Consider the following 113969-nt stretch of genomic DNA (forward strand, 5'->3'; position numbering starts at 1 on the left):
TTCGCCCTTTCTGCACGAACAGCTGGACACCCAGCTCTTCCTCCAGCTGATGAATCTGCCGGCTGACAGCCGACTGTGCGACATGCAATTCCTCAGCAGCCTGTGTTACATGCTGCTTGCGTGCCACCTTGACAAAATACTGCAATTGTCTGAATTCCACGAAACATCCTGCCTCCTGTACCTCATCAGCCAAAACACTCTTATTGGACAAGGTCTCCTCTAAAAGCTTATAATAATACTCGGTGAAATACCAATCATTCTCAAGATGCTAAAGGAGGCCCATCTACACATGGCACAAGCTACCCTGAAAGGCAACCCGATCACGCTTGTCGGCCCGACGCTGAAAGCCGGGGACAAAGCACCTGATTTCACGGTAAACAAGAACCTTCTCGAAACCGCATCCCTTTCCGATTATGCGGGCAAAGTGAAGCTCATCAGTGTAGTACCTTCTCTGGATACAGGCGTTTGCGATGCGCAAACTCGCCGTTTCAATGAAGAAGCCGCTAAACTGGGAGATAACGTTGTTATCTTGACGATCAGCAACGATCTGCCATTCGCTCAATCCCGCTGGTGTGGAGCTGCCGGTATCGACAAAGTCATCACTTTGTCGGACTACAAAAACCACTCCTTCGGCAAAAACTATGGCGTGCTGATCCAAGAACTCCACTTGCTGATGCGTTCCATCTTCGTCATCGACGCGGATGATAACATCCAGTACGTTGAGTACCTCAGCGAAATGACAGATCACCCGAACTACGAAGCAGCCGTAGAAGCTGTGAAGAAGCTCGTTTAATCCAGGTCTCGCAAATAAAAACAGCGTGGAGGTCCCACGCTGTTTTTATTTGTATATCGTGTAAGCGCAGCCGTGCCGGTCAGTCGTTGGTCTTGTAAGCAGCCAGCTTCTTATCGATGTGCTTGAATATATCAAGAATGGTGCGGTAGTTAGACCCCAGATCACCCAGCGACCCCCGAGAAGCCGAGTAAATATCAATGGCCGTCTTGAGCGGATTGATGCCGAATAGCGTCACCGTGATGTCCTGTGTACGGCCGGTGATCGTCCTCTTCTCCAATACGATCTCACCGACGTTGCGAACTTCGTGCAGCAGCTTGTACCCGTTCAGTTTCTTAAACATGTTGATCACTTCATCCCAAGCCTGATCCTTGGACATTTTATAGTAACGGGTCTTCAGCAGCGGATCCTTGGCTTTCTCTCCCGTCGTTTCATGGCTGCGGATCAGACCGATTAAGGTTCGCTGTAGCAACACATTCCCTCCCATACGAAGTTCCTTATCTATTCCGGTATACACTATTCTTTATCATATCACTGTTTAGAAGGAAGAGAAAGAGCAAATGCATGTTTTATGCAAAAAGTGTCAAATTTCATGTCTGATAGAGCCTGCAGATCCGTTCCGCCTTCTCTCTTAACGCTAGAATCAGCTCCTTAGGCTCCAATACCTCGACATCGTCTGCCAAATTAAACAGCACACCGAGCAGCCAACTCGTACGGAGCTGTTCTTTTTTCAGAAGCAGCATACCTTCCTGCACAGAGCTGATGCCACCCGTTCCGAATAATTCCTCGACCCGCTGACGCTGGGCCACTGAAAAGCGAAGCACCAGCGGAAAGGTCTCCCCAGTCCTCCCATTCCAGCGGGCATTCAGCTCTTCCAGCGTGATCCCGCGCCGGTCAAACACTTCACTCTCGATCCTGGAATCCTTGATCCGGTTCAGCTTGAAGGTCCGATAGTCCTGCCGCAGCCTGCAGAATGCATACAAATACCAGGCATAATTTTTCCAGGCGACCCCGATAGGCTCAACGCTCCGCAGACCGGCCTGCCCGCCTGCATCCGTGTAGGCAAAGGTGACGAGGCTTCGGCTTATGGCAGCCTGACGAAGCTCGGATAACAGCTCCTTCTCCTCCTGGCCCCCGCGCCAGAGATCGGTATCGATCAGAAGCGTCTCGCCCGGCCCTTCCGCTCTATTTCGTTCAGACCTGGCTACCAGCGCCCCTACCTTGGCCAGCAGTCGGTCGGTCTCCCGATCATCCAGCGAGGCCTGGAACCCCTTCAGAGCCGTTAGAATGGATCTGAGCTCATCGAGCGTCACCATCTGACGGTCGATATGGTATTGCTCCATAATTTCATAGCCGCCGTCGGCGCCAGCGAAAGAGGCAATCGGGATTCCAGCCGCATTGATCGCCTCCAGATCCCGATAGATCGTTCGAAGCGACACCTCAAACCGCTCGGCCAGCTCTTGGCCGCTCATTCTCTTGCGGCTGAGCAGCAGCATGGTGATTGCCAGCAACCGGTGAAGCTTCACAGCGTAATCCTCCCTTATCCTTCAAAAAAAGCCGCATCGATCGCCGATGCGGCCCTAACAGCTTTACGCTGATTGTCTCTATGCTAAAATACGGATTGCTCCGCGCCTTCCCAGTCCTTCAGGAAGCGCTCGATCCCTGTATCGGTCAGCGGATGACGAACCATCTGCTGAATCACCTTGTAAGGCACTGTGGCGATATGCGCCCCCAGCAGCGCCGCATCGATCACATGAGTCGTCGTTCTAACGCTCGCGGTGATGATTTCCGACGAAATGCTGTGCACCCGGAAAATTTCGCTGATTTCCTTAATCAGATTGATCCCGACCTGATTGATATCGTCAAGTCGTCCCACGAAAGGCGATACATATGTCGCGCCGGCACGAGCAGCCAACAAAGCCTGCGTCGAGCTGAAAATAAGCGTAACGTTCGTCTTGATCCCTTGAGCGGTGAACTGCTTGGTCGCTTTCAGTCCGTCTTCGGTCATCGGCACCTTCACGACGATGCTTTCTCCCAGGGCTGCAAGCTTCTTGCCCTGCTCGATCATCTCTTCGGCCTTCAGGCTGATCACTTCCGCGCTGATCGGCAAATTGCCGACAATCGAACCGATTTCTTTCACTGTTTCAAAAAAGTCTCTTCCCTCTTTGGCGATCAAGGAAGGATTAGTCGTGACGCCTGCAATAACACCGAGCTCATGCGCTTTGCGAATCTCTTCCACATTGGCCGTATCGATGAACAGCTTCATCTCGTACATCCCTTCTATGTATCTTCAGTTTTGGGCACAAAAAAACCCGCATATGCCGTCCGGTTCCGTGTCTCGAACCTGCCTAGGCAGGTGGGTGTCCGCAGAATCGGTTTTGAAGTCCCTTTTCGAGGGCATGTCAGCCGCGATTCAATGTAGGTCTCCCGAGAAACAGTCATTGGTTCAAAACAACGTTAAAACCGAGACGCACATCGCAGGATTTTGTTGTAGACTTATTATAGACCAATCCAACACGAAAGTAAACCTGAGCCCCAAAGCTCTGTGGAAGATGCCAGAAACTACTATTTATTATCCCTTTTGTCCTCATCGGAGCGGGAAGTGTACTCAGGCAGCTCGTCGCGCTTCTGCACTTCAGAAGCAAGCGCAGACTCATGCTCGGCGAGTTCATCCGTCTCTCCGTCCGCTTCATCCTTGGCCAGCAGCGCCTGCTGCTTATCCTGGAGCTTGCCGAAGATCTGATTGAAGTGCCAGAATGAGACAACCGCTATTAGGCTTCCCATAAAGAACGGGATCAGGAAGGTAAATTTTACAAAGCTCACATACAGAATAACACCGTTCAGAATAATCATCGATAACGAACGGATCGGGCTGCCGATCGTGATCAGAACGGAATTCTTGATGATCTGCCAAATTTTCATATGCAGATGCGTCAAGATGGAGAAAAAATGAAACATCGAAATGATCAGCATGATCGAGATGGATAGGACCAGAAACCTTAAGAGTCCAAACAAGCCCTCTTGGTTGCCGTAATACTTGAAGTTAGCGACCAGAATCGCCCCAAACAGCAAATAAACAAGTCCACCGAGCATCGCCTGTACATAGTTGGATTTATATCCCCGGAAGAAAGTTTTGAACAGCGGTACATCCCCGTCCCCTGTCACCCACTTACGGGCTACGCTGAACATTGCAGCCGTAGCAGGGAACAATGTAAACGGCGCCAAAACTCCCATCAGCAAGAATGCGAAATAAATATCCCCTTCTCCTGACCCCGGCACAAACATCGGAAGTGCAGCAAGAAAGAAAGGAATGGAGCAAATCGCCCATAACACATTAATCACGGATAAACGCATGATCCACTCGGATATCCGGTAAAACCCACCCATGACTCCTCTAAATTCCAACAATGACGCCTCCTTCTATGTCCATCCCTTATTATAGCCTATTTCATGCTTTTCAGGTAGCCGTCTAAGCGGTTCTGGGCGGCACAACATACCTTATTTTATCACCCTGCCACTTTGCGGTCAAAACAAGTCCTCCGGGGACAGGCCGATGGGCGTACAAGTAAAAAAACAAGCCCGCCTAGGCGGGCTTGTTATTCATTTGATTCTATAATCAGACAAGCGTCTCTTCGTTAGAACGGCTTGCCGGACGGGATTGGCCTCCACGATTTTCGCCGCCGCCGCTGCGTCCTTCATAGCGGGAAGAATCGGAACGTCCACGGTAGTCGCGGTTGTCACGGTATCCGCCGCCTTGACGTCCGCCATCACGACGATTGCCGCCACGGTCTCCGCCGGTGCTGCTGCTGCCGCCGTAAGGACGGTCGTTGCGGCGTGCGCCGCCTGCCGTACCATAGGAGCCGGATGGTCTGCGGCCGTTGGAACGTACGTCCGGACGGCGCTTCTTGGCACGGATCGGATCTTCCGGAGTCAAGTCGATCTCGACTTCCTTCTTGTCTCCGCCTGTCAGCAGCTTGAGAGCTGCAGCAATCAGATGTACGGAGTCATGCTGCTCCAGCAAGGAGATCGCCAAACCCTTGTACTCATTGTGCTCTTCCTTCTCCAGTACTTCCAGCACGCGCTCAGCCGTCAGCTTTTGCTTGCCTTCGATGGCTTCAGCCAGGCTCGGCATAGGCTTACGAGTGATGCGGTGACGCGTAATTTTCTCGATGAAATGCAGGTGGTCGATTTCACGCGGCGTTACGAAGGAGTATGCCACGCCTTCTTTACCTGCGCGTCCTGTACGGCCAATCCGGTGAACGTAGCTTTCCGGATCCTGCGGAAGGTCAAAGTTGATAACGTGAGTAACGCCGGATACGTCCAAACCGCGCGCTGCTACGTCCGTTGCTACCAATACCTCGATGCTGCCGTCACGGAACTTACGCATCACGTTGTCACGCTGATTTTGGGAGAGGTCGCCGTGCAGGCCTTCAGCCGAATATCCGCGCTTCTGCAGAGCTTCGGACAGCTCATCGACGCGACGCTTCGTGCGTCCGAAGATGATAGCCAGATCCGGGGACTCCATGTCGATCAGGCGGCAAAGCGCTTCGAACTTCTGACGCTCATGCAGCTCGATGTAAGCTTGCTCGATCAGAGGAGCACTAACTTGCTTAGGAATGACCGACACATGCTCCGGATTGTTCAGGAACTGCTGAGCCAATCTCTGGATATTAACAGGCATCGTAGCGGAGAACAGCATCGTCTGACGATCATCCGGTACAAGGCGCAGGATCGATTGGATATCTTCCATGAAGCCCATGTCCAACATTTCATCCGCTTCGTCGAGGATAACGGTCTGCACGTCATCCAGCTTGATCGTTTTGCGGTTGATGTGGTCCAGCAGGCGTCCTGGCGTACCAATGATGATCTGCGGCTTCCTGCGGAGACCGCGGATTTGCTTCACGATATCTTGACCGCCGTAGATCGGCAGGGAACGGATGCCTTTGAAGCGGCCGAGCTTCTCGATCTCTTCGGCAACCTGGATAGCCAGCTCGCGCGTAGGACACATGATCAAAGCGACGATGCGCTCTTCCTTAATGTCGATTTTGTTGATCAGCGGAATTCCGAAAGCTGCAGTTTTCCCTGTTCCTGTCTGTGCCTGACCGATCAAATCGCGGCCCTCCATGGCTACAGGGATGGCTTTGTCCTGAATCGGCGTTGATTCCTCAAAACCCATCTCTGTAATGGCGCGCAATACTTTCGGTTCCAAACCAAATTCACTAAACGTTTTCAAATGATTTCATTCTCCTTTGTACTATGGGGTTCTCGATTTATATATACCCTTAAGTGCGACTCCTATCTTTTCTTAGTTAATCTCTTCATGAGAAACACTTCTCAAGCTGTGTCAATAATGAACAGTCAAGGCCGTACTTAAGAATATCTTTAGTATTATACCACAGCCCGAGACTATATTCCAGACGAGTTGAAAATGAAACCCACAATTACTGAGCATCGTATATAATACATATACTCAGCATCGTAAAAAAGGAGCGACAGCATATGTCCGTTTGGAAAAGAGTCGGGGACATTCTGAAGAGCAATAAAGAGGTGCCTGTAACCAAGGAGTCCAACCCGCTGGAGGATACGAAGATAGGCGACATTGTGAATGTTGACTTGGAGGAGTACATGGTAACCGGCAAGGTGGTATACTATGACCAAGGGTATGCCCCGCACCGTTTTGCATATTATTTACAGAACGGCAAGCACATCTCATGTCTGCTTGTAGAGAAAGGCCGCACCTACGAGTGCTTCATCTGCGAATTCGTCGAAGGCTCACTGGACGATCCCAGCGATGTACCAACTATGATCGATATCGGGTCCGACATTACCTACAGGCTGGAGCATAATCGCACCGACAGAGTCAGAGTCGAAGGGCAGACCGATTTCAGATCCGGTGACGAGTTGTTGATCTGGCGCTACCTGGGCGGCGGCGACAAGTATTTCTTCCTTCAATGGCAGGACGGCAAGTATGTCGCGCTTGAGGGCACACTAACACCGGCCGGCTTGATCAAGTTTCTCAGCGCATCAGGAGGTCCTTCTCCCGTTTAACTTCCACAACCCGACAGCAATGACAAGCTACGCAGGAGGTGAGTTCGCGACATGAAACATATTTCCAAATGGATAGCCGTGCTGCTGGTATTCACACTGCTGGCGGGCTGCGGCGATTCCGGCAATTTTATTAAGGATAACTATTCCCTCGTTGACGTTCAGGGCAATGGCAAAAGCACGTCAAAAATATATGAGGTCCAAGGCAAGGATGTACCGACCGTCGCCAAGGAGCTAGCCGCACAGGAGAAGCCGAAGGAGACCAGCAAAGAGTCCCAGGAGCGGATGTTCCTGGTCTACGACAATAAAATCGTCCACGTCCAGAAGGACCCGGATCATGAAAATACGACCATTGTTGAGTTGGACTCAGTCCAATATGCGAAGGAGAATTACAGCTCCTCCTTCCTGCAAGGGTATATCACGGCCTCCCTGCTTCAGTCCCTGTTCGGAGGAGGTTGGTTCAATAGCAGCCGCGGCACGGATTACCGGGGATATACGTCCAGCAAACGATATGATGATTATGGCAAGTACCGTTCGGCGCCTTCGCCGAGCACACCGGCGCCACCGTCAAAAACGCCTGCTCAGCAGCAGCCTACAACCTCTGACCGGAAGGGAAGCTTCACAACTTCCCCTACAGCGCCACCTAAGTCAGGCAGCAGCACCGGAGATTCCGTTCGGAGGAGTGACGGATCCAAGCCGACCTACAAGGCTCCTTCATCGGGATCATCGTCAAAACCAAGCACGAGCACACGTTCAGGCTCGTTTAAAAGAAAATAGCTTGTATCTAACTTAAGCTTTCCGCTCAACTGGGCGGAGAGCTTTCCGGCTGTTAGCAGCCTCAGGAGGATGTATATGTCAAAACTGCAGCGCACATGGACCGGCTCCATTCTAATGGCCGTGATCGGCTCGGCCCTGATCGCATCCAGCTTCAATCTGTTTATTATTCCGCATCAGCTGCTTAGCGGCGGCTTATCCGGTATTGCGATGATCGTAGGCTATTTTACCGGCTTCGACATCTCGCTTCTGTTCCTGCTCTTTAACATGCCCGTGCTGATCTGGGGGCTCGTCTCCATCGGCCGGAAATTCATCATTTTGAGCGCGATTGCGGTCGTCCTGACCACCTGGTTCATGCGGCTCGTCCCCGTCATGGCCGTCACGAGCGAACCGATTATGTCCGGCGTAGCCGGAGGCGTGCTGATCGGACTCGGAACCGGCATCGCCATGCGCGGAGGCGGCTCCAGCGGGGGCCTCGATATCATCGCCTCGATCCTGACGCGTAAACGCGACTTTCCGCTGGGTACCGTTCTGTTCGCGCTCAACGGTGTGATAATCGTGCTCCTGGGCTATTTCAAGCAAAATTGGGACCCTGCGCTGTACTCGATGCTCTCCATTTTCATAACGGGCAAGGTTATGGACACGATCCACATCCGGCATCTGAAGGTCACGGTGTTCATCGTAACCCAGAAGGGCGAGCTGCTTCTCTCCAAGATGCAGAAGCTGCAACGGGGCGTAACCGTGATCCAGACAGAGGGTGCATATACGAAGCGGACCCAGCATATGCTGATGACGGTAACCACTCGCTACGAGCTGGCAGACCTCCAGCTGCTCATCCGCAAGTGGGACCCGCAGGCGTTCGTGAATGTGACCGAAACCGTCGGGGTCATGGGATTGTTCCGGCGCAGCTAGCTCCGGCAGGGAGGAGATACCAGCACGATTGCCCGCTGTCATCTTCCTCAGATTATGCTATAATAAAGCCAGCCTTAGTTTCATGCCTTTGCCTTTGCTTTCCCTGTTCTGCCTGTACGGCTCGCAAGTCGCTCCTGATTATCTTATGCACCATATGATGACGGGAAGGGTGATGCTTGTGGAAACGGTGAAGCTTTCAACGATTGTCATGAAATTAACGCCTGAGTTGTATTCATTTCTCAAGCGCCATGAGCTTGAATCCGAGATCGTGCTGCGCAACGGGCTGGCGGCTCTGGAGACGGAAGATGCCATGGAAATTATTCAATACAGCATTTCGGAACATCAAAAAGACGTCCACCTTCATTAAGAAGGGGACGTTTTTTTCTTTTGATTTAAAATTAATGGTTTTGTAATAATTTTGCGTTATGAGAACGCCCAATGTATGGTATGCTAGGAAGTAACAAAACAACCATTTCAATTGTGGAGGGATTCTGAATGGGAGCTTTATCTCCTTGGCATATGATTCTGATTGCAGTCGTACTTTTGTTGTTGTTCGGGCCGAACAAGCTTCCTGAGCTGGGCCGCGGCTTCGGCAAAATGTTCCGTGAATTCAAGGATGCTACGAACGGGAATGCAGCTGCCAGCGCAGAGGAGAAGCGTGAATCGATCGAGGCTCCCAAAGCTGAACTTGTCTCGCCTTCCGAGCCAACCGCTCCAAGCGTCAATAAGTAAGCAGCAGACCGATTTGCTGCCAGCCCATCCGGTCCATGACGGCCGGATGTTTTTTTTATGCATGCCGGAGTGATACCCCTTCATGTCTGCGGGCTATCTGCTCAGGCTCTCTCCCTCTCCTCTCTGGCTCAAGCTGCCGCAAGCTCCCCTCAAATTATTAGCCGATTTCCACATATCTCGCTCTTGTTGCATATATCGGCAAATTCTATCAAAGCTTCTCTATCGAATTACCGGATAGTTTATTATAATAATAGAGTGTGTAAATAATAGAATCACAATCAGCAGGGAGAGACGAGCATGGAACTCATTCTGGCCGCATTCCTTATGGCCTGGGGAGGCGTAAGCGCCGACCACCCCAATGTTACCTTCGAACAGGTGGCTCAAGCATCCGTGGATTCCACGCGTGCCGTAGCTGGAACACCGGCTCCGGACACCTCTGCCGATCCGCTCAAGCCAGCCGCCAAGCTGGACCCGCAGCCGGATGCACCGCAAGTGAAGGGCGTCTATGTAACGGCTCACAGCGCAGGCGGCTCGCGTATGGGTACGCTGCTGAAGCTCATGGACGATACGGAGCTGAACGCGATGGTCATCGACATCAAAGATGACTGGGGATATATCACTTACCAGACCGACAATGAGAAGCTGCAGGCTATGGACACGACGAAAAAGATTATTTCCGACATGCCTAAGCTGATGTCAACGCTGAAAGAACACGACATTTACCCGATTGCCCGCATCGTCGTCTTCAAGGATACGGTGCTGGCCCAGAAACAGCCCGAGCTGTCTTTTGTGAATCCAGACGGCACGCTGTGGGATAACGGCAAGAAACCGGCCGACAGCTTCGTGAATCCCTACCGCAAGGAAGTATGGGATTATAATATCGAAGTCGCCAAGGAAGCCGCCAAAGCGGGCTTCAAAGAAATTCAGTTCGATTACGTCCGGTTCCCCGAAGGATTCGAGAAGCGTGCGGATACCCTGAAGTATGACAAGGATGAGCGGCCCCGGATCGATGCCGTCGCCGGCTTCGTGAAGTATGCCCATGAGCAGCTCGCTCCGCTAGGCGTGCGCGTATCTGTCGATATTTTCGGCTATGCGGCTGCCGTACCGGCTGCGGAAGGAATCGGGCAGGATTTTCAGAAAATCTCGCAAAACGTGGATGTGATCTCGCCGATGATCTACCCGAGTCACTATTCCACCGGCTGGTACGGCTCCAAGGTGCCGGACGCAGCCCCTTATCAGACGATTGCCGGCGCTACCAAGGACACGCATAAGAAGCTGGAGCCGCTGGAGCATCTCAAGCCCGTAATCCGCCCTTGGATACAGGATTTTACCGCCTCCTGGGTGCCTGGCTATATCCGCTACGGCCCCAAGCAGATCGAGGATCAGATTCGTGCGCTGAAGGACAACGGCGTTGAGGAGTTCCTCCTGTGGAACGCTGTCAATACATATACCCCAGGTGTGAATTACAAATAAGTCCACTCATTGGATAAACAAAGACCGGCCCTCCCTAAACGGAAGGCCGGTCTTTGGCATGCCGTACGCCTGTTAGTTGCTTACTTTTCCATCAAACACTACAGAGCTTAACGGCTTGCGCGTATTTGGAATCTCGCGTGCTTGAATCGCCTCAGGCAGCTCGCTCTTATCCCCCTGGTACCCGAGGGAAATGACTGCATGCAGTTCGTAATTAGCCGGAACATTCAACAGTTCGCGAGCCTGCTCACGATCAAATCCGCCGATCGCATGAGTGGACAGCCCCAGCAATGTTGCTTGCAGAGCCAGATGTCCCCATGCCGCTCCGCTGTCAAAGGCATGCGCTCCGTTAGGATCTCCATTCTCTCTGAGCTTGTCAGAGGCTATGAGAATAAGCACAGGCGCTTTGGCCGCCCAGAGCTTATTGAAGTCGCCAAGAAAGCCGCGGAACACCGTCAGCTGTTCGTCCGTCTTGGCTACGATAAACCGCCAAGGCTGGTCATTATACGAGGAAGGAGCCCAATGAGCCGCCTCCAGAACCGTCGTCAAATCTTCATCCGACACTTGTTGATCGGAGTACGCGCGGGGCGACCACCGATTCAGGAACAGAGGAGTTACGCCAGCTTCCGAATTTCGGTGTCCTTTTACTTCCTCGGACAGTTGATCAACGATAGATGTAGTGCTCATCTAAAACACACCTTTCATATATGAATTGTTTGATATAATCATAGCATTGTCTCTGCCCCTTGGAAAGTAAAATTTTTATGATAAGCAAGGCTAGCGCAAAGAAGCAGCCTTTGTGGCTGCTTCTACTTCTAAGCTTCCTGCGTAAGCTTCCGCTCACCGCCTAGTATCAGCGGCTTGGCGATCTTCGGGGGATGCCCAGATCAGGAAGCTGCCAATCGATCGGCTCACTGCCGATGCTAGACAGAAATGCATTCGTCTGTGAATAAGGCTTGCTGCCGAAAAATCCGCGATGGGACGACAGCGGACTCGGATGGACGCTGCGCAGTATATGATGGCGCTTGTTCGTGATGAGCTGCATCTTGGCCTGGGCATGACTTCCCCAGAGTATAAACACAATCGGCTTCTCCCGCTCGTTCAGCAGGGAGATGATGCAATCCGTGAATCGTTCCCAGCCGCGTCCCTTATGCGAGTTGGCAGCGCCTTCCCGCACGGTCAGCACCGTATTGAGCAGCAGCACGCCCTGATCGCTCCACGGGATGAGGCAGCCATTGTCCGGCAGTTGGCAGCCCAGGTCGTCGCGAAGCTCCTTGAGCATATTCTGCAGCGATGGCGGAGCCGGGACACCCGGCTTAACCGAGAAGCTGAGCCCATGAGCCTGCCCGGCTCCATGATACGGGTCCTGCCCGAGAATAACGGCCTTCACTCCGTGATAAGGCGTATGCCGCAGAGCATTGTAGATATCGTGCATGTCAGGAAATATCGTCTGCGTCGCATACTCGCTTTTTAAAAATTCCCGCAACTCGAGGTAGTAGGGCTGCTGAAACTCCTCCTTCAGCAGCTCCTCCCAATCGTTTGCCAGATTCACCGCCACAATTCCCTCTCCCCTTATTACGAATGACGCAGCTTCTCCGTCATCTGTACGAAATATTGAACGGTACGCAGAATACGCTCGCGCGTCTTCGCATCCTCCGGCTCTCCCTCCGCTGTGAACGTACGCTGAGCCCCCCCGATGGAGATCCATTCCGAGCAGTTCACCCCGTGCACATTGCGCACGATCGTCTGCAGCTGCTGCAGCGAGCTGACGCCGACCGCTCCGCCTGCCGAAGACATGGCAAGCACCGGCTTTCCGTCAAACTGGTCGAAGCCCGTGAAATCCAGCGCATTCTTCAATACCCCGGACAAGCTCCCATGAAACTCAGGCGTAGCCAGCACGATCGCATCGGCCCCGTTCAAAGCTTCCTTCCAGGCCTGCACGCTCTCGCCTACCTGCTCATCATCTGCGCAATAAAAAGGGAGCGGCTTCTCATACAGATCGTACAGCTCTACCTGTACACCTCTCTCCGTCAATACTTTTTCCACATAGCGGCAAAGCTTGGTACTCGTCGCCTCGCGCCGGTTGCTTCCTGCTACAATTGTAATCTTCATCTCTAAAGCACCTCCGCTAACATCTCTTCGTAGTAGTCGTATGTATGCCGTTGCATGCGCAACGGACTGCATACCCATCCTATCGAATTCACGCTCGTATAGCAAGTATTCCTAGCAACCTCTGCTAGCAAAATTCGCCTTGTTGCTGAGCTTTCCTCAGGTCACGTACAATGGAATCACGCACAATAGAAATAGGCAACATAGAAAAATTACCCTGCAAGGGGTCAAAAGGAGGAAATGTGCATGCTTACAGCCGGCACTCCCGCTCCCGCATTTACCGCCGAGAGCACGAAAGGCCCAATCCAGCTCGATCAGTATCTGGGGAAACAGCCAATTGTACTGATCTTCTATCCGAAGGATGAGACACCGATATGCACGAAGCAGCTCTGCGCCGTACGGGATTCCAAAGCGCAATACGCCGAATTCGGAGCGCTCGTCCTGGGCATCAACCCCGGTTCGCTTGAGGAGCATCAAGCTTTCTCGCGCAAGTTTCAGTACGACTTCCCGCTCGTCAGCGATGCGGACCAGTCCATCCGCCAAGCCTACGATGTCGGCCAGACGCTATTCGGCTTGCTCGGCCAGCAGCGGATCGTTTACGTCATCGGAAGCAGCGGCCGGATCGCATACGCGGCCAAGGGCAACAGGCCCACGTCCGAGCTGCTGGAGGCCCTGCGTCATGCACAGTCGTAACCGCCCGTGACGATCTCCATCCTGCACGCCCGTTCACGCAAAAAAGCGGAGCTTCCGTTAAAGAAAGCTCCGCTTGGAGGAAGATCTGTCAAGCAAGCGTTCGGCTATTGCGATAACCGTTTGGCCAGTTCGTACAGATCCATATTGAATTCCTTCTTGGAATTGACGACTTTATCGATGTCCGTGAGCACCAGCTCACCCTTGATAATGCCCACACCCTTGCCCGATTCGCCCTCGATCAGCTTACGTACGGCAAAATCCCCAAGGTTGCTGGCCAGAATACGGTCGTTATGCGTCGGGGCTCCGCCGCGTTGGATATGGCCCAGCACGGTAACGCGAGGCTCGATTCCGTTGCGGTCCGTAATTCCCTTCGCAATATCCTCACCCTTGCCGACACCCTCAGCGACGATGACGATACTGTGGCGCTTGCCAAGCGCGAAGTTCTCAGACATGCGGCTGGCGATCTCATCGAGATCGAACGGAACCTCTGGCACCAGGATCGTTTCGGCTCCACTGGCAAGACCCGCGTACAGCGCGATGTCTCCGCAATGTCGACCCATGACTTCCACGACCGAGGAACGCTCGTGAGAGCTCATCGTGTCGCGGATCTTGTTGATCGCATCGACGACGATGCTGACCGCCGTATCGAACCCGATCGTCAGATCCGTGAACGGAATGTCATTGTCGATCGTTCCCGGCAAGCCCATCGTTTTGATCCCGAGCTTGCTCAGCTTATTCGCCCCTTGGTAAGAGCCGTCGCCACCGATGACCACCAGACCGTCGATGCCGCGCTTGCGCAAGTTATCTGCGCCGAGCTGCTGGCCTTCCGGCGTCATGAATTCCTTACATCGAGCCGTTTGCAGAATCGTGCCGCCCCGCTGGATGATGTCCCCTACGCTCCGCAAATCCATCTCACGGATATCGTCATTGATCAGACCGGCATAGCCGCGTTGAACAGCGAACACCTCCAGACCGTGGTACAGGCCGCTCCTCACAACCGCACGTACGGCTGCGTTCATTCCCTGGGAGTCGCCGCCACTGGTTAATACGGCAATTTTTTTGACTGTCATGCTGATTTCCTCCTTAATCGTCGTGCCCTGTTTCTAGTGCTTCTCTCTATATGTAACTTCAAGAACAACTTGTCATAAGTCAAAGATTCGCCTACAGCCTAGCTCGTCTTGCGAATCCAGACACTGTTTACCAGGAAAAATAACCGCATCAGAGGGCTGCCCTTCATCAGACGCCGGGAAATCCGCTTGACCTCCTGCTGCCTGCTGACCTTCGGATCGGATAGATAAAGCGCCAGCAGCCCTTCGATAATCATGCGGTGAAAAGCCGGATGATCGAGCTGCTCCGATCTGCGCTTCGCTTCCTCCACGATGGCGGCTATGCGGTCGACCGTCGCATCCATACTGTCGTAGTAGCTGCAGAAATTCAGATCTCCGCCCGCCAAATCCTCCTCCTGGTCGATCAGGTAATCGAGCAGGATATGAAGGGCGCATACGTAGGGAAAATACGCTTCGCGAATCGCTTCGACCGTTCCGTCCCGCAATCCCGTATCGGAAGCAGCCAGAAATAGCATGAATACGCCGAGCGTAGAGCCCGTTGCCGCCGCGAACTCGTTCCATTGTATGGCAGGAAACCGTCCCTGGTGAACACTCCACCACGACAATAGCGCTTCCTCCCGCAAATCCTTGCGGATATGCTTGTACACCTGCAAATCCGCATACAAGCCCACGAGTTCTCGGACGTCAGATGCTACAAGCCCATACGAGGGCAGCAGCCGGATCGACGCCTGGCAGGTCTTGACCAGTTCGTTCAGATAGCCGGCATCCTCCCGCTCCTCGCGGAATTCATAGTAATCGTGCAGGGGCTCGGCCGGATCGACCGCATCCAGCATCGACTGATGCAGCCTGCGGAAATCCTCGGGATCGAGCGATGTGCTGCGGTCGCATAGATTATCCAGATAATCGCTGATCGTCTGGAACGCCACGATCAGCGGGATCAGTACGTGACGCATCGACGGGTTCGCAGTTGCATAGACAGCTCCGCCGATGCAATGAAATTCCTTGGAAGTCATGCTGTCGATGGCCTGCTTGCGCAGCTCCGCATCCGGCATCGCCTCCGCCTTCTCGCGCCAGTCGCCGAGCTGCTCGCGAACCTCCGGCAATACATACCGGTATACCCTCGTGATCAAGCCCAGAGGTCCGCGCGGAACAACTGCGCTTCCTTTAGCGGCGCTCACGCCAGGTTCCTTCTCCGCCGCTTTGCGTATAGCAATGCTGCAGCAAAGTATGCATCTCGGCCACTTGCAGATCCATCAGCCATTGCTCCACGCGTTCATTACGCACGCGCGTCACCTGCAGCTCTACCAGTCCGTTGAACCCGACAGGATCGAAACGCCCGTCCTCCGTCCACGCCTCAAGCTTGCCCGCGAACGAGGGACTGCCGAAACAATCCTCTCCGGTCTCTACCAGTTTCTCCCTGATAAGGCTCGTCCATGCCTCCTGTGCAGGATGGCCTCCAGCCATCCGGAACCAGTACGAGGCATTGGGGTAATCACCCTCCATGCGGTGCATGACCCCATGCCAATAGCTGCCTTCCCTGCTGTGAAGGGATTGCGACAACTCGTGGGACTCCTCCAGACTTTCATTCAGCAGCAGCAGACCCGCCTTCACCGCGAGCGCATAGCTGCGATGTTCGCCGGCAAATCCGTCCACAGGAATTTTGGCAATCTTCAAGCTTGTCAAATCGTCCAGTTCTTCCATCGGATACAAGGAAGGGCGATGCTGGGCAAGCTGTGCGGCGATCCGGCCGAAGCTCTCACTCCAACTCAAGATTCTAACCTCCCGGTTCAACGCTTATAGTCATCTTTCACCTGGTTCGTCCATGTTTAGTGTTAGTGATGAGCGGCGCGGACGTCCATATCCTGGTTCACACGGAACCACAGATGGAGCTCGTTAATCGTGCTTGCCAGATCAGCGATCTCACTATTCAGCCGGCATGAGGTCACGAAGTCATCTTCGACATTCAACTGCTCCTGCTTGACAATAATGACCTGCTCAATCTGCTTAACCCGATCCGGGATCGTACCGCGTATTTCTTCCCACCTGAGCAGGATAGCCGCCTGCTCCGCGTCCGTGTAGGATTCGAATTCCCGGGGAAACTGGGGCACCAGAATGCCTAGCCGCCCGTCCCACACAAAAACATCGGTCATGCGCATGCACCACCTTTTCTCGCTCTGACATCTGAGTTCTGCCCAAGGCGCGCACGCTTTCTTGCCCACATTCAGAAAGCTCCGGTTCAGCTGCAGCGTCCGCGACACGGAAAGCATCCGGTTCGGCATGCCCAGCTGCCGGTAAATAGGGTCTGGCTTTTTTTGCGAAGTGGCCCCGGTCAGGAGCTTTCTTATTAATGTAACAGAAACGGGACTTGCGTTCCAGTGGGAAGGCAAATTTTTATCCCCTTTCCTCCTCCTGTTCGTGCTATAATGTGAGAACTGTGTGAAAAGAGGGACCGCTATGAGTGAACCAGCACATCAACGCATATCGTTCGGACAACTGCTTGCATTTTTTCTGCCGCTTGGCATCTCGGCAAGCCTTGTCACCATTTCTCATGTTATCATCAACAGTACGCTCGCGCGTTCGGCGCACCCGGAAATCATCATTGCCAGCTACGCCCTGCCTATGAGCATTCTGGGCATTACGGAACGACCGGCCGTCCTGCTAAGGCAGACGTGCTCCGCCCTGGTTCGCGACCGCATCTCCTTCCGGGCGATGTCCATCGTGAGCCTATACGTGCTGGGCTCGATCTTCGCCATAGGGCTGGCCATCAGCTACTCGCCGCTCGGACCCTGGCTGTTTACCGGGGTGTTCGGAGCTGAAGAAAGCATGATCGCCCCTATGATGGATGTGTTTCGCATTCTGATGTTCGTCAGCATCTTCTCGGGCATACGCTGTCTGTTCCATGGCATCATTATCTCCAACATGCGCACCAAGTGGCTCACCATCGGGATGGGGATTCGGCTGGTGGCGATGTACCTGGTCTCGCTCTACTTTATACATACGGGCGTCACTAGCGGAAGAGTGGGAGCCATCATCTTCCTCGTCGGCATGGTCATCGAAGCTATCGTCAGTGTCTGGGAGGGAAGGTCGCTGCTGAAGCACCATATTCCCGAGAAGAAGGCCGAACATCCGGTCGAACGGCCCGGACAAATATTTGGCTTCTACAAGCCTTTGCTGTATTCGTCCATCATTGCGATTATCGCTTCTCCAGCTATCAATGCCTTTCTGGGCAAGACGAATGACATTCAGCTCTCCATCGCGGCCTTCGCCATTGCGGCCAGCCTGACGAATCTGGTCACCAGCTTTTTCTCTTACGTGCACCAGATCGTATTGAACTTTTACCGCAAGGATGCAGCAACCGTCGTTCGCTTCGCTGTCATGGTCTCCTGTCTGCCTACGCTGCTGCTCGCCCTGCTCTCCTACACGTCAGCAGGCCCTTGGTTTATGGAGCATGTGATGGGTGTCAATGAACGGCTGATGAACGCCAGCCTCTCGACGCTGCGCGTCTTCATGCTGCTTACGCTGATCTTCCCGTGGCTGGACTTCGGCAATGGCATGCTCATGCTGCGAAGACAGACGAAAACCATGGTATGGTCACAGGCTGCAAACGTGTGCACGACACTGATCGTTCTCTTGGTCTGCATCTTGCTGACACCAGGCTGGAATAGCGTGATCGGCGCACTCGCACAATCCCTGGGACTCGCAGCAGAGGCTTCTGTCGTCTGGCTGATCCTGAGAGCCGCCAAACGTTCGGGGCTTGATCCTGCAGCGTTCGGCTCCTCCTCCCGCAAAGCGGGTAATTCCATGACAGAATCGAGTGATTAACATGCGTTCAAAAGCGCCAGCCATCCCGCGAGAGGATATCATGCTGCGCGGATTTTCCTTTTCTTTCTTTACGATGGTAGCCATCATCTCGTCCTACTTCCCCTTGTACTTCCAGTACAAAGGCTACTCTACGGTGCAGATCGGGCTGCTCTACTCCGTCGGTCCGCTGATCGGGATCGTCTCCAATCTGTTCTGGGGAATCATGAGCGACAAATATCAGACTGTCAAAAAGGTACTGGTGCTGCTCGTGCTCGGCCAGCTGCTGGTCGCCTTCTTTATGTTCCGGATTGACGGCTTCGCCCTGCTGATGGTGCTCATGGCCGCTTTCTTTTTCTTCCAGCAGCCGATGACCTCGATGAACGACAGTCTGATCCTGCTGACCGTGAGCGGCACCAAGAAAAGCTACGCCTCATTCCGCGTCTGGGGCTCCATCGGCTTCGCGACGGCAGCTCTGGTCTTTGGCGAGCTGCTGCGCCATTACGGGGCCGGCTTAACGCCCACGCTGGCGCTCGGCTCGCTCGGCCTGACGCTCGTGCTGGCATCCCTGCTTCGCGATGCCCGGGACCCGCAGTTCAAGCCGCCTGATTTCTCCGGCTTCCTGCCGATTATTACGTCGCGGTCCTTTCTCGCCTTCCTGATTATGCTGCTGATCGTCTCCATCGCCCATCGGATGAATGACGGCTTTCTGGCCCTGTACCTGAAGAGCCTGGGAGCAAGTCCTTCCATAGTCGGCTGGAGCTGGATGGCCTCTGCAGTCAGCGAGATCCCGGTGTTCTTCCTGCTGAGCAAATACGGTCACCGCTACAAGGAGCTGCCTTTGCTCGCGCTCTGCAGCCTGGTGTACGGTGTTCGATTCCTGCTGATGACCTTTGTAGAGAACCCGCTTTGGGTGATTTTGATTCAAATGATGCATTCCGTGTCCTTCGGGATCTTCCTGTTCACGGCGATCCGTTATATTCAGAATGCCATTCCCGACCAGTACCGCTCCAGCGGGCAGGCGGTATTCGCGATGATCTGGGCCGGCCTGGCCGGCTTGCTCAGCGGTACGATCGGCGGCTGGGTATTCAATACGTGGAGCCCTCATGCGATGTACGGCACCGCGTCCGCTCTAGCTTTCGTCGCCCTAATCGGATTTCTGGCCCTACATGCCAGACAATCGGGACCCGCAGGCTCTGACGGATTTCAGTCGTAACCGAGAACATTCCGCAGGCTGCCTGCAGGGTTTAAGTCCCGCCATTCGTCTTATTTAGAGAGGGAATGGAGGGGCTTTTTTTGCCGTACGACAGAACAAAGCCTTAAAGTTTTCTTAATGAGGCGGCTTTTGTGCAACCTCGACGTTTTTCGACCGTCTTTACTTAAAGCACTTATTTTATTTCGCGCGATACGGAGGGGTCACGTGCTTGCGGTAAATCATTTGTCACACAGTTTCAGGAACGGGACCGAGGATACACCGGTCCTCAATCAAATTCACTTCGATGTGGGCAAGGGTGAGATGGTCGCCCTGCTCGGCAGCTCCGGTTCAGGCAAATCGACGCTGCTTAACCTGATGGCCGGTCTGATGAAGCCGACAACGGGCAGCATCCTGATCAATGGCAGCGCGATCGAGAAAATGAATGAGAATCAGCTGGCTGAGTTCCGGCGCTCCCATATCGGCTTTATTTTTCAGTCGTACGAGCTGATTACCCATCTCACTGTACGTGAGAATGTTGAACTGCCGCTGGTCTTCCAGGGGATGAAGCCTAAGCTGCGCCGTGAGAAGGCGATGTCCCTGCTGACCAAGGTGGGTCTAGGCGAGAAAACCGAGATGTTTCCCTCCCAGCTCTCCGGCGGGCAGCAGCAGCGGGTCAGTATTGCCCGCTCGCTCGTCACCATGCCGACAATTGTGTTCGCGGACGAGCCTACAGGCAATCTGGATACGAAGACGGAGAAGGAAATTATCGATCTGCTGATCGAGCTGAACGAAACGCTGGGTTTGACTTTCGTCATCGTCACCCATGAACTGGAGGTCGCCCGGCGGACACAGCGGGTCATTCAACTTCGCGACGGCTACTTGGTGGAAGATGGGGCATGGGCGGGTGAGGACGAATGAAGCTTAGGGATTATGTTCGGCTAGGCTGGGACCAGCTGAAGCGGAGGGTTGTCGTCACCCTGCTCTGCGCGATGGGGATTGCCATCGGCTCCGCCTCCATCATCGTCGCCCTGTCGTTCGGCGAATCCATCAACCAATTCAGCAAGCAGCAGATGTACGAATTCCTCAAGTCGGACGAAATCTCCGTCAGGGCGGGCAGCGGGCCGGAGTCTCAGGCATCGGGAGATCCCAATGCGGCCAAGCCGTATGAGCTCACCAAGTCGAAGATCGACATCATGCGCAACTTTCCTCATATCAAGGCGCTGTCAACTTACCGGACCTTGAACAGCTTTAACTTGAAGCTCGATACGAAGGAAGGCAATCTGTATGAGATTTACGCCACCGAGCTCGATACCTTGGGCGATTTTGGCGTGGAACTGCAGCAGGGAGGCCCGTCTGAGCTCGAGAATACGATTATTCTCAGCTACGGCGCCACCATGGGATTGCGGGATGAGCTGGCTTCCAGACAGCCTGTCTCTTATCAGAATGAGCAGGAGGCCAGAGAGGCTTGGCGTATTCAGAGAACCATTACCCTGCCCATGTATCAGAAGATGGTAACGCTGGTCCCTCAGCGTTTCGGCGAATACGGCAGCGATGGCACAGGAATCCCTGTACGGGTTGTCGGTATCCTGAAGAAGCCGGAGGGATTGTCCGATGAGATGATCAGCAACCAGAAAATCGCCTATGTCTCTCCTGCTCTGGGGAAAAGGCTCTACGACGCCCAGCTCGAAACGAATGGTGGCAAGCCGCGGCCTGGCAGAGATGGAGAAGCATCCGCGAACGCCGAATTCGATATGATCAAGCTTAAGCTCACCGACAGCTCTCATGTCAAGGAAGTGGAGGGCTTGCTCCAGAAGCTGAAGGTCAGCGTGGAAACTAACCTTCACCGGGAGGAGCAGATCCAATCTCAGCTTACGATCGTCCGGATCATCTTTGGCGGAGCCGGTCTGTTCATCCTGTTCGTAGCTTCGATCTCGATCGTCGTGGCGATGACGATGTCCACCTATCAGCGCCGGCGCCAGATCGGGATTATGAAGGTACTGGGCGCCAACCTGGGCCAGATCCGCAATATGTTTATGGTCGAATCGGCGCTGCTCGGTCTGCTGGGAGGCCTGGTCGGAATTCTCACCTCATACTGGGTCATATGGGCCATCAACATCGTGATCATGAAGTTTGCTGGCAACTCCGGACCAAGCTCAGACGAAGTCCTGTTCATCAGTCCCTGGATATTGCCGCTGGGTCTGTTCTTCGCCATTATGACCGGCGTACTATCTGGCATTTACCCGGCCGTGAAGGCTTCGCGCACCGATGCGCTGACGGCCATCAAGCGGGATTAATCGACTATACATAGGGGAGTTATGACGATGAAGAAAAAGAAATGGCTGATCGCCGTCTCCGCCGTCGTGGTGGTCGGCGTAACCGGACTGTTATATTGGCAGAGCCGTCCGGTTGACCGCAGCAAGCAGAATACGATGCAAACCGCCAATGCGCTGAAGTTCCAAGCGGTCCGCGAAGATTTGACCAGTACCGTGGAGGTCAAGGGCAAATCCTCCTACCGTCAGGAGACCTATATCAACGCTCCCTTCGCTAGCGACGTCAAGTCTTGGGTGGTGAAGGAAGGCCAGCAGGTGAAGAAGGATGACGTGCTGTTCAAGCTCGTCGATACGACGCTGCGTAATGAGATTGCCGAGCTGCAAGCCTCCGCCCGCAAGCAGGAGATGGAAATCCGTCTGGGCGAGTTTCAGGCGAACCTCGCAACGCAGAACACCGATCCGAGCGGGATCTCCGAGACGGATGCCAAGCAGCGCTTTGCGCAGAATGAGAGCCGGAAGATTCAAGAGGAAGTCGCCCGATTGAACCTGGAGCATGCCCGTACCCAGCTTACGGAGAAATCCGAGAAGCTGAACGCCGCCCAGTTCCCGGCGCCGGAGAACGGCATCTTCCTATTCGATGCGGTCAAAGAACCCAAAAACGTCAAGGAAGGCGAACGGATCGGTAAAATCGTCGATCTGACCCAGCTTCAGCTCCTCGCTTCGGTCGGTGAGTATGACTTATTCCGGCTGAGTGAAGGCATGCCCGTTGAAGTCCGTGTAGACGCCTTGAAGGGCATGAAGCTGCAAGGCAAGGTGGAGCGTCTCTCCAAGTTCGCCAAGGGCAGCAGCGATGGCTCCAGCAGCGGAGCAGCGCAATTCGAGGTCGTGATCTCGCTGGAGCCCAACGAAAAGCTGATCGCAGGACTTAGCCTGACCGCCTCCATCCAGACCGCCAAGAAGAGCGGCGCGCTGACCCTTTCAACGCTGGCTATACAGCGCGATAAGGACGAGTACTACGTGATGCTGGAGACGTCACCGGGCAATCTGGAGAAGCGCGTCGTCAAAATCGGGGTGGAAACGCCGGACAAGACGGAGATCTTGGAAGGTCTGAACGAAGGCGACACGGTGGTCATTCAGTAGAAGCACACAGTTCTGTTTGTTATTTTCCGCTCAGGCCGTTATAATTAATAGTAGTTTTAGCACCAAGTCCTAAATGACTCGAGGCCTGGCCGTCCGTTGCGGTTCAGCCGCGTGTCCGGTCTTGGCGCAAGCATGGAGAGGATGGAATCACACATGACCGAAGCAACAAGCACGCTCGCCTACGATGAATTCAAAACGATACTGCTGGACCGCCGCAGCGTCCGCAAATACAAAAATGACCCCGTATCCGTTGAGGATATTCAGGAGCTGATCGATTGCGCCCGTTATGCGCCGAGCGATACCAACTCGCAAACCTGGGAGTTCATCGCCATCACAAACCGCGACAAGATCAAGGAAATTGAAGCCATCACCTGGGAAGAGCTGCATAAGCGGGCCGGTGAAGCCGAAGAGAGAGGCTTGTCCAAAGAAGCCCGCCTGCTCACCAAGTCCTTCGGACCTTACGCGACGGCATTTTCTCAGGCTCCCGTCTTGATCGTATGTTTGGCTACGCCATACCAATCCAAATTCCGCGACCGGATCTTCGATCCGGTCCAGCTCGTTCCCGATCATGTCTGGGACGAGGAAGGCATCAAGAGCAGCTGCCTGGCCTCGCAGAACCTGATGCTTGCCGCTCACGCCCGCGGCTTGGGCACATGCCCGATGACCGGTCCGGTGCTGCTCGCCCAGGATCGGCTCCGCACCTATCTGGACATCCGCCCGGAATGCCAGATTAATATGGTCATCGCCCTCGGCCATCCCGAGGAGCGTCCTTCCCGCTTGCCACGCAAGCCCGTCGAGGATATTCTGCGGATCATCGACTAGGCGTCCGGTCGTACAACCCCTAGGGAAGACACCTACCGCCGGCTTGACACCTGGCAATGGCATCTTGTATAGTTCAGTTATAGCTTCATAAACGACCGCTTACGATGGAAGCACCCGTAAGTGAAGGCATCCTGCCTTCCTTGCTGGTGCTTTTTTTGTTGTCCGCGCGTCTGAGTCTATCCCTTAAGGAGGGTTTGAAGTGGGTAAACCATTCATTGCATGGACGGTAGCCGTGGCGCTGGCTGCTTCCACACCGTCAGCGGCTGCCGCCGCGACCGTTATGACCGATACCGTCAAGACAGCGCTGGAGAAGACGATTGCCGGGGCTGACCGGACGCAGGCTGACAAGCTCAGCTCTCTGTACAATGAGCTGTTGTCCGCTCAGAGCCAGGAAGAAGAATGGAGCGCCAAGATCAAAGCCTTAAGTACACAGAACAAGGAATCGCTAGCCTCCATCACCAAGCAAATCAAACAAATCGACGACGCCAAGCTGGATAAGCTGGAAGCCGACGCGGTCCGTACACGAGAGCGCTACGCCCCGCTGCTGGCCCACTACACCCTGCTGAATAAGCAGCTCGAAGCAGCCAGGTCCCTGGGCAGCAAAGAAATGAGCCGCATGCTTAGCCTCCAGATCAACACGTTAAAAATCCCTGTGCAGCTCGCCCGGCTGAACATCAAGTCCCAAGATGCTGCGTGGAAGGCGGGCAAAGAGCAGGCTGCTAAGACAGCCAAAAAAGTCCGCGCCCAGCTGGGTGATCTCGATCCCATCCAAGCGCAAATCAAGGCCAAACAGGGAGCAGTCAAAACGATCGAATCCGGCGCGGCTCCGGTATGGAGTTCTTTCAAACAGGCTGTGAAGCAGAAGGACGCCAAAACCGCTCAGAGCACCCTCGCTTCCATCGTATCGCTCTCCCGCCAAGTGAATGAAGAAAAGAAACATATCCATAGCCTGGAAGCCAAAATCACCAAGGTTTTGACAGCAGCCAAAACCCAGTTGCCCTGAACATAAAAGCAGCACCTGTGCGTCTCTCTCCAGTTCCTCCTGACTCCATACACTCCCTTAACGCAACGGGGCTTCGCTAGAAACCAGCCTGTCGCTATATGGATTCGCTAACATCTGACACAAAAAAGACGGTTTCCTGGAAGCGGAGCTTCCAGGAAACCGTCTTTTGGCCTGAATTCGTTTTGTTGTATGCGGCAGAAGACAACTACCCAACGATATATGTTTTTCAACCCGGTGGCTTGATGCCTCGGGCATCGCAGTTAGTGTTATTCTTACAGCTTGATTACGTTAGCAGCTTGAGGACCACGGTTGCCGGAAACGATTTCGAACTCAACCGATTGACCTTCTTCCAACGTCTTGAAGCCATCGCCTTGAATAGCGGAGAAGTGAACGAATACATCGTCGCCGCCTTCAACTTGAATAAATCCATAGCCTTTTTCTGCGTTGAACCATTTTACTGTACCTTTCAATGAAAACAACCTCCTAGATGTATCGCCATCAAGGGCGAATAACAAGATTATAGCATCAGCAAACGCATAAATCAACTTGATCGGGCTGATCTATACGTCAGGCGAAGCACGTTTTTAGACCCCGGAATGAAGGGCAAATCGGACTCCAAAATGCTTGCTTGGACCCCTTCTTCTGCTAACTCAGCCAGCAGTTCGTCCAGATGAGGGTAGCGTTCCGAGCGGAGCGATGAAAGCGGGTAAATCCGCACTTCCCCCTCCTTGCTGCACACCCTGAGCAGCTCCCGGACCGCGTTCAGATGAAACGTCCGGTCAAACTGCCCATCGTATAAAAATAAAAAGTGGCTGACAAGCACAAGCGAAAAAGCAGCGTCCGGATATGGCAATTCTGGCAATAGCGCCCGGGTGTATATCCCGGTTCCTTGGCTAGCCCGGTAGTGAGTAATAAATCGGTTCAGCGAAGCTTCCCGGCCTAATCGATGCTGCTCTAGGCTGCCATAATAACTCCAGTCGTACTGTTCCCGGAGGGCTTCCAGCTTGGAGGTGGAAACAGCAATCTCCTTATGGCCATGCTCCTCGATCGATACGGGACCCAGCGCATACATCGGGTCCGCTGCTCTTGCGTCGCAGCCAAGGCTGCATGCTTCTGCTACGAATGACGATGCTCCCGACGCCACATCCAGGACCGGCCCTGCTTGGAGCAGCTCCAGCTCCAAGGCAAACATCCTGCGGTACTCCTCAAATGACCTGCATGTCATCGCTACGCCTATCTGTTCATAAGGCTTCAAACTTTCACTCATCTCTGCTGCACGCTCCTCGGCTCATCTATTGTTTCTCCGGCTCCCATAAGCCCTATGGCTCATGCTGGAGCTTAGCAGGATAATACCATGGATGCGCCGCTCGTTCAACCTAAATTTTGGAATTCAATCTGCTTCCATTTCGGATGATTTCGCTCTCCCACCCCTGCTCTGCTCCCCTCTTGAGCCTTGCAATTCCCTGGCATGTGCGGTATGATTCGCCCATAGGCCGAGTCATCCGCCTAACGAATTTTTTAATTGAAGAGAGGTTCCTTTACACGTGATCAAAAAACATACGATATTCAAAAGAGATAAATGGAATATGGTGACCGTCGAAGTAAATGGCAAGCAGCTGATTCTCCGTGAAATTACGGATCAGTGGGGCGAAGAATGCCGTACCTTTCTCAGCCGTCCCGAGATGATGCATTGGGCACAAGAGCGCTTCGCTCCGGGCCGGTTTGACGGCACGGAGGAAGAGGCTGCACAGATTATGGAAGCTTTCCGTCAGGTATAGCCGTAATTTCCGCTTCTGGGGGCTTGACTTCAAGCTTGTTTAATGTCTATAATGAAGTCAATTACATAAGATGTCCTCCAAAGGGGAGTAGCTGTCACAGTAAAGTCGTCAGTTCGGATTTCTAAACAAAATCCCGGCTTTATTGGCAACGAATTCGTTGTTAGCAAGACCTTTGCCTATGTTTCATGGGTAAAGGTCTTTTTTGTTGGTAAAAAGAACCTAACCCGGCATGGTATAGGTTCATTTTTATGTAACCATCATGATAGTGAAGGAGTGAGGACTATGGATTGGTTATCCGCATCATTTTTGCTCGCATTACTGAATATCGTTCTGATCGACCTCGTACTGGCGGGAGACAATGCCATTGTAATTGCTCTGGCAGCCCGCAACCTGCCCAAGGAACAGCAGAAGGGTGCTATCCTGTGGGGGACCGTCGGAGCGGTTGTCATCCGGATCGTGGCTACACTGGCCGTTGTCTGGCTGCTGAAGCTCCCTGCTCTGCTCTTTATCGGAGGCATTGTGCTCATCTGGATCGCCTACAAGCTGTTAGTGGATGAGAAGGAGCATGATATCACGGCTAAGCCTCGACTCACGGATGCGATCCGCACGATTATTATTGCCGATGCCGCTATGGGCTTCGACAATGTCATTGCGGTAGCCGGTGCGTCTCACGGAAGCTTCACGCTCGTCGTGCTCGGTCTGATCATCAGCGTACCGATCATGGTATGGGGAAGCACGCTGTTCATCAAGCTGGTCGACCGCTTCCCGGTTATTATCTGGATCGGATCTGCCGTTCTGGCCTATACGGCAGCCAAGATGATGACAGAAGACCGCTTCGTAGCTGATTACTTCCATGCCAACCCGGTCGTGAAATGGATGATTGTCGGCGTTGTGGTCATCGGCGTACTGGCCATCGGTTACCTGAAGAAAAAATCCTCAACGACTGTTCGCATTACGGATACCGGTTCTCTCGCCATCCCCGAGGGTCTGGAGAAGGTAGCTGATATTCAGCCCAATGATAGCTTTACCGCAAGCCGCGATAAAGACGGACGGCTCGTACTCGTGAAGTCCAGAAGCTGACAAGCTCTAGAGCTCGAAGCTTCGGGCGAATAACATAGCTGACAAGACCACCTCAACCGGCTTTCCACCTGGGAAGCCGGTTCTTGCTGGTTTACAAGATGCTTGCACTTCTAAAGAGGAAAATCCGAACAAACGGCGAACCTTATAGGGCGAACGTTAAAGTTCGAAAGGGGGAGCATTCATGAGCAATGGAGCAACTATTATTACCTTCATCATCCTGTCCTTCTCGCTTTCTCTGATCTTAATCATGAAGAAGGATACGCTGCCTGCCAGCGTCAAACGGCCGCTTGCCCTGCTCGCGCTGGTGATGATCTCTTTTTCCTTCGTGCTGATGATTTTTTCATTTTTACAGCAGGTGTAGAGATCTGGATAGACTTACGTGAGTGGAATCCCTATACTAATATTTAAGCCGCGCTCCGGTCATACTAAACCACATGTTTCCAGACCGATCCTTTTTTTCTATGGAGCGTGAGCGTATGCGTTGGTTCCCATTATGGCTTAGCGGCATGCTCGGCCTGGGTGTGCTGGCTTCGGCCACAGCCTGGGCAGATCAAGGACCCAAGTCCCAGTCAAATTCAATAACAAGGAGGGCACCCATGAGTCAGGTATTGAAACGAAACGAAGTCCCTGCCGAGCACCGTTGGCAGCTGGAGGATTTGTTCCCGAACCAGGAGGCATGGAACAAGGAGTACCAGAATGTACTGAACAAGCTGAAGGATGTCGCACAATTTCATGGAAAGCTCAGCGAGCCTTCCGCGATCAAAAGCTGCTTCGAGCTCGAAGATGAGATTTCCTTACATACGGAGCGTCTGTACGTCTACGCCAACATGAAGCATCATGAGGATACGGCCGAACCTACCTATCAGGCGCTGTCCGATAAATCCAAAAAACTGAGCGTCGAAGTGAACGAAGCGACCTCCTTCATCTTTCCTGAAATTTTAAGCCTGTCGGACCAGCAGCTCGAGCAGCTTGTCGCAAGTCCCGAGCTGAGCTTCTACAAACGGACGCTGGAGGAAATGATCCGGCAGAAGCAGCATGTGCTGGGTAAAGGCGAGGAAGCGCTGCTGGCTCAAGTCGGCAATCTCTCCCAGGCGCCGGGAACGATCTTCGGCATGCTGAACAACGCCGATCTCAAGTTCCCCAAGGTGAAAAATGAACAGGGCGAGGAAGTTGAGCTGACGCACGGAAGCTACATCCAGTTTCTCGAAAGCCGGAACCGCGATGTACGTCAGAGAGCCTTCCAGACCGTATACGAGACATACGGCAAGCAGAAGAATACGATTGCCGCTACGCTGGCCGCCAATGTGACCAAGAACATTTTTTATTCCAAAGTGCGCAAGTATCCCTCTGCCCTGGAGATGTCTCTGTACGGGGATAATATCGACAAGAGCGTATACACCAGCCTGATCGATGCCGTTCATGAGTCGCTGCCGCTGATGCACCGTTATATGGAGCTGCGGAGAAAGCTGCTCAAGGTCGAAGAGCTGCACATGTACGATCTGTTCGCTCCGCTCGTCGAGGAATACAAGATGGATATTACCTACGAGCAAGCCAAGGCGAAGGTCAAGGAAAGCCTGCAGCCTCTTGGGCAGGATTATTTGAATGTGCTCCAGGATGGCTTCGACAATGGCTGGATCGATATCTATGAGAACGAAGGCAAGCGCAACGGGGCTTACAGCTGGGGGGCTTACGGCACGCACCCTTATGTGCTGCTTAACCATAAAGACAACCTGAACAGCATGTTCACCCTGACCCATGAGATGGGTCATGCGCTCCACTCTTATCTATCAGACACGAATCAGCCTTACCGCTATGCCCAGTATACGATCTTCCTGGCTGAGGTGGCTTCGACGCTGAATGAAGCGCTGCTGATGGATTATATGCTGAAGAACTCCACCGATCCGAAAGAAAAAATGTACCTGCTGACCTACTACATGGATCAGTTCCGGACAACAGTATTCCGCCAGACGATGTTTGCCGAGTTCGAGAAGATCATTCATGAGAAGGCCGAGCAAGGCGAATCGCTGACTCCTCAGCTGCTTAGCGAGGTTTATTACGGCTTGAATAAGCTCTACTACGGCGACAAAATGGTCGTAGATAAGGATATTGAGATGGAATGGGCACGTATTCCCCACTTCTACAACAGCTTCTATGTCTACAAGTATGCAACAGGCTTCTCGGCGGCGACCAGCTTCGCCAAGCAAATCCTAGATGAGGGCGCTCCTGCTGTCGAGCGTTATCTCGGCTTCCTGAAAAGCGGAGGCAGTGATTACTCGATCAACATCCTGAAGCGGGCCGGCGTTGACATGTCTTCGCCAGCGCCGATCAAGCAAGCGATGAGTGTATTCAAGGGACTGCTGGAGCAGATGGAATCGCTCGCCAAGTAAGTGGGTAAGAAGGCTGAGACCGGCTCCCGGGCTCAGCCTTTTTGCCTGCTGCATGTCCACAATGACCATAACGGAGTGAAGATGAATGAAAGCCCAATGGATGCTGATTGTTACCTTGATTTTCGCCCTTATTACCGCGATATTCGCTGTGATTAACGTTGAACCGGTACGGGTTAATTTTATGTTTACCCAAACCGACATTCCCTTGATTCTTGTCGTGTTGGGCTCTACACTGCTGGGCGGATTGATTGCAGCCTTCCTCGGGCTGATCCAGCAATTCAAATTAAAGCGGGTGGTCCGCCAGCTGGAGAAAAGAATCGCCGAGCTGGAACAAGAACGAAAATCCGAAGCAACCGAAAGCCTTCCCGCGGCATCACCCGCCCCCGGTACCCCGCAGGGAACGGAATCGGAAATTTAAAGTAGATTAACCCAATATCAATTTTTCTTTAAGGGTACAGGATTAGGAGTTTTTACATTGATGAACTTGCCGATTTTCCTTAAAATAGGATTATCAATGGCACAAATGCTACTTTGTGCAGGAAGGGTGCCTACATCATGAGCGATGCACAGGCGTTGGATGGCGACAGACATTTGAATCAACTGGCTTTTCAGCGCGCGGTTTCGGGCATGGCCTTTATTTCCGCAGACGGTATCTTCGTCTCTGTGAATCCCTCCTTCAGCAGCCTGTTAGGCTATGAGCCGGATGAACTGATAGGAGTCCATGTGCAGGTGTTAAACGAGAGGCCCGAGGTCTCGGTTGCATCCGTTTCCCCGAGCTGGCTAGCCTATTACACGCTGGAGACTCCGTCCGAGATGCGGCTGTCCGACCGCAATGGCTCCACCGTATGGGCGAAGGTCAGCGTGTCGGCGCATGAGCTCGCCGGGGAAAAGCCGGGGTCTCTCTTATATCTGATGCAGCTGCAGGATATTACGGAGCGGAAGCGTGCACAGCTCGCCGAGGCTTCGCTGCGTATGAGCGAGCAGATGTACCGAGCCATCACCGAGCACTGTACGGACATTATTTCCAAGCATTCTCTAGACGGGCTGTACCTTTATGTTTCTCCCTCGGTCCAGACGATGCTGGGTTATGAGCAAGAGGAGCTGGTAGGCACCAGCATCTATGATTATTTCCATCCCCATGATTTGCAGCTTATGAATACCGCCGTCGACGAGCTGGAATCCCGCACGGCACTCAAGCTGCCTCCCTACCGCATGCGGAACAAGGAAGGCGACTATATATGGCTGGAAACCCATCTGCGCGTCATCGAGGCGGCGGATGAACATGGCCGGGAATTTGTATGCGTATCCAGGGACATTACAGACCGCAAGAATACGGAGAATCAACTGCGGAAGACGAATGCACTGCTGCAAAAAATATCCTCGATCGATGCCTTGACCGGAGTAGCCAACCGCCGCAGCTTTGACGAAAATTACGCCAAGGAATGGCGCCACGGCCTGCGTTTCTCTACCCCATTATCGATTATTCTGCTGGATATCGACTATTTCAAAAGATTCAACGATAATTACGGCCATCATGAAGGGGATATCTGTCTGAAGCAAGTCGCAGAGGCTTTGAAGCGGGCTGCCAAGCGTCCGGGCGACCTGATCGCACGCTATGGCGGCGAAGAGTTCGTCATCGTACTGCCGATTACGGACGAACGCGGAGCCGCCTATGTGGCCGAACAGCTCCGCCAGGAAGTGGAGCTGCTGCAGATGCCTCATCCCAGCTCGGATGTTTCGTCCTTTGTCACAGCCAGCCTAGGGCATTCGACGATCATTCCCACCCGTGACCTGCCGCCACGGGAGCTGCTGGTCCGCGCGGACCGTGCCTTGTACCAAGCCAAGCAGGAAGGCCGGAACCGTTCGCGGGCTTTTGGCCACGGATAAGCTTACCGAGCTGCTCATCCCGTCAGGGTTGAGCTTTTTTTGCGGCCAGCCGGAAACAAATATGACCGAGCTTGCGTCATTGGATATAGAAGTAAATAGTCAAAAGGAGGGAATGAACCGTGAAAAAAAGCCGAAAGCTTATTGCGTTGGCGCTCGCTCTCGTGCTGCTGATAGGCGCCACACCTGTGGACACTTCAGCAGACTCTGAAGAAGAGCTCGCTTTATCGTTAAACGGACATCCGGTCCGCTTCGAGCTCCCGCCGCGCCTGGTGCAGCATACAATGATGGTGCCCTTGCAGGAGGTTTCGGAAGCGCTCGGGGTCCATGTCGCCTGGAACGAAGCTTCCCGGACGGCAACTGCCTCCAAAGGGAACGCATCCATCCGCTTGACCTTGGAAAGCACGAAGGCTTATAAGGGCGAGACCGAGGTAAGCCTGCCGGTTGCTCCGGTTATGCAAAGCGGAAGCCTGCTTGTTCCTTTAAGGTTTTTCAGCGAAGCCTTTGACTTCCATGTGTACTGGGATGCCAGCAGCCGCAAGGTCAGTATCGCTGACGCGGACCAAAGCCTGCCGACCATCGGCTCCGTCGCACGGCTGGAGGAGCTGCTGAAGGAAGCCGAAGCCGGACTGGGAAGCGGCATATATCCGCTGAGCCTGACAGACCAGTCGGCTTTCATGAAAGCTCCACAGGCTGTACCGGCAGCTACTGAAGCCAAATCGTCAGCCGCTCCGTCCTCCGAAGCAGGCTCTGCGTATTCTACAACCAATGTCCAAGTAGAAGGCGTCGATGAAGCTGACATCATCAAGACAGACGGGCAATTCATCTACCAGGTCAACCGAGAGCGGGTCATCATCACAAAGGCTGTACCCGCCGAGAGCATGACTGTCGTAGGAAGCGTTTATTGGGCAGACCCGGCATTCTCTCCGCGTGAGCTGTATGTGGACGATAAGCATCTGATCATTGTTGGAAGCGGCAGTCATCCTGTAGCCTTCCACCCTGTCGGTATCGGCTCTCAGGCTCCAGACAGCTTGGATTCCGCCTCAGGCGCTGCCATTCCAGCAGAGCCTGCTGCTCCAGACAGTCCGGTACAAGTTCAACCCCTGATGATCCAGTCCAAGCGAATAGGAATTCCTTCCCCCCGACAGCGCATGACGACCAAGGTGCTCGTGTACGAGCTTGCAGATCGCAGCAACCTGCAGACCATCCGTCAAGTGGAGCTGGAAGGCCATTACATCTCGTCCCGCAAGGTCGGCGATGAGCTGTACCTGGTCACAAGCAAATCCTTCCCTGCATACGGATTGCTGCGTGATGGAATCCAACCGGCGGAAAAGGAAACGGCTGCATCGCCTCCCTCTTATCGGGATTCGGTGCTAGGAGATGCCTTCCAATCCATTGGCTTGGAAGATGTGCGCTACTTCCCCAAAGCCGTGGAGTCCAACTACCTGCTGATCGGAGGCCTTGATCTCTCCAAGCCGGCCAAGGGCATGCAAGTAACCAGCTACCTGGGTCCCGGCGGTCAAGTCTATGCTTCGACCTCCCATCTCTATGTGGCTGCCAGCGAGAATGAGGTTGTTCCGGCACCTGCTCCGGCCGTTCCACCAGGATCGGGCGGCAGCTCGCCGAGTCTGCTGCCGCCCGATTGGGAGCCCTCACGCCTGGAACAGAAAACCGCCGTCTACCGGTTTGAGTTCAGCAACGGTGAGGTCAGCTATACGGGACGCGGCAAGGTACCGGGACACCCGCTGAACCAATTCTCCATGGATGAATATGACGGATATTTCCGGATTGCCACCACGAACGGCGATATGTGGCGCAGTGATGAATTTGCATCCAAAAACAATGTATATGTACTGGACGAGACGATGTCGGTCACAGGCAGACTGGAAGGCCTCGCCCCGGGCGAGCGCATCTACTCGGTCCGATACGCGGGCAAGCGCGCCTATATGGTCACCTTCCGCAACGTAGATCCGTTGTTCGCACTCGATCTGAGCGACCCAAAGGCACCTGCCGTGCTCGGCCAATTGAAAATTCCGGGATATAGCGACTACCTTCACCCGTACGATGAGAACCATCTGATCGGATTTGGCAAGGAAGCCGTAGAGGTACCTGCCAAAAGAAAGGGCAACCCAGGACAGGAGGCACCTATCGCCTATTACCAAGGGATGAAGATCGCCCTGTTCGACGTATCAGATCCAACTCAGCCGAAAGAGCTCTTCAAGGAAACGATCGGAGATCGTGGAACTTCCTCGGAGCTGCTCGATAATCATAAGGCTCTGCTGTTCTCCAAGGAAAAAAACCTGCTTGCTTTCCCGGTCACTGTGATGAAGGTGCAGGATCCCTCCGCTGCGAATCCCAGCTCATATGGTCAGTTCGCCTATCAGGGCGCTCATGTCTACAGTCTCGATCTGCAGCAAGGCTTCCAGCTGCGGGGGAAGATAACCCATCTGACAGCCGAGGACTTATCCAAGGCCGGCAATGGCTGGTATCAGAGCGACCGGAACATCGAACGTCTGCTGTATATCGGAGACATGTTATATTCCGCGTCCCCTGATCGAGTGAAAGCCCATCGCCTGTCGGATCTGCAGGAGACGGGCTCGGTCACACTTCCGCCATGGACGCCCAGGCCGCGATACTGAAAGCAAATAATCGCTGGTATGAACCTGCCCCCTGAGGTACAATATACAGACTACTGTTCTCAGATGGAGGTACTCGAGGTCCATGGTTAACACTATTATCGTGATCGCGATCGTGATTTGCCTGCTTGTGTCCGCATTGACGATCTACATGACAACCAAGTCCTACTCCCGCAAATTCTATGAAGAAAAGGAAATTGACTTATCGCAGGCTGAAGAAAAGGATGCTCATCACGACGCAAGCCAATCCGCCCGCCATTGAGCTTAGCGCATTAACCGCGTCATTGTTCATCCAGGTAAATCCTCTGATCCGAACCGCCGCTGCATCGCAGTGGCGGTTTTTCTCGACCTCCTGGCCGCACTTGCTGCAGCGGTACATCACCTGGAATACGGCTCCCAGCCAGGAATCCGCCAAGGAACCGAGTAAGCCGCCCAGGATCCCAAGAACCAGCAGCGCCAAAAGTCCCATAGCTGATTCCGATCCGCGGAGGGTATCCGGAATCAGAAGTGACAAGCCCCAGGCGGCGGCGCCTATGAACAAGCCGCCCGCTGCTGATGCGGTGAGTCCGAGTGGTGTCACGCCGCCTGACGTGCCAGGCTCCACCGTCTTCCCATTGATGATGGAGCGAGGCTTCCCCCTGCTGAGGCCCCCGATCTCCGTTGCCCAGGTGTCCGCTGTCACCGTCGCCATGACCCCTATATAGGCAGCCCACCAGAGCGTATGGGGCCATATCGCATTCGCCGCGCACAGCAGCAGACCGATTCCCCCGTTAGCGAGCACCTGCCCCGCATCCCGGCGGCCGCCCTTGGCGTAGCCGAGCTCGGCCTCGGCCTTCTTGCTCTTCTTCCACTTGGACAAGATTGATGAAGTGACGAAAAAAGCGATCAGCGTCCCGAACCAAGGCGCGCTTCCGAGCGCGTACATCGCGGTACCCATAACGATCGCTGCTACAGCGCCGGAGGCGGATAATGATTTTTTCCAATAGGCCGCCCCTGCGATCACCAGGCTTCCGATGAAGCCAGCTATTCCTTCTACCCATGCTTGTGACATCCTGCATCCCCCTTCGCAAGTTATCTGTCCATCTGGCGGCCAAAAAATGTTACTCCGCATAGCAAGCTCTTATTTACAGACCTAATAGGATTATAATATCATTTGACTAGATGTTAAATGCATGTCGAGGAGTGAAACGTCGTGTCAGTGGATAACGATAGAGGCGAACTACGATTCAAACACGACCTAGAACCTCAGGAGATGCTGCGGGTTATTTTCGACTATGCTGCCAAAATCGCCAATGAACGGCGTCTGGACAATCTCCTGATGCTTATGGCCGACATGGGACGGGAGATGGTGGTCTCCGACCGCTGCACCGTATGGCTGCTCGACCGACAGAAGGATGAGATCTACTCCACGGTAGCGCACGGCGTACCTCCTCTTCGACTGCCGAGTATGGCCGGGCTCGTTGGACATGCCATTCAATCCGGTCAACCGATCTTTATAGAGAACGCTTATACAAATCTAGAGTTTCAAGAGGTGCTGCAAAGCGGCGCCATCGCGGTAGACAAGCAAACCGGTTACCGGACCAAAGCGCTGATGGTCATCCCTTTCCGCAACAATCAGGGCGAAATTATGGGAGCGTACCAGGCTGTCAATAAGCTTACCCGCGACGAAGTATTCTCCGGACGCGATCTTGAGCATCTGACGCTGGCCGCAGCTTACGCGGGCAAATCGCTCGAATCGGCACTATTGACCGCTGAAATCGAGGAAACTCAGAAAGAAATCATTTTCACGATGGGCGCAATCGGCGAAAGCCGCTCCAAAGAAACGGGTAATCACGTCAAGCGAGTCGCGGAATACTCCTATATACTGGCGCTCGGTCTAGGGATGAGCACCGATCAGGCGGAGCTGCTCAAGATCGTATCGCCTATGCATGATATCGGCAAAGTTGCCATCCCGGACGACGTGCTGAAGAAGCCCGGCAAGCTGACGGAAGAGGAATTCGCCATCATGCAAACTCATACGACTATCGGCTACCAGCTGCTCAAAAACTCCAATCGCAGCCTGCTGCAAGCAGCTGCCATCGTAGCGCATCAGCATCATGAGAAATGGAACGGACGCGGTTATCCATCCGGCCTGCGGGGAGAAGACATTCATATCTTCAGCCGCATCACGGCAATTGCCGACGTATTCGATGCTCTAGGCAGCGAACGGGTATACAAGAAGGCGTGGGAGCTTGACCGCATCCTGGACCTGCTCAGGGAAGAGCGCGGACAGCATTTCGACCCGCAGCTCGTCGATGTCTTCATGCAGCAGCTGCCGGCCATTCTGGCCATCCGTGAGCATTATGCGGATATTATGCCTGAGGAGACAGCCAGCTAGTGTACATATAACAAATAAAAGGACATCCCTTCATTCCAAATGAATCGGGATGTCCTTATTTGTTCTTGGTACCGCAGTTACTATTTCAGCTTTTTGATAATCTCGGCATGGGAAGTATTTTCTTGCTTCAACTCCGCGTCGTACCGGTTTTTGGCCTGGGTCAGCTGGAACTTCAAGTTCTCCACCTGCTGCTGAGCCGCTCCCTTGCTTTGGATCTCGAAGATGAGCTTATGTACAGCATCCAATTGCTTCATAACTTCTTCCCGAGCTGCTTCTACCGCCTTGCCCGGACTGCTTCCCAGCGATGCCAGCTTGGCTTGAAGCGAGGCTTGCTTCGTATTTGCGTCCTTCAATGCTTTGTCATAAGCGGCCTGACTTGCATACATACCAGGGTTGTCTTTCCGGATTTGGGACATTTGATCTTCCAGTGTCTTCTTGTTGGCATCATACCGGTCCTTGATGTCCTTCACAGCCTTATCATGCCGGGTGTTCTCCTGCGTGATGCCGGGAGACTGCGTAGGTGGCGTCGTATTGGGAAGGTCTCCCGCGTCCTTGCCGACATTCACTTTACTGATCTGCACATCGTTCACATATTCGCTGACGGAGAGCAGGTTTCCCTTGGAGTCATAGTGACGGATGACTCCGTTTTTGAGATTATTCTGGAAGTCGCCTTCGATTTTTTCTCCCTTGGAGGTCGTATAAGTACCTTTCCCTTCACGTTTCCCGTTCAGGAAGTTCCCTTCGTAGCTATCTCCGTTTTTGTATACCATCTTGCCTTTGCCGTTAGGCTCCCCGCGTTCGAATTCGCCGGTGTACTTATCCCCATTCTCTTCCGTTAACGTTCCGCTTTCGCGCTCGCCTGCGGCGAAAATTCCCGTGAAGACCAGCTTGCCGATGTCCGAATACTGCTTGCCTGCACCACTGAGGACGCCATCCTTGATTTGCCCGTCAAAGGAGACTTTGCCGTTAGGATGGTAGGTTTTGTACTTGCCTTCCGACGGTACGCCGCCAGCCATCGTGCCATCGAAAAGCAGCTTGCCTCCGGCATCGACCAGCTTACCTTTTCCTGCGGGCTTACCGCCTGCCATTTGTCCGGTGTAAATATCCCCGTTCGGGTAGGTATAGGTTCCTTTGTCCGGGTTCCCCTTCGTAGGAGGGCTTGCTTCTTCAGGGTCCTTGGGAGGAGTGCCTGTACCAGGATTGGAGCCTCCAGGCGAAGAGCCTGTCCTCAGATAGATCCTGCCATTCTCGCCGTCCCAAACGACTTCTGCTCCGCTCGCTTCTCCAACAAAGCGCAGCGGTACGAAGGTATTACCCTCTACCAGCCTCGGAGCGAGATCCAGCTCACTCTGCTGGTTATTCACCGAAGCTTCCAGTTCATCGATAACCAATTTGATATTCAGCCCGTTCCGACTGCCTGTAACAGTCCGGGTTGCTTCATCCCAGCCGATGGTCAGACCGAGCCGCTCGAAAATCGGTCGGAATTGCACCAGGGTCGTCCCGTCCTCCAGGATAGGGGGGACTTCAAAGGAAACCGGGTTCCCGTTGAGATATACCGGAATAGTCTGATTTTCTGCAGCAACCGCACCAGGCCATGCCAAGGGAAGGCTCAATAAACAAATCGACATCACTCTATACCATCTTCTCATCATCCGATCGCTCCTCGAACTTTGCCTTCATTTCCATTTTACAGGACATTACAAATTTTGTCGAAGCTTTCGTTCGTTTTGAAGAACAAAAAGGACACCCGAAGCATGGCGTCCTGCTGCAACCCGTATATAGTCCCGCAGAATCAGTGCGGAGCCGCCAGCTTTTTTACTTCTTCCATCGGCATTTCCAAAGTTTCGGCTATTTCTTCTGGCGTGAAGCCCTTTTGGAGCATCTTCCGGACAGCCTGCCCGATGCCTTTCTCCAATCCTTCCTCTACCCCTTCTTCATAACCCCAACGTTTCCAAGCAGGCATAAGCTCCATCAGCGCTTCCCCCTCCTCTGGATATTGTTCTCTCAGTTCAAGAAATAATGATTCTTCTTGTTCTTTATTCGGTTCGAAATACATATCGGCAACGGACATGATCAAGGCTAGCCGGGCATTGTCCATTCTATCCTGCCTTTCCGAATGAAAATAACTCCACCACCTCAAATATACCATATATAACAAATTATAGATAAAAAAAGCTCAGAACATGATGTCCTGAGCTTTGCCTTACCTATTCGCTTAGCCGAGCTTCGCCGTGAAGCTGCCAAGAACCTGGTCATCCCACAGCAGCTCGAACCGATCGCCATCCTTCACTGCAGCTACGCCGGCGGGCGTTCCCGTATAGATCAGGTCGCCTTGCCCGAGTCCGTAATGAACGGCGATATAGTCTACGATAGTCTGCAGGTTGAAAATCATCTCCGAAGCGCTGCCCCGCTGAACCTCCTGCCCATTGCGCTGCAGGCTAAGCTCGATAGTTTGCACAGCCTCGAAGCCAGGGAACGCGACAGGCTCCGTGATCACGGCAGAGCGAAGGAAGCCCTTTGCCGGCAGCCATGGATAACCCTTGCTTTTGATCACTGACTGCACATCCCGCAGCGTGAAGTCGATGCCAAGCGACATCTGCTCTACTAATTCGTCCACGGTCATGCCAGGGGAATAGTCGCGCGCGATGTGCAGAACCAGCTCGGTTTCATAATGCACCTCGCCCTGATCTCCCGGCAGACCAACCGGACCGCCGTCCGTCACCGTCAAGGCATGCGTCGGTTTGGTGAATATCATCGGCTCCTCGGGCACGGTATTGCCCAGTTCTGCGGCATGAAGCCCGTAGTTTCTTCCTACACAATAAATATTGCGAATGCTGTGCTTGTCCATAAGGTCAGCCATCCTTTTCTCGTCGGCGGATCATCGGTTGGCCACGATATCCGGCTATGTAGTAGTGAATCAGACTTGCCTGAAGACTTTAAGGCGTGGAACCGCCAGAAGGCGGGGATTGCTTCCCTGTAGAGGACGACTTGCTCCCTTCGGAAGTCTTGCCTGCAGCCTTGTCGCTCTCTTTGGTATCCTTACCCTTGTCCTTATCCCCTCCGGACTTGCCGCCTGGCTGTTGGGGCGTCTTCTCCTTATCCTTCCCCGTACCAGCGGAATCCGCAGGCTTTTTGGTTCCCTGCCCTTTACTGCCTTCGGCAGGCTCGTTCTTCTTGGCGTTGTCCGTAGTTCCCTGGGCAGGCTTGTTTGTACCCGTGACGCCCGACTCCTTATTAACCGGCGGCTTGTTTACCAGTGGCGGAAAAGTATTCACAGGCCCCAGAGCAACGACGCCTTCCCCATTTATTTTGGCATTAATCGAATTACGCGTCAATTTCTCGAAAAGCTGCCGCCCCTGGTCCTCCACCATCCGGATCGGCTGTGCCCATTTCGTTAAAATCGGTACGAGATCCATCTCGCATTTGCGCTCCTTCGTACAGGTGGCGTTCAAGATTAAGCTCTCCCACGTTTCGGGAACATCGTTGGTCGTAAAGATAAAATTTCCGAGACTGTATGCGACCCACTTGCCCTTGTACTGCTCGAAGCCCTGCAACACATGTGGATGGCTCGCGATGACCAGATCGGCACCACTATCAATAAATTCATGAGCCAGATCGGTCTGCGTCTTCACCGGACGGGGATTGCGCTCCTCTCCCCAATGAGCGATCACCACGACAAGGTCGGCCTCCTGGCGGGCCTTGGCAATCGCCTCGAGCGACAGTTTATTGGAATGGGCAGCGGCGAGGCCAGGCTTTTTGGCGGTCGCCAGCCAGCTTACTTCGGGAAGCACTCTGGTAAACCCGAGAAAAGCAACCTTCATCCCCTGATGCTCCACAATGGCATACTTGTAGGCTTCCTCTGCATCTCGTCCGGCCCCTACCCGGATAAAGCCCTGTTCATCCAAATGATCAAGCGTATCGAGCAGCCCCTCCTCGCCATAGTCCATCGAGTGGTTGTTGGCCAGATTCACGACATCTACCCCCGCCTTCTTGAGCTCAGGCAGAGCCAGCGGCGAAGAGCGGTAGACGTATTCCTTGGTCTGTGCACTCCCCCGGGTTGTAATCGGCGTCTCCAGATTGGCAATCGTAATATCAGCCTTCTCCAGATAGGGCTTGACGTATTTAAACGGATAATCATAACCGTTCTTGGTCAGCAAATCCTCCACCTTGCCGGCGAACATCACATCGCCCACGAAGGTCATCGATACCTTGTCGGCCTGCTTGCCGGTCTCCGGTCCGGACTGTGCAGGTTTTCCTTCGTCATCGGCCTGTTTATCCCCAGTCGTCGTACCTGCAGGCTGCTGGAGAGCGGATGAGGCGGCAGGAGGTTTGGGCGAGGCGACCGGGGACTCCGCCACAGCGCTTCCTTGCGGCTGACGCGTTTCGAGCCATTGAATCAAATAAGCGAACGCCCCCATCGTGATGACCGACAGCAGGGCAATTTTTATCCCTAACGTCTTGCGATCCTTCTTCTGTTTTTCCGTCTTGCGCTTCTCTGTGCGGGATTCTATCATCATCTACTCCTTTACCGGGCTTACAGCAAATCAAGCTCTATTATATCAAATCGGACATGCCCGGTCATGAGCAATTGTCCCAAATATCTGTACGGGACGCCCGGCTGTGATATAATAACTCAGCCGAATCATACCTACATAAGAGAAGGTGAGCGCATGGAGAAACTCGCAGTAATCGCAGATATTCACAGCAATGTAACAGCACTCGATGCTGTGCTGGACCATATCCGGGCATGCGGAATACGCCGGGTCATTTGTCTGGGAGATCTGGTCGGCAAGGGGCCGCAGCCCTCGGAGGCCGTCGACCGCATCATGGAGACTTGCGAAGTGACTGTACAAGGCAATTGGGACCACGGCATTGTCCGTCCTCAAGAGAAAGGAACCGCCCAGTGGCAGAAGGATAGGTTATCACCTGAGCAGCTCGAATTTCTAGACGACCTTCCCTTCTCTTACGATATATACCTAAGCGGCCGCAAAGTCCGGCTCGTTCACGCGTCCTCCGACAGCGTATATCACCGGGTCACCCGCAAGGCCGGGAAGAAAGAAAAGCTTGGATTTTTCGAAAATACTGCGGCGACAGGTCCGTTCCTGGAAACGGATGCAACGCCGGATATCGTCGGATACGGGGACCTGCATGTTCCATTCATGCAGACCTTGAAAACCAAGAGGAAGGGCGGCCTGCTGCTGTTCAACACCGGCAGCGTCGGGGCTCCTTATGACGGCCTGCCTCAGGCTTGCTATGCTGTACTTGAAGGGGAAGTCGGGGGACGGAAAGATGCTCCGTTCAGTCTGCAGTGGGTGCGGGTTCCCTATGACGCGAGGCGCGCCGTAGCGATCGCCGAGACGGTTGGGCTGCCGGAGCTGGAGCGCTTCCGCTACGAGCAGCTGAGTGGGCGGGAGCAATAGAAGACGGCTCTACAGCCTGCGTCTGACCAATGAAGACGCAGCCGCCGGAGTAGAGGCCGCTGAATGGTGAAAAGCTAGACATATAACGTTGAGATCTCTAGCGGACACGGAAAGAAGGAGAACAGCTTGGCTCGATGGAAAATCAACTTAATCGTACTCTGGACAGGACAATTTCTCGTCATGGCAGGCATGACGATGATTGTGCCCTTCTTGCCGTTATATTTGCAGGAGCTCGGGATGCACGACGAGCATGAGGTTGCGCTGTGGGCCGGGATGATTTTTGCCGGCAACTTCGTTACGTCATTCCTTGTCCAGCCGTTGTGGGGCGGGCTGGCAGACCGCTACGGCCGCAAGGTCATGCTGTTGCGCTCCGGCTTCGGAATGGCCATCGTCATGGCGCTGATGGGCTTCGCAGGAACCGCCTGGCATCTGCTGCTGCTCCGTATGCTGAACGGCACGGTATCTGGCTTTGTCCCTGCAGGCGTAGCGCTGATGTCAGCCAATACGCCGCGGGAGAAGATGGGCTTCGCGATGGGAACGCTGCAGTCGGGAGCGGTTGCGGGCTCGATTCTTGGTCCGTTTATGGGCGGACTGATGGCGGAATGGGTCGGGTTCCGCCCGATCTTCTTCATCACGGGTGCACTGCTGTTCGCCGCTTCCATGCTCGCTGCCTGGCTGGTAAAAGAAAAGTTCGATGCCAAAGAAGCTGCCAGCAGACCGAGGCAGTCCATGCTCGCGAGCTTCAACGAGCTCCGGCTTACCCGTCAGCTGCCGTCGCTCTATGCCGTCACCTTCCTGATCCAATTCTCGCTGCTTAGCGTCCAGCCGCTGCTGCCCCTATTCGTTCAGAAGCTGCATGGCCAGGATGCTATGCTCGCCTTCTATGCCGGAATGGTCGGTTCCGTGACCGGACTGTCCAATATGGTCGCCTCGCCGATTCTCGGGCGAGTAGCTGACCGGATCGGTCCCGAGCGCATCCTGATCTTCTGTCTGGTCGGCGCCGCCATCGCGTCCGTGCCCCAAGCGCTCGTGCACAATGTATGGCAGCTGTTTGCGGCCCGTTTTTTTCTCGGCATCTTCCTCGGCGGGCTGCTCCCGACGGTCAATGCGCTGATCCGCAAGCATACGCCGTCCGGCATGGAAAGCCGCTCTTACAGCTTCAACTCCAGCGCGCTAAGTCTCGGCAACATGCTCGGACCCGTCGTCGGCGGAGCCGTCTCAGGTATCATCACCCTCCAGCAAATATTCCTGTTCTCCGGCGTGCTGCTGCTGATCAATGCATTTTGGGCCAATCGTTCGCTGGCGCCTATACGCAGTGAGGATTCCAGCTCCATTCCTTAATATAATTCGCACCAGACTTAGGATCTGACGTAATTCTTATCCATGACAGCAAACACTAAAAGCCCCGCTGTCCGCAGAAGCTTGGCTTCTACGGGCAGTGGGGCTTATGGCTCTCTTCTTCCGCTCTCTAGCTGCTTTCCTTCACTCTAGCGATAGCAAGCCCGTCATAAGCGGGCAGCATAACGCTGTCCAGCCGCGGGTCGGTAGCGATCCGCTCGTTGAACTCTCGCATTCTCGCAACCGCATTGCCCTGTTGGCTAGCATCCGTCGTCTTGCCGCGCATGAACGTATTGTCGCCTACGATCAGAGCTCCCGGGCGGGCCAGCTTCAGCGCCCATTCCAGATAGTTCGGATAATTACCCTTATCCGCATCGATGAAGAAAAAATCGAACTTCCGCCCTTCTTCCTCCAGCTGGCGTAAACTATCCTGTGCATCTCCGACCCGGTACTCTACCTGGTCGCCGAATCCCGCCATCCGCAGGTTGGCATGGGCCAGCTCTGCATACTCAGGTCTCAGCTCCAGCGATACGAGCCGGCCGGACTTGTCCAGTCCACGGGCGAGACAAACTCCGCTGTAGCCGCCGAGCACCCCGATCTCCAGCGCATCCGCCGCCCGCATGGACTTCACCAGCAGCGTCAGCAGTCGGCCGTACCCCGGGACGATCGAGATATCCCGAATCCCCTGCTCCAGGATGGAGGCAGTTACTTTATTCAGCACTTCATCCGGTCCAAACAAGCTCTCCGCGTATTGCTCTTGCGACACTTCATTCGTCATCTGCTCCAGCTCCTTCTCATCCCTTGCCTAGCGTCCTGTCGTTGTATATTCACCAGGAATCGCCTATACTAGTTTATTGTACGGCTTTATGTAAGGCCGTTCAACTCGTTTAATTCGGAGTGAACAACGACTATGTCTTCATCTTCACCTATTCAATTGATAGCAACCTCGCCGATGGGACTCGAGGCCGTCGTAGCACGGGAAGTACGGGAGCTCGGGTACGAGCAGGTCACTGTCGAGAACGGCCGTATCAACTACACAGGCGACCTGCTGGCGATCTGCCGCTCCAATCTGTGGCTGCGCACATCGGACCGCGTCCTGATCCGTATGGCCCAGTTCGAAGCGCGCTCCTTCGATGAACTGTTCGAAGGCGTCAAGGCGCTTCCGTGGGCAGACTGGATCCCCGAGGACGGCGAATTCCCGGTCGAGGGACGTTCCCATAAATCCCAGCTATCCAGCGTCCCCGCTTGTCAGGGCATCGTCAAGAAAGCCGTGGTCGAAAGCATGAAGCAGCGCTACGGCACAGAGTGGTTCCGCGAAACCGGAGGTCGCTACGTGATCGAGGTGTCGTTGCTGAACGATATCGCCACGATTACACTGGACACCACCGGCCCCGGACTGCACAAGCGGGGCTACCGTAAGATCGCGACCGAGGCTCCGCTCAAGGAAACGATGGCCGCAGCCATGGTGCTGCTCAGCCGCTGGCAGCCTCAGCAGCCTTTGTACGATCCGTTCTGCGGCTCAGGGACCATCCCTATCGAAGCCGCGATGATCGGCTGGAACCTGGCTCCGGGGCTGCGCCGCAGCTTCAATGCGGAGAGCTGGCCGATCATCGGCGAGGAGCTCTGGGAGCAAGCTCGCGAAGAAGCCTATGATTCGGTCAAGGACGATATCCCCCTGCAAATCGGCGGCTCGGATATCGACGGAGACGCGGTCGAGGTTGCGCTCGCCGCAGCCAAGTCAGCTGGTCTCGCCAAGGACTTGACGTTCAAGACGATTCCCGTAGCCAAGGCATTGCCTGCCGGCGAATATGGCTGCATCGTGACGAACCCGCCTTACGGCGAGCGGCTTGGCGATCAGAGCGAGGTCGAGAGGGCGCTGCGCCAGTTCGGTCAGATGTACAAGCAGCTCCCTACATGGTCGAGCTATCTGTTAAGTCCGAGCAAGCAGCTTGAGCATTACGTCGGACGCCACGCAGACAAGAAGCGCAAGCTGTTCAACGGGCGTATCGAGTGCAATCTGTTCCAGTTCTTCGCACCGGGCGGCCTTTACGGCTGGCGCAAAGACGGAGAGAAGCAGGAAGCAGCCAAAGACAGCGACAACTAGCATTCGGTTCTATTAGCAGCCTGAGCAGCTACGGAACTCCACGCAAAAAGCCTTCATCTCCCGGAATTCCGGAGTCACGATGAAGGCTTTTTGCTTATTTTCCATTCGCACACTATTTACCCTCGGCACACGCAGCGCTAGGCCGACCCGAGCGTCTCCCTGGAATACGGCCTGATTGTCCGTACGCTTAAGCTCGCTGGAGTGATGATCGAGCCACAGTCCTTGCTAATCCTTGGATGTACAAATGATAATCTTTGCTCCCTCAGGATACATTAGCTCCCCGGCATTCACTGCAATAACAAAAACGACCCAGCCACCGGCAAGCGGCTGTTCCCAGACGGAATGGACTCTGCAAGTGACGGGTCGATGGACATGCAGAATTCGGATCAGGCGTGATTCAGCTTTTGCGGCTTGCACATCAGATAATCGAACAACGGAAGGAACAGATCCTGATCGGCTTCACATTGGATGGACAGCTTGACTTTGCCCTCCCAATAGAACGTCAGCATCTGACGGCTCCGTCCACGGATCATCTCCACGTCCCAGCTTGGGGCGGTCAGGTCGTACACCTCATTGTTTACGAACAGCCGCGGGCCTTCCTGAGACAAAAACACGCCGATAAAATCGCTACCGATCTTTGTATAAAAGCCTTGTTTATTCATAATACTGCGTTCCTGATTCAACATCGGTTTAATCCTCCTTGCTGTTTACGCCAAAACGACTCCCCGTGTTCAGGCACAGGAGTCGCTTTCTGAATATCGTTCAGGAATCGCTCCGTTCCTTCGGTAGCTGGCTGGCATCGCGCTTCCTTCATGCGCCTAAGCCCCTGTAGCTTTGCGTCCGCAGGCTTTCGCCTGGTTTGCCCTTATCGAGTACGTTCAATCGTTTTACCGCTCAACATTCTTTATTAAGAATAAAAGATCAGGACCTTTGTATATATAATTCTTTATGACTATTTTCAGGAATTATGTCAGGACTTTCGAATTATTTTGTGGAATTGAAATCCTTTCCAATATAAATAAAGTCCTGCCAGCGTAACTCCTGCGATAGTCGCAAACATAGGTCCTCCCCCCCACTCCGCCAGCAAGTAGCCTCCCAGCACAGGCCCGATAAAATGGCCGAGATTGGAGAATGATTGCGCGCCGTAGTAAGTCCCGCGCATGCCGTCAGGTGCGAGCCGGTCGATCAGCACATTGGCCGCCGGATAATTTAGAACTTCTCCGATCGTAAACACGAACATCGACAGCAGGAACAGCAGCGTATTGTCTGCGATCGCATATCCCAGATCACCCAGCGCAAACATGGCCCCGCCCGTCACGATGGCCGTCAGAGGCCCGCGCTTCTCCGACCAGCGCGTCAGCGGCACTTGCAGCACGACAACTGTCACCGCATTGAGACTCATCAGCCATGCAAACAGCATAGCTCCGTCTGCTACACTCTGGGACACATACTGCGACAAGGTGGCCATCATCTGGGAGTACCCGATAGCGGCAATAATCCCTCCCCCGATGTAATAACGGAAAATTCGGTCTCTCGCAATAATCTTCCAGGCTGAGGCTACGGTTGCGCCTGTGCGGGTCTCCCCTTCGATCTTGGTAATCCCGAATACGTTCAGCAGGATATACAGAATCACCGTGTACGCCAGATAGATGCAGGAGGTGATCAGGAACGGCAGCCATGCCTCGAAGGCACCCAGGAAAGCGCCGAGAAGCGGGCCCACCGCTACCCCGATATTGATCGCCAGATAGCGCAGGGAAAACACCCGGAGCCGCTTCTCCTTGGGCGTAACATCCGCCATTAGCGCCTGAGATACGGGCTCGTACAAGGAGCGGCATAGCCCGTTCAGCATATTCAGCAGCATGAAGGCAATCGGGGCCTTGGCGGCTGCAAATCCCCCGAAGACGACGACCCAGCCGACCAACGCCACCATCATGATGACCTTGCGTCCCAGCCGGTCCGACAACGCCCCTCCGATAAATCCCCCGAACGTTCCCGCGAGCGAACCCAGACCTATGATCATCCCGATCAGCACCGGGCTGAGATCGGACTCCCGCGATAAATAGATGGCCAGGAAGGGCATGCTCATGGAAGATGCGGTGCGCGCCAGTACAGTACCTACGAGCAGCACATGTACGATGGGATGGTAATCTTGCCAGAACCGTGTTATCCGGTATCGGCTATTGCGGAACATCGATTCCAGCATTAGGTAAAACTCCTTTTATTAACCTAGGGTAAAATACATACAGTGACTTATTATACATCATGCCTGCCATTACCGATAGACTATTTCTATCTTTACATGCATGCCAAAAAAATCCCCGAAAGCCTACGCCTCGGGGATTTGGTATATATTTCTATTTTATATACTTACTTGCTTTCTTAATGACCTCATCCTCAGTTGGAGCGGTCACATACCGGCCGTTGACGAAGATGAACGCAAATCTGGTGCAAGGTCCGCAATACGACTTGCAGCCCACCTTGATCTCGGCGTCGGGGGCCAGCTTCTGCAGCTTGGGCAGTGTAGTCTTCATTCTCATGTTCTTGCACTTGTCGCAAACGCGTATATCGTTAGCCATGCGGCCATCCCTTTCTTAGCGCGGCCTAATCAATGGTCCCCGTGATTGCCCTTGCTTGGATTCGTAACTGCAAATCCTTCTTCCGGTACGTAGAAATAGTCCACTCGAATGCCATCTAACATCGGCTCGTCCTTCTGCAGAATAACCTCGATGCCGCTATCCGTTGTGACGACTTCGTCATTGTCGGTAGGCGTGTCCATCCCCATGCCGTAATGGGCATGGTCTCCGTGCTTGTGCGTAATATAGACGCGAAGCTTCAGCTCTTTATTTTCTTCTTTGTCGATTTCGGCCAGCAATACCTTAGCCGCGTTGCGCGATATTTTACATTTCATCGTTATGTCACTTCTCCCACTTGGCGTTTCTCCTTATTGTATAAAAACCGCGCGGCGAAAGCAACCCGTCACACCGAAACCTGTCGTTCATCTGTGATACGGTCACCATGCGACAGGAGAAACTTACATGGTGCTATTAATGGGGCGCACCGATATTGATATCAACGTGAGCCGTTTTTTTCTGCCTCAGCGTGACGAAGGAAACGAGAATAGCCAGTGCCGTAACGATGGCGGTTATGATGAAAGCCGTTTGAATGGCTTGAGTGAGATCTGCGGGTGCCATCGATTCCAACGTTGCGTCTGAACGGAGACTGGCGGAAATGATCGCCATAATGACAGCCAAGCCGACTGCACCGCCAATTTGTTGGCCGGTCGAGATCATCGCGGATGCCACGCCCTGTTCCTTCGGATCGATTCCCGTGCTGCCTGCAATAAACATCGTGGTGAATACTAGCGCCTGCCCGATGCCGATGATGACGGTTCCCGGGATGATACTCCATATATTGCCGGAAACGGATATCCCGGTTAACATGAAGAACCCGATCCCTCCAAGCCCCATACCGATCGCAATCGTCCCAGCCACGCCGACAGACGATAACATTTTATTAATCAGCCTTGCGCCAAGGAACGCGCTGATCGTTAGCGGCAAGAAGCTTAGACCTGATTGAATGGCCGAATAGTGCAATACCTCTTGCGTATACAAGGTCAAAAAGTAGTACAGAGTACCGAACGAAGCCGAGAATAAGGCCGCCATCAATGCGGCTCCGGTCAGGTTGCGATTGCGAAACAATCTGAATGGGATTAGAGGTTCTTGCGTTCGATTTTCAATGAAGACGAACAGCAGGAGCAAGGCGGCGCCGAGCAGACCGAACGGCAGCGTCCCCGCACTGAGCCAACCCTCCATTGGAGATTCGATCAAGTAATACACGATAAGAATCATGCCCGCCGTCACCGATATCGTGCCTGCCGCGTCGTAATGCCGTTTTTTCGTTTCGACCTTGCTCTCCACAAGTACAATCGGAGCGAGGAAGATCGAGATGATCGCTATCGGTACGTTGACGTAAAAAGTGGTCTCCCAACCGATATAGCTGGTCAACACGCCGCCAAGCAGCAATCCGAGAGAGAGCCCGACGCCTCCTGTAGCCGCCCAAACTCCCATGGCCCGGTTGCGCTCGGTCCCTTCATTGAAATTGGACATAATCAGTGACAAGGTCGCTGGCGAGAGCAGCGCTCCCCCGAGACCCTGCAGTCCTCTTGCTAGAATCAGCATCATTTGCGAGGTTGCAAGTCCCCCGAGTAATGAGCCTAGGGCGAAAATGGCTGTTGCGACAATAAACATTTTCCGCCTGCCGAGCAAGTCTGACAATCGTCCACCGATCAGCAAAAAACCGCCGAAAACAAGCGAGTACGCGCTAACCACCCACTGCAAACTGTTGGCGGAGAACCCCAGATCGGCTCCCAGAGAAGGCAGTGCCACAAAAATAATCGTGTAATCGAGCGCCAGTACTAACTGGGATACTGCCAGAAGCATTAATGCGAGACCTTTATGCTTGCTAACATTCATGTCTACATCTCCTTCTTATTCCGGACTAAACAGTCTAATTTAATCAAAAAAAATAAAAGGCCACAGCATAACAAACACTTATTTGATCGATCAGTCTAATATAGTTAAATAAATAGACCATTATTCCAAAAAAATAAAATGGCCCTGTTTGCTCTATCAGTCAATGATCAAGTGTAGAGAGTACGACGGATGAATAATCTTCCAAAACTTTAGGATCATTGGACAGTTTTGCCGCCTGTGTCAACCCGTATCGCGCATGGTATAAATATCGTGCAAGCGCATCTAAGTTCTGATGCAGACCTAGCTCTCCCTGTTCACGAGCACGAAGCAGCGCCTCATAGAAGGCTTTTTCGAGCAGCATGCGATCGCGTTCAAACAACGCAGCGATCTCAGGATCGTGAGGCACCTGATCGATGGCGCTATGAATAATCAAACATTCCTTGCGCCGTTCTTCATCCTGCAAGGCCGACACAATAATCTGAAAAATTTCAGCAATCGCTTTTTTAGCAGACTCCGCACGATCGAGATGGGAAACAACCGCCAAAGATTTCTCTTCCACATAATGCTTCACTGCTTTGATGAAGAGATCTCTCTTTGTCCCGTAAGTGTCGTACAGACTTTGGCGCGCAATCCCCAATCCCTCAAGCAAATTCTGGAGAGATGTACCTTCGTATCCGTAATGACCAAACACTTCCATAGCTTTATGCAGGACCTCGGTCGCATCAAACTCCTTGTTTCTTGCCATCTAGTTTCCCTCCCTTCTGTCCTTATATTACACATAATAGATCGAACAGTCAAGAATAAACATCAACAGGATGTCACACTGAAACCTAAGAAATCCGTCCTCGTCATGGATAGCGACTTGCGCAGAAACCTTCGGTCTTTTAATATGAAGAAAGCAAGCAACAAGGAATGAACCCGAAGACAATAAGATCATGAAGCGATGGGCGGCTGAGCGCCGACCCGACCGAAAGGCTAAGGTGAACGGATGATTTCGTTTTATCAGAAATATTACAAGACGATTTTCGATATGGCGCTGCTTGTGTTGACCGTGTACCTGTTTATGTTCGTTTTCAGCCACGTTTACAATGTAGCCAAGCCGATCTTTATCGCGTTCGTCATTTACCTCATCAACGAGCCACTGGCGCGATTTCTGCATCGCAGAGGTCTTGCCAAATCAATCGCTGCCGCCATTTCGACCTTGGTATTCGTCGTGGTCATTCTGGGGCTGATTACGGGTCTCGGCGCCATCTTCACCACCCAGATCATCTGGCTTGCGGACAAGCTTCCGGATTATGCCGTTGTGCTGGAGAGAGAAGTCATGAGCCGCTCCGGCTCGATCCAGTCGCTGCTCGGTTCACTGCCCGTTGATCTGGACCTCGTCGAGAAGGCTAAGGAATACTCGGTGGATATTATTCAGAAGGTCACCAACCTCGCCAGATATTTTCTAATCAATCTGTTCGGCATGCTGACTTCCGTTTCCACCTTCGTGGTCAACTTTGTAATCGGCATTATTCTGGCCTATTTCCTAAGCATCGAGATCCAGTCCTGGAGACGGATCGCTTCTGAGAAGACGCCGAAGACGTTCAAGAAGGCGTTTCAGTTTTTGCGCGAGAACGTCCTGTTCGGGATCGTAACTTACATAAAGGCGCAAGCCAAGCTGATCAGCATCACCTTTCTCGTTATCTTCGTCGCCCTGCTAGCCCTTAGAGTGAATAACGCCTTCTCCATTGCCCTATTGTCGGCTATCTTTGACGTGCTGCCGCTGCTCGGCGTGTCTACCTTGTTTATCCCGTGGATCATCTACCTGCTCGTCGTCGGACAAACGACGCTGGCGATCTGGCTGGCCGTCCTGCTCGCTGTCGTCATCGGGGCCCGCCAAATTCTCGAGCCCAAGATTACCGGAGATTCACTGGGCGTGTCCGCTTTCACGATGCTGTCCTTCATGATTATCTCGCTGCAGCTCTTCGGAGTAGCAGGGCTGATCTTGTCGCCCGTGTTGATCATCTTGATCAAAGCGCTCTACGAGCAGGGCTACCTGAAAACATGGATTCGCATGCCCGCGGAGGAATACGAGGTCGAGCCGCCCGTATACAAATAGCGGCTCGGTCGCCCCTACGCCCCGTACTTCCGCTCAGCCCGCTCGGTGAACCAGTTCATCAGCAGCAGGGTAACCGCGATATCGTCAATGGGCATCAGAGGCATCAAGTCCGGCGCTATCCAATACACCAGCGCCGGCACAATGAACAGCAGCTTCTCACCCAGTGGTACCCGCGAGGAGCGCAGCAACGGAATGATCCGCTGGAACACATGGCCCCATTGACGAAGAGAACCTAATCGCTTGAACATGTTCCGCTTCCCCCCTTAAGTTCGTTTAATGTATAATACCCCAAAAAAGACCGCCGGTTTCAATTTTCCGGCGGTCTTCGTATGTTCATAACAGCAGCCCTTCAACCAGAAGCGGCAGCAGCTCGCGATAGATGGAGCCTAGCTGCTCCACCGGCAGTGGATTAACCCCGAAGCCAGCTTCAATCGTAAAGCCAGGCTTTCGGTATTCCCGGATAAACCAGTCCTTGTAGCCTGCATCGCTGCCTGTCAGCTTCACGGCTCGGTAACCGCTCAGCTCCTCCAGCCGCTGCGCCATAGCCGCGGATTCCCCGGGCTCATAATCCCGGTAATTCCAGTAGATTTCCCGGCCTTGGGTATGGAAGGCCATCACTAATCGGAAATCCCGGCTGGCCGTGAACGCAGCCATAGCTGCCGCTTCCGGCTCGGATAACGGGCTTGCTCCGGTATAGTCGCGTGGCCCTGGCCCGGCGACGTCACGCCGATCCCGCTCCGTCTCCCAGTATGCGGGAAACTGATCGTTCAGATCAACGCCGCGGATATTGGCCTTCCAGCCGGAGAAATCGGCTGAGCCTCCGTTCCACGCCAGCAGACGTTCATAGTACGGATGACCCGAAGCCACTCCGTGCAGTGACAAGTCTACCCCGTCTGGATTGACCATCGGCACGATCCAGAGTGACGATTCCTCAGCCAGCCTCCTAGCGTCCCTGCCGGCGATCTTGTCACCATTGCGCCACGCGGCCGCATAGCTTTCGACGAATTGCATGAGCAGCAGAGAAGTCATCCACTCATTGGCATGGAATGCGCCGTTATAGTGAACCTCCCGGCTTCCGCTTCCAATCCGGATATAAGGAATCGTTTGCCCCAGCACAGTCCGGCCGACTGATCCGGTTTCCAAGAACGGGTAATCCCTTTGGAGCCGCTTCAGTTGGGAGACGAGTGCTGCGTAGCCATAGCCCTCTCCCTCGGCCTGCATAATCTCGTGAACCTGCGGCAGTACGATGGTTTGTCCGATACGCAGATGCCGGTGGTGAATACCGGGGTTGACCTCCAGCAGCTCAGCCCCTTCCAGCCCAAACCTCTGGGCTACCCCGTCGATGGTATCGCCTGCTTTCAGCACATAGCTGCTGTACGCAGGCTGGACCGCTTTCCTTCCGGCGGACACCTGCCTTTGCCCATACAGTCCTTGCCGCTCCCTCAGTTCGCGGCTAACCCGGAACCATTCGCTTACGGGCAGTCCGTACCGCAGCGCGATGCGCTCCCACGTATCTCCCCGCCCGATCCTATAAGGGAATGTCATGCTTAGATCCACCTCCGGCATGGTGCCCGCGCCGCTAGCAGCGCGTTTCTCCAACATATGCCGGACGGTTAAATAATATTCGGAACCTGCCAGACAACGGGTGTCACCCGAATTTGTTCATTCAACCAGCTCTGGGCGATCATCCGGAACATGACCGGATCACCGCTGCAGAAAAATTGATGCACGGGAATCACGGGGCTTTTGGCCAGCATCCCCTTATGGTACAAAATCGTGCTCACTTCCCTTGCAGTCTCGTCCGCGGAGCTGATCAGCTTCACGTTCGGTCCCATCGCCTGAGCGATAGCATCGGATAAGAACGGGTAGTGGGTACAGCCGAGAATCAGGCAATCCAGAGGAACGCTGCTCAGGCTCTCCAGCGTATCCGCTACGATCTGGGTCGTCCGATCCGCGCGGAACTGCCCTCGCTCGACAAGCGGAACAAATTGTGGACAAGCCATGCTCACCACTTGAATCTGAGGTGAGATTTGGCGCAGAGCTTGCTCGTAAGCACCGCTGCGGATCGTGCCTTCCGTGCCGATCACACCGACGAATTGATTGCGGGTCGACTTGATGGCAGCTCGCGCACCGGGATGAATAACTCCGACTACGGGAACCGGCAGTCGTGCCCGAATCTCCTCAATCGCAACAGCCGTCGCCGTATTGCAAGCGATCACAATCATCTTGGGCTGATATTGGAGCAAATAATCGACGATTTGATGCGTGAAAGTGATGACTTCTTCAGCGTCTCTCGGGCCGTAAGGCGCCCGGGCCGTATCGCCGAAGTACAGGATTTTTTCCTGCGGCAGCTGGCGCATGATTTCCTTAGCCACCGTAAGTCCGCCGACCCCTGAATCCAATATGGCAATCGCTTGCTGCACGTATGTTCGCTTCCTTCATGATAGGATGTGTAAGACCGGTTCCTGCTCTACAGAATATGTAAACCGGAGAGGAAATGTACCATAGACATGCCTAATGAGCTGCTGTTAGGCAGCCCCTGGCCTTTCCTATGCCTCGCTAATTTGTTATTTCGGAGGCTCGATATCGTCCAGCCGCGCCAGCGTATAGCCGGCTTTCTTGATCGCTTTGACGATGCGGTCGAGCGCCTGAATATTTTCCGGGGAGCCCTGATGCATCAGAATGATATTGCCGTCATGCAGGTTATTCATAATATCGTTATACGGATCCTCGGCGCCGTTCTTGCGCGGCTCCCAGTCGCGCATCGCGGTGGACCAGAAGACCGACGAATACCCCATACCCGATACTAATTCGAGCAGATGCTTGTTATAACGTCCGTAGGGAAAACGGAAATACGGCTGCATCTCCTGCCCCGTCACGTCCTTATAGAGCTCCTCGTAGTCCTTGATCTCCTTGCGGACCTGGTCGTCGGTCTGCAGATTCATGTCCGTATGCGTCATCGTATGGTTGGCAACCAGATGTCCGTCCTTCACCAGCTGCCGCACAAAGTCCGGGTTTTTCTTCACATTATAGCCGGCGATGAAGAAGTTGGCTTTGGCATCGTTATCTTTCAGCGCCTTCACCAGTTTATCCGTATCTCCAAGCTCTCCGCCCGTATCTATGGTCAGGTAAACCTTCTTCCCGGTGCCTACCCATAACGCCTTCATGTCCTCTGTGAAGGTCTTGGTCTCAGCCGGGAAGCCCGGCACTTGGCCCTTGCCCTTCTTCATGTAATACCAGGACAGCGCCTTACGGTCCCCTGTGCCGGGTTCCTGCGGCTTCTTCACATTCGCTGAGACGGCAGTGCCGGCCGGATTGCGGGCACCATTGTAGACGGACCCTGTGGCCGTCTCCTTGGCAGCGGATGCAGCCGGCTTGGACGGCTCAGCGGGGGGCTTCGGCGCGTTCTCAGCCTGGTCCCCAGGCTTATCCGCGGCCTTGTCCGTCCCGACGTCCGACGTCACCGGAGTAACCGGCGGAGCAGGTACGATATCGGAGGCCGGAGCTTCCTTCTGCTGAAGGCCGATGAGCGGCGGCGAAGAGGATGCCTCATTGCCGCTTCCGCTCCCGCTGCAGGCGGCCAGCACAGCCGTCAGTGCAGCCAGCGTGAACCAGGCGCCCGTATTTTTTCTCATGATGTCTCCTCCAGTCACAGAAAGCCTTGCGATTAAGCGAATCGGCCGAATGACGAAACCCTAGTCTATCTCTATGTAATTTCGTGATGAAATGGTTAATTCTAGATAACCAGCCTTCATCTATGAACCAGTATACTAAAGAGTGTCTGACTAGACGACTGATGATTACCCCATAACTTCCTGATAAGAGCCTGTTCAAGCCAGTCCAGTCCTGCCCGGTCCCTGCCACTTACGCAGTATGCAGCGTTGATACGCTATCCGGCTCGCGTCTGCAGGCTACTTCCCGGATTCTCCCCGTTCCGCTCTCCACAGCAGCACCATCAGCCCGCTGATCAGCACAAATGCCACAAGCGCCAGGAATGGAATCGTCACAAAGCCGAACCAGTCAATATAATCGACATCGCAAGGCACCAGTCCGCAAGCCTTCGCCCCGTCTTTGAACCATTCGGTCTTCTGCATCAGATAGTGATACAGGGAAATCCCGGCGCCCCACACCGAGAGCGGAAGCACGTACAGGTAGATGCGTCTGTCCTTGCGCACAGCTGCGATACCGAGAAGCAGAACCAGTGGGTACATCAGAATACGCTGATACCAGCACAGCTTGCAGGGAGCATAATGCAGAATTTCAGAAAAATATAAGCTGCCCAGCGTCGCGACCAGTGCAACGACCCATGATAAATGAAGTCCGTTCTCGCGAATGAATGGTTTCCACTTCATAGTGTCTCTCCCTCTATCAATCTATGAAATCAATCTATTATATCACTATTCGTCCGGCGTGAGAAAGAATGCCAAAAAGCCCAGCTGGACACAGGTCCAACTGAGCTTTTCGCCTATTCTTTGATCGGCTCGAATTTCGCGTCGTACAGGCGGAACATCGTTTTGTAGCCCGATTCGTCCACCTTGATGCCGACATCCAGCCTCCCCGTGATTTTGAGCGGTCCGGACGTATAACGAAGCTTCACATCATCCGGCACAAAAACCATCATGATCTTGTTCCAATAGGTTTCGTCGCCGTTATCGAACGGACATTCCGCACCTGGCTGAGGGATCAACAGGAACCAATGCTTGTCGAAGGACAGCACCTCGCCCATATAGCCGTTGATCTGCACCGTCTTATGCTGCTCGCTCAGATCCCAGAATTTTTCAGCGGGCCGGTTTTGCTTGTCATCGTCGAAAAAGTCCTGCCACTTGATCTTGGGCGGCCCGCTCTCTGCCTTCGCTCCTTGACCGGCTGCCGGCGCTTCTGCCTTGACCGCAGGCGGCGTTTGGCCTGACTGCGGGGCAGCCGCCTGCTCAGGCGCCTTCACGGCCGCCGTAGCAGGCGGAGTCGTGCTTTCAGCGGCGGGAGCTGCTGCCGGCGGAGCCCCCTGTGGCGCCGTACTTCCGCCGGCTTGCGAGGAGGCAGTCTGCGGAGAGGCGACGCGGTCGGCTGTCTGCGCAGCAGGCGGCTGCTCCGCTGCGCCTCCTGCGGGGGCCTGGTTGGCCGGTGCCGACGAGGTCTCGGACGGCTTGGCTGCTTCCGGCGCCTCCGCCTTCTTCTCCGGCCCGGCGCTCACAGCGCTGCTCGTCCCTGCCGCTGCGGACTGGTCTGCCACAGCCTGGCTTGTCGAGCCTGCAGCCGATTGCTGCCCGGCTGCAGGCTTGGACGTCGGCTCTGCCGTTCCCTTGCCCGCCTCTGCGAACGAACCGGCCTCCGTGCCCGGCTTCACCTGTCCGCAGCCGGCGGCCACTATCATCAGGGCCGCGCATAGTGCGGCCCTCCAGACTTGCTTCGTCATGACTCCACCCCGTTTATGCTTAATGTCGAAATAAAGTGAGCGCATCCACCCGGTAAATCCGTGCTGCCGGGATCAGCGAGGCAACGGCACCGAGCACGAGCGTGCCCAGCGTCAATAGGAGCAGGTCCCCTGCCGGAGCAAGACCGCCAAGCCGGATACCCGCATAGATGAACAGCGGATCACTGATCAACCAGCCGATCAGGTGGCCCGCTACCAGGCCCAACACCAGTCCGGCAGCCGTCAGCAGAGCCCCTTCGCCTACAAGAATGCCCAGGATATACGAACGGCTCTTCCCGATGAGCCGCAGCAGCCCCACGTCCTTCTTCCGCTCCTGAACGGCGGCCGTCAGAGACAGCAGCAGGGAGACTGCAGCGAGCAGCACGCAGATCAGCATGACAATCAGGATCAGCTGCGTCCCCGTATCGACGAAATTCAGCACGTCTCCGACCGCTTTGCTAGCATAGACGGCTTGCACCTTCTCCAGCTTGTCGTACTTCAGCTTAACCATCTGCGCACCCAGCAGCGAACGGGGCTTGACCAGCACAGCCGTCACATCGCGCTGCTCCGACTGGTGAGCATGCACAGCCCAGGCATGATCGACAGTCGTAAAGACCGTCCGGTCGTCGGCTGTATTCAGCTTGGGCAGGATGCCTACGACGTGATAGGAGAAGCTTGCGTGAGCGTCATGCTCTTCTTCCCCATGCTCATCCTCGTCCATCGAGTGGCTCTCCACCAGACCGTGGCCGCCATGAAACTCGTCCCCGACCCGGACATTCAGCTTTCTTGCCACCTCATATCCTACGGTGACTTCACCGAGCTGCTTGTACAGATGCCCCTGAGCCAAGCTGCGGTCGGCATACCGAGTCTGGAAGTATCCCGGGTCGATGCCGATGATCGGGAAGCCGTTAAATTGATCGCCTGCCGTCATCGCATACGCAGCCTCAATCTCAGGCTCTCGCTGCAGAGACTCCAGCACCGAATGCGGGATGTTGCCTGTCGGCGTCCCCAGCCGGTAGAACGAGTGCAGCACGAGCTGCGACTCGCTCCCGTCTGCCCCAATTACCAGCTCGAACGGCCCGTAGCCCTTCTGAGCCCCCTGTTCCACGGCTTCCCGGCTTTGCAGCAGCAGCACGAACAGCGAGATCGTGATCGCTACTGCGAGCACCGTCAGGAGGGAAAGCGTCTTGCGGTGCAGGACGTTTCGAAGGATCAGCATCCATCCGTTCATACGGCTGCCCTCCCTGATCCTTGCGGCTTGGCAGCAATCAGCAGGTTAATATCCGTCATATTGACGATGCGGGGAAACTGCTGCGCAAGATGAAGATCATGCGTGACTGTGAGCAGAGTCAGTCGTTCTTGCGCGCACAAGCTCAGCAGCAGCTCCATCACAGAGCTTGCCGTCTCCCAGTCCAGGCTGCCTGTAGGCTCATCAGCCAGCACCACCGGGGGACGGTTGATCAGCGCACGGATCATCGCGACCCGCTGCTGCTGACCCCTGGACAGCTCCGACGGCAGATGGTTCATTCTGTCAAGCAACCCGACACGCTCGAACCAATCGTCGATCAGCGACTTACGGGAAGAGGGCTTCCTGGAGCCGTCAAGCACGAGTTCGACATTCTGTCTCGCGGTCAGTGAAGGAATAAGGTGAAAATCCTGGAAGATATACCCGATATGACGCGCCCGGAAGGCATCGCGCTTGGACTCCTGCCATGCAGCAATCGGATGCCCGTCTATGACGACCTCACCTTGATCTGCCGGGATGACGCCGCCGATGATATGCAGCAGGGTGCTTTTGCCGCTGCCGCTCGGGCCGATGAGGGCTACTCGCTCCTTGGGCGCAACCGACCACTCATCAATCTTCAGAATTGGGAGCGTCTGGCCTTGCAGACGAAAAGATTTTTCGAGCTCTTGAATCCGGATCATTGGTCCTGACTCCTTTCTACAAAACATAGACAGGAGAGCCGAGGCCCTCCTGTCTGCTCTTGCGGGGACGCTGGTTCCCGGTAGGTATTACAGTTTTACAATACGCTCAGACAAGGCATCCCAAGTCAAGGCTTTGCCGCTCAGCTTGCTGAAAGCTTCCAGCGGCAGGTACAACGTGCCGTTGTCCACTTGAGCTTTGAAGCCGGCATCTGCTCCATCGAGGGTTACACTCAGCGTGTCGATGCTGACGACCAGTTTTTTGCCTGCATTTTCGAGGCTAACGGTACGGTCTTGAGCATTCCATACGACTTTGTTGCCCAGCGACTCGCCAACGGCTTTGGCCGGGAACAGGACGGCATTATCACGCGTAACTTTGAACTTCGGATAGACATGCTTCGCTTGCAGCTCAGCAGTCGTACCTTCCAGGTCCACGCCTACAACTTGCGCAGATGCTTTAGCGATTTGCGTATTGTCGATTTGGCCTTTTACCAGTTCCTTAATCGGACCGTATGCCCAAACGCCTACATCTACCCCAGAGTGGCCATGTCCGCTCCAGCCGATCAGCATACGCTTGGATACGACTGCATTATAAGCGCCTTCTTGAGCGTAGGAGGAGCCGTCACCTTTCATGATGTACTGGGCTTCTTCATCCGTCAGATCGTTAATCCACGTATTGGCTGCGACGATCGCTTTCACTTCGTCTACGGTCTTGGCCGCTTTCAGCTTGCCAGCGATGAATTCGGAGGAGTTCTTCTGCTTATCCCACAGATCCATATTCATTTCGTAGATATTGTCACGCGCCAGGGACAAGCCGCCGGTTTCGTGGTCAGCCGTGATCACGACCGACGTATTGCCGTCTTTCTTTGCAAAATCCAAGGCTACCTTCACCGCCGCGTCGAAGTCCAGCACTTCCGCTACCGTCGAAGGGAAGTCGTTCGCGTGGGAAGCATGGTCGATCCGGCCGCCTTCGATCATCATGACAAAGCCGTTTTTGTCTTGCGACAAGATGTCGATGGCTTTGGATGTCATCTGTGCCAGGCTCGGGATGTCTTCCGTCCGGTCCGGCGTGTAGTTCACGTGGGACTTGCCGAACAGGCCTAGCGCTTTGCCCGTCGTTGCAGACAGGGAGTTCAGAGCGTTCGTATCCTTCACGATCTTGTAGCCCTTCGCTTCGAAGTCGCCGAGAATCGTCTTGTCTGTGCGCTTGCCCTTCTCTTCCTTGCTCGTAAAGAAGTCGCTGCCCCCACCGAACAACACGTCTACGCCGCTCTCCAGATACTGGGAAGCGATCGCATTCTCATTGTCACGGTTGCGCACGTGAGATGCGAATACAGCAGGGGTTGCATGCGTGATCCGGGCGGTAGTTACCAGACCTGTTGCCTTGCCCTTCTTCTCAGCCGCTTCTACGACGGATGCATAAGGCTTGGAAGCGTCCTCGTTGGATACGCTGATACCCGCATTGTATGTTTTATTACCTGTGGCGAACGCGGTACCGGCAGAAGCCGAGTCCGTAACTACGCCGGATACGATCGTACCGCCATCCTCTCCACGATCTGCATATGTAGTAGCTTGTCCGACATAGATGCTGTCGAGGTTCAAGTGATCAATGCCTTTTTCGTATTTCAAATAGTTGCGGCCAGCGGATACTTGAGCAGGACCCATGCCGTCGCCGATCAAGACGATCAGGTTTTTGGAAGCCGGAGCTTGCACAGTTGTTGCTGCGGATTCAGAAGTTTTGACGGCATCTGCCGCGACAGCTGCATTTATCGGCAATACCGACAAAGCCAAGATGGAACTCAGAACGACTTGATTAACACGCTTTCTCAATGGGAATTCCCTCCAGAACTGTTATAGTATCTTCTCTTTTATTCTACCATCAAGCATTAAGAGAAGATTATCCCGTTGTAAATACAGTGTTAAGCTCGGATTAAGATTTTGTAAAGGGTTGTCGGAATTTCAGCCCAAGCGATGAAAAAAGCCTTCTCCACCGCAGGTTTTCCTTCGGCTTCGAAGACTATTCTTTCAAATCCATGTCCCATTTCTATTCCAGATTAGGTTCAAAAAAATATCGCTCCATCTATTATTCCCGGTATAAATGGAATAATATTGTTATTCCAACGAGGCAAGGCTACACCGAAAAGCTATAAGCCACCTCAGCTTCATGCTCCGCCGGCTTGACCAGCTTCGTCCACTCCGCTGGAGGAACCACATCGACGACCGCCTTAATCCCGATACGCTTGAAGTCAAGCCGCGGCAGATTCTCCAGTGTCAGGCGGTCCGTAATCAGCTTATCCAGCACGCCCGGGAATAGCTCCTCCATTCGCTTCAGACGGTACAGGCCCGTTTCGAAGTCCTTGCGGGAGGCATTCACCGAGCCGACGATGCATTTATTCTCCAGCACCAGCTCCCGGTTAATCGAGTCCGCCGCTATGTCTATATTGGTGCTGCCGGGCGTCACTCCGAGCAGCGCCAGCACGCCGTTGGGTCCCAGCGCGCTCATCGCATCGAACGCCAGAGGGCTAAAGCCCGTACATTCGATGATCAGATCAGCCCGCTTGTCCTTATGCCGGAGGAAGTCGGCCAGCCCCGAAGCTGTCCGCTCCTGTGCCGCCCCGCCTCCTGCCGCCTGCCAGGCATCGGACTGCTGATATTCCGCTCCGCACTGCCTGACGATGTCAGCGCCGGATGAGTCTGCCGCAGACTTGGACCATACGAGGGTCTCGAGTCCAAGACAACGGCAGGTGAGGGCTGCCAACAGCCCCAGCGGACCTGAGCCGAGGATGACTGCCGTCTTCGGCTGCCAGACCAGCCGCTGCTGGATACGCTGCACTTCATCCCATACCTTCTCCACGATGCTCTGCGGCTCCGTGAGGAAGCCATGGCGCAATTGAGAGAGTGGTACCTTAACCAGGTAGCGTGCATCCTCGACATAATATTCCGACATATAACCGTTGGCGCCCTTGATCCCCCGCTCGACATAACCGCCGCTCTCGCAATAATCCTGTTTCCCGTTGCGGCAGTTTACACACCACGGCTCTGAGCATGGGCGCCGGACGAGGGCCGTTACGAGATCGCCCGGCCGAAGGCCGGTGCCCTCCTCAGCCCCCTCGACGATGCCGAGCGATTCATGACCGATAATCAGCGAGTCCTCGCCCTCCGGGGGCATCCCGTACTTCTCCGTCAGCACCTCACGGTCCGTCCCGTCCAGCCCTACGCACAGCACACGTACCAGCACGTCCGTGGCCGAGCGTCGCTGCGGCGTCTCGACCTCACCGTACACCAGTTTACGTACGGGTTCCGTGCCGTCTGCCTGCGGGTCCGGGAGCAGCCCTGTCACCTTGACCGCCTTCATGCATCCGCCCTCCCCGTCCGAGACAGCAGCTTCTCGTCGCTCTGATCCTCACTGCTCTTCCGTTGATGGCGGAACCACTTGAGCTTCGATATATATTCCTGTACGACCTTGACGAACGATGCATGCGACCAGGTCAGCGGCGAGACGGACAGCGGTTCCCCCGTATACGGATGTACCTGCTCAGCCAGCGCACCCGACGGAAGCGCGTGCCTGACCGTCCAGCGCAGCAGCTCCTCGGCTTCCTTCAGCGCGTTCTCGTCCCTCGCCGCCGCGATCACATACTCCGCATACCAGAGGGTACATATAAACCAGGGATTGCCCGGGACCCGATCCACATCTTTGGTCACCTGGTGATAATAATCGTTGGTATACCGGGCCAGCCCTCCGACCTCCGTCTGCACCCACAGCTTCTGGCGGATCGCCTTCATCGTCGCTTCCACGCGCGGGTCTTCCACCGGTATCAAGCCAAAATCAAACACCGCGTACATGCTCGCATCCAGCGTGAGGTCAGCCTCATACGTTCCTTTCTCCGCGTTCCAATACAAGGAACGGATGAATCGCCCCTCCGCCTCCGAATACAAATACTGCTCGGCTGCTTGCTTCACTCTGGCGGCATCCTCCCGATAGCGCAGCGCCCGAAGCTTGTCGCCGAAGGTCTCCGCGAATGCAGCGGCAGCCATCAGCCCACCGTAAACGCTGGAGACCGTGAATAGATGCACCCCGTATCTCTCCTCCCATAAGTCATAGGAGGGCAGAGGGAGTCCTGATGCATCCTTGTAACCGGACATAAAGTCAGCCGCCGGGATGACGAAGGACTCGTAGTCCTCACGGGCCTCCTTCACCGTGCCGGCCAGCTTATGATGATGCCAGAGCGCATACAGCACGAGCGCCGTCTCATCCTCCTGAATGGGGAACTGCTTCTCGCCCTGCGCATTGATCCAGGGATGCCAGCTTGAGCCCGGCGATCCGTCAGGGTTGTATTTATGCAGCAGGAACCCTTCCTCCGACAAGCCTTTCCGGCAAAAGTTAAAGAAGCGCCGGGTCAATGCGAAATATCCGGAACGATCCAGCGCATGAGAGATCAGCGCCCCGTCCCTCGGCCACATATACGAATACGTATCGCGGGCGAATTTCATAATATCCGAATCATTGGCCGCCAGTATGGCCCCCCGATTGTCCATATGGGTACGGATAATCAGCAGACTGCGCTGATAGAAGGAAGCCAGCTCCGTATCCAGCAGTCCGAGCTCATGCCGGTCTTGGGTCAGCCACTGCTTCCAGTAATTATATGTGCGCTGCAGCAGCGCCTGGGGAGCCTGCTCGCGAACTCGCTCCTCCAGCTTGCGGACCTCGCTTAGACTGCGCCCGAAGCAAACCCAGAACCATCCCTCAGCGGTCCCTCCGGCTGGCAAGGTCAGCTCCAGCTCCAGCGTGCCGTCTACCGAGCCCTGGGCAATCGGATTGCGTCCAAGCTGTCCGTCCTCCGCATCCTTCCAGGTTCCCTCCAGGCGGTTCATTTCCTTCTGTCCGGTCGCATACGACGATGGGGATGAGCCCTTCCCGTCCGGACCTTTGCTGGAAAGCGTCAAATACCGGTGTCCCTTATAGAACACCAGAGAATTCAGTTCCGGATCGTAATACACCGTATCTCCCACTCCGTTGCCGTAGAGATGCAGATCCAGATGAAAATACAGCTTTACCTTCCGATCCGTATTCCAGTGGTTCGTTACGACGATCTTACGGATGAATACATTGTCCTGACTGTCCACGCCGTCGCGAATTACCATGTCCAGCCCAAGCCGGTCATGCTTGCACGCCAGATGGGTCACCATCGAATCATTCAGATACCCTGCCTGCCTCTTCAGCTCGTCATTGTCGATCCAGAAAAAATCCTCTGCAGTCCATACGCCAAAATGCGACAGATGATCAATCGCTTGATTCTCTTGTCCCACATAAGGGAAATAAATGTCGCGCACATTATAATGCGCATCAAAATTGATTAACACGTTGCCGTTGCCAATCGGCAGATCCCTTGCCATCGTCAGCTCATCTCCTTCCTGCTCCACCTAATTTCCCCTTAGCAGGAATCGATTTATGCATCCATGGCCAAAACGAAAAAAGCCGGCCCCGAAGGAACCCGCTGCATCGCCTTTTATGCAGTTATCTGCGTTTGCGCCCATGCTTGACCAGCGTCATGCGCCGGGAATGCCGCAGCCACGAATAATAGGCCTTAAGATCGCGCAGCTGAATATCCTGCGAGATACGACCCAGAAAGGTAACCGCAATCATTTTATGCAGCGGGTTGCCGGCAATATCGACTTCCTGCTTCAGCTCCATAAACTCTGCGACCATCACCAGATCCTCGTCGATCAGGTAGACGTCCTTCTCATTGGGATAGTACGGATGAATCCGGTTATTCTTTAACTTATCCCACAGAAATTCGCAAATATGCTCCACGGTCGCCTCATCCGGCTCCACCCGTTCCGCCCATCGGCTGATGGCGTGGCTGGTGATGACAATATCCGCAATCTTATATCCATGAAAAGGCACATAGAAGGGTTCATAGGTATTCCATCGATTCATCACCTTATCTTTCATCCTGTTCTCCCCCTTCAGACCTAAAAAAGCTACTAATATTATCGTATTATCCGTATTACACGCAGTCAAGTACTATTTAACCAGCTAAACATTTTTTTAGAATTGCTATTTATTTTCATGCAACAGTCCATTACAATAGTTGTGAAAGGGGTGAAAGGATGGGTCAGCCTGTTCCTGAGTTTGGCAAGTTTCTTGAATCACTTCGAGGCTCGCTGTCGCTACGCGAAGCCGCTAGAAAAAGCGGGTTGTCCCACGCCTATATCCGGGACCTGGAACTCGAGCGCAACCGCTCAACCAACGATCGCATTACCCCGTCTCCGGACACGCTGCAGAAACTGTCCGTTGCCTACGGTTATCCTTATACAGAGCTGATGATCAAAGCCGGCCATCTGAGCAATGGAGATGTTGTTACGGGCAGCCAGGGGGCCAAGGCAGATATCGACTTGAACGAGGTGCGGTTTATCGAGATCGGTATGAAGGAAATCGTGTATCATAGCGAAAACTTGGACACCACCCTCAGCGTCGATTCTCTGCTGGATTTCAGCAGCTTCCTGGATAAGCTGGAGGAGTACGGCTTCCGTAAAATGGACACGGACCTGTATGTCAGCTTCAACCACGTACGGAAATACGACGAACGCCGCGGCAAGCTGTATTTCGATGAAGAAGGCAAGGGTGCGCATGTGACCATCTCAGCGCTGCGTCAGAAGAAGTATCACGATCTGTTGGTCCGTCATGTAGCTAACAATACCAACAAAAGCCTCGAGTTTTCGTTCGGCAAAAACGGCAAAAGCCAGCTTGCCCACATCATTGAAGATAACGTATAGATGCTGATAGGGATGCCTCAGCTGGTACTCTAGTAAATCTTACGCTGCAAACTTTCAAATATGCCTATTACCGTTAAGCTTTCAGTCTATCGGTAATAGGAATTTTTTTACTTTAAAGGGAAAATTCTATTTATTTTTACTCTCGACTCCATTACAATGATGGGAAAGGGGGTATTCAAATTATGGGTCAACCAATTCCGGACTTCGGCAAGTTTCTAGAATCACTGCGCGGCTCTATGTCGCTTCGCGAAGCCGCTAAGAAAAGCGGTCTGTCTCATGCCTATATTCGGGATCTGGAGCTTGAACGCAACCGTTCCACCAACGACAGGATCACCCCGTCCCCCGACACGCTGCACAAGCTGTCCACGGCCTACGGCTATCCGTACACAGCGCTGATGATCAAGGCAGGACATCTGAGGGATGGCGATATCGCACCGAGCCGGAGCGGCTTCAGGGAAAGCTTCGACCTTGTCGATGTCCGTTACATCGAGATCGGACTCAGGGAGCTTGTCTATCACTGCCAAAATTCTGTGACCGCTTACAGCATCGATTCCCTGCTGGATTTCAGCACCTTCCTGGACAAGCTGGAGGAACATGGCTTCCGCAAGATGGATGCCGATCTGTACGTGAACTTCCATCAGATCCGCTGCTACGATGAGAAGCGCGGCAAGCTTTACTTTGATGAGGACGCGACCGGGGTCGAGATTACGATATCGGCACTGCGGCAGAAGAAGTATCATGCGCTGCTGAAGCGCTATGTAGCCAATAATACCCATAGAAGCTTGGAGTTTAGCTTGGGCAAAAGCGGCACGAGGACAAGCGTTCAGATCGTGGAGGATCACGCATAGCCTTGGGCCGGCCGCTTTCTTTTCTTAATACGTTGCTTGGCTCCATTTTGTTTCACAACATATTTTACTTTTTTAACAAACTTCTGTATCAACCGGTGACCTGTTTACGGGTTCCTGCATAACCAAGGGATTGCGTCCCAAGCCTGGCTTTCTCGAAGCCGCCTCAGATGCAATCCCTTATGGACAGCAGCTTACTTCATCGCTTCCAAAGCCTGAACCGCAACGTTGAGCTCGACATCCTCACCTCGTATATACTTCGCTTCGAACGTCTGCTGATTGAAAGGAATGTTAAGATCAGGCATGCTCCCACCTTCTCCTCGATCATCGCTATCGCCTTGAATCTGCTGATTGGCGTCCAACGACCGGCCGTCCGGGAATTGCAGCAGATATCCTTCGGGCATCTCAATCTCGATGGGGCTTGTAACAACGCCGAAGGAGCCGTTCGTCCCCGTAAACCCGACTACGTGCGCATTCGACCATCCCTTGGCCAGCAGAGGCAGCCCTTCCCCGGAGCTTGCGGTCCGATGATTGACCAGAATAGCCAGCTTGCCTTGGTACGACGGTTGTGCAGGCTGAATCTTGCGGGTTTCCTGTCGATTGATCTCGAATTTCCTCGTAATCCGGCTATAATAACTGACATATTCATACAAGGCCGGCTCCTTCGTCAAGTGGCCCGCCAGAGCAGCCAGCAGATCGTCACTCCCTCCCGGATTATCCCGTACATCAATAATCAGGCCTTTGATGCCCTCCTTCTGGAACCGTTCCAATAACTCTACCCAGACTTGGCCTGGGTCAGGCATCGCTGCCCCGGGAAGCAGATATCTGATTTTCACATAACCGTATCCGTTGCTGAGGATCTCGCCTTCCAGCGGCGCATCCTCTCTTTTCAGCTTCACTTTCGTTTTGAGGAGCGTCTCGTACTGGTCATCGTAGGCGGTTAGCGTTACTTCTCTGATCTCGGCCTCGCCTTTATTCCGGTAAGCAATCCGCACCTCCTTGCCGACAGGCGCTCTAACCATGAACCGCCCCTGGTTGTACCACTTGTCCCCGTCCGTAGCCATTGGGTTTTCGCTCCATGCCGTATCGCGATAGGCTGCCTTCGCTTCCTTCCCATCCCAGGAGAGAATCTCCGCACCCAGCTTGATTCCGCTCCTTTCGGCCGTACTTCCCGGCAGAAGCAAATTCACCAGTACCGCCCCTGAATCCAGTTGAAGGGTGCTGATGCCGACACCACCGCCTGCTTCGGCTTTGAACACCGGATGGTCATACAGGTTTTCATTCGTTATTTTGATATGGCCGTCCCGGAAGGAGAATAAGTAGGCTCTCAACGTTTTGTAGTATAAAGCCTTGTTCTTGTCCTGCTCCGCCTGACGGAAGAGCGGCTCGTATGTCTGCTCTAGCTCCTCCCAGTCGATTTTCTTCCGCTCCCCGAACGGATACTCTCTGGCCAGCCGATCGTTCAGTTGAATGAACGCTTGCGAATAACTCATCTGGCCGAATGAGCTGACCGGGTTATAGCGGTTCTCTCCTGCGAACATCAGCGCAAGCACCAGGGGGGCGAGGCCGCAGAGGCCCAGCACAGCCCTGAGCACTCTGTACTTGGGAACCGGGATGCGATACACCGGCTTCCATATTTTCGTCGGCGTACATAGAAAGAGTACAGCCGTTAGCGTATAGAACGCTATCGCCAGTAAGGTAAAATCTCCGTCCAGCATGCTCAAGACGGCCACAACGACCCCAGCCCCCGGCAAAAAATCAATCCACCGGTAATACTTAGGGATCGGAACGGTATACCAGATCAGCACGATCAGATCGATAGCCAATAATATCCATTCATACACGGTCAGCCACTTGAATGCATCCACGGCTTGCTGCAACATAACCATCCTTCATTTCCTCCATTCTTAGCTTGCGCTCCAACCCAGATTAGAAGCGGAATATGAACGGAGCATGAACTCATGACAAAAAGCCCCTAAGGGGGCTGACTGTCTCTCATCAGACGGATGACGACGGGTGCATAGGGAGCTTGACGGTAACCCGCGTCCCCTCTCCGGGACTGCTGCTCACTTCGATCGTCCCCTGATGGAGATGGATGATCTGCTTGACGATAGGGAGACCGAGACCGTTACCGCTGCCGCTTCGAGAGCTGTCCGCCTTGTAGAACCGCTCGAAGATTCGGGACAGCTCCTCCGGCTGCATACCGATTCCCGAATCGGTGACCCCGACGACCCATTCTCTTCCGCTTGCGGCCAGATCGATACGGATCTTGCCCCCGTCGGGGGTAAATTTAATGCTATTTCCGATCAAGTTTAACCAAACCTGGTTCAATTGATCCTGGTCGGCCGTTATTCGGGCAGCCCGGGGCAGCTTTAGATCGATGCGGATATGCTTACCCGAGAGGAGTGGCTCGCAAGCCAGAACAATCTGCCTGAGCTGCTCGTCGAGGTTGAAGGCTGCCGACTCGAACGGATGCTGCTCGGACTCGAGCGAGGAGAGCTTGAGCAGGTTCTCGCTCAGCCTGGATAGCCGGTCACTTTCGGTGATGATGACATCCAGATACCGCTCACGGTGCTCCGCTGCAACGAGATGCTCATGCTTCAGCGCCTTGGCAAAGCCCGAGATGGACGTCAGGGGCGATTGAATTTCATGCGACACGTTCGAGACAAAATCCTGCCGCATCTGCTCAAGCTGCTTGAGCTCGCGTGCCGTATCGTTGAAGCTTTGGGCGAGAACACCCAATTCATCCTTGCGCTTTAATTTCAATTCGACTGCAAAATCACCCTGGGCAAGCCTCTTGGTGGCCTCTGTCAGTGCCCGGAGCGGGTTCACCAGGTACCTAGCCGCAACTAGAATGCATAGGCTTCCGGTCACAAGCACAAGAATCAACACCGTCATGACCAAGCGGATGATAGCCGTTTCGTTCTTCGAGGACGTCATGACAAACAGCGCGTAGCGCTTGCCGTCGAATACGAACGGAACCCCTACGTACAAGCTGTCCTCTCCTTGCACACCCGACCTGTACGGCTCTCCTCCCAGCACCTGACGCAGCGGTTCAGAAGGGATCGTCGGCGCCTCCCCGCCGTTTGTTACCCCATATGTGCGAAGTTCACCAGAGCTCGAGACCACTTGCATCGGATACGCGGATAACTGCGAGATTTTGCTCATGAAGGCGTCCAGATCTTGCGGATGCGTCTGCTCGTAGAGAGCCATCGCAGTCTCTGCTGCGGTCATCATATCCTCTTGCCCGAGGTGATTCAGCTCCTTCTGAAACAGCACGAAGCCGATGAGAAAAGACGACAGCAAACTCATGACGATGACGGCGAGAAAGGTGAGTACGACGCGGACGTATAACGTCTTCACTCCGGGCTCACCACCAGCCGGTAGCCGAGACTGCGCGCCGTCTCAATGCGAAAATGCCGTTTATCGCCCGCAAACCTCTCCCTCAGCCGCTTGATATGTACATCTACCGTCCGGTCGTCACCGGCATAATCGCCGCCCCAGATCTGGACGATCAGCAATTCTCGTGTGAAGACCTGACCGGGATGGCTGGCCAGTGTAAAGAGCAGCTCGAATTCCTTCAGGGGCAAGGTCAGCTCCTCTTCACCTCGAGTCACTTTATAGGTTTTGCGGTTCAGCACAATCCCACCGAGTTGAATCGTCTTGGAAGCCGCGATCCGAGCACGCTTCAGCAGCGCTCTCACTCTCATCACCAGCTCCATCGGATCGAACGGTTTGGCCAAGTAATCGTCAGTTCCGAGCTGGAACCCCTTCACCTTCTGCCCCGCTTCTCCCTTGGCTGTCACCATGATGATCAGAATGTCCGGGTCCCGCCTCCGGATTTCCTCGCATAAATCCCAGCCGTCCATGACCGGCATCATGATGTCGAGTATGATCAGATCGATAGTCGCCTGTTCGACGATAGCAAGCGCCTCTGCGCCATTCTTGGCCTCTACGATATCAAAGCCTTCATTGCGCAAATACAAGCTCATTAATTCGCGAATATGTGCATCGTCATCCGCAATCAATAGTTGAGTCATAGAATGGGCTAGCTCCTTCTAAAGCCTCAAGCTGCATGCAACCGATGGCCGGCAGCTTCCGTCCGTTGGCGTTGTCATCTTTAAGCCCATCATACCGCAAGGACTGAGGAAATGAAAAGCTAAACCCCGCATGCTTTCTTGTACCCTAAAAAGCACCCGATCACATAGATCGGGTGCTGCAGAGGACGCTTCTTTGTAGACAGTAGGCGTGTCGGTTTTATACGGTTAAGAGATCCGCTCCCCCGCAAGCTGGAGCACACCGGCCAGCGTCTGTACCTCTCTCGTCGTAATCGCATCGACGCCCATACGGACGAGCTTCTCCATAGCCGCAGCTTCATTCACTGTATACACCCACACCACTAACCCCGATGCATGGGCAAGCTCGACAAGCTCCTGTCGGCAGGTGGACGCATTCAGATTGAGACCGTAATAGCCGAGCTCCAGAGCCGTCTGGCATACGGTACGGGCATACTGTGTGTAAGACGACTCAGCTGAGAAATCCACGGTGATAGGGGCGTTGTACAAGACGCGGATCGACTCGTAGCGTTTGGCTGTTCCTTCGCTGCAGCCGGTTACGAACACCCGGTCCGCCATCCCCAGGGACAATACAAGCTGTAGAGCCGGATCGATGGCATCCTGGCTTTTCATATCTAGATTCAACTGAACGCCATCTCCTCCAGTTAGCCGAAGAACATCCTCCAGACGCGCAAGCTCATAGTCCTGGTACGATGGGTGGAGCTGCACGCGTTGTTCCAGCTGATTCAGTTCCTCATAGCTATACTGCTGCAGCAACGGGGAATCGTCATGCAACAGGACAGCTACACGATCCTTGGTCAGCCTAATATCGACCTCAACAATAGCTGCTCCGGATGCTATTCCTTCCTCGAAGGATGCCACGGTGTTGTCAGGAGCCTGGCCGCAGCCGGTATGGGCTGCAATCTTGGGTACATTCGCATGCATGGATTCGCTCCCCTTTCGCCTACTGGAAATAAATCGGGTTCGTGAACGCTATCATCGTCCGGCAGTGAGCGATGCCTCCATGCAGCTCCGCTCGAAGCCAGCTCAGTCCCTCCGTCTGGATGGGACAAGACACCGTCAGGCTGGATGACACCACGGCCAGCTCGGCGATCCTACCAAGGTTGCCTACGAGGACTACCGTCATGTCCGTATCCGTCAGCTGCCAGTGCTCTGACCGCTCGGACATATCCAGCTTGACCGTCGCTTCCCATGCGGATTGAGCATGCGGAGCAGGCACCTCGTCCCCGATGCCGTAGGTGCTGCCATTCCCTTGGGAAGCTAAGCCTAGCAGCAGCAGCGGCCCCATCGTGACACTGACCGTCCCCTTCGCGATCGCTTCTACGACCTGACGGTCCTGGACGGTGCCAGAAGCCTCCTCCGGCTCAAGCTGCAGGTATGTGACAGCTACAGGGTCTGACGGCTTAACCGCAGAGCTATGCCAGTCCCGCCCGCATACGCCCGTGATCCGGTATCCCTGATTGAGCAGGTCCGTCCACATGCGGAAGGCTCTCTGGTTGCTGGTCAGCATGGACGGAAGCGTATACGACCATACTTCAATATAGTCAATGTCATGCCAATCCGCAATCTCATATTCCCAATAGCAGCCGGTACAGAGCGGGCTGCCCGCGCGGAACGGGTGGGCGATACCGACAATCCCCCCTTGCTCATGAACGCGCTCGATGCCCTTGTGAATCTCATCGATCCCCAAATCTCTCCAGTCCACATAGCGAGTGATCCCCATCACCAGCATATGGCCGAAGAACGTCGTCCACTCCATCCCCTGCACAATATGCAGACCCGTGGACTTCTCGACCGCTTGGCGGTCCAGCAGCGGGGACATCGTATTATGATCGGTCATCGCGATTCCACGAAGGCCGATATCTTTGGCGCTTGCGGCCAATTCCTGCAGCGAATGCTCGCCGTCGCTATGAAACGTATGCGTATGCAATTCGTAAGGCAGCCAGCTTCTCATAATAAGTCACCATCCTCTTGCCAGACCGTAAGCTTGAACTCGCAGCTTTCGGTTACGATGGCGTGAAGACTTAGCGTAACCGTCCACGCTCCGGCAATCACCGGTCCGGGCATCAGCCCGGGCGACGCTTCGTGCGCCGAGACGGACAAGCGCTGTGAGGCGTCCTTGCGATGGCAGGCGCCGCGGAAGCCGTCAGGATCGTCGAGGGACACCGTCAGCAGGTTGCGCAGCGGATAATATTTGCGCCAGCCGTCCTCTGTCACCGGCTCGCTCCCTTCATTGTACTTGAACAGACTGGTGCGGATGATCTCCTTGGACAGTTGTTCATCCTCCAGAAGGGTGGGCGAATAATCAAACAACAAGTGCAGCTCCCGGCCATTCGGAGCTACGTCAAACGTAAACCGGCGGTGAGTCTGCGAATCAGCAGTCGATAACTGCCCTTCTGTCTGAAAAATAAGTTTCATAGTATCTACCTTCTATATTCAAAATGATGCGGCTAAGTTTGAAAATGGCTCAGCGATTCCTTTAAGCTGCGGGACATTTCCTTCAACCGCCCGGATAAGCCGACCAGGCTGCCGCTGACCTGGATCTGACTCTCCGTCTCCCCCGCCACCTGCGTGGTGGAGGCTGATGTCTGCTCCGAGAAGCCGCTGACGCGCCGCATGGCTTGGGCTAGTAGAGACTGAGACTGCTGCAGCAGTCCGATCGAGGCAGCCACGCTATCCAGATGCAGGATGAAGGCTTGCGTCTGCTCGCTGACTTGTCCGAACAGCGTATCGGTTTGTTTCATCGTGCGAAACTGTTCCTGGAACAAGGGCTGCGCCTCCGAGATCACCTGTACCGTCTCTTCCATGTTCTGTCGAATCTGGCCGGCGATGCGGCCAACCTGCTCGACCGACCGGTGGGAGTCCAGGGACAGCTTGCGGATTTCGTCAGCGATTACCATAAAGCCTCTACCATGAACGCCGGCCCGTGCCGCTTCGATCGAGGCATTGATGGACAGAATATTCGTCTGCTTGGTCATGCCCTGCAGCACCGTGACGATCTTGGCTACATCCCGTGTGCTTTGCGTCAGCTCCGCCACCCGCTCCTGCATGGTCTGCGTCATCGCTTCCACCTGCCGGTTGCTTCGCACAACCTGCTCCATATAACGCTTGCCTTCCTCGCTGACACCCTGCACAGCTCGGGCCGAATCCTCCATCAGCCTATTCTCGGATACGACCTGCTGCATCTGTCCGGCGACCCGCTCCGTCATCTCGCTCGTCTCTGCGGCTTCCCGGGCTAACAAATGCGTCGATCCGGCTATCTGGGATGCCGTCTGCGAGACCTGCCGCGCAGATTCCGTGGTCTGCTCCGCTCCGCCGAGCACCTCCTCAGCAAGCATCCAGACATGCCTCGCGGATTCATTGGCTTGTTCTACCAGGGTTTGGATGTTCTGCATCATCTGATTGAAGCTTGTTCCCACCCCGCCGATCTCGTCGTTTCGCTCAAAGTGAACCCGGATCGACAGGTCACCCTCAGCGCCCCGTCTCATCATGTCCTCCAGCACCCGCAGCGGGCGTCCAATGAAACGAATCACATACACGCCGAGAGCGCCTGCGGCCGCGGCCGCTATAAGTACAATGACCAGCGTGACCTGGAAGACGCGATTGGCTCCGGACAGCACCTCGGCCAGCGCGATCGAGCTGACGACGTACCAGCTCAGTCGTTCGTCTGTCGCCTGATCGAAGACGACGAGCTGACCTTGTCCAGGGCCGCTTCGTGAGATCACAGAGCCAGTCTTCTGCCTCTTGCCGGTCGAAGCATCCACCGGTATGTCGGGCATGACGCTGCCGCTTCCTTCGGCTCCGGCAGCAAGCACCGTTTCCAGCTGGGCGTTGACAATGCTGTTGCGGCCCGTCTTCCCCAGGTTAATGGTATTCAGCTGCTGTACGAGCGAGTCGGTTTTGATCTGAACCAGCAGGTAAGCGATCGTCTGCTTCGTCAGCGGGTCCTGGATCGAACTGGCTAATCCGAACGCCACGCCATCCTGGGACGTGTCCTTGGGCTCGATCCAGCTTATGCTTTGCTTCTTCTCGTGCAGCTCCCGATACCACGGCTGCCCGGCCGCGCTGGACTGGCCTTGCTGCTGGGAACGGTTATGGGTTCCGACCAGCGTCATCTCCCGGCCATCCGGCTCGTACAGCCCGATCAGATGCAGAGTAGAGTCACGAAACAGCGTATCTTCGAACCTGGTTTTCAGCTTGTCCCACTGCGACTGCCTCTCCATACTGCCTGGAGCCGCATCGCGGTACAGCCGGATCGTGCTTTGAAGCTCATTATCTATAGCAAATTGAAAAGCGAAGGTTTCGTAGCGCTCATAGACCATATCCAGCTTCTGTCTGGCTTGTATAATCATCTGCTGCGAAGCTGACGCCACCTGATCCTCGATCATGCGGCTGGCGATGCTGAATGTTCCATAACCGGCGAGGGAAACGAATAACGTAATGCACACAAAGAACAAGATAAACAATTTGCCCCCGACCGAATTCCAGCCCCATCGTCGCCGAATAGAGGCAGTGATCGTCTTCCAGCTTGTCAGCAGATTCATCGCGCGTATGATCTCTCCCTTGGCTTGACTTAACGGGCGTTAGCGGACAGCGGCAGCTTCGTTATCGAACCAGTATGCCCGCTCCTCCGGCACACTGACAGAGTAAGTTCCAGGGTCATACAGCTCCTGCGCATCCACGAAGAAGGTCTGACCCTGTGCCATCGCCATGTATCGGTAAGCCGAGCCGATAAATAAATGCTCCTTCACTTCGGCGTTGAAGCGGAAGCATCCGTCATGATACGTTACGCCGGGCAGCGAGGAGGTTCCTGCTGCGTCAGGCTGGGACTGTGCGGGAGCGGACTCCAGCCGGGCATCCTCCGAGCGCAGCACCAGCTGCCTCTGCCTGTCGCCATGCTGGACCTTGAGTGTATGACTCTCCCCCATGAATTGGGCGGAGAACAAAGTCTGCGGACGGTAATACACATCCTGTGGTGTACCGGCCTGCTCGATCCGCCCGTCCTTCATGATCACCACGTAATCGGCCATGGACAGCGCTTCTTCCTGGTCATGTGTGACATAGAGCGCGGTGATGCCGAACGACTGCTGAATCGCGCGTATTTCCACCCGCAGACGCGACCGGACCTTGGCGTCCAGATTGGACAGCGGCTCGTCCATCAGCAGAAGATTCGGCTCCAGGACCAGCGCTCTGGCCAGTGCGATACGCTGCTGCTGTCCCCCGGAGTAATGCTGAGGCTTGCGTTTGCGGATATCCTGCAGCGGGATCTCGACCCGGCGGAGCACTTCCTCCACTTTGTGCTCGATCACGCTTTTGCTGTTCTTGCGGATCTTCAAGCCGTATGCGACATTATCGAACACCGACATATGCGGCCACAGCGCGTAGTTCTGGAACACCATCGTGGCTCCCCTGTCCCGGGAAGGCGTCCGCGTCACGTCCCGCTCCCCGAACCGGATCGTCCCCGAGTCGATATCGTGAAAGCCCGCCAGCGCACGCAGCAAGGTCGTCTTGCCGCAGCCGCTCGGTCCGACGATCGCCGTGAAGCCTCCCTGGGGCAGGGCGAGCGAGATATGCTCGATGCCCCGGCTGTTGCCGTATTGCTTCGTTACGTTCTCCAATCGGATTTCCATTTCTATACGTTCCCCCTATACCCTTCCGAAAGCGGCCATATATTCGGATTTCATAAACCGCTGCATCAGCAGCAGCAGAATGATGCCCGGAAGCATCAGTAAGAGTCCTGTCACAGATGCCGTCTGCATCTCATACCCCATCGCCGAGTTGTACATGAAGACCGGCATCGTCGTCAGGAACGGTGCACCGATCAGCAAGCTTCCCGTAAACTCATCCAGCGAATAGAGGAAGACCAGCAGCGAGGAGGCGATGATTCCCGGCAATGCGAGCGGCAGCGTGACCGTGAAGAAGGTTTGCAGCCGCGACGCGCCCAGATTGACCGCCGCCTCTTCGAGCGAGACGGAAATGTTCTGAAACACCGATACCATCGTCCACACGGAGAATACTAGCGCACCGACCAGATGAATGAGCGTCACGCCGGTCAGCGTGCCGACGAGATCCCACTTATACATCAGCACCATGGCATTCGTGAATACAGGCAGCTGTGGGAACGCCTGCGGCAGCAGGAAGATAAGCAGCAAGATCGACTTGCCTGGAATTTTGTAACGCGCGATCAGGTAGGATAACGGCAGACACAATACGATGCTGATCAGCGTGACCAGGAAAGCAATCCCGAAGCTGAGCGAAAGCGAGTGCAGCATCTTCCCGTCAAATACCCGCGACCAGTACAGAAGCCCCCACTGCTGGGGCAGCGTATGCGGCCAGAACCACTTCTCGGCGAACGACCAGATGACCAGGCTGGAGATTGGACCCAGAATCAGAAACAACGAAAACGCATATATGACAAAGCGAACGACCATCCGTCCGATACTGCCGCTTGTACCGGATACGCGAGGCGGCGCCTGCTTCCTTTCCACGTTGGCAATCATGACTTGGCCACCTTCTTCACATAGTAAATCGCAGCACCCATCGAAGCGATATACGAAACGACGCCAATCGCATTGGCAGCACCCGCATCATGACGATACACAAGCTCGTAATACAGATCGATCATCAGCATCTGGCTGCCTCCGCCATCTCCCAGCATCGCGGGAATGGAGAAATTCCCAATCATGGAGGTGAAGGTCAGAATACCGGCCACGCTGATCGTGCCCCAGGACATCGGAATCATCATGTCCTTGATCAGACGAAAACTTCCGGCGCCCGTATTGCGCGCCGCCTCCAGATAACTGGAGTTAATGCCGCGAAAAGCGCCCATGACAAGCAGCAGAGTCAATCCGATATTTTTCCATACCAAGGCTACGATCAACCCGCTCGTCGAGAAGGCTACGCTGGGCAGCGAATCAGGGTTGAACAGCCCCGTCGAGGCGAGCAGTGAGTTCAGCGTGCCGTGCGGCGCGAGGAATACACGCATGGCATGACCGACGACAACGAACGGGACAAACAACGGAATTTTGAACAAAAATTCGATAAACGGATCGGCCTTCAGTCTGAGCCAGCCGGCCAGCAGGGACGCCAGAGCCAGCACCAGTACCAGGGAAACCAGGCAGATGACGAGCGTGAACACAATATCACCATAGTAGGTTCCAATGACATGCGTATAGTTCTCCGATGTAAAGTTGTGCTTATCGTCCTGGAAGCTGCCTATCAGCGAAGAGAAGAACGGATAGACGAACAACACCACAACAATCAGCGTAGCTGGTGCGACCATGGTCGCACCAGCCAGCCATCGGAGTATGGAAGACGCCGCAGCGCTTTGTTTGGGCACCTTCTCCACCCTCTCGGTATTAGTTTTTCTCGTAGGCAGCTTGCAGCTTACCGAAGTAGTCGCCTATCGGAAGCGATTGTCCGCGCTTGTTCAGATCTTCAGCCGTGATGGACTTGAATAGCTTTTGCTTGCCTTCCGAGCTGATCTTGGACAGCACGACATCGGCGTTGATCCCCGGGTACCAGCTATACCGCTCTACGATCACCTTGGCTTGAATATCAGGCGAAGTCAGGAAATCCGCATATTTCAGAGCCGCTTCCTTGTTCTTCGCGTTCTTCGGAATCACGACATACATCGGCTGGCCCGGCATCCCCGGGTCGATCATCTTGAGGTTGAAGCTCGGGTTCATCCGGCCGTCGGTGATCCATTGGTAGAACATATCGACCCAGACCGGTCCCATGTCAATCTCGCCGCGGTTCAGCATGTCCAGCGTGCCGTTGTTGCCGTTCGTATAGATAACCGGCAGCGACTTAAGCTGCTTCATGATATCCGGCCATTTCTTCTCCAGCTCGGCATTGTACGGACCTTCTGTCAATGTCTTATAATCACCGGACTTGGCGTACGTGTAGGCTGTCGCGAACGCCACGCCGCTCATACCGTTCTTGATGCCGTTATAGCCGAAGCGCTTGGGATTGGATTGAATCCACTTCTCCAGCTCTTCGAAGTTTTTCGGAACGTCCTTCACCTTCTCAGGGTTGTAAGCGAGGGCTACCTGGCTGTGGTAGAGCGGGATCACGTAGCCGTCTACATTCGTTCCGAGGGAATTTTTGCTGTCGCCGGAGACGACCGCGCTCTTGTTGGCGGAGTTCGGCACCCATTTCTCCAGCAGATCGTTATCAATCAGGGACTTCATCATACTCTGGTGGACAATGGCAACATCGATGTCCCAGTCCTGCTTGCCGGCATCCTTCTGTGCCTTGAGCTTCTCGAAAATCTTCTGCGAGCCCGCATCTCCCGGACCTGTACCGACCACATTCACCTGAGCATCGGCATAGGTTTTCTTCAGTTCGGGAATGACGTGCTTCTCCTGCAGCTCCGTCATATTCGTGTCGCCGGCGGTGGCCAGGTTCAGGCTCATCTTCACTTCCTTAGCGGGCTTGTCCGCCGGAGCCGTGCTTCCGGAGGCTGCCGGGGCGCTGCCCGTCTTCCCCTCTTGAGTACCGCAACCTGCCATAAGCGTGACGACCGAGGTACAAACCACCAAGCCATGAAGCCATTGTTTTCTCATTGTTTCTTTCCTCCTGATCCTGTTTGGACTGAGCCGGATCATCCGCCGGAACGCCGGTTAGATGTCTAGACTTCAACTATCTCTATCTTGCAGGAGAAATGTTAGCTGTGTATAAAGCGAGTGTAAATGTTTCATGAAGAGTTGTCTAGACATCATTGTCAAAGTGAGAAAACTGCATAAAAAAACACCCGCTGTGATAGCGGGTGCCCTGCGGGGAACGGTTCATCTGAACCGCTCCACCCAAAATTGAAAGACATCGTTACGGAAATAATCGTATGCATAGAAAACCGGGAAATGATTCATATCGAAATGCGTTTGCTTCATCAGCAGCACCGTCGTCTGCGGATGCACGAGCAGCGCCTGTACGCGCGGGTCGGATTGCAGCGGTACAACCAGCTCCGTATGGCTTCTCTTCACCACGATGTTCAGCTCTCGCTCCAGGAACCCGAACAGGGAGCCGCTGAATGGCGTGTCCCCGAACGCATGGCCCACGACCGCCTGCGGCAAAATATAGGTCGAGGACATCACCGGCTCCCCATTGGCCGTGCGCACCCGCTCTATGATTACGACCGGATCGCCAGGCTGTATATTTAAATGGGTCGCCCATTCATCCGTACAGGTCCCGTATCTGATCTGCTGCTGCTGGTCGCCTTCCAGATGGCCGACGGCTTTGAGCATTTCACTGGTTGACTGCAGATTCGAAATATCGCTCGGGACTTGCTTTAATTGACGAATGACGAACGTACCTACGCCGTGCTGCACGCGGAGCTTGCCTTCCTCCTCCAGCTTCTTGACGGCCGCCCGGAATGTTTCCCGGCTGACCCCGAATTTACTGGCCATCTCCGGCTCGGAGGGAAAGCGGTAACCCACCTCGAGCGTACCGTCCTCAATTTGCTTCTCCAGCTCTTCTTTGATTTGCATGTATCTGGGGTACACCATCCGGACTTCCTCCTTGACCCGCCAACTCATATCCTTCGTTCCGTCCATAATTATAGGCGATGAGTGAATAGATAAACAAGCCTGTCTTATAGAGGCTTCATACCCAGCCCCCTGAACTACTTCACCATAAGGTTCAACTGCCTGACATAAGACCTAAGCTCCACCTCGGTCTCGAGAAAAGTCATGTACACACGCAGCAGTGTGCGATTAGGTGCCGCCCGTCCCAGCTCCTCTCGAAGCAAGGCGCTCACTTCCAGTAGCTCCTGACGGGTATCATCGGCCCCCGGCAGCTCTTGGATTTTGTCTATAACCGCCTGCAAGAACTCATCTATCGTCCGCACCTTCGTACCTGGATCGATGGGATTGATATGGTTGAAATAAGCCGTCGTTTCATTCAGAACCGGCTGGGGCTTCCGGACCAGCATATCGCGGACAAGTGCATCGATCCGCTCCACGCAGAAGTGGGCCAGTTCCGCCATCGGAAGCGCAATCACCTGCTGGTGTGCGTAGGTGATATATTCTCTCTGCTGCCCTCTGAATAAGGCCACCAGGTCCCAGATATAGGTCTCGATCTGCTCCCCATAGGCTTCATGCAAGCAATCCCGGTGCCAAGTCAATAGCGCGGCCCGCTTCTTCTTCCAAGCCACGATAAACTTCTCATTATGGATGATGGGGAGCTCTCTAAACTCACTCATGAAAAAATAATTCTCCAACATGTACTGGAGCTGGAACTCGATCTTGCGCCGCAACCTCTCCATAGGAGGCGCTCCATCCCGGGAATGATCCAGCTCTCTGGCTTGCTCGAACATCGTGCGGTGACAATCCTCGAACACCGCCGTGAATAAATCTTCTTTAGATTCGAATACTTTATAAATACTTCCCTTGGCCATGCTGCAGGCATCGGCGATATCTTTCATGGATGCCGCGATATAACCTTTCTCTATAAAAACAGCCTTAGCTGTATGCAGAATTTGCCTTCTTTTCAATTCTTCGAGTTCTTCCATGAGTTTCACCCCTTCATTCCCTCCTATTCTGACATGCTGCCGGGGTGTGGTCAATAAAGGTTGACATCAAAAACCCAAGGGTCATATAATGAACTCATAAGTTCTAGGGCCTGTGCGACCCAATCGGTGATTTGTTACCACGGCGGTGTATGCCAAAGGCGATTATCCATGCGCGTATCGAGGAACTGACCTCCAGCCTAAACTAGACTGAGACAATCGAAAAGAAGTGATGAAGCATGAGAGAATTCCCTTGGCTTCCGGAGAAAGCAAGGCAGCTCCTGTATTCGGCCATCCTTGCCGTTATCGGCGGGTTCCTTGTTCAATGGATACATGGACCTATTCCCTGGCTGCTCGGGCCTATGCTGGCCGTGTTTCTCGGGGCGAGACTGTTCGGCAGCTGGAAGCCCTATTGGCCGGGGAAGCTGCGGGATACCGGTATGATCATTGTCGGTTATATGCTGGGACTGTCATTTACCCTGGACACCTTCCGGCAGATCGGCCAGCAGCTGCCCTCGATGATTCTGCTCACTGCGCTGCTGCTGCTCGGTTCGTGCCTGATAGCTTGGCTAGTATCCAAGCTATCAGGTATGGACTTCCCCACCGTCATGCTTGGCAGCATTCCTGGAGGCCTCAGCCAAATGATCGCCTTGGCTGAGGAAATGAAAGGGACGGATCTGACGGTTATCACGTTTTTGCAGGTTTCCCGGATCATTCTGATCGTATTCTTTGTTCCTACGCTGATTTTTAGTCCGTTATTCGGCTCGCTCCATCATGCGGCACCAGGCCTTGGTTCAGCGCCGGCGGCTGGCTGGGAAGGATTGTTCCCTCACATCCTGGTCTATGCAGTCGCCTGCACCGGATGTGCGCTGCTCTGGAAGAAGCTGCGCTTCCCGACCGCCTTCCTGCTCGGACCGATGGTTGCGACGATTATCATCCATCTAGCGGGATGGTCAGGGCCTTCGCTGCCTCCATCGCTCGTGAATCTGTCTCAGCTGCTCATCGGCGGCTACCTCGGACTCATGCTGAAGCCCGAACAGTTGACAAACAAAGTCAAAATTATCGGCTTGGCTCTGTTGAGCGGGATAGCCTTGTTGACCTGCTCGCTTGGGCTCAGCCTCCTGCTTTCTTACCTGCACCACGTGCCGGTATCGACGAGCTTTCTAAGCCTTTCTCCCGGCGGCATGGATCAGATGGGGATCATCGCGAAAGAAGTTCACGCGGATCTTTCCTTTGTCACCTGCTATCAATTGTTCCGAACCTTATTTATTTTCCTCGCGGTGCCTCCACTGCTCAAGGTTATCTTCAAATCCAAGCTGGCAGCCTCTACGGCTGATGCGACCCTTTCACCGAAAGAAAAAACCGGCTGAGTATAACGAAAAAAAACGATTCTCACCCGAGAATCGTTTTTTTTTGCATTGTTTCTGAGAATCCCAATTGGAGCCTGTGAACTCCAAATTGAGCTTTTGAATCTAAATATTGGCAAAATGGTGAAATTCCATTACACTCTAACATGTGTTATTTAAAAAAATCACACATCTTCCTGGCGTTATCCCCATCAATAGAGTTATATACAACATGAAGAAAGGATCTGCAATGTGAGTATAACCTTCTATCTCCTGACGTATCCCTTGATGTGGGCAGCTCTTTTAGCCGTAGGACTGGCCTTATGCAGACTAAGAGTGACCGATTTTATAGCGCAGTGGCTATTATCCATTGTCCTGCTTACCTTGTTAGCTGCCGTCGGACAGCATTATCAGAAGACCCTATGGCTAGGCATCCTTCAACCGTTAACCATACCTTTGTGCTACTGGCTTATTTTCAAGTTTCGTTTTGTCCATGCTTTTCTGATCGCCTTGAGTACCTTTGCAAGCATGAGTATATCCGAGTTGGTTATCAATTGGATGATAGCCGGATTTCAATTGGAACTCGCCAAGGACATTCAGCTCAGCAATCCTATGCCCTCCTTCGTGCTCATTCTTTTCTATCACGTAGGGCTTTATTTCTTGCTGCATAAGCTGAGAATCGGCTTTACCTTTCCAGCGCCGTCTCCCACTTGCCCTTCCAAGCAAGGGAAGTATAGTCGTATTTGGATCTACCTGGGGGTAGCGCTTATCTTCTTCCACTCCATCCTCGTCATGAGCGTCTATAACTCCAGCCGGCTGCTCATTCCGTCGTCGCTTCTATGCATCGCGACTTGGGCTATCATCTTGTATATGAGCTATCGCAGGGAGATGGAAGATTAGTTGATAAACAGGAGCATGTTTGATGACGCTTACCGATTACACTCTTTACTATCCTGTGATGTGGGTCGGACTTTTTTCCTTTGGGCTGGCCTTGAGCCGCATGCGAATATCCTCCTATAAAAGGAAAATGCTTCTCTCAGTCATCCTTCTAACTATCTTGTCGGTCACGGTGCAGCATATACTCGAACCTGGCTGATCGGAATCTTTGGATTCGTTATTTTCTCGCCTTGTTCAACTTCTCTCTTTATTTTAACACTCGGTGGTCGCCTACAAATTTCTTTTCTTTTCTCGTTGCTGGATTATAGTTCTCGCTCAATCCTATCGGGAGGAAATGAAATATTAATTACACAGACGGACAGGAGTAAGGAACCGTGACTCTCATGGATTATGTTATGGTGTATCCCATCTTATGGGGCGGACTGTTGGCCTTTGGATGTGCCTTATTTAGGATGAGGGTAACTGCTATATGAGACCAGTCCTTCTGTCCGGCACCTTTCTGTGGATCGTATCCGTTACTGTACAATATTACAAATTAGCCTACTTACTCGGTATCTTGGTGCCCATCTCTTTTACTTTGTGCTTTTGGTTGATTTTCAAATTACGCCTATTTCACGCATTTCTCGTCGCCCTGAGTCTTTTTACCAGCGGAGGCATATCTGAGCTCTTGTACAACAGCCTGGCGGCTGGGTTTCACTTTGAACAGGCACTCTTCTATCAACAAAACGATCTGGCTTATGTCTGCGTCCTTATGGGGCTTCATCATATGGGATTGTATGCCTTGCTGCATAAACTGCGCTCTCTGCAGACTGCGAGCCTCGGATTTCAAGGAGCAGTTGCTCTTCTCCATCATACCCCTGACGGTGATGGCTGTTGTCGTACAGTATTATCAGCAGGCCCATTGGTTTGGAATTTTACAACCGGTAGCCTTAACCCTTTGCTACTGGCTCATCTTCAAATTCCGGCCCTTTCCTGCGCTTCTAGTTGTTTTAAGTGCTTTTGCCAGCGGGGGCATATCGGAGGTGCTCATCAACTGGATGATAACTGGGTTCCATCTGGAGCAGGCTATTGCCATCCAACTGACTGACTCCTCAACCACGGCCCTAATTTTGATTTTTTATCATACAGCCCTTTATTTCCTTTTACATAAGCTGAGACTCAGCTTCACCTTTAAAGCCCCGTCCCCATTCTTAACCTCTGCCCAAAGGAAATATTCAGGTGCTTGGAGGTATCTGGCAACCGGATTTGTTTTGCTTCATTTCTTCATGACTTACGCCTTGTATCAATACAAGCCTCTGCTCGTTCCAGCATTGATCTTATGCGTATTGATTTGGTCCGTTTTGTTATTTTTATCTTATCTCAGGGAAATGGAAGATTAGCAGAGAATTTGGAGAGATGTTGGATGACAATTATAGAATACATCCTGTATTATCCGGTGTTATGGTCTGGATTGTTTTCTTTTGGACTAGCTTTAAGTAGAGCGAGGGTATCCGCTTATAAAAAGCAACTACTTCTATCTGTTATGCTTCTAAGCATCGTATCGGTAATGGGGCAATATTTTGAACTAGTTTATTTGTTCGGGATAGTTCTTCCTATATCTGCTTCCTTATGCTTCTGGCTGATATTCAAGTTCCGCCCATTTCATGCAATCCTGATTGGTCAGAGTGTTTATGCTAGCGGTGGCTTTTCTGAAATTTTGTACAATAGTGTGGCGGCGGGCTTCCGTTTGGAACAAATGCTGTACTACTTGCAAAATGACATAGCCATGGTAGGTATTCTTATAGGTTTGCAACATATGGGCTTGTATGCTCTGCTACATAGGCTGCGACTAGGCTTTACCTTTATTTCGCCTTCTTTGGCTAACCATAAGACAAGGTATCCTAGGACTTGGTTCGTACTAGCCTTAGGCATATCGTTTTTGCTAGCTATGATCAATATTTCCGTCTACTTTACCAGTAAGCTATTGATCATAATTTTAATTGTGCATACGGTATGCTGGCTTATCATTCTATTTCTTTCCTATCGGAAGGAATTAGAAGATTAGAGGAATGATCTAATGATTTCAACATTTCTCATGGCTTTACACAACTATATCGTATATCTGATTCTCCACAAAGTACGTTTGGGCTTTACTTCGTTGCTCCCTCTGTGGTAATTCAGTTAAACAAAATAAATTTTCACGCACTTGTTTCATATTGACTTTTGGACTTTTTTTCCTCCTCGCCCTATTTAATATTAGTTTGTATTTTTCTAATCATTTACTGGTTCCTGTCGCTGTTTCATTTACATCATGTTGGGCTATTGTGCTGTTTCTTTCGTATCAGAGGGAACTAGGGGACTAGGAAAAAAATGATTTTCCGATTGTTACTTATGGCGTAAGTCAATTTTTTTTACACATTCTAATAATTTCTTTAGTAAGACTATTTATTTTGAATGAAACCTCTTATAAAATAAGTACTAGATTGAAGAAAAGCTTACTATTTCAATAAAGAACATGAGGCATCAGATGCAGATTAAACATGGAATTAATTTAAAAAAACAAGAGATGTGGATTCTGATTATTTTTTTTATAGGAGGAATCCCTGGAGTCTCGCTTGATAACAAGGTTTCACTCACTCTAATCCCGTTGCTAGGAACCGCGTCAATTATTTGGCTTCTAAAAAAAGAATGGCTAGCCTATGATTTTAATCTTTTAAAAAGTGGTGCGCTCTATGTGTGGGTTGGCAGAGGTATAACATACTGCATACTTGTACAAGCATTTTTTACAATAATCTTTGGACTGGAAAGCACATCTGCAGAAAAAACAAGCTTTCACTATGTTATTATGCCTGTTTATATTGTTACTGGGGCTATCTTGGAAGAAATCGTCTTCAGAAAGATACTTCTAAAACTATCTAGTTATCCACCTTTCTGGTTAAATGCACTAATTTCTTCGTCCATCTATGCGGCTTATCACTTCACCTTGTCTCGATTTATTTCCTTCTTGGCTGTAGGACTCATACTTTGTGTAATTTACAAAAAGTCAGGCTCGATAGCCGCACCAATTATTACCCATATTGTGATAAATATACTTGGTTTAATAGCAATGACTCTCCGCAATTAGCTTTACAGAAAGAGCTAGCTAAAATCATTCGACAAATTTCTACTTGTGCACCTAATCTTTGTGTATTAAACTTAAATTAAAATGAACTTATGTAACTATACTTTAAACCCAGAGAAAGCAAATAATATCACATAATCTTTACGCGTATGACTATGTATCTATGTCCAATCCATGTATTTTTTAGTATTATTTTCTTAATCAGAAGGAGAACTACAAACCATGAGTTCTTGGAATGAGCTTCCATTCTTTTTTATCGAATACGTAGCTGTTATTTTGTTAGCTCTTTCAGCATTCAGGTTGCCTATTAAGTATTCCCTTCATAAAATCTTGTTTACCTCAATTGTAATGTCAGTAGTATATATTTATATTCGCCAAATTCAAAGTGATTTTGCTTTGATTCCAACTATTACAGTACAATTGGTTCTTATGATTTTACTGTTTAGACTCCCACTGCTTTTTTCCTTTTTGGTTGTCGTTATTGGTGTTTTGACTTCCGGCACTATAGAAACGCTCGTTCTTTTTGTAGAGACATACTTTGATATCGCTTCACTAAGCTACATCATGAATCATTATTATTATGTTCAACTCCCAACTGCAGTGTTGCTTTTGCTTTTAACAGCTTTCTTGCAACAACGAAAAATTGGTTTTCACTTTACTATGCAAGATTCGCTAAAAGGGTATAATTTTTACTTATCAGCAATTTTAGTTATTTCAGTTATGTTGTTTCAATTTGTCACATACTCCGTCAACAACGACTCAAGTTTTAATCTTATGATTCCGTTGATAATAAGCATAATATTAATTATTGCTATTTTTCTTTCCTACAAACATAATAAGAAGCTTTGGAAAGATCGAAGGGAAAGACTTGAGAGAAAAAAATGAACAAAAGACAAAATGTTATAGATCGCTCGGCTACATACTTAGCTCGCTTAATAAGAACACACAATCCAAATGCCGAATCTGAAAAAGTTTTATTTTACGCTCTTAGTTTATCTATTAATGTACTTTCTTCTGTTGTGTTTTCTATATTTTTTTCTTTGATTACTGGTCATTTCCTAGAAACTACTATATCAATTCTTGGCTTTTTAATTCTAAGGTATTTTAGCGGTGGGTTGCATTTAAACTCTTCACTAGGCTGTTGTATATTCTCTACATTTGTAATTATTCTTTCCAGTCATGTTCATTTTAACTACCATTTCTCCGGATTGTGGTTAACTATTGGGGCTTTTTTTATGGTTTTAATAACAGCTCCAAATGGTATAGAAGGCATCAGTAGAATACCGAAGGCTTACTATCCGCTGCTTAAAGTTATTTCTTGTTTAATCGTGCTAAGCAACTTTTACTTCCAATCCTCGGTATTAGCCGCTATTTTCTTTTTTCAAGCGGTTTTAACTACAAAACCAGCCTACTTCATCTTAGACAAATTAGAAAGGAAGGTCACACCATGAAAACACGATTGGCTATTATTGCAAATGCACTACTCGTGGCTGTAGCGACACTATTTGTTGGAACTAACTCAATTTTCGGCCACCGCCCAGAAACACCAGCAGAACTTCTCAAAAAGTAATGTTCGTTATTTCGCCCAAGGCTGGCAAGCTCTGCTTGTCAGCCCTATCTTTTCCTATGGAGCTGATCTAAAAGTATGCAGAAAATTCCCGTTACTCGCGACGGTAAGAGAGGTTCCGAGGTTCTCGTTGTCGATGCCAATGATGTGGTCAAGATCGATCGTATTCGCGAACGCGAAATTATCATTCACACCCAAGACGAGCAGTTTTACCTGGACTTCTCTTTTGACAACCTGGAAGAATGGTTATTCGAGGACGGATTTCGACAATTGGACAGCGCCAATATCGTTAATATGAACCATGTGCAGGAGTATGACGCCAAGAAAGGCCTGCTCTACCTCAGCTCGGGTAAACGCAAATCGCCCAAAACCGCGTCTGCGGCCCGAATTCATCGCGAGCATGTCGATAACGCCCTGCAACTCATTCATACCGCCGATAGCTCGGCAAGCGGGCATAACCCGGAAGTTTATGAGGAACTGTTCTCCCGTATTATCAGCGAGACCAACGACTACCAGTTGCTCCGGTCGTATGCGACGATTCGGGCAGTCAATGAGCGCAAGCGCGCCGAAGAAAAGATTCAGCACATGGCTTACCACGATGCTCTGACTAATTTGCCGAACCGGCTTTTGTTTGATGAGAAGCTGAAAGCCTGCTTCACCGAAGCTGAACGAACCGGCAATATGATGGCCGTGATCTTCTTCGATCTCGACCGGTTCAAGGTGATTAACGACACGCTGGGTCATCATGTAGGGGATCAGCTCCTGCAGCGGTTAGCCCAGAAACTGCAAGGCTACGTCGACGACAAAGATATCGTGGCCCGCTTCGGCGGAGACGAATTCATTATATTGCTTACCCAGATGGCTCACTCCGAGGAGGCCGCCCTGTTTGCCGAAGGCATTCCTGATCTACTGAAGGAGCCCTTTTTTATTGAGGAGCAGGAGCTGTTCGTCACGGCCAGTATCGGGATCAGCTTGTATCCCCAGGATGGCAGCGAAGGCGAGACACTGCTGAAGAACGCAGACATTGCCATGTACCGGTCCAAGGAAAAGGGCGGTAATGCCTTTCATTATTACCATTCGGATATGAACAAACGCTCCATGCACCGGTTGAACCTGGAGATTCATCTGCGTAAAGCACTGGAACGCGGAGAGTTCGCCGTCTATTACCAGCCGATCGTTAACTTGAAGAACGGCTCGGTATTTGGCATGGAAGCGCTGGTCCGTTGGCATCACCCCGATTGGGGTATGGTATCTCCCGGTGAGTTTATCCCGCTTGCAGAGGAAACGGGCTTGATCGTCCCGATCGGCAATTGGGTGCTCCGGCAAGCCTGTAAGCAGAACCGGGAATGGCAGCGTAAAGGCTATGCCGCGCTCGTCGTGTCTGTCAATATCTCGGCGATCCAGTTTCACCAGATGAACTTTGTGCAGATCGTGATGGATGCTCTGCGGGATTCAGGCTTACCCCCGGGCTCGCTTTGTCTCGAGATCACGGAGAATGTAGCGATGAATAATGTGTCTCATATTCTCGATACGATGCATAGGCTCAGAGAACTCGGTGTGCGCATCTCGATCGATGATTTCGGGACCGGCTACTCCTCGCTCAGCTATCTGAAAAGATTCCACGTGCACACGCTCAAAATCGACCAGTCATTCATCCGCGATGTGACTTCCGATGAGGACAATGCCGCCATTGTGACCGCTCTGATCGCGATGAGCCACCGGCTGAAAATCAAATCGCTGGCCGAAGGCGTCGAGACTCAGGAGCAGCTCCAGTTTCTGATTGCGCAAGGCTGTGATGAGATTCAAGGCTACGTGTTCAGCAAGCCGATGCCTGCAAGTGAATTCGAAGACTTGATCAGCCGCAATAAACAGTTGAACTTAACCTAAACCTAGAGAAAGAGGCGCACGAGCTGCAACCTTTTTCTCTTTTTTTTCGTATACGTTATAGCCCTATGTCTATGGAAACCATGAAAGACTTTAATCGACAATGAGGAAGGATTGGAATCATGTCTTCAAGAATGCCAAGCAGCCCGAACGTTCAGGCCAAGCCGGCGGTCTCACGCCCCAAGAAAAAGCCCGCTTCCAAGCGACGTTCTTCGCCTTGGCTAACGTTGTTTTTCTACACCGTCTTCTGCCTGCTTGTGTTCGGCATGGGCTTCAGCTACTGGTTTTTCCTCACCAAGCCAGGGTCGGACCTCCGCTTTATGATGGCCGACACGCTGATCTCCACCCAGCATCGGCATTGGGCTCAATACCTGATCGGCAATGAAGAGCTGGAGAAGCGCGTCAACCGGTACTGGGCTCAGTTCGACGTGTACTCTGGAGTTAAGGACAATGAGAATCTGGTCAAAGTAGATGACAAGCCGCATACTGTCGTGAAAGAAACGAAACCGGCTATTGAGGTCGAAGATATTCAAGGAACGAATTTCAAAGGCAAGCTGCTGACCGTCCATGATCCGAAGATGCTGCGCATCGCGGTTCCCGGTACGGCCGGTAAGGGCGAGAAGGTGTCCAGCATGGTCAAGCGGCTCGGCGCCAAGGCCGGAGTGAATGCCGGCGGCTTCGTCGATCCGGAATGGAAGGGAAATGGCTTCCAGCCGACAGGACTGGTCATGTCAGGCGGCACCATCTATTACAATGACGGCTCGATGAATACGCCGAACCATATTGTAGGCATCGACAAGGAAGGCCGTATGGTCGCTGGGAAATATACGCCCAAGGAACTGCTCAATATGGGTGTACAGGAAGCCGTCACATTCGCTCCGAAATTTATCGTCAACGGTGTCGGTATGATCAAGAACCAGGCCGACGGCTGGGGGATCGCTCCCCGTACCGCGATGGCCCAGAAGGCGGACGGCACGATCATGTTCGTCATCATCGATGGCCGACAACCCGCCCATAGCATCGGGGCCACGCTATTCGATATCCAGAAGATCTTCCTGGATCATGGAGCCGTTACGGCCGCCAATCTGGACGGAGGCTCTTCGAGCGTACTGGTCGTGGATGATAAGATTGTAAATAAGCCTTCCAGCGAATACGGCGAGCGCTATCTGCCTACCGCTTGGCTTGTATTTGAAGAACCGGAGAAGGTCCAGATCAAAAATATTTGGCAAGGCCTCGATCCAAGCAAAATCGATCCTTCCAAATGGTGACGACGAGAGGGTGACCCGATGGAAGGCTTGTTGCGCGGTCAGGTGGCCAGCCTAGCACAGATTCATGCGGAGACGTTGAGATACTATGAAAAACATGGACTGATCCCAGCCCCGGAGAGAACCGATTCGGGTTATCGTCTCTACTCCGAGGACGTCTTGCGCCTGCTCACCTTCATCAAAAACGCCAAGTCCTGCGGCTTTACGCTGAAGGAAATTAAAAAGGCTCTGGTTCAATCCGAAGCCGGAACGATCAGCCTGAATGATTTCATGAGCGTCATCGACAGGAAAGTCGATAGCCTGAACCGGGAGATCGCAGAGCGCGAACGGACCAAGCTGCTCCTCTCCAATCTGAAGTCCGATCTGCATGCCGCCGACAAGTCTGACGAGATGAACGACGTCCTGCAGATTCTTCACATGAACAAGTAGCTTGACCTTGTACCTGCCTACAGGTTTTATACTGGCATTATTCTAACCTGTAGGAGGTATTTAAATGGAACCAACAAATGCAGAGCACCTGGCTGCGATCAAGAGCTATCTTAGGGAAAGCGGCTCTTATGCAGATAAGTCCGTAGCCCGGCTTCGCGAGGAGATGGAAGCTGCGTCAACGAGATTTCCCGCTCTTCCCGGCATCCGGATTGAGACCCAAGCTATCGGCCACTTCATCGGTGAATGGGTACGCGATGAAGAACATGTGCCGGAGTCGGCGAATGCGGTCGTGCTTTATCTGCACGGAGGCGGATTTATTTCCGGGACATGCGCCTTTTACAGAGACATGGCGGCCAGATTGGCCAAGGCGAGCGGCGTTCAGGTACTGACGATCGAATACCGGTTAGCTCCCGAACACCCGTATCCGGCTGCCCACGAAGACTGCCTGACCGCGTACCGCTGGCTGCGGGAGCAGGGATACCCGGCGCATCGCATCGTGCTGGGCGGAGATTCGGTGGGCGCGAGCCTGGCGCTCATGACCCTGTTGTCCTTGAAGGAGGCCGGAGAGCTGCTTCCTGCGGGTGCCTTTCTCCTATCTCCGCACACCGACCTCGTGAATCTGGACGGGGAATCCTACCGGAGCCGTGCTGAGCTGGACCCTACGGGAAGCTTGGCGGCCAGCGAGCGGATACTCCGGGATTACATGACAGGATGGTCCGGCGATTTCCCGTCCTTGCTATCCCCGCTAAGCATGAACCTGCAGGGCTTGCCTGCCCTGCTCATACAGGCAGGCGATCACGAGGTGCTGCTAAGCGACGCGCTCCGGCTGGCGGAACGGGCCAAGGCGGCTGGCGTCGACGTATCGCTGGAGATTTGGGACAACATGTGGAGCGTCTTTCAAGCGCTGGCCTACATGCTGCCAGAAGCACAGCAGGCCATCTCCAACGTGGGGCGGTTTGTTCAGGAGCAGCTCCGCATAAAGCAATGAAAGCCCGGAGCATGTGACTTTACCAGGCCGCTTGATACAGGGCAGTCTGTCCCGGGCGCAGTTTCCAGCAAAAAAGGAAGCAAGTGCTGCCGATACCGGCACACGGCTTCCTTTTTTGCTGATATCTTTTAACGCGACGTCTCGGAATCGGCATCCGATTCCACAGTTGTAGCGGCCACCGGCGCCTTTCCCAGCTCTTCCCCTTCCCCTTCTTGCGCCTTGCGCCAGGACCTCACTCCGTCACGGGCTTGCACGGCGATATCCTTCGCTTTACCGGCCCATTCGGAGGTTTGACGGCTGATCGATTTGGCAGCTGTGCTGGTTCTGGATGAAACCTCCGAGGCGAGCTGCTTCGTCTTCTCCGTTACCTCGCTGGCCACCTGCTGGGTTTTCTCGCTTGCCTGCTGATAGCCTTCCGCGATATCCGAACGCAGCTCACGTCCCGACTTGGGCGCCAGCAGAAGTGCCGTAATCGCGCCCAGCACGCTCCCGACGACGGCTCCAACCAGAAACTCTTTGCCTTTGTTTTCGCTTGACATGCTTCACTCACTCCTTCGTTTTGGGTTGCCTGGAAGCTTGGAAACGCGAGGCGAGCGTAATGCCTTTGATGGTCCACTCCATCAGGTCATTCACCGTATCCTGACGGGTATGTACCGCACGCCTTGCTTCCTGAACCGTATCCTCCACGGTCTGAGAAATCACACCGACGGAGCGGGTGGCTCGCCGCAAGGCCTCGCCGGCTTCATTGGCCGCCTGAAACCAGGCATCCAGCGCCTCCAGCTTCTGCTGGAGATCATCGATCAGGATCACGGAGGCCTCGATCATCTTCTCCGATTCTTTGACCGTACGCAGCGCCTGTCTCTGCAAGCGGTCGATGGACGTTTCACCGAGCCTCAACAACGTATGGGTATAGAGCAAAAAGCGGACAAAACAGACCGAAGCCGCCACGAAAGCAACCATACAAATCGCGATTCCCCACTGCCACCACACCACAGGCTCCCACCTCCGTCATGTTCCTTGCTCCCAGGGCGAATGCCTATGAGATAGTACAGTATAAGTAACCGGCAGACGATTTGACACACTTTTCGGCAAAAAAGACCAGGCTCCCGAAAGGAGGTCTTGAACCCTGCGGGATTTTTTGTCGAAGCCTGCTGTTCGTCCACCCGCAGCACGGGTATAATAGGAATAGCATGAAGACAATCAGGGGGCGGAACATGAACAAGGATCAAGGATTGAAGCTGCTGGAAACCGTGAAAATCATGGCGATCGTCAGGGGCGTACAGGAACGTCACATTACGGAGGTAGCGGATGCTTTGCTGCGCGGGGGTATTCCGGTGATGGAGGTCACGCTGAACACGGAGGGAGCTCTCTCTATGATCAAGCGGCTGCGTGAGCACTTCGGCGACCAAATGTTTATCGGAGCGGGAACCGTGCTGGACCTGGATGATGCGCGGCAGGCCTTCGATGCCGGAGCTTCCTATCTGGTTACCCCGAATACAGATGAAGCGGTGATCGAATATGCGTGCAAGCGGGGGCTGCCGGTTTTCCCAGGAGCGATGACGCCGACGGAGATTGTGAAAGCTTACAAGGCCGGAGCGACAGCCGTAAAGATTTTCCCCGGTGCCAGTCTCGGTTACGGTTATATGAAGGAGCTGATGGGCCCGCTCAGCCATATTCCGATGATGGCTGTCGGCGGCGTTCAGGAGGACAACATCCGGGATTATATGCGTCTGGGATGTTACGGGGTAGGCGTCGGTGGTTCATTGATCAATCTCAAGGAAATCGCGGCCGGCAACTTTGATTGGATCCGGGACAAAGCCGCAAGACTGGTGGAGCATTCGGTTGGATAATGCCAACGAAGACAAACAAAAAGCGGCCCTCCGGCCGCTTCTCTTCTATGCTTTCAGTACATCATGGTCTACGTAACGCTCACCGTTCAGCTCGCTGACAACGTTAATGGCGACCTTGGCCCCATCCCCTGCAGTGACGATCGTATGCACGCTTACGCCTGCTACCGTCCCGGCTGCCCAGATGCCCGCGACATTCGTTCTTCCGTCATGCTGGGTGTCGATCACCGTCTTGATCCGCGGTTCCGTGCCAGGCTTGGTCTGAACGCCTGCGCTCTCAGCCAGATCCACCGACAGCCCTGTAGCCAGAATCACGTGACGGGCTTCAAAGCTCCCATTCTCCGTCTCGATTCGGAAGCCTTCGTCCGACGCTGTGATCGTAACCGCTTTCGTCTGAACCAGCTCCGCCCCGAACTTCACGGCCTGCTTCTTGCCGATCTCAACCAGATCGGGACCGGTAATTTCCGCTACTCCATAATGATTTTCAATCCATGCACGTTTCGTGATACTGTGATCGCTGTCCAGCAGCACCGTTTTCTTCCCGGCCTTGGCCGTAAACAACGCTGCGCTGGCCCCAGCCGGACCTGCTCCGATAATCGCAACTTCATAGGACATGAACAATTTCCCCTTTCGCGAGATCGTACAAGCTCATTATCCACCGAATTCCAATCCTTGTCAATTTGTGTAGCTGACCGCTTAACCGGGTAATGACGATCTATAGGACTTTTTCTGAGAAATGTTAAAAACGTAAAACTTTTTTCAACTCTCTTTCGTCTAACAGTTTGACTGAATTCGACAACTTGTACGGGAGGATGGCCAATGTCCATGTCGCGACCGAGAAAACCCAAGAACCGCAAGACGCTCCGCAATACCCTTGTCACCTTGGCTATCATTGGAGCCGGCGCGCTCAGCTATGCCGGATATCTTCTACATAAAGCAGATACAGCACTGGAACAGATGGCTTTGCCCAAAGACTCGATCAGCCAATCCAGACCGGAAACAACCGGAGACAGCAAGCAATTGAAGCCCATGAGCTTCCTGCTGGCCGGTGTAGACAGCCGGGAGGGAAGTGGCGGGTCCATGAATACGGACGTGCTGATGATGGTCAGCCTGAACCCCGAGCGCCGTTCGGCAACGGTTGTTTCGATCCCCCGGGATTTCGAAATGAAACCGACGGAGTTTGGCATCTCCAACCAGAAAGCCAACTATTACTATGCGTATTATAACAATAAGGACAAAACAACCTCGCTGTCCAAAACCCGCGAGCTATTCGGAAGCATGTTCAACGTCCCGCTGGATTATATGGCCGTGATTGATTTCGACGGATTCCGTGAGCTCGTCGATGAGCTGAAGGGCCTGGAAGTCAATGTTGATATGGATATGCGTTATGTCGATGCTTACGACGGGACCAACATCAATCTGAAGAAGGGGCCGCAGACACTGGATGGCAAAAACACGCTCGACTTCCTGCGCTATCGCAAGTCCAACCGCGGCACGGACGAATCCTCCGACATCGCCCGCAACGAGCGTCAGCAGATCGTGTTGGATAAACTGCTCGGAAAGCTGACCTCACTCGGAGGTATCACCCAATGGGGCGGTATCCTTGATATCGCAGGACGCAATGTCAAAACCGACATTCCCGTTGATACACTGCGCAATTTCATCTTGTCCTTCCAGAAGCTGAAGCCGGACCATATTGAATTTATTCACATGGACGGGCGCTGGGACAGCCCTTATATCGTCATCAAGGAAGAGGATCTGACCGCTGCTATCGCTTCACTGCGTACGCAGCTGGGTCTGCCTTCGGATACGGCCTCTTCAGGGATCGGTTCTACCGTAACCGGCTCTACCTACAAAAACCTGAGTAAGAAATTCGGTATTGATCCCGCTGAGAAGAAGCCCTCCTCCTCTTCTTCTAGCTCCAGATCACCGGGAACCACCGGATCTACGGAGACCATAAGAACAGGCGGAAGCCGCTAGGAACGTGTTTGTCGTATGATACATGGTATCGCTAAAAAAGCCTTGCCTGTGTTCGAGGCAAGGCTTGGGCCAGAGAGGCGCAGGTTCAGGCGACCCTGCCTCCCATGGGGACCTGCAGATTAGGTTCAGCGGGTTATCCGCTACAGTAATATGCCCCACTACTGTATTCTTCAGCGGCGCCACGAATTCTAATGTCCTTCTTCATGAAGATTAGACGGTCCCGGCACTCGGACCCTGTTTCATCCGGATCTCATGCATAGGGTCCACTATCCACACCTCACCTAGCCAGGTGTCCACCTTGATCCATATCCCAATTCGTTTGCTCGCCTTGACCGTTTGCGGACCAAGAACCCCCATCCATTTCACGCCTCCGGCCCGTTCATACATATCCCGATTGAACGGAAGTTCGACTTCTTGATTGTCGTCTATAGCTATTCGCTCCGGCCCCAATTGAACCCATACTTCGCCCCACTCACTTTGAATATGGTACCAATTGCCTTCGGCAGTCTTCTCAAACGGACGCAGATGACTTTCTTGGATTTCGCCTATTAGTCGGGACCGGTCATTCGGATACATGTAGGCATCCAGCAGATAGCCATCTACTTCAAGAAGAGTCGTAGAAGGAACCGTCTTTAAAGGAGCCGAAATTTTAGGATGCAGCCACGTCTCCTTTCCATAAGATGTTTCAACCCGGAGCCATCCGCCCGCGGCAGAAGCCGTTGCTTGAACCGTCTGAGGATCCAATCTGCCAAGAACATTGCTGTAGGGATAGTCATACACCGCCGTCTCGCTTGGCAAGACGACTTCCTTAGACTCCACGTTCAAATTGAAAATTACAGGCCAGTCCGGACGTATCCACATCTCTCCGAGCCAGGAAGTCTTGATTTTGAAGTACATCCCATCCATGAAAATCGCTTGTACAGTCTGCGGAGCCAAGGAGTAAGAGGTTCGACCCGACTCTTGGGGGGACGAGTACAGTACCGTTTGCTTGGTGAAAGTGACGGTGAAGTCAACCACGTTGTCATGATTACCTTCTACGAACATCTGGCCGTAGTCGTCTAATGTCACGGCCGCGTAGGCAGGTTGAGCGTTCCAGCCGCCAACAAGCGTTAGGCTCAATATCAAAATGAAAGAAAACAAATTTTTCATAGAAATACCTCTTTCCCATTTTATTTTATATTTATACATATATGGTTATTTTAATAGAATGAAGGTTTTTCGGCAACGTCTGAAGCCATCCTCGGCCCATAACCGCACTCGCTTTACCTACTATGGCGATAGCCCAGCGTGTGCTATAATGGGACCAACTATTTCCGATATTGAGATCGGCATCCAAGTAAGAGGCGACTATTGATGACAAACCGTGTACATCCCTGGTATGCAGCGTTATCCCCGTTATCCCAATGGAGCCTGCGCTCCAAAACCCTGCTTATTTTCCTGCTGCTGATTGCGATCCCACTCGGCCTGCAGGGCTCCCTGACCTATTATGATTTTTCCTCCTCTACCGAACGCCGGGCTGCCGAATATTCGACGCAGCTGGTCGGACAAATTAACCGCAATCTGGACCGTACCTTGAAGGACATGCAGCATCTCTCCCTGATGTCGACCTATGACCCCGGGGTGCTCGCAATTCTGAGCAAGTACAGCGGTCCGGAGTCCGTCTACTCGCGTCCATCCGTAGAAGAACTCGAGAAAATGCTGCTTCATATCGCCAGCGGCACCTATGACCGTTCCGAAATTCGCGGCATCCATATCTTTGCAGGCAACGGCTATACGTTCTCCAATCTGGATGCCAATTCGATTCGTTTGTTCAACGATCTCTCGCAAGAAAGCTGGTACGAACAGGTTCGCTTAGCTGACGGCGCCTGGACGCTGATCCCGACGCATCGCCCCTCCTATTACCTAGAGAGTGATGCTCAGGAATACTTTTCCGTTGCACGGCTGATTCGGGAACCAAATACGAACCGGGCGCTCGGCGTAGTCAAGATCGATCTGAAGATGGATGTGTTCCGGCAAATTCTCTCCAATGTGAAGTTCGAGGACAAGGGCAGCCTGATCGCCGTTAATAGCCGCACCGAGCTTTTTTTCATGCAAAATGGCTCCGGGCTGCCGCCCGACCGCGATGAGGAATTGAGCAGCGCAGCCGCCCTGCCCAACGAATCGACCGTCCGCCGCATGGAGCTGGGAGGCAAGTCCTTTCTCACCATCTCCGATTATTCGGAGTACTCGGATATGAAGATTGTCAGCTTCATTCCCGTGGAATCTCTGCTGAAGGAGACGAATGCGCTTCGCGTCGTGACGATGCTGATCGGGATCGTCTCTCTCGTGCTGGGCAGCGTGCTGGCCATCTACTTCTCCTACCGGCTCACCCGGCCGCTTGTCGCGCTCAAGAATAAGATGAAGCGGGTCGAGCTCGGCGACTTCAAGCAAAGCGTCCAGGTCGAAACGCAGGACGAGATCGGGCATCTCAGCCGCAACTTCAATCGGATGGTAGGAGAGATCGACCGCCTGGTCGAAGAGGTGTATCTAATCGGCTTGCGGGAGAAAGAAGCCGAGCTGAGTGCGCTGCAAAGCCAGATCAATCCGCATTTTATCTACAATACGCTCGAATCGATCAATATGCTGGCGGTCCAAGGACAGAGCGGCCGCGTCTCCGATATGGTGACGGCGCTGGGACGCCTGCTGCGCTATACGGTCGGACATGACGTCAGGCTTGTTCAATTGCGCGACGAGCTGGAAACCGCTGAGGCTTATGTCAGTATCCAGCAATTGCGTTATGGGGATCGGCTGCAGATCCTGTTCGATATTGAGCACGATTTACTGCCTCATCCCGTCCCCAAGCTGATGATCCAGCCGATGATTGAAAATGCGATCTACCATGGCATAGGCGATCATGATCGCGGCGGTACGATCTGGGTCCATGCCGTCCGCTTCGAGAACGATCTGCTGCTAACCGTCCGAGACGACGGAAGCGGGATGACGGAGGACGAGCTGGAGCGGCTGCGTCTATCATTGAACGGACCCGCATCCTCTGAGGCCGGACAGGCTGATGGCCATGGCGTCGCCTTGCGCAATATCAGCCAACGGCTGGCGCTCATGTACGGAATCGGTTACGAGCTCCAGGTGGATGCCAGTCCCGGGGAAGGTGCGGCCTTTACCATTACGATCCCGCTGCGGCGGGAAGGAGGAGAAGAATGATGATCCGTGTACTGCTCGTGGAGGATGAAGATGTGATCCGAGAGGGTATCTCCTCCTTGATCCGTCAAGCTTCTCCCTATTTCAACGTCGTGAAGGAAGCAGCCCATAGCCGGGAAGCGCTCGATTATCTGAATCGGAACGTCGTCGACATGGTCGTCACCGACATTCGCATGCGCGAGATGAACGGCTTGCAGCTGCTGGAGAAAATCCGTGAGCAATTCGAGGATATGCCGCTGCTGATCATCAGCGGGTACAGCGATTTTAGCTATGCTCAGAAAGCGCTTCAATACGGGGTTTCGGATTACTTGCTGAAGCCGATTGACCGCAAGCAATTGGTATGCGCACTGGACAAAATCCATGCGCTCCTGCAGCGGCGCAGCGGGAAGAGTCTGGAGCCGGCAGAGACCACGGAAGAACCCGAGGAACGGCCTGTTGGTGCGGAGAGACGGCGCTTGATCCGCAAGGTCAAGGAATATATTGAGGCGCATCCCGAAGGAGACCTGCGGCTGCAGACGCTGGCGGATTACGTTCATTTGAACTCCGCTTATTTAAGCCAACTGTTCAAGCAGGAGACCGGCATCAATCTGTCTGACCAGATCACGACCGTCCGCATTGACCGTGCCAAGTACCTGCTTGCTCATACCGAGCTGAAAATTTATGATATCGCCCGGCTGTCCGGTTACCAAAGCCCCAAGCATTTTATGCTGGTCTTCAAGCAGCAGGTTGGCCTCACGCCCGGCACGTACCGCGACCAACACGCGGACTGACGGGCTCTTTCCCCTCCCCCAGGATATTTCTCCAAAAAAACCGTACCAAAGCCAAAGCCTGCGTGCTATATCCTCCCTGATATATGTCATTATAATTGACATATGCAAGCCACCTATTTCACCTGAAGGAGGAGCATCATATGAAACGAACCATGGCGGGTCTGCTCGTATTGTCGCTTGCAGCGGCAACGGCCGCTTGCGGCGGCGGTACGACAGAAAAAAAAGAGACAGCCGCCGGAGCATCCGGCGGTAAGAAAGTGGAATTGAAATTTGCAACCTGGGGCAACCCGGCGCAGCTCGAATTGTATCAGAAGCTGGCAGCCAAATTCCAGGAAACGCATCCAAACATCGAGGTCAAGATCGACTCGATCCCGTTTGCTGATTATCAGCAAAAAATTTCCGTGCTAGCAGCCGGACGGGAGCTGCCGGATATTGCCTGGATTTCCGAGCGAATGGTGCCGCAGTTCATGGCCAATGGGATTCTGGAGGATGTATCCGAGGTTACCAAAGACCCTGCCTTCAAGGGCGATGACATCATTCCCTCGACGCTGGAGCTCTTCCGCAAGGACGACAAGCTGTACGGTCTTCCGTTCTCGACGCCGCCAAGCGTGGTGTTCTACAACAAGGACCTGTTCGACAAAGCCGGCCTTACCTCGCCTAACGAATTGGCCAAGCAAGGCAAATGGACGTGGGAGGAATTCACCAAGTCGGCCAAAGCCATCTCGGACGGCCCGGCTTCAGGCCGGACGTATGGAGCGAATTTCTTCCGTGATTGGAAGACATGGATCATTCTGGCCTCCTACTCCTGGTCCAACGGCAGCGGTCCATTCAGCGACGATATGAGCAAGTTCACCTGGAACGATAAGTATGGCGTAGAGACGTTTAACATGCTTAAAACGATGATGTTCACCGACAAGTCGCATCCGAAGGCCGGCGAGCAGGTTAGCTTTGAATCAGGCAAGCTCGGCATGATCTTCGACAACTACAGCTTCGTATCCAAAGCACGTGCGATCAAGGACTTCAAATGGAGCATCGCGCCGATGCCTTCAGGCTCCAAGGGCTCGGTGCCGATGATGGGACAGGCAGGCTATGTGCTGTTCAAGGAAAGCAAGCATCCGAAGGAAGCCAAGGAGCTGCTCAAGTTCCTCGCCGGCCAAGAAGGCATCCAGACGACCTCCGCGTTCTTCGTGCCTCCGCGCAAGTCTGTGCTTAGCTCCGACGCCTTCCTGAAGCAAGAGGGCAACCCCGATCCTGCGGATATTAAGCAATCGGTTATCGACGAGATGCCGAAGGCCCGGGTACAGCCTGGACATATCCAGTGGCAGAAGATCGATACGGAAATATTATCGGGCTTCGACCGCTTGTTCGGACAATCCGGCACGCCGGAAGAGATCTTGAAGCTGGTCGGAGATAAGGTCGATCCGCTGCTCAAAAAATAGAAGGAGCTGGTCCCATCATGAATCGTTTTCAGCAATCCTTAACCAGCGACAAGCTGCAATTGTACGTAAGCCTGCCGGCCAACGATCCTGCGTTGGCCGAGGCTGCTCTAGCCGAAGGGGCCGACGGCCTGAAGGTCCACATCAACGTGGGCCATCGTGCCAGCGGCAACAACTTCGGTCCGCTATCCGCATACACGGACACCATGACTCACATCCGTTCGCTGTTCGACGGTCCGCTCGGCATTGTGCCGGGCGGCTCGCTGGACAGCGTCCGGGAGGAAGAGATCGAAGCGCTGCCGGCGCTCGGCGTCGACTTTACATCGATCTACGCGTTCCACATGTCTTCCTTCTTGCTTCGTTTCCCGAAGCTCTCGCGTACCTTCGCCATTGACAGCAGCTTTGACCTGCGTCTGGTGGAAGGGGCCGGTGCCTTCGGCGTCGAGGCGCTAGAAGCGTCAGTCGTACCCGGTGATGAGTACGGCACTTCCCTGACTTTCGCTGACCTGCTTAAGTACCGCTGGCTGGTGCAGCATTCGGGGCTGCCCGTCATCGTTCCTTCCCAGCGCAAGATCGGATCGGCGGACATCCCGGCGCTGATCGACAGCGGTATCAAGGTGCTGCTAATCGGTGCTGTCGTCACCGGCAAGGATGCCGACGGTATTCGCCGTGCGGTCGCGGAGCTGCGCAATGCCATCGACCGCCGTTAGCCCCGAGGCAAAGCTCAGGAAGGCGCGCAGCCGGAATCCGCTCGACCGGGATGCCAATCGGACCGGCTGGCTGTTCGTTGCGCCGATGGTGCTCGGCTTTGCCCTGCTGCTTTTTATCCCGCTGATGATGGCGCTGTACATGAGCTTGACGGATTGGCCGCTGCTGGGAGAGGCCAAGTTCATCGGGCTGGATAACTACCGGGCCATTTTCAGTGATGAGGAGTTTTGGAAGGTGCTGGGCAATACCCTCTACTTCGCTGTCGGCCTCGTCCCGCTAAACATCGTATTAGCGCTGCTGCTGGCACTCCCGCTGGCCGGGAAGCTGCCAGGGATGGGGATCTACCGAACCGTCATTTTCATTCCAGTCATGACGTCGCTCATCGTCTGGTCAATTGTATGGAAGTACATGTTTGCCACCGACTCCGGCTTTATTAACCAGCTGCTGCAATTGGTCGGGGTGACTGGCCCATCTTGGCTCTATGACCAGCAGCTCGCGATGCCGGTCGTCATTATCACCAGCGTTCTAAAAAACTTAGGTTTGAACATGGTGCTGTTTATCGCTGCGCTGCAGCAAGTGCCGGCTCACTTATACGAAGCTGCGAAGATCGATGGCGCAAACCGGTTCGTTACGTTCTTCCGCGTGACGCTGCCGATGATTACGCACACGTTGTTCCTCACGATCATCATGACCATTATCGGCTCCCTCAAGGTATTCGGGCAGATTTACGTGATGACGCAAGGGGGCCCTGTGGGCAGCACCAAGGTGCTGGTGTATTACATTTGGGAGAAAGCCTTCAAGCTGTATGAATTCGGCTACTCCTCCGCCCTCGCCTACGTGCTGTTCGTGATCATCCTGGCGCTGACTCTGATCCAATGGGGCATGCGGAAAAGGTGGGTTATGCATGAAAGCTGATCGCTTGTCTATAAGGCGCTCCAACCGCTTGGGCGCTTCGGTGCAATATGCACTGCTGACGGCCGTATCGGCCGTCATGCTGATGCCGTTCCTGTGGATGGTCTCCACTTCGCTCAAGGAGCCTGCCAAGGTATTCGTGTTTCCGCCGCAATTCATTCCGTCTCCGGTCCGCTGGAGCAACTATTCGGAAGTGCTGCAAAGTATTCCGTTTCATCTGTTTTACTGGAACAGCGTCTATATTGCCGCGCTGGTGACGCTCGGCACCATTTTCTTCGCTTCGCTGGCCGGTTACGCCTTCGCCCGGATTCCGTTCTGGGGCCGTGGCGTCGTGTTTCTCCTGCTGCTGAGCACGATGATGATTCCGAATGAAGTCATCGCAATCCCGATGTTTCTGTTTATGCGTGAGATCGGGCTCATCAATACCCATGTCCCGCTGATCCTGCTTCCGATCTTCGGGGCGGGCGGCGTGTTCGGGGTGTTCGTGATGCGTCAATTTTTCATCGGCATCCCCAAGGAGCTGGAGGAAGCCGCGATGGTCGACGGGTATTCCCGCTCCCAGATCTATGCCAAGATCATGATGCCGCTGGCCAAGCCTGCGATTGCGACACTGGTCATCTTCACGTTCCTGGCGTCCTGGAACGACTTCTTCGACCCGCTGATCTATATCAGCGATCGTGCCCTGATGACCTTGCCGCTCGCGCTGTCGCTGTTCACCGATGAATCCGGGACGGCCTGGCATCATCTGATGAGCGCTTCCGTGATGGCGACGCTGCCGCTCTTAATCATCTTCTTCTTTGCACAGAAGCAATTTATCGAAGGCGTGTCCATGACAGGCCTGAAGGAATAACGGTTATCGAGGCGCAAGACGCGCCGCTGAAAGGAGATTTCACAGCATGAAACGTACATTTGAGGCGGATGTCGTCGTCATCGGAGGCGGACCCGCGGGTGTGGCGGCGGCTATCGCCGCAGGACGCCAAGGAGCATCCGTAATCCTGATCGAGCGCTACGGCTTCGTCGGAGGCATGTCCACAGCGGCTTCCGTCTACCCATGGATGACCTTCCACACCTCCCAAGGCGAGCAGGTCATTAAGGGCGTAGCCGAGGAGATCGTCAGCCGGCTGAAGGAGCGCGGCGGTTCGCCGGGCCATCTCCGGGATACGATCGGCTTCACGTACAGCGTTACCCCCTATGATGCGGAGATTTTCAAAGTACTGGCCGTCGAGATGCTGCGCGAAGCCGGGGTCAAGCTGCTCGCGCACAGCTTCGTTGATGAGGTCGTCGTGTCGGACCGGATCATCCAGTCTGTGCGTCTGACAGGCAAGTCCGGCCGTATCGACGTATACGGCAAGCAGTTCGTCGATACGAGCGGCGATGCCGATGTCGCTTATTTGTCCGGCGCGTCCACCATCCAGGGGCGGCAAGAGGACGGACGCACGCAGCCGATGACGATGAAGTTCCGTATGCGCGGGGTTGATCTGGAGGCGGTACGCCAGGCGATCCTGGACAACCCATCCAACTTCTACCACAAGACACTTGTTGGCGAGCTGGACCGTATCCCGCTGACCGCCGTCTCCGGCTTCTATGCCGAGTGGAAAGCCGGCAATGTGCCAATTAACCGGGATCAGGTGCTGTTCTTCACCGGACCGGCCGACGATGAGGTACTGATCAACTGTACCCGCGTACAAGGCAAGGATGCGACCGACATCGAGCAGATGACGGAGGCCGAGGAAGAAGGCCGCAAGCAGGTGCTGCTGATGGCCCGGTTCCTGCAGGAGCATATTCCCGGCTTCGCCAAGGCGTCCATTTCTTCGGTTGGCGCTCAGATCGGCATCCGGGAATCACGCCGGATCGATGGGCAGTATTGCTTAACCATCGAGGACGTTGTGCAGGGGCGGCGCTTTGCCGACGGTATCGCGCGCAGCGGCTATCCGATCGACCTGCATGACCCGACAGGCAAAGGCGTCGCTTTCGCCTCCATCGAAGGAAACGGAGCCTATGACATCCCGTACGGCTGCCTGATTCCTAAGGGCATCGATAATTTGCTGGCAGCGGGACGCTGCATCTCCACCACGCATGAAGCGCTCGCGACGACCAGGCTTACACCAAGCTGCATGGCGACCGGCGAAGCCGCAGGCACCGCAGCTGCACTGGCCGTCACATCCGGCACGGCCAAGCCTGCGGATGTGGATATCGAGCGGCTGCGGGATACGCTGCGCCGTGCGAACGTTGTGATTTAACAGGTTAGAAAATAGGAACGGACCCCGATCACGGATATAGCGGTAGCCTAGGACGAGAGAGATAGAGTCCTAAGCTACCGCTTTTTTTACGTCCATTTCGAAGCGAATCGGCCAAAGTCACCGCTTCATGGGATTATCGCCCTCTCGGGCTTTGGACTTGCTTCACCAAAATCCTCTTTTCTGTGCCCGATGCCTCGTGTATACTGTAGGGATCAACGACTAGGAATAAGGTGAAATCATGGCAGAAAAAATGATTCGTAAAATCGGAGATCCCGTGCTAAGGGAAAAATGCCGACCGATCAGCGTCATCAACCCGACGGTGATCAAGCTGCTAGACGACCTCCGCGACACCCTCTACGCGGTCCCCGGCCGGGCCGGGCTGGCGGCTCCGCAGGTAGGCATCGCGAAGCGGGCCGCTGTACTGGATTGCGGCACAGGACTGATCGAGCTGATTAACCCGGAGATTATCGAGCGCAAGGGCAGTCAGGAAGGCGCAGAAGCCTGCCTGTCGATACCCAACATCTATGGCTTCGTCACCCGGGCTACCTCGATCAAGGTCAAGACCCTGACCCGTACCGGGGAAGAAACGGTACTGGAGGCGGAGGGCCATCTCGCCGTCTGTATGCAGCACGAAATCGATCATCTGGACGGCATTCTATTCATCGATCATGTGAAGCAAGGAGACCTGTACGACGAATCCACCGATAAACCGATCCGGGTTCTCGACCTGATCCGTTTGTCCAAACAGGGGTGATGGTGCTGTGCATGTCCACCGTTATGAGGAAAACCCGCTCATTTCCCCAGCCGATGTAAGTCCGCTGTGGGAAGGCTTTGAAGTCATTGGAACCTTCAATGCCGGTATAGTCCGGCTGAAGGACGAGGTATTGATGCTGATCCGGGTGGCCGAACGGCCGTTAACCCACGATCCGGCCTACGTGCAAACCGCCTACTTCGATGTGACGACTCAGCGAGCGGTTGCCTTATCGCTGGACATGACAGATCCGCGCTATGATTGTTCCGACGCCCGCGTGGTGAAGGATTCGAGAGCCGGCAGCACGCTGTACTTGACGTCCGTCTCCTGCCTGCGCCTGGCCCGGAGCAAGGACGGTCTTCATTTTACCGTCGATGATGGCGCTTTCCTGCTTCCTTCCACTGAGCTGGAACAGTTCGGCATTGAAGACCCTCGAATCACACCTATCGGCGATACCTATTACATCACCTACAGCGCCGTATCCGCCAAGGGCGTGGGTGTCGGCCTCGCTTCGACCCGTGACTTTGTCACCGTGGAGCGGCATGGGCTTATCTTCGGCCCGGAGAACAAGGACGTGATCCTCTTCCCCGAGCGCATCGGAGGACTGTATTACGCCCTGACCCGCCCTGTCCCCAAGGCGATCGGCCTGCCGGAGATTTGGATCGCCGAGTCCCCCGATCTGCTCCATTGGGGAAATCACCGCTTCCTGCTCGGCTTGCGAGAGGAAGCCTGGGATAGCGGCCGGATCGGCGGAGGCGCCGTCCCGCTGCGTACGGAGCATGGCTGGCTGGAGCTGTACCATGCTGCCGATCACCAGGATCGCTACTGCATGGGCGCGGTGCTGCTGGATGCGAACGATCCATCCAAGGTGCTTGCACGTACGCCCGGGCCGATTCTACAGCCGGAGACCGATTACGAGCTAAACGGATTTTTCGGCGGTGTTGTTTTCTCCTGCGGAATTCTGGCTGATGGCGACACGCTGAGAATCTACTATGGAGCGGCAGATACGACGATGGCCTGTGCAGACCTCAAGTTGTCGGACATACTGGCGCAGCTCGTGTACGACTAATAAGAATCGACGAAATCCCGGTTAAAATTCGACAGCAGCAAGCCGTCCCGCAAACTGCGGCACGGCTTGCTGCTTTTCATGATCCTAGCTGGTGGCCACCAGCAGCTTTAGATCGGCGATCAGATCCTGATCTGGCGCTTCGTCTTCCGCCTCTTGTTCGAAGGCCTGTAGCAGCGACGACGCTACGAAAGCCGCGTTCACTCCATAATGGGTAAGCACGGCAGTCAGCTGCCCTAACTGCTGATGGTTCTCCACAATATCATGCAACCGGCTCACGTTCTGGCCCTCCGTTCATCCTGAGCCTGAAGCTCAAGCTCACGTTCTTCATCCCTGGCGAACCATCCATCCTCCGCATCCGGGATCGCGTCGAACCAGAATTCGTCCTTATCCGGCTCCAATACACCATACTCCTGGTAGATGTCATTCTGCATAGGAACCCTCCTCGCCGATTTATCGAATCATAACCTGCCAAGCGATCTCTTACTCAGTATTCCCGGTGGAAGGTCCGCCCTATACGAAAACAGATGTCTGTCTTACTCAGCATCGTTTAGCCCTCCTTGCCGAACAACACAAAAAAACCGCTTCCCTTCAAGAGGAAAACGGTCCCTGTCCTTCTATCATCTCTAATTACTCTTCGGCAGGCTGAATCACATACGAGCACTTACTGCCGCCCTTGGCCAGACACTCGGTGCGCTCCACCGTCGCGGCAGAACCGAGCAGATCCCGGAACATAGCCAGCTCACAGGTGCAGGCGTGATTATATTGATTGGCCACCTGGGAAATGGGACAGTTATGCTCCTGCAGAACGAAGCTTCCGTCTTCCTTGGATTCCAGGTTCACCATGTAACCATTCGAATTTTGAATATCGGCCAGCTCGGTCACGCGCTCGGACAATGGCTTGCCCGCCATCCGGTCCTCATAACGGCCAATCAGCCGGTCTTTTCGGCGCTCGAACAGCAGGTCCACCTTCTCCTGCCCGGCTAGCGCCTCCAGCTCCTCCAGCAGATCTAGCGTGAGATGCTGATATTTCTTAGGAAATAATTCGTCGGCCGCGGGGGCCAGCGAGTATAGATGGGTCGGTCTGCCCATAGCCTGACGGACCAGCCTCGATTCGATCAGATTATCTCTCTCCAGCGTATTCAGATGACGGCGAACGGCCATCTCGGTGATGCCGAGCTGCTTGGCAAGCTCACCGACGCTTTGGGCTCCCTTAGTCTTCAGCAACGTTACTAATATTTTACGTGTAGGTACATCCGCTTCTTGATTCATCCGGTCTCACCGTCCCTCCAGCACTAGTCGCTATCATGCGAAAAGCATGCCAGGTCCATGTACAAATACCATTCTATCCCTTCGGAATTACTTCCGATACTTTAGGATATCTTATGTTGTAAATATGGTCAAGGCACGGACAGAATTACCTGGAGATGGAGGACTGCCAGAAGAATGCGGAGACGATGCAGGAGCCCCTCTGATCAAGGAAAACGTGAATAAGTAACGGGCTGCACCTGGCAGCCATCTGTAAAAACATGGATGGTTCACTGTTACAGTCTAGTTGGCAGTGAACCATATGGACGGACCCATCCAGTTCTCCGGAACTGTCGCTACATACTTATAAGCGCCTGCAGGCTGATTGCCAAGATACCAGGTGCCATTCTGAACACCACTGTCCGGTCTACCGCCTTCTTTGGAGAAGTACATGATGAGGACATCCCCAGTTGGCGTTACTTTATACACCGAGACTTGCAGATATCCGCTGATATGTGAATCATAGAAGCTGTAATGGATCGTCAGATCACCCCCGGAGTACGTGTAAGCCCCGGTGGTCTCTCTCTGGGCAGCGTACGCTGTAGTCCAAGGATACCCTTAATTCTCCTCCTACCTGCTTTACCCCACAACGAATAGCCGTCACCTGGGATCCCGGTAACGGCTGTGAACAGCTATTCGAAGACCTACAAAACTTCCTTGTTGATAAAAGCCGGAACTGAGGCAGCAAACTGCTCCAGCGCCTCCGGCAGCGTGCGAATCAGAGGATGCAGACCCGTACGGGAAATCTCCGTGTAATCCTGTGTCAGGAAGCGCCGCATCTGTACGAGCGATACCAGCACAGAAGCGACTTCCTCGCCGAATACGTTCTCCCCGGTCAGAATGTCAACAATATCCTCATAGCTGCTCGCATCGCGCATCATGAAGGCGTCAATAAGCAGACTGCCCACATCTGTCACGGTCTCAATCGCTAATACCAGCGTACGTTCCTGCGCCAGATGAAACAGCAGCGCCCCATCCCCGAAATCATCGGCCTCGCTCTCTTCCTGGAGCTCCCTGCAAGCCTGCAGCAATGTCGGAATGAAGGACAGCCGACGGTCGATTTGTTCCTGATTGACATAATACATAGCTCATCTATCCCCGCTTTTTCTTTTTCCATTTGGACCACAGAATAATGGCCGGGAACGCGGCGATCAGCAATACGATCAGCAATACCGCCTGCATCAAATATTCGTAGCTCATGAAGCTGTCGTCACTCCTTCTTGTCTTACGCCCGTCCGGCGGCCTTCTCACGGGCATAAGCCCAGTGGTTGGTCGGCCCATGGCCCTGACCGATCCCCAGTTCCTCTCGGATCGCTAGGGTAATGAACTGCTTGGCCGTATGCGCCGCTTCCAGCAGAGTCCGGCCCTTGGCCAGCTCGGCGCAGATCGCAGCCGAGAACGTACAGCCCGTCCCATGCGTGTGACGGGTCTCATACCGTTCCGCCTCCATCAAATGATACGATTCGCCGTCGAAGATCACGTCGGTCGGATCTCCGCTGCGGTGACCGCCCTTGACGATGGCAGCTCCAGCGCCAAGCTCCCGCACGAGCAGAGCGGCAGCCTTCTTCATCTCATCAAGCGTTTCGATCCGCAGTCCCGTCAGGACCTCGGCCTCCGGAATGTTCGGGGTCACCACCGCTGCCAGCGGCAGCAGCTTGTCCCGCAGCGCCTGCTGTGCAGACACAGCCAGCAGACTGGCCCCGCCCTTGGCGACCATAACCGGGTCGACGACAAGCTGGCTCAGCCCGGAACGGCGGACACAGCCCGCGACCATCTCGATGACCTCAGGCTGCGACAACATGCCAGTCTTGGCCGCATCGGCGCCGAGGTCGGATAGAACAGCCTCAATCTGCTTCTCGATACCTTCCAGCGGAATATCGTAGATGCCGTGGACACCCAGCGTGTTCTGCACCGTAATCGCCGTAAGGGCCGACATGCCGTACACGTCGAGCATCTGGAACGTTTTCAGGTCGGCCTGAATGCCTGCTCCGCCTCCGCTGTCCGAACCCGCTATGGTCAATGCCTTGTACACTTTCATCGCTTTCTCAATCCTCTCCGTTTCAAACGCCTTCTCTCTAGTTTATTCCTCCTCCGCTTCACTAGTCAAGGCGCTTCGGGCATTCGATATCCCGGGTTTCGTGAGCATTTCATGACAACTTGTCCAAACGCTTTGACGCCATCCATACGTGGGGGTATGATGAAATGAAGAAGCAGCACGCGGAAAGGTCGATTTCACGTTGATGAACCTAATTAGAAAACAACTGCATGTCGTGACCACGGGCCGTCAAGAGCTCGGAGAAGTTGCAGAGATTGTGAGCCGCCTCCCCGTCCATCTGATCGACATGCTGCACATTCGCGAGAAGCACCGCCCGGCACAGGAGCTGATACGCTGGTACGAGACACTGAAGCCTCTGCTTCCGCACACCGCTCTGCTGCTGAATGACAGAGTCGACGCAGCGCTCGCAGTCCGGGCGAACGGAGTTCAGCTCGGCGGAGGCAGCTTGTCGGCTCTCCAGGCCCGGGCACTGCTGCCCGCAGGGAGCCTGATCGGCTGCTCGGTGCATGCGCCGGACGAAGGGGCTGCAGCCGCAGCTCAGGGAGCGGACTTCGCCGTGTACGGCCATGTCTATGAGACAGGCTCCAAGCCTGGATTGCCGGCCCGGGGTCTGTCTGCGCTCACGCAGACCGTACAGGCCTCTGCCCTGCCCGTCATAGCCATCGGAGGCATCCGGCCGGAGCTGACGGCGGACGTGCTGGCAGCCGGAGCCGCAGGCATCGCGGTACTATCCTCCATCCTGCTGCATCAGGAGCCCGGGAATCAGGTGGTACGCTTCCGGGAAGCACTGGACAGGACGAACCCAACTTCAAGGAGAGAATTGTCATGATCAACCCATCAAGCGCATGCTCCATTCCAAGCCCAGGCAGCAGTCTGACGCCAATCCGCGGGGACAGACCAACCGCCCTCATCATCGGAGGCGGAGTGATCGGCGCCTCCAGCGCCTATGAGCTGGGCAAGGCCGGCTTCGCCTGCACGCTGCTCGACAAAGGCGGCTGGAGCCAGGAGGCTTCCACCGCAGCGGCAGGCATGCTTGGCGCCCAGGTGGAAATCCATCAGCCAGGTCCCTTTTATGACCTGTGCCGCGCCAGTCTAGCTATCTATCGCGGCTGGGCCGAGGAGCTGGAGGATGCGGGCGGTATTCCGGTGCAATACATACCCGAGGGCATCGTCCGTGCGGCGATGACGGCAGACGATGAGCATGAGCTGCGCAGCCGCCTTCCCTGGATGCAGGATGCCTCCTGGCTGACCGCCGAGGAGTTACTGCGTATCGAATCTGAGCTGTCCCCGGGCATTCTAGGCGGCCTGCACCTGCCGGAAGACCATCAGGTCCACCCGGTCTGGCTCGCCAAGTCGCTGCGGGCTGCGCTTGCACGGCAAGGCTGCCTGGTGCGGGAGTGGACCCCGGCTACCCGGCTGCTGACGGATTGCACCGGGAGCGTATGCGGCGTCGCCACTCCGGAAGGCGAGCTGCGCGCCGATCTCGTCGTGCTGGCCGCAGGCGCCTGGAGCTCGCCGCTGACCGAGCCGCTCGGCCTAAAGCTCCCGATCTTCCCGGTGAAAGGACAATGTATATCCGTGCGCACGGACGCGCCGCTCATCCGCTCGACGGTCTTCACCAAGGGCTGCTACATCGTCCCCAAGAGCGATGGCAGTTATATCATCGGCGCGACACAAGAACAGGCCGGCTTTGACAAGCGGGCCCACGTCAGCACCATAGCCGGACTATACGAAAAAGCGGCAGCGCTGCTGCCGCGGATCGCCGATGCCGAATTCGTCTCCACCTGGACCGGGCTCCGCCCCGGCACCGAAGACGAGCTGCCGTTCCTCGGCACGTGGGAGCATGCGCCCGGCCTGATCTTCGCTACCGGACATTACCGCAACGGTATTCTGCTGGCGCCGGTGACAGGGAAGGTCGTAGCCAGCCTCGCGCTAGGGGCTGCGCCAGAGCTCGACCTGGCGCCTTATGCACCCGGACGGGCGGCCGGCAGCCGAGGGCAAGAAATTCCTCTGACTCTGTAACCGGTCAGCCCTGCGACTTGAATCGCGCAAGCAGCGCCCAGCGCCGTTCATGGCGGCGTTTATACTTGGGAAGCCCCCGGTACAGTTCCATCGTCTCACGGAACGAACGGCGGGCTTCTTCGGCGCGTCCGAGCTGCCGGTACAGCATGCCCTGACGGTAGTAAGCCTCGCAAGAGGACGAATTAACTTCATTGAACTTCTTCAGATAGCCGATGGCACGCTCCGGCTCTGAGACGGCATAAGCCTCGCCCAGCCACATGTAAGGAT

Annotated in this window: 117 protein-coding genes, 1 other RNA gene, 1 pseudogene and 1 riboswitch (2 of these 120 cut by a window edge); of the genes and pseudogenes, 54 read left to right on the plus strand and 65 right to left on the minus strand. The window is 53.9% G+C overall.

The window, feature by feature from the left end:
- Positions 1 to 160, minus strand: the 5' end (the start) of a protein-coding gene (gene gltC, locus WMW72_RS00255) for a glutamate biosynthesis transcriptional regulator GltC (protein WP_341413398.1). Its footprint begins 746 nt before the window's first position; the window shows 160 of its 906 coding nt (coding positions 1-160); its start codon is at positions 158 to 160; the stop codon falls past the left edge of the window.
- A gap of 129 nt (positions 161 to 289) precedes the next feature.
- Between gltC and tpx the strand changes: the two genes are divergently transcribed.
- The gene (gene tpx, locus WMW72_RS00260) at positions 290 to 793 is read left to right on the plus strand and encodes a thiol peroxidase (protein WP_341413399.1); all 504 of its coding nucleotides are present in this window, start codon (positions 290 to 292) and stop codon (positions 791 to 793) included.
- A 79-nt stretch (positions 794 to 872) separates the two neighbouring features.
- Here the strand turns inward: tpx and WMW72_RS00265 are convergent, their stop codons facing one another.
- The 6 genes from WMW72_RS00265 to cshA form a co-directional block, all read right to left on the minus strand.
- On the minus strand, positions 873 to 1262 hold the full coding sequence (locus WMW72_RS00265) for a DUF1499 domain-containing protein (RefSeq protein ID WP_341413400.1): 390 nt from the start codon (positions 1260 to 1262) through the stop codon (positions 873 to 875).
- Between the two features lie 118 nt (positions 1263 to 1380).
- On the minus strand, positions 1381 to 2316 hold the full coding sequence (locus WMW72_RS00270; RefSeq protein ID WP_341413402.1) for a helix-turn-helix transcriptional regulator: 936 nt from the start codon (positions 2314 to 2316) through the stop codon (positions 1381 to 1383).
- 83 nt (positions 2317 to 2399) lie between these two features.
- Positions 2400 to 3056 (minus strand): fructose-6-phosphate aldolase, encoded by a 657-nt coding sequence (gene fsa, locus WMW72_RS00275; RefSeq protein WP_341413403.1) that lies wholly within the window; start codon positions 3054 to 3056, stop codon positions 2400 to 2402.
- 39 nt (positions 3057 to 3095) lie between these two features.
- A non-coding RNA gene (gene ssrS / locus WMW72_RS00280) (6S RNA) lies at positions 3096 to 3277 on the minus strand.
- A gap of 78 nt (positions 3278 to 3355) precedes the next feature.
- The gene (locus WMW72_RS00285; RefSeq protein ID WP_341413404.1) at positions 3356 to 4195 is read right to left on the minus strand and encodes a YesL family protein; all 840 of its coding nucleotides are present in this window, start codon (positions 4193 to 4195) and stop codon (positions 3356 to 3358) included.
- Positions 4196 to 4406: 211 nt separating this feature from the next.
- Positions 4407 to 6023, minus strand: coding sequence for a degradosome RNA helicase CshA (cshA, locus tag WMW72_RS00290; RefSeq protein ID WP_341413405.1), 1617 nt, complete (start codon positions 6021 to 6023; stop codon positions 4407 to 4409).
- Between the two features lie 266 nt (positions 6024 to 6289).
- On the opposite strand from cshA, the gene WMW72_RS00295 reads away from it, so the two are divergent.
- The 6 genes from WMW72_RS00295 to WMW72_RS00320 all read left to right on the plus strand — a co-directional run bounded on the left by WMW72_RS00295 (position 6290) and on the right by WMW72_RS00320 (position 10726).
- Complete coding sequence (locus tag WMW72_RS00295; protein ID WP_341413406.1) at positions 6290 to 6838, plus strand: DUF4178 domain-containing protein; 549 nt, start codon at positions 6290 to 6292, stop codon at positions 6836 to 6838.
- 51 nt (positions 6839 to 6889) lie between these two features.
- Positions 6890 to 7612, plus strand: a complete 723-nt coding sequence (locus tag WMW72_RS00300; RefSeq protein ID WP_341413407.1) for a DUF4247 domain-containing protein — start codon at positions 6890 to 6892, stop codon at positions 7610 to 7612.
- A gap of 75 nt (positions 7613 to 7687) precedes the next feature.
- Positions 7688 to 8521, plus strand: a complete 834-nt coding sequence (locus tag WMW72_RS00305) for a YitT family protein (protein WP_341413408.1) — start codon at positions 7688 to 7690, stop codon at positions 8519 to 8521.
- Positions 8522 to 8549: 28 nt separating this feature from the next.
- Complete coding sequence (locus tag WMW72_RS35505) at positions 8550 to 8888, plus strand: hypothetical protein (RefSeq protein WP_423227501.1); 339 nt, start codon at positions 8550 to 8552, stop codon at positions 8886 to 8888.
- Positions 8889 to 9016: 128 nt separating this feature from the next.
- Positions 9017 to 9253, plus strand: coding sequence for a twin-arginine translocase TatA/TatE family subunit (gene tatA / locus WMW72_RS00315; RefSeq protein WP_341413409.1), 237 nt, complete (start codon positions 9017 to 9019; stop codon positions 9251 to 9253).
- Between the two features lie 297 nt (positions 9254 to 9550).
- Positions 9551 to 10726, plus strand: coding sequence for a putative glycoside hydrolase (locus tag WMW72_RS00320; protein WP_341413410.1), 1176 nt, complete (start codon positions 9551 to 9553; stop codon positions 10724 to 10726).
- 72 nt (positions 10727 to 10798) lie between these two features.
- On the opposite strand, the gene WMW72_RS00325 is transcribed toward WMW72_RS00320, so the two are convergent.
- The 3 genes from WMW72_RS00325 to WMW72_RS00335 form a co-directional block, all read right to left on the minus strand.
- Positions 10799 to 11410: a nitroreductase family protein gene (locus WMW72_RS00325; protein WP_341413411.1), complete on the minus strand. Its 612-nt coding sequence runs from the start codon at positions 11408 to 11410 to the stop codon at positions 10799 to 10801.
- 166 nt (positions 11411 to 11576) lie between these two features.
- On the minus strand, positions 11577 to 12275 hold the full coding sequence (locus tag WMW72_RS00330; RefSeq protein WP_423227505.1) for a uracil-DNA glycosylase: 699 nt from the start codon (positions 12273 to 12275) through the stop codon (positions 11577 to 11579).
- A gap of 23 nt (positions 12276 to 12298) precedes the next feature.
- Positions 12299 to 12835, minus strand: coding sequence for an NADPH-dependent FMN reductase (locus tag WMW72_RS00335; protein WP_341413413.1), 537 nt, complete (start codon positions 12833 to 12835; stop codon positions 12299 to 12301).
- Between the two features lie 243 nt (positions 12836 to 13078).
- Here WMW72_RS00335 and WMW72_RS00340 point away from each other — a divergent pair, with 243 nt between their 5' ends.
- The gene (locus WMW72_RS00340) at positions 13079 to 13525 is read left to right on the plus strand and encodes a peroxiredoxin (protein ID WP_341413414.1); all 447 of its coding nucleotides are present in this window, start codon (positions 13079 to 13081) and stop codon (positions 13523 to 13525) included.
- A gap of 104 nt (positions 13526 to 13629) precedes the next feature.
- On the opposite strand, the gene pfkA is transcribed toward WMW72_RS00340, so the two are convergent.
- The 4 genes from pfkA to WMW72_RS00360 all read right to left on the minus strand — a co-directional run bounded on the left by pfkA (position 13630) and on the right by WMW72_RS00360 (position 16742).
- Positions 13630 to 14595 (minus strand): 6-phosphofructokinase, encoded by a 966-nt coding sequence (gene pfkA / locus WMW72_RS00345; RefSeq protein WP_341413415.1) that lies wholly within the window; start codon positions 14593 to 14595, stop codon positions 13630 to 13632.
- A gap of 98 nt (positions 14596 to 14693) precedes the next feature.
- Positions 14694 to 15770, minus strand: a complete 1077-nt coding sequence (locus WMW72_RS00350; protein ID WP_341413416.1) for a tetraprenyl-beta-curcumene synthase family protein — start codon at positions 15768 to 15770, stop codon at positions 14694 to 14696.
- Positions 15757 to 16362, minus strand: coding sequence for a hypothetical protein (locus WMW72_RS00355; protein WP_341413417.1), 606 nt, complete (start codon positions 16360 to 16362; stop codon positions 15757 to 15759). Before WMW72_RS00355 ends, WMW72_RS00350 begins: the two co-directional genes overlap by 14 nt.
- 62 nt (positions 16363 to 16424) lie before the next feature.
- Entirely contained in the window at positions 16425 to 16742 is a 318-nt protein-coding gene (locus tag WMW72_RS00360) for a hypothetical protein (protein ID WP_341413418.1), read from the minus strand.
- A gap of 304 nt (positions 16743 to 17046) precedes the next feature.
- Here WMW72_RS00360 and WMW72_RS00365 point away from each other — a divergent pair, with 304 nt between their 5' ends.
- The 7 genes from WMW72_RS00365 to WMW72_RS00395 all read left to right on the plus strand — a co-directional run bounded on the left by WMW72_RS00365 (position 17047) and on the right by WMW72_RS00395 (position 24820).
- Complete coding sequence (locus tag WMW72_RS00365; protein ID WP_341413419.1) at positions 17047 to 18414, plus strand: multi antimicrobial extrusion protein MatE; 1368 nt, start codon at positions 17047 to 17049, stop codon at positions 18412 to 18414.
- Between the two features lies 1 nt (position 18415).
- Positions 18416 to 19606 carry an MFS transporter gene (locus tag WMW72_RS00370; RefSeq protein ID WP_341413420.1) on the plus strand — a complete coding sequence of 397 codons (1191 nt, stop codon included), beginning with the start codon at positions 18416 to 18418 and terminating at the stop codon, positions 19604 to 19606.
- Between the two features lie 204 nt (positions 19607 to 19810).
- Entirely contained in the window at positions 19811 to 20503 is a 693-nt protein-coding gene (locus WMW72_RS00375) for an ABC transporter ATP-binding protein (RefSeq protein WP_341413421.1), read from the plus strand.
- Positions 20500 to 21879 carry an ABC transporter permease gene (locus tag WMW72_RS00380; protein ID WP_341413422.1) on the plus strand — a complete coding sequence of 460 codons (1380 nt, stop codon included), beginning with the start codon at positions 20500 to 20502 and terminating at the stop codon, positions 21877 to 21879. Before WMW72_RS00375 ends, WMW72_RS00380 begins: the two co-directional genes overlap by 4 nt.
- 27 nt (positions 21880 to 21906) lie before the next feature.
- Entirely contained in the window at positions 21907 to 22995 is a 1089-nt protein-coding gene (locus WMW72_RS00385; RefSeq protein ID WP_341413423.1) for an efflux RND transporter periplasmic adaptor subunit, read from the plus strand.
- Positions 22996 to 23148: 153 nt separating this feature from the next.
- Entirely contained in the window at positions 23149 to 23817 is a 669-nt protein-coding gene (locus WMW72_RS00390; RefSeq protein ID WP_341413424.1) for a nitroreductase family protein, read from the plus strand.
- 199 nt (positions 23818 to 24016) lie between these two features.
- The gene (locus tag WMW72_RS00395; protein WP_341413425.1) at positions 24017 to 24820 is read left to right on the plus strand and encodes a hypothetical protein; all 804 of its coding nucleotides are present in this window, start codon (positions 24017 to 24019) and stop codon (positions 24818 to 24820) included.
- A gap of 272 nt (positions 24821 to 25092) precedes the next feature.
- Here the strand turns inward: WMW72_RS00395 and WMW72_RS00400 are convergent, their stop codons facing one another.
- On the minus strand, positions 25093 to 25290 hold the full coding sequence (locus WMW72_RS00400; protein ID WP_054796811.1) for a cold shock domain-containing protein: 198 nt from the start codon (positions 25288 to 25290) through the stop codon (positions 25093 to 25095).
- A gap of 71 nt (positions 25291 to 25361) precedes the next feature.
- Positions 25362 to 26087 (minus strand): methylase, encoded by a 726-nt coding sequence (locus WMW72_RS00405; protein ID WP_341413426.1) that lies wholly within the window; start codon positions 26085 to 26087, stop codon positions 25362 to 25364.
- A gap of 277 nt (positions 26088 to 26364) precedes the next feature.
- Between WMW72_RS00405 and WMW72_RS00410 the strand changes: the two genes are divergently transcribed.
- From WMW72_RS00410 to WMW72_RS00440, 7 genes are all read left to right on the plus strand, one after another.
- On the plus strand, positions 26365 to 26598 hold the full coding sequence (locus WMW72_RS00410; protein WP_341413427.1) for a low molecular weight phosphatase family protein: 234 nt from the start codon (positions 26365 to 26367) through the stop codon (positions 26596 to 26598).
- A 282-nt stretch (positions 26599 to 26880) separates the two neighbouring features.
- Positions 26881 to 27678: a TerC family protein gene (locus WMW72_RS00415; protein ID WP_341413428.1), complete on the plus strand. Its 798-nt coding sequence runs from the start codon at positions 26881 to 26883 to the stop codon at positions 27676 to 27678.
- Positions 27679 to 27859: 181 nt separating this feature from the next.
- Positions 27860 to 28039 (plus strand): hypothetical protein, encoded by a 180-nt coding sequence (locus tag WMW72_RS00420; RefSeq protein ID WP_341413429.1) that lies wholly within the window; start codon positions 27860 to 27862, stop codon positions 28037 to 28039.
- A gap of 235 nt (positions 28040 to 28274) precedes the next feature.
- A complete protein-coding gene (gene pepF, locus WMW72_RS00425; RefSeq protein WP_341413430.1) occupies positions 28275 to 30065 on the plus strand; it encodes an oligoendopeptidase F in 1791 nt (596 codons plus the stop codon).
- 85 nt (positions 30066 to 30150) lie between these two features.
- Positions 30151 to 30483 carry a LapA family protein gene (locus WMW72_RS00430; RefSeq protein WP_341413431.1) on the plus strand — a complete coding sequence of 111 codons (333 nt, stop codon included), beginning with the start codon at positions 30151 to 30153 and terminating at the stop codon, positions 30481 to 30483.
- Between the two features lie 137 nt (positions 30484 to 30620).
- Complete coding sequence (locus WMW72_RS00435; protein ID WP_341413432.1) at positions 30621 to 31952, plus strand: sensor domain-containing diguanylate cyclase; 1332 nt, start codon at positions 30621 to 30623, stop codon at positions 31950 to 31952.
- 119 nt (positions 31953 to 32071) lie between these two features.
- Positions 32072 to 34588, plus strand: coding sequence for a beta-propeller domain-containing protein (locus tag WMW72_RS00440; RefSeq protein ID WP_341413433.1), 2517 nt, complete (start codon positions 32072 to 32074; stop codon positions 34586 to 34588).
- A 199-nt stretch (positions 34589 to 34787) separates the two neighbouring features.
- Here the strand turns inward: WMW72_RS00440 and WMW72_RS00445 are convergent, their stop codons facing one another.
- Complete coding sequence (locus WMW72_RS00445; RefSeq protein ID WP_341413434.1) at positions 34788 to 35636, minus strand: DUF92 domain-containing protein; 849 nt, start codon at positions 35634 to 35636, stop codon at positions 34788 to 34790.
- Positions 35637 to 35777: 141 nt separating this feature from the next.
- On the opposite strand from WMW72_RS00445, the gene WMW72_RS00450 reads away from it, so the two are divergent.
- Complete coding sequence (locus WMW72_RS00450) at positions 35778 to 36962, plus strand: HD domain-containing phosphohydrolase (protein WP_341413435.1); 1185 nt, start codon at positions 35778 to 35780, stop codon at positions 36960 to 36962.
- A gap of 80 nt (positions 36963 to 37042) precedes the next feature.
- On the opposite strand, the gene WMW72_RS00455 is transcribed toward WMW72_RS00450, so the two are convergent.
- From WMW72_RS00455 to WMW72_RS00470, 4 genes are all read right to left on the minus strand, one after another.
- Positions 37043 to 38614 carry a stalk domain-containing protein gene (locus WMW72_RS00455; RefSeq protein ID WP_341413436.1) on the minus strand — a complete coding sequence of 524 codons (1572 nt, stop codon included), beginning with the start codon at positions 38612 to 38614 and terminating at the stop codon, positions 37043 to 37045.
- A gap of 140 nt (positions 38615 to 38754) precedes the next feature.
- Positions 38755 to 39060 (minus strand): hypothetical protein, encoded by a 306-nt coding sequence (locus WMW72_RS00460; protein ID WP_341413437.1) that lies wholly within the window; start codon positions 39058 to 39060, stop codon positions 38755 to 38757.
- Positions 39061 to 39177: 117 nt separating this feature from the next.
- Positions 39178 to 39810: a fumarylacetoacetate hydrolase family protein gene (locus WMW72_RS00465; protein WP_341413438.1), complete on the minus strand. Its 633-nt coding sequence runs from the start codon at positions 39808 to 39810 to the stop codon at positions 39178 to 39180.
- 88 nt (positions 39811 to 39898) lie between these two features.
- The gene (locus WMW72_RS00470) at positions 39899 to 41479 is read right to left on the minus strand and encodes a CapA family protein (RefSeq protein ID WP_341413439.1); all 1581 of its coding nucleotides are present in this window, start codon (positions 41477 to 41479) and stop codon (positions 39899 to 39901) included.
- Positions 41480 to 41632: 153 nt separating this feature from the next.
- Between WMW72_RS00470 and WMW72_RS00475 the strand changes: the two genes are divergently transcribed.
- Positions 41633 to 42382, plus strand: coding sequence for a metallophosphoesterase family protein (locus tag WMW72_RS00475; RefSeq protein ID WP_341413440.1), 750 nt, complete (start codon positions 41633 to 41635; stop codon positions 42380 to 42382).
- Between the two features lie 126 nt (positions 42383 to 42508).
- A complete protein-coding gene (locus WMW72_RS00480) occupies positions 42509 to 43723 on the plus strand; it encodes an MFS transporter (RefSeq protein ID WP_341413441.1) in 1215 nt (404 codons plus the stop codon).
- Between the two features lie 127 nt (positions 43724 to 43850).
- Here WMW72_RS00480 and WMW72_RS00485 read toward each other — a convergent pair whose 3' ends face one another.
- Complete coding sequence (locus WMW72_RS00485; RefSeq protein WP_341413442.1) at positions 43851 to 44498, minus strand: O-methyltransferase; 648 nt, start codon at positions 44496 to 44498, stop codon at positions 43851 to 43853.
- Positions 44499 to 44630: 132 nt separating this feature from the next.
- Here WMW72_RS00485 and WMW72_RS00490 point away from each other — a divergent pair, with 132 nt between their 5' ends.
- Entirely contained in the window at positions 44631 to 45824 is a 1194-nt protein-coding gene (locus WMW72_RS00490) for a THUMP domain-containing class I SAM-dependent RNA methyltransferase (RefSeq protein WP_341413443.1), read from the plus strand.
- A 386-nt stretch (positions 45825 to 46210) separates the two neighbouring features.
- On the opposite strand, the gene WMW72_RS00495 is transcribed toward WMW72_RS00490, so the two are convergent.
- The 6 genes from WMW72_RS00495 to WMW72_RS00520 form a co-directional block, all read right to left on the minus strand.
- Positions 46211 to 46510 (minus strand): hypothetical protein, encoded by a 300-nt coding sequence (locus tag WMW72_RS00495; protein WP_341413444.1) that lies wholly within the window; start codon positions 46508 to 46510, stop codon positions 46211 to 46213.
- A 95-nt stretch (positions 46511 to 46605) separates the two neighbouring features.
- Positions 46606 to 46698, minus strand: a riboswitch (cyclic di-GMP riboswitch).
- 96 nt (positions 46699 to 46794) lie between these two features.
- Positions 46795 to 48027 (minus strand): MDR family MFS transporter, encoded by a 1233-nt coding sequence (locus WMW72_RS00500; protein ID WP_341413445.1) that lies wholly within the window; start codon positions 48025 to 48027, stop codon positions 46795 to 46797.
- 151 nt (positions 48028 to 48178) lie between these two features.
- Entirely contained in the window at positions 48179 to 48400 is a 222-nt protein-coding gene (locus tag WMW72_RS00505) for a YuzB family protein (RefSeq protein WP_341413446.1), read from the minus strand.
- Between the two features lie 29 nt (positions 48401 to 48429).
- The gene (locus tag WMW72_RS00510; RefSeq protein WP_341413447.1) at positions 48430 to 48732 is read right to left on the minus strand and encodes an iron-sulfur cluster assembly accessory protein; all 303 of its coding nucleotides are present in this window, start codon (positions 48730 to 48732) and stop codon (positions 48430 to 48432) included.
- 136 nt (positions 48733 to 48868) lie between these two features.
- Positions 48869 to 50296: an MFS transporter gene (locus WMW72_RS00515; RefSeq protein WP_341413448.1), complete on the minus strand. Its 1428-nt coding sequence runs from the start codon at positions 50294 to 50296 to the stop codon at positions 48869 to 48871.
- Between the two features lie 160 nt (positions 50297 to 50456).
- Positions 50457 to 51041 carry a TetR/AcrR family transcriptional regulator gene (locus WMW72_RS00520; RefSeq protein ID WP_341413449.1) on the minus strand — a complete coding sequence of 195 codons (585 nt, stop codon included), beginning with the start codon at positions 51039 to 51041 and terminating at the stop codon, positions 50457 to 50459.
- A 243-nt stretch (positions 51042 to 51284) separates the two neighbouring features.
- On the opposite strand from WMW72_RS00520, the gene WMW72_RS00525 reads away from it, so the two are divergent.
- Positions 51285 to 52397 carry an AI-2E family transporter gene (locus tag WMW72_RS00525; RefSeq protein WP_341413450.1) on the plus strand — a complete coding sequence of 371 codons (1113 nt, stop codon included), beginning with the start codon at positions 51285 to 51287 and terminating at the stop codon, positions 52395 to 52397.
- Between the two features lie 14 nt (positions 52398 to 52411).
- On the opposite strand, the gene WMW72_RS00530 is transcribed toward WMW72_RS00525, so the two are convergent.
- From WMW72_RS00530 to WMW72_RS00585, 12 genes are all read right to left on the minus strand, one after another.
- Positions 52412 to 52645: a hypothetical protein gene (locus tag WMW72_RS00530; protein ID WP_341413451.1), complete on the minus strand. Its 234-nt coding sequence runs from the start codon at positions 52643 to 52645 to the stop codon at positions 52412 to 52414.
- Between the two features lie 85 nt (positions 52646 to 52730).
- Positions 52731 to 53942, minus strand: coding sequence for a M14 family zinc carboxypeptidase (locus WMW72_RS00535; protein WP_341413452.1), 1212 nt, complete (start codon positions 53940 to 53942; stop codon positions 52731 to 52733).
- 68 nt (positions 53943 to 54010) lie between these two features.
- Entirely contained in the window at positions 54011 to 54820 is an 810-nt protein-coding gene (racE, locus tag WMW72_RS00540) for a glutamate racemase (protein ID WP_341413453.1), read from the minus strand.
- A 144-nt stretch (positions 54821 to 54964) separates the two neighbouring features.
- On the minus strand, positions 54965 to 56032 hold the full coding sequence (locus tag WMW72_RS00545) for a delta-lactam-biosynthetic de-N-acetylase (protein ID WP_341413454.1): 1068 nt from the start codon (positions 56030 to 56032) through the stop codon (positions 54965 to 54967).
- A 276-nt stretch (positions 56033 to 56308) separates the two neighbouring features.
- The gene (locus WMW72_RS00550; RefSeq protein WP_341413455.1) at positions 56309 to 56749 is read right to left on the minus strand and encodes a disulfide oxidoreductase; all 441 of its coding nucleotides are present in this window, start codon (positions 56747 to 56749) and stop codon (positions 56309 to 56311) included.
- 113 nt (positions 56750 to 56862) lie between these two features.
- On the minus strand, positions 56863 to 57810 hold the full coding sequence (locus WMW72_RS00555) for a hypothetical protein (RefSeq protein ID WP_341413456.1): 948 nt from the start codon (positions 57808 to 57810) through the stop codon (positions 56863 to 56865).
- Positions 57811 to 57829: 19 nt separating this feature from the next.
- On the minus strand, positions 57830 to 59038 hold the full coding sequence (locus WMW72_RS00560) for an ABC transporter permease (protein WP_341413457.1): 1209 nt from the start codon (positions 59036 to 59038) through the stop codon (positions 57830 to 57832).
- Positions 59035 to 59733 carry an ABC transporter ATP-binding protein gene (locus tag WMW72_RS00565; protein WP_341413458.1) on the minus strand — a complete coding sequence of 233 codons (699 nt, stop codon included), beginning with the start codon at positions 59731 to 59733 and terminating at the stop codon, positions 59035 to 59037. The genes WMW72_RS00560 and WMW72_RS00565 overlap by 4 nt, the downstream gene beginning before the upstream one ends.
- 87 nt (positions 59734 to 59820) lie before the next feature.
- A complete protein-coding gene (locus tag WMW72_RS00570; RefSeq protein WP_341413459.1) occupies positions 59821 to 61560 on the minus strand; it encodes an alkaline phosphatase in 1740 nt (579 codons plus the stop codon).
- 301 nt (positions 61561 to 61861) lie between these two features.
- Positions 61862 to 63085 carry a glucose 1-dehydrogenase gene (locus tag WMW72_RS00575; RefSeq protein WP_341413460.1) on the minus strand — a complete coding sequence of 408 codons (1224 nt, stop codon included), beginning with the start codon at positions 63083 to 63085 and terminating at the stop codon, positions 61862 to 61864.
- Positions 63082 to 65151: a glycoside hydrolase family 15 protein gene (locus WMW72_RS00580; RefSeq protein ID WP_341413461.1), complete on the minus strand. Its 2070-nt coding sequence runs from the start codon at positions 65149 to 65151 to the stop codon at positions 63082 to 63084. Before WMW72_RS00580 ends, WMW72_RS00575 begins: the two co-directional genes overlap by 4 nt.
- Before the next feature lie 94 nt (positions 65152 to 65245).
- A complete protein-coding gene (locus WMW72_RS00585) occupies positions 65246 to 65683 on the minus strand; it encodes a hypothetical protein (protein ID WP_341413462.1) in 438 nt (145 codons plus the stop codon).
- 158 nt (positions 65684 to 65841) lie between these two features.
- Here WMW72_RS00585 and WMW72_RS00590 point away from each other — a divergent pair, with 158 nt between their 5' ends.
- A complete protein-coding gene (locus tag WMW72_RS00590; RefSeq protein ID WP_341413463.1) occupies positions 65842 to 66507 on the plus strand; it encodes a helix-turn-helix domain-containing protein in 666 nt (221 codons plus the stop codon).
- Positions 66508 to 66689: 182 nt separating this feature from the next.
- Complete coding sequence (locus WMW72_RS00595; protein ID WP_341413464.1) at positions 66690 to 67355, plus strand: helix-turn-helix domain-containing protein; 666 nt, start codon at positions 66690 to 66692, stop codon at positions 67353 to 67355.
- A gap of 191 nt (positions 67356 to 67546) precedes the next feature.
- On the opposite strand, the gene WMW72_RS00600 is transcribed toward WMW72_RS00595, so the two are convergent.
- The 13 genes from WMW72_RS00600 to WMW72_RS00660 all read right to left on the minus strand — a co-directional run bounded on the left by WMW72_RS00600 (position 67547) and on the right by WMW72_RS00660 (position 81938).
- Positions 67547 to 69241, minus strand: coding sequence for a S41 family peptidase (locus WMW72_RS00600; protein WP_341413465.1), 1695 nt, complete (start codon positions 69239 to 69241; stop codon positions 67547 to 67549).
- Positions 69242 to 69350: 109 nt separating this feature from the next.
- The gene (locus WMW72_RS00605) at positions 69351 to 70715 is read right to left on the minus strand and encodes a sensor histidine kinase (protein WP_341413466.1); all 1365 of its coding nucleotides are present in this window, start codon (positions 70713 to 70715) and stop codon (positions 69351 to 69353) included.
- Positions 70712 to 71392 (minus strand): response regulator transcription factor, encoded by a 681-nt coding sequence (locus WMW72_RS00610; protein WP_341413467.1) that lies wholly within the window; start codon positions 71390 to 71392, stop codon positions 70712 to 70714. Before WMW72_RS00610 ends, WMW72_RS00605 begins: the two co-directional genes overlap by 4 nt.
- A gap of 225 nt (positions 71393 to 71617) precedes the next feature.
- A complete protein-coding gene (locus WMW72_RS00615) occupies positions 71618 to 72352 on the minus strand; it encodes a glycerophosphodiester phosphodiesterase (protein WP_341413468.1) in 735 nt (244 codons plus the stop codon).
- 19 nt (positions 72353 to 72371) lie between these two features.
- Positions 72372 to 73382 (minus strand): CehA/McbA family metallohydrolase, encoded by a 1011-nt coding sequence (locus tag WMW72_RS00620; protein WP_341413469.1) that lies wholly within the window; start codon positions 73380 to 73382, stop codon positions 72372 to 72374.
- The gene (locus WMW72_RS00625) at positions 73379 to 73846 is read right to left on the minus strand and encodes a hypothetical protein (protein ID WP_341413470.1); all 468 of its coding nucleotides are present in this window, start codon (positions 73844 to 73846) and stop codon (positions 73379 to 73381) included. Before WMW72_RS00625 ends, WMW72_RS00620 begins: the two co-directional genes overlap by 4 nt.
- Before the next feature lie 32 nt (positions 73847 to 73878).
- Complete coding sequence (locus tag WMW72_RS00630; RefSeq protein WP_341413471.1) at positions 73879 to 75972, minus strand: methyl-accepting chemotaxis protein; 2094 nt, start codon at positions 75970 to 75972, stop codon at positions 73879 to 73881.
- Positions 75973 to 76011: 39 nt separating this feature from the next.
- Positions 76012 to 77058, minus strand: coding sequence for an ABC transporter ATP-binding protein (locus WMW72_RS00635; protein ID WP_341413472.1), 1047 nt, complete (start codon positions 77056 to 77058; stop codon positions 76012 to 76014).
- Between the two features lie 15 nt (positions 77059 to 77073).
- Positions 77074 to 77928: an ABC transporter permease gene (locus WMW72_RS00640; RefSeq protein ID WP_341413473.1), complete on the minus strand. Its 855-nt coding sequence runs from the start codon at positions 77926 to 77928 to the stop codon at positions 77074 to 77076.
- Positions 77925 to 78767: an ABC transporter permease gene (locus WMW72_RS00645; RefSeq protein WP_341413474.1), complete on the minus strand. Its 843-nt coding sequence runs from the start codon at positions 78765 to 78767 to the stop codon at positions 77925 to 77927. The genes WMW72_RS00640 and WMW72_RS00645 overlap by 4 nt, the downstream gene beginning before the upstream one ends.
- Positions 78768 to 78786: 19 nt before the next feature.
- Positions 78787 to 79995 carry an extracellular solute-binding protein gene (locus tag WMW72_RS00650; protein ID WP_341413475.1) on the minus strand — a complete coding sequence of 403 codons (1209 nt, stop codon included), beginning with the start codon at positions 79993 to 79995 and terminating at the stop codon, positions 78787 to 78789.
- 222 nt (positions 79996 to 80217) lie between these two features.
- Positions 80218 to 80982: a GntR family transcriptional regulator gene (locus WMW72_RS00655; RefSeq protein ID WP_341413476.1), complete on the minus strand. Its 765-nt coding sequence runs from the start codon at positions 80980 to 80982 to the stop codon at positions 80218 to 80220.
- 68 nt (positions 80983 to 81050) lie between these two features.
- Positions 81051 to 81938, minus strand: a complete 888-nt coding sequence (locus WMW72_RS00660; protein ID WP_341414079.1) for a TetR/AcrR family transcriptional regulator — start codon at positions 81936 to 81938, stop codon at positions 81051 to 81053.
- Between the two features lie 236 nt (positions 81939 to 82174).
- On the opposite strand from WMW72_RS00660, the gene WMW72_RS00665 reads away from it, so the two are divergent.
- From WMW72_RS00665 to WMW72_RS00720, 12 genes are all read left to right on the plus strand, one after another.
- Entirely contained in the window at positions 82175 to 83305 is a 1131-nt protein-coding gene (locus WMW72_RS00665) for an AbrB family transcriptional regulator (protein ID WP_341413477.1), read from the plus strand.
- A gap of 504 nt (positions 83306 to 83809) precedes the next feature.
- Positions 83810 to 84181 (plus strand): hypothetical protein, encoded by a 372-nt coding sequence (locus tag WMW72_RS00670; protein ID WP_341413478.1) that lies wholly within the window; start codon positions 83810 to 83812, stop codon positions 84179 to 84181.
- Positions 84182 to 85044: 863 nt separating this feature from the next.
- Positions 85045 to 85557 (plus strand): hypothetical protein, encoded by a 513-nt coding sequence (locus WMW72_RS00675; protein ID WP_341413479.1) that lies wholly within the window; start codon positions 85045 to 85047, stop codon positions 85555 to 85557.
- Between the two features lie 23 nt (positions 85558 to 85580).
- Positions 85581 to 86222: a hypothetical protein gene (locus WMW72_RS00680; RefSeq protein WP_341413480.1), complete on the plus strand. Its 642-nt coding sequence runs from the start codon at positions 85581 to 85583 to the stop codon at positions 86220 to 86222.
- 462 nt (positions 86223 to 86684) lie between these two features.
- Complete coding sequence (locus WMW72_RS00685; protein ID WP_341413481.1) at positions 86685 to 87281, plus strand: CPBP family intramembrane glutamic endopeptidase; 597 nt, start codon at positions 86685 to 86687, stop codon at positions 87279 to 87281.
- Positions 87282 to 87500: 219 nt separating this feature from the next.
- Positions 87501 to 88163 carry a hypothetical protein gene (locus WMW72_RS00690; protein WP_341413482.1) on the plus strand — a complete coding sequence of 221 codons (663 nt, stop codon included), beginning with the start codon at positions 87501 to 87503 and terminating at the stop codon, positions 88161 to 88163.
- A complete protein-coding gene (locus tag WMW72_RS00695) occupies positions 88160 to 88729 on the plus strand; it encodes an accessory gene regulator B family protein (protein ID WP_341413483.1) in 570 nt (189 codons plus the stop codon). The genes WMW72_RS00690 and WMW72_RS00695 overlap by 4 nt, the downstream gene beginning before the upstream one ends.
- A complete protein-coding gene (locus WMW72_RS00700; protein ID WP_341413484.1) occupies positions 88726 to 88848 on the plus strand; it encodes an AgrD family cyclic lactone autoinducer peptide in 123 nt (40 codons plus the stop codon). The genes WMW72_RS00695 and WMW72_RS00700 overlap by 4 nt, the downstream gene beginning before the upstream one ends.
- Positions 88849 to 88923: 75 nt before the next feature.
- The gene (locus WMW72_RS00705) at positions 88924 to 90732 is read left to right on the plus strand and encodes a putative bifunctional diguanylate cyclase/phosphodiesterase (protein ID WP_341413485.1); all 1809 of its coding nucleotides are present in this window, start codon (positions 88924 to 88926) and stop codon (positions 90730 to 90732) included.
- Positions 90733 to 90863: 131 nt separating this feature from the next.
- A complete protein-coding gene (locus WMW72_RS00710; RefSeq protein ID WP_423227506.1) occupies positions 90864 to 91997 on the plus strand; it encodes a phosphodiester glycosidase family protein in 1134 nt (377 codons plus the stop codon).
- Between the two features lie 18 nt (positions 91998 to 92015).
- Positions 92016 to 92423, plus strand: a complete 408-nt coding sequence (locus WMW72_RS00715) for a MerR family transcriptional regulator (protein WP_341413487.1) — start codon at positions 92016 to 92018, stop codon at positions 92421 to 92423.
- Positions 92424 to 92487: 64 nt separating this feature from the next.
- Positions 92488 to 93411, plus strand: coding sequence for an alpha/beta hydrolase (locus tag WMW72_RS00720; protein ID WP_341413488.1), 924 nt, complete (start codon positions 92488 to 92490; stop codon positions 93409 to 93411).
- A 128-nt stretch (positions 93412 to 93539) separates the two neighbouring features.
- On the opposite strand, the gene WMW72_RS00725 is transcribed toward WMW72_RS00720, so the two are convergent.
- Positions 93540 to 93950 carry a YtxH domain-containing protein gene (locus WMW72_RS00725; protein ID WP_341413489.1) on the minus strand — a complete coding sequence of 137 codons (411 nt, stop codon included), beginning with the start codon at positions 93948 to 93950 and terminating at the stop codon, positions 93540 to 93542.
- A 7-nt stretch (positions 93951 to 93957) separates the two neighbouring features.
- Positions 93958 to 94404 carry a DUF948 domain-containing protein gene (locus tag WMW72_RS00730; RefSeq protein WP_341413490.1) on the minus strand — a complete coding sequence of 149 codons (447 nt, stop codon included), beginning with the start codon at positions 94402 to 94404 and terminating at the stop codon, positions 93958 to 93960.
- Positions 94405 to 94625: 221 nt separating this feature from the next.
- Between WMW72_RS00730 and WMW72_RS00735 the strand changes: the two genes are divergently transcribed.
- Positions 94626 to 95261 (plus strand): bifunctional 4-hydroxy-2-oxoglutarate aldolase/2-dehydro-3-deoxy-phosphogluconate aldolase, encoded by a 636-nt coding sequence (locus WMW72_RS00735; RefSeq protein WP_341413491.1) that lies wholly within the window; start codon positions 94626 to 94628, stop codon positions 95259 to 95261.
- A 45-nt stretch (positions 95262 to 95306) separates the two neighbouring features.
- Here WMW72_RS00735 and WMW72_RS00740 read toward each other — a convergent pair whose 3' ends face one another.
- Complete coding sequence (locus tag WMW72_RS00740) at positions 95307 to 95873, minus strand: FAD-dependent oxidoreductase (RefSeq protein ID WP_341413492.1); 567 nt, start codon at positions 95871 to 95873, stop codon at positions 95307 to 95309.
- A gap of 204 nt (positions 95874 to 96077) precedes the next feature.
- Between WMW72_RS00740 and WMW72_RS00745 the strand changes: the two genes are divergently transcribed.
- The gene (locus tag WMW72_RS00745; protein ID WP_341413493.1) at positions 96078 to 97238 is read left to right on the plus strand and encodes an LCP family protein; all 1161 of its coding nucleotides are present in this window, start codon (positions 96078 to 96080) and stop codon (positions 97236 to 97238) included.
- Between the two features lie 210 nt (positions 97239 to 97448).
- Here the strand turns inward: WMW72_RS00745 and WMW72_RS00750 are convergent, their stop codons facing one another.
- Positions 97449 to 98387 (minus strand): hypothetical protein, encoded by a 939-nt coding sequence (locus tag WMW72_RS00750; RefSeq protein ID WP_341413494.1) that lies wholly within the window; start codon positions 98385 to 98387, stop codon positions 97449 to 97451.
- Between the two features lie 204 nt (positions 98388 to 98591).
- Between WMW72_RS00750 and WMW72_RS00755 the strand changes: the two genes are divergently transcribed.
- From WMW72_RS00755 to WMW72_RS00795, 9 genes and pseudogenes are all read left to right on the plus strand, one after another.
- On the plus strand, positions 98592 to 100436 hold the full coding sequence (locus tag WMW72_RS00755; protein WP_341413495.1) for a cache domain-containing sensor histidine kinase: 1845 nt from the start codon (positions 98592 to 98594) through the stop codon (positions 100434 to 100436).
- Positions 100433 to 101203 carry a response regulator transcription factor gene (locus WMW72_RS00760; protein WP_341413496.1) on the plus strand — a complete coding sequence of 257 codons (771 nt, stop codon included), beginning with the start codon at positions 100433 to 100435 and terminating at the stop codon, positions 101201 to 101203. Before WMW72_RS00755 ends, WMW72_RS00760 begins: the two co-directional genes overlap by 4 nt.
- Positions 101204 to 101343: 140 nt before the next feature.
- Positions 101344 to 102642: an ABC transporter substrate-binding protein gene (locus WMW72_RS00765; protein ID WP_341413497.1), complete on the plus strand. Its 1299-nt coding sequence runs from the start codon at positions 101344 to 101346 to the stop codon at positions 102640 to 102642.
- A gap of 17 nt (positions 102643 to 102659) precedes the next feature.
- Positions 102660 to 103349, plus strand: a complete 690-nt coding sequence (locus WMW72_RS00770) for a hypothetical protein (RefSeq protein WP_341413498.1) — start codon at positions 102660 to 102662, stop codon at positions 103347 to 103349.
- Entirely contained in the window at positions 103330 to 104262 is a 933-nt protein-coding gene (locus WMW72_RS00775) for a carbohydrate ABC transporter permease (protein ID WP_341413499.1), read from the plus strand. Before WMW72_RS00770 ends, WMW72_RS00775 begins: the two co-directional genes overlap by 20 nt.
- On the plus strand, positions 104252 to 105109 hold the full coding sequence (locus WMW72_RS00780; RefSeq protein ID WP_341413500.1) for a carbohydrate ABC transporter permease: 858 nt from the start codon (positions 104252 to 104254) through the stop codon (positions 105107 to 105109). Before WMW72_RS00775 ends, WMW72_RS00780 begins: the two co-directional genes overlap by 11 nt.
- Positions 105110 to 105143: 34 nt before the next feature.
- Positions 105144 to 106499, plus strand: a pseudogene (locus WMW72_RS00785) (FAD-dependent oxidoreductase); the annotation flags it as partial.
- Between the two features lie 238 nt (positions 106500 to 106737).
- Positions 106738 to 107253: a peptide deformylase gene (gene def, locus WMW72_RS00790; protein ID WP_341413501.1), complete on the plus strand. Its 516-nt coding sequence runs from the start codon at positions 106738 to 106740 to the stop codon at positions 107251 to 107253.
- 7 nt (positions 107254 to 107260) lie between these two features.
- Positions 107261 to 108319 (plus strand): BtaManbiosPhlase, encoded by a 1059-nt coding sequence (locus tag WMW72_RS00795; protein ID WP_341413502.1) that lies wholly within the window; start codon positions 107261 to 107263, stop codon positions 108317 to 108319.
- An 84-nt stretch (positions 108320 to 108403) separates the two neighbouring features.
- Here WMW72_RS00795 and WMW72_RS00800 read toward each other — a convergent pair whose 3' ends face one another.
- From WMW72_RS00800 to thiD, 7 genes are all read right to left on the minus strand, one after another.
- Positions 108404 to 108595, minus strand: a complete 192-nt coding sequence (locus WMW72_RS00800; RefSeq protein ID WP_341413503.1) for a hypothetical protein — start codon at positions 108593 to 108595, stop codon at positions 108404 to 108406.
- Positions 108592 to 108750 (minus strand): hypothetical protein, encoded by a 159-nt coding sequence (locus WMW72_RS00805; RefSeq protein WP_341413504.1) that lies wholly within the window; start codon positions 108748 to 108750, stop codon positions 108592 to 108594. The genes WMW72_RS00800 and WMW72_RS00805 overlap by 4 nt, the downstream gene beginning before the upstream one ends.
- 196 nt (positions 108751 to 108946) lie before the next feature.
- Positions 108947 to 109588, minus strand: a complete 642-nt coding sequence (locus WMW72_RS00810; protein ID WP_341413505.1) for a helix-turn-helix transcriptional regulator — start codon at positions 109586 to 109588, stop codon at positions 108947 to 108949.
- Between the two features lie 279 nt (positions 109589 to 109867).
- Positions 109868 to 110017 (minus strand): hypothetical protein, encoded by a 150-nt coding sequence (locus tag WMW72_RS00815; RefSeq protein ID WP_341413506.1) that lies wholly within the window; start codon positions 110015 to 110017, stop codon positions 109868 to 109870.
- A gap of 251 nt (positions 110018 to 110268) precedes the next feature.
- Complete coding sequence (locus WMW72_RS00820) at positions 110269 to 110709, minus strand: DUF86 domain-containing protein (protein WP_341413507.1); 441 nt, start codon at positions 110707 to 110709, stop codon at positions 110269 to 110271.
- A 7-nt stretch (positions 110710 to 110716) separates the two neighbouring features.
- Positions 110717 to 110824: a FeoB-associated Cys-rich membrane protein gene (locus tag WMW72_RS00825; RefSeq protein ID WP_341413508.1), complete on the minus strand. Its 108-nt coding sequence runs from the start codon at positions 110822 to 110824 to the stop codon at positions 110717 to 110719.
- A gap of 25 nt (positions 110825 to 110849) precedes the next feature.
- Complete coding sequence (gene thiD, locus WMW72_RS00830) at positions 110850 to 111662, minus strand: bifunctional hydroxymethylpyrimidine kinase/phosphomethylpyrimidine kinase (protein WP_341413509.1); 813 nt, start codon at positions 111660 to 111662, stop codon at positions 110850 to 110852.
- Between the two features lie 202 nt (positions 111663 to 111864).
- Between thiD and WMW72_RS00835 the strand changes: the two genes are divergently transcribed.
- Both WMW72_RS00835 and thiO read left to right on the plus strand, forming a co-directional pair.
- Entirely contained in the window at positions 111865 to 112509 is a 645-nt protein-coding gene (locus WMW72_RS00835; protein ID WP_341413510.1) for a thiamine phosphate synthase, read from the plus strand.
- A complete protein-coding gene (gene thiO / locus WMW72_RS00840) occupies positions 112506 to 113702 on the plus strand; it encodes a glycine oxidase ThiO (protein ID WP_341413511.1) in 1197 nt (398 codons plus the stop codon). The genes WMW72_RS00835 and thiO overlap by 4 nt, the downstream gene beginning before the upstream one ends.
- A gap of 4 nt (positions 113703 to 113706) precedes the next feature.
- On the opposite strand, the gene WMW72_RS00845 is transcribed toward thiO, so the two are convergent.
- Positions 113707 to 113969: the 3' portion of a tetratricopeptide repeat protein gene (locus WMW72_RS00845; protein WP_341413512.1), read on the minus strand. It continues 409 nt past the right edge of the window; 263 of the gene's 672 nt are visible here — the last part of the coding sequence; its start codon lies off the right edge, out of view; its stop codon occupies positions 113707 to 113709.

This window comes from Paenibacillus filicis (assembly GCF_038070315.1).
Taxonomy (GTDB): domain Bacteria; phylum Bacillota; class Bacilli; order Paenibacillales; family NBRC-103111; genus Paenibacillus_G; species Paenibacillus_G filicis.

Bases quoted from the DNA above. Each gene is read 5' to 3' on its own strand.
- tpx (WP_341413399.1), top strand. From the start codon at position 290: ATGGCACAAGCTACCCTGAAAGGCAACCCGATCACGCTTGTCGGCCCG.
- fsa (WP_341413403.1), bottom strand. From the start codon at position 3,056: ATGAAGCTGTTCATCGATACGGCCAATGTGGAAGAGATTCGCAAAGCG.
- WMW72_RS00295 (WP_341413406.1), top strand. From the start codon at position 6,290: ATGTCCGTTTGGAAAAGAGTCGGGGACATTCTGAAGAGCAATAAAGAG.
- WMW72_RS00300 (WP_341413407.1), top strand. From the start codon at position 6,890: ATGAAACATATTTCCAAATGGATAGCCGTGCTGCTGGTATTCACACTG.
- WMW72_RS00305 (WP_341413408.1), top strand. From the start codon at position 7,688: ATGTCAAAACTGCAGCGCACATGGACCGGCTCCATTCTAATGGCCGTG.
- tatA (WP_341413409.1), top strand. From the start codon at position 9,017: ATGGGAGCTTTATCTCCTTGGCATATGATTCTGATTGCAGTCGTACTT.
- WMW72_RS00320 (WP_341413410.1), top strand. From the start codon at position 9,551: ATGGAACTCATTCTGGCCGCATTCCTTATGGCCTGGGGAGGCGTAAGC.
- WMW72_RS00325 (WP_341413411.1), bottom strand. From the start codon at position 11,410: ATGAGCACTACATCTATCGTTGATCAACTGTCCGAGGAAGTAAAAGGA.
- WMW72_RS00335 (WP_341413413.1), bottom strand. From the start codon at position 12,835: ATGAAGATTACAATTGTAGCAGGAAGCAACCGGCGCGAGGCGACGAGT.
- WMW72_RS00340 (WP_341413414.1), top strand. From the start codon at position 13,079: ATGCTTACAGCCGGCACTCCCGCTCCCGCATTTACCGCCGAGAGCACG.
- pfkA (WP_341413415.1), bottom strand. From the start codon at position 14,595: ATGACAGTCAAAAAAATTGCCGTATTAACCAGTGGCGGCGACTCCCAG.
- WMW72_RS00360 (WP_341413418.1), bottom strand. From the start codon at position 16,742: ATGACCGATGTTTTTGTGTGGGACGGGCGGCTAGGCATTCTGGTGCCC.
- WMW72_RS00365 (WP_341413419.1), top strand. From the start codon at position 17,047: ATGAGTGAACCAGCACATCAACGCATATCGTTCGGACAACTGCTTGCA.
- WMW72_RS00370 (WP_341413420.1), top strand. From the start codon at position 18,416: ATGCGTTCAAAAGCGCCAGCCATCCCGCGAGAGGATATCATGCTGCGC.
- WMW72_RS00380 (WP_341413422.1), top strand. From the start codon at position 20,500: ATGAAGCTTAGGGATTATGTTCGGCTAGGCTGGGACCAGCTGAAGCGG.
- WMW72_RS00385 (WP_341413423.1), top strand. From the start codon at position 21,907: ATGAAGAAAAAGAAATGGCTGATCGCCGTCTCCGCCGTCGTGGTGGTC.
- WMW72_RS00390 (WP_341413424.1), top strand. From the start codon at position 23,149: ATGACCGAAGCAACAAGCACGCTCGCCTACGATGAATTCAAAACGATA.
- WMW72_RS00405 (WP_341413426.1), bottom strand. From the start codon at position 26,087: ATGAGTGAAAGTTTGAAGCCTTATGAACAGATAGGCGTAGCGATGACA.
- WMW72_RS00415 (WP_341413428.1), top strand. From the start codon at position 26,881: ATGGATTGGTTATCCGCATCATTTTTGCTCGCATTACTGAATATCGTT.
- WMW72_RS00420 (WP_341413429.1), top strand. From the start codon at position 27,860: ATGAGCAATGGAGCAACTATTATTACCTTCATCATCCTGTCCTTCTCG.
- pepF (WP_341413430.1), top strand. From the start codon at position 28,275: ATGAGTCAGGTATTGAAACGAAACGAAGTCCCTGCCGAGCACCGTTGG.
- WMW72_RS00430 (WP_341413431.1), top strand. From the start codon at position 30,151: ATGAAAGCCCAATGGATGCTGATTGTTACCTTGATTTTCGCCCTTATT.
- WMW72_RS00435 (WP_341413432.1), top strand. From the start codon at position 30,621: ATGAGCGATGCACAGGCGTTGGATGGCGACAGACATTTGAATCAACTG.
- WMW72_RS00445 (WP_341413434.1), bottom strand. From the start codon at position 35,636: ATGTCACAAGCATGGGTAGAAGGAATAGCTGGCTTCATCGGAAGCCTG.
- WMW72_RS00455 (WP_341413436.1), bottom strand. From the start codon at position 38,614: ATGATGAGAAGATGGTATAGAGTGATGTCGATTTGTTTATTGAGCCTT.
- WMW72_RS00460 (WP_341413437.1), bottom strand. From the start codon at position 39,060: ATGGACAATGCCCGGCTAGCCTTGATCATGTCCGTTGCCGATATGTAT.
- WMW72_RS00465 (WP_341413438.1), bottom strand. From the start codon at position 39,810: ATGGACAAGCACAGCATTCGCAATATTTATTGTGTAGGAAGAAACTAC.
- WMW72_RS00470 (WP_341413439.1), bottom strand. From the start codon at position 41,479: ATGATGATAGAATCCCGCACAGAGAAGCGCAAGACGGAAAAACAGAAG.
- WMW72_RS00475 (WP_341413440.1), top strand. From the start codon at position 41,633: ATGGAGAAACTCGCAGTAATCGCAGATATTCACAGCAATGTAACAGCA.
- WMW72_RS00485 (WP_341413442.1), bottom strand. From the start codon at position 44,498: ATGACGAATGAAGTGTCGCAAGAGCAATACGCGGAGAGCTTGTTTGGA.
- WMW72_RS00490 (WP_341413443.1), top strand. From the start codon at position 44,631: ATGTCTTCATCTTCACCTATTCAATTGATAGCAACCTCGCCGATGGGA.
- WMW72_RS00495 (WP_341413444.1), bottom strand. From the start codon at position 46,510: ATGTTGAATCAGGAACGCAGTATTATGAATAAACAAGGCTTTTATACA.
- WMW72_RS00500 (WP_341413445.1), bottom strand. From the start codon at position 48,027: ATGCTGGAATCGATGTTCCGCAATAGCCGATACCGGATAACACGGTTC.
- WMW72_RS00505 (WP_341413446.1), bottom strand. From the start codon at position 48,400: ATGGCTAACGATATACGCGTTTGCGACAAGTGCAAGAACATGAGAATG.
- WMW72_RS00510 (WP_341413447.1), bottom strand. From the start codon at position 48,732: ATGAAATGTAAAATATCGCGCAACGCGGCTAAGGTATTGCTGGCCGAA.
- WMW72_RS00515 (WP_341413448.1), bottom strand. From the start codon at position 50,296: ATGAATGTTAGCAAGCATAAAGGTCTCGCATTAATGCTTCTGGCAGTA.
- WMW72_RS00520 (WP_341413449.1), bottom strand. From the start codon at position 51,041: ATGGCAAGAAACAAGGAGTTTGATGCGACCGAGGTCCTGCATAAAGCT.
- WMW72_RS00525 (WP_341413450.1), top strand. From the start codon at position 51,285: ATGATTTCGTTTTATCAGAAATATTACAAGACGATTTTCGATATGGCG.
- WMW72_RS00530 (WP_341413451.1), bottom strand. From the start codon at position 52,645: ATGTTCAAGCGATTAGGTTCTCTTCGTCAATGGGGCCATGTGTTCCAG.
- WMW72_RS00535 (WP_341413452.1), bottom strand. From the start codon at position 53,942: ATGACATTCCCTTATAGGATCGGGCGGGGAGATACGTGGGAGCGCATC.
- WMW72_RS00545 (WP_341413454.1), bottom strand. From the start codon at position 56,032: ATGAGAAAAAATACGGGCGCCTGGTTCACGCTGGCTGCACTGACGGCT.
- WMW72_RS00550 (WP_341413455.1), bottom strand. From the start codon at position 56,749: ATGAAGTGGAAACCATTCATTCGCGAGAACGGACTTCATTTATCATGG.
- WMW72_RS00555 (WP_341413456.1), bottom strand. From the start codon at position 57,810: ATGACGAAGCAAGTCTGGAGGGCCGCACTATGCGCGGCCCTGATGATA.
- WMW72_RS00560 (WP_341413457.1), bottom strand. From the start codon at position 59,038: ATGAACGGATGGATGCTGATCCTTCGAAACGTCCTGCACCGCAAGACG.
- WMW72_RS00565 (WP_341413458.1), bottom strand. From the start codon at position 59,733: ATGATCCGGATTCAAGAGCTCGAAAAATCTTTTCGTCTGCAAGGCCAG.
- WMW72_RS00575 (WP_341413460.1), bottom strand. From the start codon at position 63,085: ATGAAGGCGGTCAAGGTGACAGGGCTGCTCCCGGACCCGCAGGCAGAC.
- WMW72_RS00585 (WP_341413462.1), bottom strand. From the start codon at position 65,683: ATGAAAGATAAGGTGATGAATCGATGGAATACCTATGAACCCTTCTAT.
- WMW72_RS00590 (WP_341413463.1), top strand. From the start codon at position 65,842: ATGGGTCAGCCTGTTCCTGAGTTTGGCAAGTTTCTTGAATCACTTCGA.
- WMW72_RS00595 (WP_341413464.1), top strand. From the start codon at position 66,690: ATGGGTCAACCAATTCCGGACTTCGGCAAGTTTCTAGAATCACTGCGC.
- WMW72_RS00600 (WP_341413465.1), bottom strand. From the start codon at position 69,241: ATGGTTATGTTGCAGCAAGCCGTGGATGCATTCAAGTGGCTGACCGTG.
- WMW72_RS00610 (WP_341413467.1), bottom strand. From the start codon at position 71,392: ATGACTCAACTATTGATTGCGGATGACGATGCACATATTCGCGAATTA.
- WMW72_RS00615 (WP_341413468.1), bottom strand. From the start codon at position 72,352: ATGCATGCGAATGTACCCAAGATTGCAGCCCATACCGGCTGCGGCCAG.
- WMW72_RS00620 (WP_341413469.1), bottom strand. From the start codon at position 73,382: ATGAGAAGCTGGCTGCCTTACGAATTGCATACGCATACGTTTCATAGC.
- WMW72_RS00625 (WP_341413470.1), bottom strand. From the start codon at position 73,846: ATGAAACTTATTTTTCAGACAGAAGGGCAGTTATCGACTGCTGATTCG.
- WMW72_RS00630 (WP_341413471.1), bottom strand. From the start codon at position 75,972: ATGAATCTGCTGACAAGCTGGAAGACGATCACTGCCTCTATTCGGCGA.
- WMW72_RS00635 (WP_341413472.1), bottom strand. From the start codon at position 77,058: ATGGAAATCCGATTGGAGAACGTAACGAAGCAATACGGCAACAGCCGG.
- WMW72_RS00640 (WP_341413473.1), bottom strand. From the start codon at position 77,928: ATGATTGCCAACGTGGAAAGGAAGCAGGCGCCGCCTCGCGTATCCGGT.
- WMW72_RS00650 (WP_341413475.1), bottom strand. From the start codon at position 79,995: ATGAGAAAACAATGGCTTCATGGCTTGGTGGTTTGTACCTCGGTCGTC.
- WMW72_RS00655 (WP_341413476.1), bottom strand. From the start codon at position 80,982: ATGGACGGAACGAAGGATATGAGTTGGCGGGTCAAGGAGGAAGTCCGG.
- WMW72_RS00660 (WP_341414079.1), bottom strand. From the start codon at position 81,938: ATGGAAGAACTCGAAGAATTGAAAAGAAGGCAAATTCTGCATACAGCT.
- WMW72_RS00665 (WP_341413477.1), top strand. From the start codon at position 82,175: ATGAGAGAATTCCCTTGGCTTCCGGAGAAAGCAAGGCAGCTCCTGTAT.
- WMW72_RS00670 (WP_341413478.1), top strand. From the start codon at position 83,810: ATGAGTATATCCGAGTTGGTTATCAATTGGATGATAGCCGGATTTCAA.
- WMW72_RS00675 (WP_341413479.1), top strand. From the start codon at position 85,045: ATGGCTGTTGTCGTACAGTATTATCAGCAGGCCCATTGGTTTGGAATT.
- WMW72_RS00680 (WP_341413480.1), top strand. From the start codon at position 85,581: ATGACAATTATAGAATACATCCTGTATTATCCGGTGTTATGGTCTGGA.
- WMW72_RS00685 (WP_341413481.1), top strand. From the start codon at position 86,685: ATGCAGATTAAACATGGAATTAATTTAAAAAAACAAGAGATGTGGATT.
- WMW72_RS00690 (WP_341413482.1), top strand. From the start codon at position 87,501: ATGAGTTCTTGGAATGAGCTTCCATTCTTTTTTATCGAATACGTAGCT.
- WMW72_RS00695 (WP_341413483.1), top strand. From the start codon at position 88,160: ATGAACAAAAGACAAAATGTTATAGATCGCTCGGCTACATACTTAGCT.
- WMW72_RS00700 (WP_341413484.1), top strand. From the start codon at position 88,726: ATGAAAACACGATTGGCTATTATTGCAAATGCACTACTCGTGGCTGTA.
- WMW72_RS00705 (WP_341413485.1), top strand. From the start codon at position 88,924: ATGCAGAAAATTCCCGTTACTCGCGACGGTAAGAGAGGTTCCGAGGTT.
- WMW72_RS00710 (WP_423227506.1), top strand. From the start codon at position 90,864: ATGCCAAGCAGCCCGAACGTTCAGGCCAAGCCGGCGGTCTCACGCCCC.
- WMW72_RS00715 (WP_341413487.1), top strand. From the start codon at position 92,016: ATGGAAGGCTTGTTGCGCGGTCAGGTGGCCAGCCTAGCACAGATTCAT.
- WMW72_RS00720 (WP_341413488.1), top strand. From the start codon at position 92,488: ATGGAACCAACAAATGCAGAGCACCTGGCTGCGATCAAGAGCTATCTT.
- WMW72_RS00725 (WP_341413489.1), bottom strand. From the start codon at position 93,950: ATGTCAAGCGAAAACAAAGGCAAAGAGTTTCTGGTTGGAGCCGTCGTC.
- WMW72_RS00735 (WP_341413491.1), top strand. From the start codon at position 94,626: ATGAACAAGGATCAAGGATTGAAGCTGCTGGAAACCGTGAAAATCATG.
- WMW72_RS00740 (WP_341413492.1), bottom strand. From the start codon at position 95,873: ATGTCCTATGAAGTTGCGATTATCGGAGCAGGTCCGGCTGGGGCCAGC.
- WMW72_RS00745 (WP_341413493.1), top strand. From the start codon at position 96,078: ATGTCCATGTCGCGACCGAGAAAACCCAAGAACCGCAAGACGCTCCGC.
- WMW72_RS00750 (WP_341413494.1), bottom strand. From the start codon at position 98,387: ATGAAAAATTTGTTTTCTTTCATTTTGATATTGAGCCTAACGCTTGTT.
- WMW72_RS00755 (WP_341413495.1), top strand. From the start codon at position 98,592: ATGACAAACCGTGTACATCCCTGGTATGCAGCGTTATCCCCGTTATCC.
- WMW72_RS00760 (WP_341413496.1), top strand. From the start codon at position 100,433: ATGATGATCCGTGTACTGCTCGTGGAGGATGAAGATGTGATCCGAGAG.
- WMW72_RS00765 (WP_341413497.1), top strand. From the start codon at position 101,344: ATGAAACGAACCATGGCGGGTCTGCTCGTATTGTCGCTTGCAGCGGCA.
- WMW72_RS00770 (WP_341413498.1), top strand. From the start codon at position 102,660: ATGAATCGTTTTCAGCAATCCTTAACCAGCGACAAGCTGCAATTGTAC.
- WMW72_RS00775 (WP_341413499.1), top strand. From the start codon at position 103,330: ATGCCATCGACCGCCGTTAGCCCCGAGGCAAAGCTCAGGAAGGCGCGC.
- WMW72_RS00780 (WP_341413500.1), top strand. From the start codon at position 104,252: ATGAAAGCTGATCGCTTGTCTATAAGGCGCTCCAACCGCTTGGGCGCT.
- def (WP_341413501.1), top strand. From the start codon at position 106,738: ATGGCAGAAAAAATGATTCGTAAAATCGGAGATCCCGTGCTAAGGGAA.
- WMW72_RS00805 (WP_341413504.1), bottom strand. From the start codon at position 108,750: ATGCAGAATGACATCTACCAGGAGTATGGTGTATTGGAGCCGGATAAG.
- WMW72_RS00810 (WP_341413505.1), bottom strand. From the start codon at position 109,588: ATGAATCAAGAAGCGGATGTACCTACACGTAAAATATTAGTAACGTTG.
- WMW72_RS00815 (WP_341413506.1), bottom strand. From the start codon at position 110,017: ATGTACTTCTCCAAAGAAGGCGGTAGACCGGACAGTGGTGTTCAGAAT.
- WMW72_RS00820 (WP_341413507.1), bottom strand. From the start codon at position 110,709: ATGTATTATGTCAATCAGGAACAAATCGACCGTCGGCTGTCCTTCATT.
- WMW72_RS00825 (WP_341413508.1), bottom strand. From the start codon at position 110,824: ATGAGCTACGAATATTTGATGCAGGCGGTATTGCTGATCGTATTGCTG.
- thiD (WP_341413509.1), bottom strand. From the start codon at position 111,662: ATGAAAGTGTACAAGGCATTGACCATAGCGGGTTCGGACAGCGGAGGC.
- WMW72_RS00835 (WP_341413510.1), top strand. From the start codon at position 111,865: ATGAACCTAATTAGAAAACAACTGCATGTCGTGACCACGGGCCGTCAA.
- thiO (WP_341413511.1), top strand. From the start codon at position 112,506: ATGATCAACCCATCAAGCGCATGCTCCATTCCAAGCCCAGGCAGCAGT.